A 115,343-nucleotide genomic window follows, 5' to 3' on the forward strand; every position below is an offset into this window, starting at 1 on the left:
TCGGATTGGAGTCTGCAACTCGACTCTATGAAGCTGGAATCGCTAGTAATCGCGCATCAGCCATGGCGCGGTGAATACGTTCCCGGGCCTTGTACACACCGCCCGTCAAGCCATGGAAGTCTGGGGTACCTGAAGTCGGTGACCGTAACAGGAGCTGCCTAGGGTAAAACAGGTAACTAGGGCTAAGTCGTAACAAGGTAGCCGTACCGGAAGGTGCGGCTGGAACATCTCATTTTAGAGCGTCTTAAGACGTTAAACAAAATCAGTATCGTAAGATACATTATACTTACTTAAAGTATAGCTTTAGTTTTTTGTTTGGTTGATATATAAAAATACAAAACCCACTAGAAATTAGTATAGGGAAGAGATTGAGAAATGAAGAAGAGGAAAAGTATTACTTATTACTCATCACCCATTACTCATAAAAAGTCTCGTAGCTCAGCTGGTTAGAGCGCTACACTGATAATGTAGAGGTCGGCAGTTCGAGCCTGCCCGAGACTACTAATTAAAGCGGATAGCAAATAGCTTATAGCTAGAGGCATTAAGCCAAAAGCAACAAGCCAAAAGCTAGCAGCAACTAGAGGGGGAATTAGCTCAGCTGGCTAGAGCGCCTGCCTTGCACGCAGGAGGTCAAGGGTTCGACTCCCTTATTCTCCACAGTTTTGGACGACTGATTTAAAAGTTACGAATGGAGCCAAAAACAACATTTGTTCATCAGTTTGAAAGAAAGAAATTAAGATCATTGACATTAACGGTAAAGACATCACAAAGAGAAAACCGAGCGCATAAAGCGCTTGAGTAACCAATAGGAAAGAAATCGTTAAGGGCGTATGGCGGATGCCTAGGCTTTCAGAGGCGACGAAGGACGTGGTAAGCTGCGAAAAGCTGCGGGGATTGGCACACACGAATTGATCCGCAGATATCCGAATGGGGCAACCCGGCATGTTGAAGACATGTCACCTCGTAAGAGGAGCAAACCCGGAGAACTGAAACATCTAAGTACCCGGAGGAAAAGAAATCGAAGAGATTCCGTAAGTAGTGGCGAGCGAAAGCGGATTAGCCCAAAAGTCTTTTTATGTTTAATAGAATGTTCTGGAAAGAACAGCCGTAGAGGGTGATAGCCCCGTATATGAAAGGCATATTAAGATGATAAATGAGTAGGGCGGGACACGTGAAATCCTGTCTGAATATGGGGGGACCATCCTCCAAGGCTAAATACTCCTGAAAGACCGATAGTGAACAAGTACTGTGAAGGAAAGGTGAAAAGCACTTCGAATAGAAGGGTGAAATAGAACCTGAAACCGTACGCCTACAAGCGGTCGGAGCAGCATACAGCTGTGACGGCGTGCCTTTTGCATAATGAGCCTACGAGTTAATTTTACTAGCGAGGTTAAGGTATTAAGTACCGGAGCCGGAGCGAAAGCGAGTCTGAATAGGGCGCATAGTTAGTAGGATTAGACGCGAAACCTTGTGATCTACCCATGGGCAGGTTGAAGCTCTGGTAACACAGAGTGGAGGACCGAACCGGTTGACGTTGAAAAGTCTTCGGATGACCTGTGGGTAGGGGTGAAAGGCCAATCAAACTGGGAGATAGCTCGTACTCTCCGAAATGCATTTAGGTGCAGCGTCGTATATAAGTTTATTAGAGGTAGAGCTACTGATTGGATGCGGGGGTTTCATCGCCTACCAATTCCTGACAAACTCCGAATGCTAATAAATGTTCTACGGCAGTGAGGGCATGGGTGCTAAGGTCCATGTCCGAGAGGGAAAGAACCCAGACCAACAGCTAAGGTCCCAAAATATATGTTAAGTTGAAACAACGCGGTTGGACTGCATTGACAGCTAGGATGTTGGCTTGGAAGCAGCCATTCATTTAAAGAGTGCGTAACAGCTCACTAGTCGAGCGGTCCGGCATGGATAATAATCGGGCATAAACATATTACCGAAGCTATGGATTTGTATTTTAGATACATCTGGTAGGAGAGCATTCTATTTGCGCCGAAGCAGTACTGTGAGGTATTGTGGAGCGGATAGAAAAGAAAATGTAGGCATAAGTAACGATAAAGCAGGCGAGAAACCTGCTCACCGAAAGACCAAGGCTTCCTCAGCCATGCTAATCAGCTGAGGGTTAGTCGGGACCTAACGCGAACCCGAAAGGGGTAGTGGATGGACAATGGGTTAATATTCCCATACTTGCTCACGAATAAAGGGGACGGTTGGATGTAGCTGCTGGAGACTGACGGAATAGTCAAGGCCTAGCCTTCGGGCGAAGCTGCTGTAGTGTAATCTGATCCAAGAAAAGCCGAAGTGAAGCAACCCGTACCAAAACCGACACAGGTGGTCGAGGAGAGAATCCTAAGGTGCTCGAGTGAGTCGTGGCTAAGGAACTAGGCAAAATAGTCTCGTAACTTCGGAAGAAGAGACGCCAACAGCAATGTTGGCCGCAGTGAAGAGGCCCAGGCGACTGTTTATCAAAAACACAGGACTCTGCTAAATCGAAAGATGCTGTATAGGGTCTGACACCTGCCCGGTGCTGGAAGGTTAAGGAAGGTGCTTAGAGTTAAATCGAAGGCATTAACTGAAGCCCCAGTAAACGGCGGCCGTAACTATAACGGTCCTAAGGTAGCGAAATTCCTTGTCGGGTAAGTTCCGACCTGCACGAATGGTGTAACGATCTGGGCACTGTCTCAGCCACGAGCTCGGTGAAATTGTAGTATCGGTGAAGATGCCGATTACCCGCAATGGGACGAAAAGACCCTGTGAACCTTTACTATAACTTCGTATTGACTTTGAGTAAGTAATGTGTAGGATAGGTGGGAGGCTTTGAAGCAGGCACGCTAGTGTTTGTGGAGCCAACGTTGAAATACCACCCTTTACTTACTTGGAGCCTAACTTCTTTTAGAAGGACATTGCGTGGTGGGTAGTTTGACTGGGGTGGTCGCCTCCAAAAGAGTAACGGAGGCTTTCAAAGGTACCCTCAGCACGCTTGGTAACCGTGCGTAGAGTGTAATGGCATAAGGGTGCTTGACTGTGAGACCTACAAGTCGATCAGGTGCGAAAGCAGGACATAGTGATCCGGTGGTTCCGTATGGAAGGGCCATCGCTCATAGGATAAAAGGTACTCCGGGGATAACAGGCTAGTCTCCCCCAAGAGCTCACATCGACGGGGAGGTTCGGCACCTCGATGTCGGCTCGTCACATCCTGGGGCTGGAGAAGGTCCCAAGGGTTGGGCTGTTCGCCCATTAAAGTGGCACGCGAGCTGGGTTCAGAACGTCGTGAGACAGTTCGGTCTCTATCTATTGCGGGCGTTAGATGTTTGAGAGGGCTTGATTCTAGTACGAGAGGACCGAATTGAACAAACCTCTGGTGTATCAGTTGTACCGCCAGGTGCACCGCTGAGTAGCTACGTTTGGAAGAGATAAGCACTGAAAGCATATAAGTGCGAAACTCGCCTCAAGATGAGACATCTTTTAAGGGTCGTTGTAGATGACGACGTTGATAGGCTATAGGTGTAAAGACAGTAATGTCATAGCCAAGTAGTACTAATTACCCGTAGATTTATAGTCTATGGTTACTAATAAACCAAGTGCTTTATGCGCAGTGAAGGTTTTGTCTTTGTGAAAGTTTTTATCGCTTAAAAACGCAATAAGCTTCAGGCTTCAGTCCTAATGCTTAAAGCTATATACAACCTTTAGGGTGGTTTTAGCGGTGGGGCTCACCTGTTCCCATTCCGAACACAGAAGTTAAGCCCACCAGCGCCGATGGTACTGCTAACGCGGGAGAGTAGGCCGCCGCCAGTTTTTATTTTATTTTTAAAAAACCTTTATCTTTACGATAAAGGTTTTTTTGTTGTATACCTACACCAACAGACACATAAGTAATCAGCAATGAGCAATGAGTAATAGATAATAAGTCACTATGACTAATCTCCGTTGTCTTTATGCCTCCAGCTTCAAGCTTCCTGCTTCCCGTCTTTACCTTCAATACTATCTTTAATGTAATCCAGTCTGCCACTCCGTAGGAGTCTAAACAATCCATTTGAAATTCTGTAGTTTATCCTTTGAATTCTTTAGACTCTAATAAATGTGCTAGATTCCTACGGAATGACATAATCGGAACTATTAAACCTCACGATATAAAACTGATCATTCTTAAATCGAATCCCCCAACTTATAATTCATAATTGACTTTCTCCTAGCCCCGATAGTAATGGTTACCCCGCAGCTTGGATTGGCGAGTGGGTGGGTCTGAGCGTGGGAGCGTGCAGGCGCGAGGAGTATAAATGGATAGCGGGATACAGCTCCTCTTATTACCCATTACTCATTACCCATCCATTTATCTATATTACTCTGAAATCATTAGTTAACTTTTATTCAAATAGCGGGGATTTTTTATTTTTTAATTCGAAAATTGTGTAACTTAGTAATATCAAATGAATACGAATCTAAAGATATATACTATGAAAAAACATTTATTCCCTTTATTTTTACTGCTATTAGGTGTGAATGCACAAGCTCAACAGGATTTCTTTGCGATTACAGGAAAAGAGAGTCAGAGTATTACTTTCAATGATTTCCGTGCAATTGATGGGATTAACGGTACTTCAGGAGAGAAGTATTTTACAGCAGATTCTGCAGCCAAAGTATTTTCCCAAACAAGAAAAGGTGTTGTAGCAGAAGATAAAAATTCTTACAATCATTCTCAAGCCGTAACATTAGCTGCTCTTGCCTATGATTCTTCGAATAATAATCTGGTATACATGCCTATGTTTTCTTCGAATATTTATATTTTGAATCCAAAGACAAAAGAAATTACCTTAGTGGAAAATAATGTGGCAAGAGTATCATCATGTGATATTAATTCTCATATTACAAGAATGGCAACCGGATATAACGGAAATATTTATGCTGTAAATAATGCAGGGACACAGTTTTTAGAAATCAGAAAAGAAGCCGGACAATACAATGTAAATGATCTAGGAATCATTAAAGACGATCCTTCAAATGGCAGAAATTCATTTACTGCAATGGAAACCGGTTTTGGAGGTGATATGATTGCTGATGCAGATAATAACTTCTATGTTTTTGCCGCTTCAGGAAATGTTTTCAAAGTTGTGACTAAAGATCTGAAAGCTAAATTTATCGGTAAAATTGCAGGTATTCCTGATAACTATTCAGTCAATGGTTCTGCTGTAAACGCTCAAGGAAAAGTTGTTGTAGCTAGTGCAAAAGGAGGTGCTTTATACGAGGTTGATCTGACAACTTTACAGGCTAAACAACTTCCGGGAGAACAAGGACTTCATATTTATGATTTAGCAAGTAAATATTTTGCTAATGATAAATCTTCAACAGTAAATACTCTGGCTGCTAATCTTGATATTTATCCGACAAGAGTTGATGAACACTATATCAACGTTCATGTTAATAACAATGTAAAAGGTTCCATTAAACTGAACATTTTTGATATGGCAGGCAAAAGTGTGATGACTCAGAACTTATCTGTGAAAGAGGGTTCATTAGATGAAAAGGTATATCTTAAAGGATTGGTAACAGGAGCTTATATTGTAAATATTGCTGACGAATCTGGAAAGATTATATTCAATAAAAAGATTTTAGTAACAAGATAATAGAGTGCTATAAATCAGCATATAAAGACCTTTTCAAATTATTTTGAGAGGGTTTTTTAATGATTATTTGATATCCAATAAGTTTTATTTTTCGATATTAAAATGTACTTTTATAAAAAAATATAGATGAAACTATACTTTAATGTAGGATATATTGTAAATGCTGGAGAAAACCTGCAGCTGGTATTTGGTGAAGAGGAGAATACCTTACATATCCATACTATGTTTTATGCGGAGAATGGCTTATGGAAATGTGAAGTAGACTACTTTTCAAAATTCATTTCCTATCATTATCGGGTAGTGAACGAAAAAGGAAATGTATTAAGGGAAGAATTCGTGGGACATCATTTGAGTTTTCCACATAATTATAAGGAATTTATCATTTTTGATGAATGGAATAACAAAAACTTTCCTGAGAATTATTTAAACAATAAAATCCTTTACAATAAACTGCATGATTTTGTTCCCGATAAAGTAACCGTTTTAAAAAAACATACCCATCTCTTTAGAATAGAAGCTCCTATTTATAATCCGGATTGGAGGATTGTTCTTTTCGGGAGTACAGCATCTTTAGGAAACTGGAGCTACGAAAAAGTGGTTCATTTGAATCAAACAGATTTTGGAATGTGGGAAGTTTCCGTTGAAATTCCGGAGAATGAATTTATCCAATTTAAATATTGTATTTACGATACTAAAGAAAATAGGGTTATAGACGTAGAAACCGGAGAAAACAGATTCACGGTAGCTAACCAATTATCTGATGTTTTGCAGGTTGTTTCCAATCATTATTTCAGGTTTAAAGGATATCAGATGTATCATGATGCCGGTGTAGCAATTCCCGTATTCTCTTTGAGAAGCGAAGACGGATTTGGAGTGGGAGAATTTACAGATATTAAAAAACTGGCAGATTGGACCAAGGAAACTAATCTTGGAATTATTCAGATTCTTCCGATCAATGATACAACGGCTAACTATTCCTGGACAGATTCTTATCCTTATGCAGCTGTATCAGTATATGCTTTGCATCCACAGTATATCTCTTTAGAAAGCCTTGATTATTCTTTACCGAAAGAATTAGTTAAAGAATATCTGTCTGAAAAAGAGAAGTTAAACTCTTTGGATCTGATTGATTATGAAAAGGTGATAGAGGGCAAGTGGAAATATCTTACCGCTGTTTTCAACAAGGAAAAGGATAAAATTTATAAAGACAGAAATTTCAAGAAATTCATCAAGGATAATGAATATTGGCTTGTTCCTTATTCTGCGTTCTGTGTTTTGAGAGACAAATATAAAACACCTAATTTCAATGATTGGAAGACTCATAAAAAGTATATTGCAGGAAAGATCTTACAGTTTTTTACAACGAAAAATAAAGATTACGATACCTCAATGCTTCATGCCTGGGTACAATATCAATTGCATGTACAGCTGAAAGATGCTGTTGATTATGCCCATAACCTGGGAGTTTCGTTGAAGGGAGATCTTCCCATTGGTATTTACAGATATTCTGTAGAAGCCTGGACAGAACCGGAATTATTCGGTATGGATTTCCAGGCTGGTGCACCTCCTGACCAGTTTACGGAACTGGGCCAAAACTGGGAGTTCCCAACATACAATTGGGAAGCGATGAAAGCAGACGATTACAAATGGTGGAAAAACAGATTCAAAGCACTTGAACAGTATTTTGATGCCATGAGAATTGACCATATTTTAGGGTTCTTCAGAATATGGAGAATGCCAATTTCTGCTGTACAGGGAATTTTAGGGTACTTTTATCCGGCTGTTCCTATTGTAGCGGATGAATTTAAAGCCTGGCAGATTCCGTTCAATTTTGACAGGTACTGTAAACCTTTTATCAACAATAAGATCTTATGGGATTATTTTGGGGAAGAAAGCGGAAAAGCTCTTGAGTTTATGAACCGTAATGAAAATGGTACTTATACTTTCAAAGAAGAATTTGATACTCAAAGAAAACTCGTTAACTTCTTTAGGAAAAAGCCACATGGTTCTATTGAAGAAAAATTAGTTTCCTTGTGCGCCAATGTTTTGTTTTTAACGGAGGAAAGAAATGGAAAAACAGTTTATCACCCGAGATTCAATGTTTACAATACGGAATCTTATCAATACCTTCCTGAATCAGAGCAGAAAAGTATTTATGATCTGTACCATGATTATTTCTTCAGAAGACAGGATCACTTATGGTTTGAAAAGGCTATGGAGAAACTTCCGGTTATCCTGAATGCTACTAAAATGCTGATCTGCGGTGAAGACCTGGGAATGGTTCCTGCCTGCGTACCCATTGTGATGGATGAATTGGCTATTATAGCCCTTAAAGTACAAAGAATGCCTTCTGAAAATATTCCATTCTATAATCCTAAGAATGCCAATTATATGAATGTGGTGACAGCTTCTTCTCACGACAGTTCAACATTGAGACAATGGTGGAAAGAAGATCCTGTATTGACACAGAAATATTACAACCAACAGCTGATACAGTACGGAAAAGCTCCTGAAGATCTCAATCCTCATCTTGCAGAAATCATTATGAAGCAGCATTTATATAATGAGGCTATGCTGGCTATTTTCCCGATTCAGGAGTTTCTGGCCACAGATGCAGAGCTTACCAATAAGAAAATGGATAACGAAAGAATCAACAATCCTGCAGTTTTTCCACATTATTGGCGCTACAGAATGCATATAAAACTTGAAGACCTTAAAGAGCAGAAGTCTTTCAACAATAAAATTGCTCACTGGGTAAAAGATAGTGGAAGGGTGTAAATTTAACAATTGATTATCAGTTTGTTATGAATAATTTAAAAGAAGTTTGATCTTATGATTTAACTTCTTTTTTTTATTTGTATCAAAAAGATAGAATTAAGATATTCTGCTATATATTAACCAATTAACGACTATAGAGATGAAAAAAATATTTTTGGGATTAGCTTTTGGGTTAGGCGTTTTAACGTCAGCGCAGCAGTATCCGAATAATGGTTGGGATGATGATGGTTATTATCAGAATGATGGAGGTTATTACAGTGATCAAGATGATAGGAATTATTTCCCTGACGATTATTATTACAATTATCCTCAGGACTATTATCCAAGTAATTATTACCAAAGCTATTATAACGACTACAGAGGAAGTATTATTAATATAGACTGGAACGGATTTTTCGTACAGAACAGATTAAACAGATGGCAGGTAGATCAGATTATGAGATTAAATAATCTGTATGCAAGTTTTACAGCATGGAATAATTTTTACAGATATAATCCGGACAGATGGTATTATGACAGGTTTTATGCTTTAGAAAGAATCTTAGGACCAAGAGTATTTGTAGTTTTCCAGAATAACTATTACAGAGGATCCAGTCCGATAGTGTATTTTCAGAATTACAGAAGAACTTATTATGTACCGAGATATACTGTAATGCCAAGATATAGAAATATTAATATCAATATTTACAGGGTAGACCGATCAAGATTCCGCAGAATGGATAATCCTACTTTTGATATCATCAGAAGAGACAGCAGACCAGATAACGGTTTCAGAAACACACGAAATAATGGAAACTCAGGAGGTTTCCGTGGAAATAACGGAAATAATAATTCCGGTTTCAGAAATGATAGTAATGGTGGTTTCAGAAATAGCAATGAAGGCGGCTTTAGAGGGAATTCTGATAATGGAGGAAACAGAGGAAATTCCGATAACGGAGGCTTCAGAAATAATAATGGAGGCGGTTTCAGAGGAAACAGTGAAGTAAGAAGAGAAGCTCCTAAAAGAGAAGATAATGGCGGATTCAGAGGAAATAATGGAGGTTTCAGACAAAAATCTGAAAATTCTGCACCAAGACAAGAAAATCGTGGTAATAGCGGTGGCGGTTTTAGAGGCAGTTTAGTAAGGAATTAATTTTCATATATTATATTTAAGTGGTGTGAAGGGCAGGTTTTTATAATCTGTCCTTTTTTTATTGTTTTGTTATTTTATTTTTATTAAAATTTAACATTATTTATGAATTTATCAATTTAACTTGTATTTTAATTAATAATCAAAAAGATATAATAACAAAATAACAATTAATTAAATTTTAAAAAGATGAAAAAATTAGTTTTAGCAATAGCATTTATCGGAATGGGAGGTTTTGCAATGGCACAACAGACTACAACTCCACAAGACAGACAGGCCAGAGCGGTTGAAATGAAGCAGAAAATGGAACAGAAACAGCAGGAACGTTTAGACCAAATGCAAAAAGACCTTAATCTTAACCCATCTCAGGTAGCTCAGATAAAGGCACTTCAGGATAGAAGAAAAGCTGAAATGAAGGCGGAGTTCGACAAAAATAAGGTAGACAGACAAGCTAAAATGCAGGAAATGCAGGCCAAAAGAGCACAAATGGATACTGATATGAAAAAAATCCTTACTCCTGATCAATATGATAAATGGCAGGCTGACAGAAAAGCTAAAGCAGAAAAAATGAAAATGGCAATGAAAGAAAGAAGAATGATGAAAAAGCCAATGAATACGGGAACTGCTGAAGTAAAATAACAGTTTGTAATTTTAGTTTTTTAATGTGTTAAGGATGGATCGTTTTCCATCCTTTTTGTATTAATTTTCTTTAAAACTTTTGATTTCGGGCTTTTATTCCCTATTTTTGACTATAAATTTAATACTTATGGTTAGCGAAAAAATTGCAAAATTAATTAACGAACAAATTGCCCACGAACAATACGCCGCTCAATATTATCTTTCAATGTCTGCATGGTTTTCTGGAAAAGATCTGGATGGAATTGCCAACTATTTCAGAGTACAGAGCAAAGAAGAATTGATGCATGCAGATAAAATGTTTGATTATTTGAATGATGTAGGAGGTGAAATTATCATCGGAGAAATTCCAAAACCACCCCATGAGTTCGAAAATGCAACAGATATTTTTGAAAAAGCATTAGCACATGAGAAAATCGTAACTAAAAGTATTTTCAATATTGTAAAAAATGCAAACGAAGAGGGAGATTTTGCAACAACATCATTTCTACAATGGTTTATCAACGAACAGGTAGAAGAAGAAGCAAGTGCTTCTCAATACGTAACAAAAATCAAAATGGTATGCGATAATCCATCTGCATTATACCTTTTTGATCAGGAATTGTCTCAGAGAGTATTTACTCCCGATACAACCGCTTAAGATTGAAAATTCTTTAAAATATAAAACCGTTATCTTCAAGGATAGCGGTTTTTTTATGGTAGGATAACAAAATAGTTATGGCTTGTACTTTTGCCTTTGCATTCTCACCGCAGAAATAAAAATTACGGCTCCCAATACAAAGCTTAGAAACAATGAGTTTACAATATTTTCAGTAGGCAAATAGTAATGACCATCTTCAACAGGCGGATCTAAACAATCAATAATATTGTAAGTGACCACTGTAGAAAACAACATCATGATCAGACTTATTAAAAAGGAAGTTAAATATATTCTCATGGTTAGTTAGTTGTAATCAAAATATAATCAAAGACTATATTTTATTCGTACTGAATAAAAATAATAAAACCTTTTATATTTTGAAGGGTTTTTTACAAGAATTATGATATTAACCTTTTGGGGATGTTTAAATTATAGGCTTTTATAGATAAATAATCTGGGTCTTGAGAACTTTTTTACCCAGACGCTCAAGAATATTTTTATATCCTTCTACCTGTGCTTCATCCTTTGCTTTTTGTTCACCGGTTTTGAAATCAACAATGATATAGCCTTCTTCATCCTTTAGAATACGGTCTGGCCTGAATATATGGCTTTCTCCTCTTTCAGAAATCATGATATCTTTTTCATTGATTACTTCCCATTTTTCATCAAAGAATTCTGCATAGGTTCTGACAATTTCCTGTAGCGTAAGCTGTATCTCATTTTTTTCCTCCAGTGTAATCTGCCCTTCCAACGCATATCCGTCCAATACTTTCACTATATCTTTTTCGGTATTGATTTTCGACAAAAGTTCATGTACAAAAAGTCCGATTCTTACCTTTTCATTTCGTACCTGATAGTTTTTTGAAGGTGTTGCAATCTTGATAGAAGTACTTTTTTCATTAACGTTCTTCAGATTCTCAATATTCTGGGTTTTGAAGGAGGAACTCTTCTCTTTTGAGTATTTCCTCAGCATCTCAGAATTTACGGCATACACGTCAAACTCATCAGCCTGTTCTGTATTTTTTGTTTGAAGGAATTCCAAAAGCTCCAGATTATTAGAAGTCTTATTGGCCTTTTGAAGATAAAAAAACAATTGTTCAACAGGTCTTGTTGTCGCAACATATTGAAGACATAATCTGTCAATCAGGTTTTTATAAGAGTTTTTAGTATTGAAAAACAGAATTTCATCATCATAAGCTTCCAGATTTTTGCTGAACTGATTGATATTCACTGATTTTAATGCTTCACTTTCATTCGTATCAAACCAGTTGGTAAATTCACTGTCACGGTTTTTATTCATCATAGGAATAAAAACAATGGGAAATTCCAGACCTTTAGACTTGTGAATGGTCATGATTTGGATGGCATCAATGTTTTCTGAAGCCTGTATAGTGTATGACGAAGCTTCTTCATCCCAATATTTCAAAAACTCTTTGGTACTGGCTCCTGCATTCTGCGTGAAGTTGAAAAGCATTTCCAGAAAGTTCAGTAAAAAGTCTGTTTCTTTGTTTTCAACAGAAAATTCGTTGATATAATATTCAATGAAATTATAAAGATTGAATCTCGGGAAGTTGTCCTGTTTAAGCTGTAGTGAATATTTTTGCTTAATAAACTGCAGAATTTCTTCATGTCCTTCAATATCCAGAATTTCTTTCATTCCTAAAGTGAAATCCGGCATATCAATTTTTCCCAATGTATTCAGATGATACATCATCATGATCAGACAATGTTTATTCTTAGAATTGAGTTCCCAGCGAAGAAATTCAATAACCGCTTTTAAGGTATTGGAAAGTTCCAGCGTAAGCCCTTTATCTGAAATCGTTTTAATATTCGTTTCTTCTCCTTTATACTTAACCTTTAAGCTTCCCAGCTTTTGAGAATAACTGAAAATATCAAAATTTCCACGGCAAAGAATCGTAATGTCAGAAAACTTGAAACCATTATCCAGACATTCCTGGATATCCTTCTGCATTCTTTCTGAAGTATCAGTGTAAAATTCTTCATTCGTAAGATTTTCAATCAGATTTACCTTTACACGTCCATCCATTTTAGACTTTGGATTTTGCTCTGCATCTGCTCCGAAAATATTTTTATGCTCTTCCAGTAGCCCTTCCGAATGAAAACGGTACAACTCATTGTTGAATTGTACAATGTTTCTGGCACTTCTCCAGTTATCTTTTAATACCAGAAGATCTGCTTCCTTAGGTGAAAACTCCTTTTTGTTGATAATGTCCAGCATCAATTTACTTTCTCCACCACGGAATCTGTAAATACTCTGCTTGGGATCACCTACCAATGTAAATGAAGTGTATTCCGTAGAAACACTGTGATCTCTCAGCGGTACAAAATTCTGCCACTGCAGTTCTGACGTATCCTGAAACTCATCAAAGAAATAATGCTGAAACTGTGAACCTACTTTTTCATAAATAAAAGCCGAAGGTTCATTTTTAAGATTTTCATTGATCAGAATATTGAATTTAGAAAGAAGAACAAGATCATTTTCTTCCTCAATCTTTTGGAGCTCATCCTGAATATCTTTATTTACCTTTAAAGGAAGAAGAGCAGATAAAACTTTCTCTTTCTTTTGGGTCTCGATGTACAGAAGAATAAGTTTCATTCTGTTGTCGAGAAGCTGATCAAGGATTTCGAAAATTTCAGCTTCTTTATGTTTCGATTTTGAAGATGCTCCTTTTCTATAATTGTTGATAACAGATTCTTCCTGAGTTGTAGGAAAAGGAAAACCAGCTCTTTTCTGTTGATAAAAATCTATAACCTTAGTAAAGAAGCCTCCGATTCCGTTTTTACCCTGAGCAAAATCTTCAATATCAATATTTCTTGATTTGAATAATTCAATAGAACCGGCAGCCAGTTCTGCAGACTGTTTTTTATTGAGAACAATCTCTTTACGAAGTGTATTCTTTATATTCTCATAATTGGCATCGTCAAAACTTTTATTGCTTTTCAGATGTTCGTAGTGAATATCCTTTACAAATTCCTTCGCAGAATCATAAAGATTTTTATTAAGATTAATCCTTTCGTTATTTTCAAGACTATAATCTACATAATCCATGAAAGAATTGGAGATGTTTTCATTCTCACCAATCTGATCCAGCATTTTATCAACAGCTTCTATCAGAAACGGCTCAGCTTCAATTTCAAGATTAAAATTTTTCGCCAGTCCCAATTCATAAGAAAAACTTCTTACCAATCTTGAGTTAAAACGGTCAATCGTTCCGATATTCAGTGTGGAATAATTGTGGAGAACGTAATCCAGTAGTTTTTTAGAACGGTGATGAAGCTCATCAATGGTAATTTTCAAACCTCGTTCTTCAAATGCTTTCTGGATATTTTTAAGATCTGTATTTTCAGTATATTCTTTAGCTGAGAAATTTCCCAGCCAGGATAAAATTCTTTCCTTCATCTCATTCGCTGCCTTATTGGTGAAAGTCAGTGCGAGAATATTCCTGATCGACTGCTGTTGATTAGGATAGCGGAGACAGATCATCAGAAGTCTTTGTACCAGGGCATATGTTTTCCCAGATCCGGCAGAAGCATTGATGACTGTGTAAGAATTTTGCATTGTTGAAAGAGAATTGAGACTGCAAGTTAGCTAAAATTTAAAAGAAATTTTAACAATTTAATTAGCTGATTTAACAGTTTAGAAGGTAAAAATTAAAAAGAAATATTAAAACGCGTTAACTGTGGTTAAACTTATGGGATAAATTAAAAATAATTTTAGCTTTGCTTTATAAAAAATAGCCCGTGAAACTTAAACTATTCTTTTTCTTATCCTTTATTCTTTTTATCCAAACCCATGCCCAAAGCTATATATTTGGTAAGATCATTTCTGAAAATGGTGCTGAAATGCAGGATGTGAATGTCGTAAATATCAGAACTGACGAAATAGTGGTTTCAAACCGGGATGGCCATTTTATGATTTCCGGAAGACAGGGAGATGAACTACGGTTTATAAAAGCGGGTTATGAGCGTCTCACAAAAAGAGTTTCTCAGGAAAATACCCAGTCTCCTATGAATATAAGTATGGTTCGCCAAACTATTCAGATTCCTGAAGTGGAAGTAAAACAAGGGCTTACCGGAAACCTTAAAATTGATTCAAAACTTTACAATAAACCGAAGAAGGTTGAAAAACTGATCAAAGAAATGGATCAGTACATTGCTCAGAAATCAGATCCGAGAATATTGGCAGCAAGACCCGGGGAATTTGTACAGCCGAAAGGAGAGGGTTTTTTTATAGGAAAAGTTAAAAATAAATGGGATGATGTAGATTTAATGAAGTACATCAGAGCAAGCCTTGGTGATGATTATTTTACCAATCTTAAAATAGAGAAACCTCTGATAGACCATTTTATTTATTACGTTTTTGCTGGCGGCTTTGAAAGGAAAAAGATTCTGAAGTATGGATTTTGCAGTGATGCGGATCTGAACAGGTTTCAACGTTTTGTCCTGACAAGAATTTCATCTTATCGTGCTCCACAAACTCAAAGATAATATGGGAATAATATATATCAAAAGAGTTTTATTATTTGTGCTTTTTTGTATCGCTTCGGAATTTTGGGGACAACAAAAAATATCAGGGAAGGTAATAACAGGAGATGAACTGGATTTAGCACCTGTACTCGTTGTTAATATCTCCGGAAATAGAAGTGTACTAAGTGATATGTCCGGGCGATTTGAAATCGAAGCCAAAGAAAATGACGAGATCAGATTTGTAAAAGAAGGATATTATCGTGTTGATAAAAAAATGACCAAAGAAGAGATCAATGCTCCGTTCAATATTATTCTGAAGAAAATAGAAATTCAAATTCCTGAGGTTAAAATTAAGTATAAACCTACCGGAAATCTGGCAAAAGATAATCAGCACTATAATGAATCCAGAAAACTTCAGGCTTTAAAATCAGATATGGAGGATTATATGAGAAGTCCACTGAATCAGCCCTTACCCAATAATGCCATATCAAAAACGTTTACAGGACATGATTTTAATGTAGGCCAGGTAAATCTGTTTGGCGTATTTAATGCTGTATCAGGTTTGGTAAAGAAGGCAACACAACCTAAAATTACCAAAGCGAATTACAATGAAACTCAGGATTTTCTGAAGAGAGTAAGGAATGAAGTGAACCTGAATTTCCTGAAAAAGTACGGAATGGATGAGGAACAGATTGATGCATTTCTTTTGTATGCTGATAAAACGCGTTCATTAGCGAAAAGATATCGAAAAGATTTTAGTGTCAGTGTTGTTGAATATGAACTTAAAATTGCCTTTGGGGAATATAATAAAACCCATAAATTAGAAGGAGCTCAAGAATAATATATAAATTAAAAGTTGGCTTATACTACTGAAAATATTGAAATATTAAAACAAAGAAAAATCTTTCTTTTCCTGCTGCTTCTTTGCAGTACTTTTGTTTTTTCCCAACAGAAAGTAACAGGACGAATAGTGGATGACAATGGCGAAAATCTGAGTAAAGTGATAGTAATTAACATGTCTACTGATAAGAAAGTATATTCTGATTCTGAAGGTATATTTTCTATTGAAGCCAATCCTAACGATGAATTGAGATTTGTAAAAGAAGAGTTCAACAGAGTCTCCAGAAGAGTTCTTATCAATGGTAATAATTTACCTCTGTTTATTACACTTCGCCAGATTCCGAGAGATGTTGGTGAAGTAAAAATTGTAAAAAAACTCACCGGAGATCTGGAAACAGATTCCCGGATAGTAGCCAAAGTAGATAAAGGAGAGCAGGTAAGAGATGCCGTTGGTCTTCCGCAGCCGGTAGGCAAAATGAGAGAAAAGCCGGCAGAAGTGAAAAGTGTTCTTCTACCCATACTTTTAGGAAACCTCAATGTTCAGGGAGTATATGATCTGATCAGCGGGAAGGCCAGAAGGCAGAAAAGGCAATACAGATATGATGATCTTCAGGAACATATCGCATGGGTTCGGGACAGAATAGATGATGAATATTTTATCAAAGCCGGAATTCCTGGTGACAGAATTTCAGAATTTATTCAGTTTTCATTTCTGGCAAAACCTCAGGTCCGAACTTATGTAAAAGCAAGAAATCTTTCCGGTGTTATGCTGAGGCTGGAAGAAACAGCTCCTCTTTTTATAGAGAGAATGCAGCAAAATCAAAAGTAATTTGAATGTTAATAAATTCTTAAAATATTGGAACAGAAATTGATACAGTATGATGTAACAATCCAAATTCACAAATTTTATGAATAAAAACATTTTTGCAGTAGCTATTGCAGCATTAGGTTTTGTCATTGGCCTCGGGTTTTTAGGAAATGCTATTAAAAACAGAAATAAATCTGAAAATACCATTTCTGTAACTGGGTTAGGAACCAAGCAGTTTACATCAGATCTGATCACCTGGTCCGGAAGTTTTTCCAAAAATAATGTAGACCTCAAATCTGCCTATGATGAACTGGCAATGGATAGAAAAGTAATCAATGACTATCTGCTTTCAAAAGGAATACAACAGAAGGAGATCGTATTTTCTTCGGTAGACATTCAGAAACAGTTCAGAAGTTATAATGATTCAAACGGAAACTATGTTCAGGGAGAATTCTCAGGATATAATCTTACACAAAAGGTTTCTATTGAAAGTAAAGAAGTGGGAAAAATAGAAAACCTATCCAGAAATATTACTGAAATTATCAACCGAGGAATTGAATTCACTTCTTCTTCACCAGCTTATTTCTATACCAAACTAGCTACAGTAAAACAGGAAATGATTGCCGGTGCTACAAAAGATGCAAAAGAACGAGCTGAAAAAATTGCGGAAAACTCGGGAAGCAGTCTGGGAAATCTGAAAAAAGCAACCATGGGTGTGATTCAGATTACGGCACCCAATTCCAATGAAGATTATTCTTATGGTGGAACTTTCAATACTTCATCCAAAGAAAAAGAAGCCAGTATTACCATCAAACTGGAGTATGAAGTAAATTAACAGAAAAGTTATCTAATGAACTTTATTAAACCACAAAAGTCACAAAAGGATTCATTTTAAAACACTTTTGTCCAGAAAAAAACTTGAGTATTTAAAACTTTTGTGGTAAAAAAATAGAAAAGAAAAACGCCGGAATAGCTTTCCTGCGTTTTATATTTTAAGCATAAATAACCTTATGAATTTCTTTTTTAGCTTCCTCTACATTTTCAGGGGTGTAGTTAGCAAGCAGCCATAAGTTCAAGGATTTTTTTCCTTCACCATAGCTAGGCTGTACATGAGTGGTATCAATCAAGCTGAAATTATTTCTCTGATAAAAAGAATAACGTCTTGAAGCATCTTCACTCAATTCTGCCGGCTCAATTTCCAGGATAATATTCGGATAATTTTCAGATAAATGATTCATAATATGAGAACCCAGCTTTTTACTTCTGAATGCTTCAAATACTTCAAAATGCTCTACGAAAACAAAAGAACTCAGCTTCCACAGGATGAGGTAGCCTATAGCTTCCGATTCGTGGATGACAGACATGAATTCTACATAAGGATTTGAAAATAAACTTTCAAACTGATCTTTATCTCTTTGTTCGTCTACAGGAAAAGTCGTAGTGTAAGAAGTATAGATTTCCTGAACTCTATGATCTTCTGCAGAAGTAATCGGTAAAAATTCCATAATTTATAAATCAAAGACACTAGGTCTTCTGGTGATGAAAATATCTTTAATCCAAAGGGTGAATGCCAGTCCTAAGTAGATCAGAAAGAAAAAACCAGCCGTTGCAAAAGTAGAATAAATGAAGAAAATTCTCAATTTAGAAACTGGAATTCCCAACTTGGCACCTGTTCTTGTCAGTACACCAAACCACTCTCTTTCCATTTTATGACGGATATTACTAAGCATTTCCGGATTGTTATTTTAAAGTTAAATCTAATACTCAAAGTTAAGAATTTTTTTTGACAAAGCTTTTTGAATGATATAGCCTCTTCAGATCAGGTTATTCTTTTAAAAGTTTAAATCCGATAGCACAGGATAAACAGTTTTTCGGCTCACAGCAGGTTTTATGATGATAAATAAGACTTTGACTTTCCAGCGCATTGGTGACCTTTACTCCAAGTGTTTTCCAGCTTGTAATAATGGTGTTTTTCTCTCCGGAAACAGTTTTGTAAAGCTCAATAATGTGGTCTGCAATATCTTCCTGATGATATCTGTGATAGGCATACTGTAAAGGGATTACCGTGTTTACAATGAGTAGATCTATAAAATCTTTGCTCAATGTTTTAGGCTGTACTTTAGAAATACTCCCGAAATTAAAATGAAAATCCCAGTACTCAGAGGCTTTTATAGATTTAAAAATGGAGTAGAGTTGTTCTGCGCTTCTCGCTTCCATAATTTTTGAGAACAAATTCTGATGTTGGTAAAGGGCTGCTAATTGAGATAAACGAATGGTAGGAAAATTGGGAGGTCTTAATCTTAAAAACTTAGGATGGAGTTTTAAATCAGGAATGGAAAATTTGACTTTAATGAAATCGAATTCTCTTTTCCATATTTTCATCTGCCCGTCTTGTGGTTTCTCAAGCCATCCTGAAATTCCAAATAACAAAGCTTCAAGCTGAAGAGGATTCTGACGGATTTTATTGATAATACTGTAATCTATACTTTCTGCAATCTGCCGGAAAATTGAAGCATTTACTTTTAAACCGAATGAGTAAGCAAAACTGTGAAATAAAACAGCCTCAAAATTATTTTTGTATAGAGCTAAACTCTGTTCAAGCTCTGAAGCTTTTTCATCCAGTTTTTTCAGGATACTTTCTTCATGAAAATTGACAGGTACTTTTTTCGGATCAAAAATCTTTTCGCAGGCAATAAATTGGTCTCCATTAATGAGCTTTTCATACTTCCAGACAATATTTTTATCAATATAATTGTGCAGTTCCAATGTTGGAACCTGCTTTTCTGTAAGTTCACGAATTTCTATGTCGTGTTGAAATACCACATGAAGAATGATATTCTGATAATTGGGATCTTGGGAATGATTATGGAAAATCCAGTCTGAAGAGCGTACATGCAGTTCTATATTTCCTGCGAGAAGTAAGCCGTTGATTTTGATTTTGGCATCAAGAAAATCGGGTCCTGCGTTTTTATTCCATTTTCCGAAATGGATGATCTCAACGGAATTTCCTTCAATATCCTTGAAGTTAAAATATTTGAAAACCTTATAGTTCCAAAGATATTGAAGTAGTTTTTCCGTCATAAGTGTGGCGTAAATATAACAGAAATATTATACTTTCGTCAGCTCCTTATTAAAATTTTCTATGGTTGTTCTATACATATACAAAAATGAAGATTATATATAACGGAATTGAATTTTATAGTTGTTTTTTTTCTTCTTATGATAAAGAACTATTTTGATGTATTCAATCAAATATTCCAATAAAAAAATGCCGAGTGTTTATATGAATTCTTATAAAAATATAAGTATTTACTAATTAGGTATTTATAATCTGTTAATTTGCAAGGTAATAAGATGAGAAAATAATGTGTTTTTTGCTCTATGGTTATTTTTTTCAAAAAATGGATTTTAAAAATATTTATATATTAACACTCTTAATTTTAATGAATTAAGTGAAAGCTATTTTCTAATACAGATTGATCTTTGCCCTAATAATTCTTAAAAAGGATTTTTATGATAAATAGGATAGGGTTAATTGCAAAAGTCATTATAGCTTACTTTAATAAAATAAAAAAATGGAAATGAAATAGGGTATTTCCCATTCCCCCAAAAGAATAAAAAACACACAATCTCAAAAACACATTATAATGAAAAAAAATAAATTCTTAATGCTACTGGCATTAGCATTCTTTCTGTTTGGATGTAGAACAGAACTTTCTGATGATCTTGACTCCCATATTTCCCAATCTGATTACAGAAAAACAGTCAAGCTTAAAGAAGCTTTAGCTTTCAAAAACTACCTTACAGAAGCTAAAAGTAATTCCTCACAGGTTTACAATAAAAATGCAGATTTCTTGTCTGCCTTATCTGATGAAAGTATAGTAACCGTTATAGTACAGAATAATGTCACCTCTTACAGTACTGTAATCAAACACTTAGACCGATCCTCAGATGTTTTAGTGTATAGTATTGATAATGAAAATAAAAGTATAGGATTTACTGCAAAATATACTCCCGAAGACAGGACTAAAAACTATCAGATTGATAATTTTACAGGAACAGTAGAATTTACATCAATGGATGGAAGGTCAATGGGAATTAAAGAACTTTCTAACGGGGTGCCACTTCCTGATAAGGTGCCAGCATCAAAGAATTTTATGAATAAAGCGGGTTGCTCTTTTAGCATCAGACTTATTGAGGTAGAATGTAATGGTGAACATCACAGTCCGAGCCAAATAGCCCAATGTACAGCAAGTCAGAAACCTTATTATATTGTAGAAATTACAGAAGTATGTTCAGGAGGAGGGCAGCCTCCTAAAGGATTTCCCAATATGGGAACATATGACGGTGGAGGTAGTAGCACAGGAGGTGGTACTACCAATGAAATGACAATTCAGGACAGTTTTAATTATATGTTAGGTGAAGCAGGATTTCCTGAACTTACAGCAGATGAATACACATATATTCAGAATAACCAATATATTGGAGGACAGCTGCTTTCTTATTTTTATAATAATCTGAGCCCCAATAATATACAATTTTTACATTGGGTCATTAGCTATTTTAAGAACAATCCACTATCTGGCTCACCATCAGTAGTATGGCGCCAATTTCAAGATTGGTTTTTAACAGACATTCCAAATGATTTTTTACAACAAGTTGTTTTGGAAAACCCTACAACTATTCTCAATTATGAATCTTTACAATCCCCTTCTTTCAAAATGAGAAAAATTGATCAGTTAAAATATCCTAAGTTTACTACTATTATTAAAAATTTAAAAACAGAAATACAAAACAATCCAACTACTTTAAATAGACTTGTACAATTGACTGGATTAACAGAACAACAAGTATTAGAAAGTTTAACATTTGGACAGGGTCCTACAATAAAACTTATACCTAATTTAATGGGACCTTCAGGACCAAATTATGGAAATTTCGATCATACTAATCCAACAAATATAAATATAAATCTTAATTTTGTTTTGGGTCTAGAACAAGCATCATTAAGTACAACAAGACATGCAACAGCATTTTTATTAGCAGTAACGGTCTTGCATGAATTCGTCCATTTTGGCAATTATATTTCTGGCTATGATCCGAATGGCAATGAAATGGGCAATTTATTTGAAATATCAATTTACGGTATTATTGTTACCCACCTTAATGCTGGTAATTATATTATCCAATTAAAATAAGCACATATATGAAAATTACAATCATTTTTTTATTATTAAGTTTATTGACAGGATGTCAAAAAGAAAAAACGGATAGAGCTACACTTTTAAATAATACTATTGAAACCTTTAGAAATGAACTCCCTAAAAAAATAGTATTTTATAGAGATAAAAATAACTTAGATAGTAAAAATACCCCAAAGTATGCTTTTTCAGAAGCACAGGAATTATTACATAAGAAAGACGAAACATTTTATAGTTTAAATATACTGGAACAAAAAAACTATATAAGCATAAATATCCTTAGCTATAAATCAGGGAGGAATTTGTCTTGTAAATATGATAAAAAGGGAAAACTTATCTCAAAAAGTATTGTTGAAACAAAGTTGGAACCATCTAAACCCTATTATATTTACTATGAAATTATGAAAAGAAAATATCCGGATTATATGAACTGGAAATTATTTCCAATCCCTCTGGATAGTTTAAAATAATAGAATAGAAAGGTTTCTGATACATTTAAAATATTTAGATCATACCTTAAAAGATAATCCCTCGTGAAGCTATTCGCGAGGGATTAATATTTATAATTTTTGCTATTGCTATATAACTTTTATTCTTGATTTCATATCATTCGAATATAACAGAAATATTATACTTTCGTCAGCTCCTTATTAAAATTTTCTATGGTTGTTCTATACATTTTCTCATAGATAGGAAGAATGTTTTTCAAATCGAATTTTATTGCCTGATCTTTCGCATTTTGCTTCATTTTGGCTAAAAGTTCATCATTGCTCAACAGCTTGATCGTATAGTTGCTCATAGCCTCTACATTTCCGATTTCAGCAAGATATCCTGTTTCTCCCTGAATATTTACCTCAGGAATTCCTCCTGCATTGGAACTGATAACCGGCGTATAAGCTGCCATAGCTTCCAAAGCTGCAAGACCAAAACTTTCCTGTTCAGAAGGCAGAAGAAATACATCCGAAAGCTGCAAGATTTTATAAAGATCATTTACCTTTCCTAAAAGACGGATTTTGGAAATAAGTTCCGGATTTTCTTCCAGAAACTGATTTACTTTTTCCATATCAGGACCTTCACCAATGATGATCAGCTTAGATTTAACTTTTCTTTCCACATTCTTAAAAATCTGTAGCACTTCATCTACACGTTTTACAGGACGAAGGTTGGATACGTGGATCAGAATCTTTTCATCTGGATTGGCAAACTGGGTTCTCTGGCACTCAGAGCAGTCGTCAAATTCAGAATTATCAATAAAATTGGTAATCACCTGAATTTCTTTTTTGATATTGAAAAACTGAAGGGTATCTTTTTTCAGACTTTCAGAAACTGAAGTAATAGCATCAGACTGATTGATCGAAAATTCTACTGCATGCTTATAGCTTGGGTGCTGGCCTACAAGGGTAATATCTGTACCATGCAATGTAGTGACCAACGGAATGTCATTATTGTCTTCTTTAAGCATTTGTTTTGCCGTAAAAGCAGCATATGCATAAGGAATGGCATAATGTGCGTGTAGAAGATCCAGCTTATAAAGATTAACAACCCTGTAGATCATCGAGCTTAATGCAATATCATAAGGCTGATACTGGAAAAGCGGATAAGTCTGAACATTTACCCTGTGAAAGAAAATATTCGGGTTGGTGATATCTAATCTTGCAGGAAGTGCAGAACTGATGAAATGTACTTCATATCCTTTATTAGCAAGAGACATTCCTAATTCTGTTGCTACAATTCCGCTTCCTCCATAGGTGGGATAGCAAAGTATGCCTATTTTCATTAGATTATTGTTGTTTTAATTTTGTATTATTTGGTTTTTGTTGAGGTTGCCATAGGAAGATCTATACCCATTCCAGGTTTCAACTGATCATTAACCAGTACCGGAAGTTTTCCCCATATTTTTGTTTTTCCGTTGAGAGCATCCGCAGTTGCATTCATAGAATCATCATTGTTTTCATAAGAAACAAGAACTGTTGAAACTTTTGAAATATCAATATCCTTTAATGCATAAGCACTTCCGAAGACATTCAGAATGACATTTTGATTTTTGGTAAGACCAGAAAGTACTTTTTTAGATTCTGCAGAGATTTTATATGGCTTATAAGCTGTTGAATTATCCTTATGGAAACCTACGATAACTGTAGAACCGGCAGGGATCGTATTAATTTCTCCCGCTTTTTTAATAATTGTATTATTTCCTAATCTGTTAGCGAAAGTCTGGTAAGGAGCTTCTTCAAGAGGAATATAATAAACCTGTTTTCCCGTAAGAGGTAATAATTTCTTTTCATCCTTTAATAAAGTCAAGGCGTTGGAGTAAAGGCTCTGTACCAATTGGGTATGAGAACTATTATTCAGGTCAGCATTGATGTTTTCCGGATTTTTGGGAGTATATTGGGTTAAGCCAAGGAAATATTTTGTTAATAAGATTTTTTTCACACTTTCCTCTACTCTGGATTGTGAAATTTCTCCCTTATCAATAGCTTTCTGGATCAGTTTTTTACCTTCAGAAACGCCTTGTGAGAAAAGCATAATATCATTTCCTGCTTTAAAGGCCATGGCATCCAGTTCACCTGGTTGATATTTATTGGCTACAGCGCCCATATTTAATGCATCAGTGATGATTAAACCTTTATAACCCAGCTTATCTTTCAGTAATCCTGTAATGATATTTTTAGAAACAGAAGCCGGAATTCCTTTTTCAGATTCTAAGCTTGGAACATATAGGTGGGCAACCATTACCCCTCCGATTCCTTTATTCATTAATGCCTTGAATGGTGCCAATTCTACGGTGTTAAGTCTGTCAATATTGTGAGAAACTACAGGAAGATCAAGGTGAGAATCTGTGCTGGTATCTCCGTGACCCGGGAAGTGTTTTATGGCTGCTAAGATATTATTATCCTGAAGACCATTGGAGTAGGATAGGGCAGAGGAGATTACATTACTCACTTCAGATCCGAAACTTCTGTTGCCAATAATCGGATTATCAGGATTGGTATTGACATCCACTACAGGTGCAAAATCCCAGTTGATGCCCATTCTTTTGCAATCCTCTGCAATTTTTGCAGCCATCTGATACACCAGATTTTTATTCTGAATAGCGCCTAATGTCATGGCCCATGGAAATTTGTGAGCGGTGGCAATTCTCTGGTAAATTCCCCATTCTGCATCCATACCGATCATCAAAGGAACTTTTGATTTTTGCTGAAATTCATTAACCAGATTGATTTCTTTTGCTGCATCATCCTGCATTAAAATCAGACCGCCTATTTTATCATTAGTAACAATATTTCTTACCTGGCTGATATACTCTTCTCCTCTATTGGTATATAATGCCACAATAAAAAGCTGTCCTAGTTTTTCATCCTGAGAAAGATTTTTATATGTTTTATCAACCCATTCCTGAGCTTTTTTTACATCTTCCTTAGAAGCATTTTTTGGCTGATACTGGGCTTTCACCTTAGGGCTTATCAATGCGACAATAAAGAGTGAAGTATATAATAATTTCTTCATGACTTTTTTGAATAAGAACAAAAATACAATTAAAAAAGTGAGGAAAACAAAGTTTTTGAGATTTTTGGTATATGATTTGAATACGCAATATAAATAATAACTAAACTTTACTAAAAATGAAAAAAATACTTCTCTTCTTATTCCTGAGTGCTGTAGGTTTTACTGCTTATAGCTGTGATAATAGTGATGATGTGGTAGTACAAGGTCAGGATAATGATACATATTCAACAGCTTATGATATTATCCCGAAATTTAATAAACAGGATAGCTATACTTATCATTTTGATGACGCATTTAAAAGTCCTTTACTTGAATCTGATGTAGTTCTGATTTATTTACAGACAGGTCTTACCAATAATAATTCTCCAATCTGGAAATTACTTACTTATACAGAATATCCTAATAACGGCGCTGATAAAGTTGAATACTCATACGACTTCAGTAAGTTTGATATAGGAATTGATGTGAGATCAACTACTGGAGTTAACCTTGATAATAATCCAGTATATTACACTAACAAAAAATTCAGAGTAGTAATTGTTCCTGCAAAAACAGGTACATCTAATAAGAGCGCAGCAGCACCTACAGTTGATTATTCAGACTACAATAGCGTAATTAAGTATTACAATATTGACGAGTCTAAAATCAAGACTAAATAATTTAGAAATATCTTTTCAGTTTTTTATAATTAAAAAAGTCCCGGGAGAAATATCTTCCGGGGCTTTTGATTTTTTTGTAGTAATTGGTTAGCAACCTCCTCTAAAACCACATGGTAGATCTGGGTCTGGCGTAGTAACTCTAGGTGGTACTACATGAGATGGATCAAATGGTTTTTTTATTATTTTTATTCCTGCCAGAAACATTTCGAATTTACTTTGGAGTACTTGGTCAGAAATTTCAGGTAAGAAATATACTAATAAAGAATTTTTATTTTCAAGGGTAGAAAAATTGAAAATAAATGTTTTTGGCTTATGATAAGGTTGATATGGTATTTCAGCCTTTTGCCTTTTATAATAATTGGGAGAATTTAACGCATTTGCTATTACAGGTCTCTTAGCACAAGGATCAGCTCCAGGTATTTCTGAAGATGATTTTAGCTCTAATGCCACTGTTGGAAATGCCTGGCTCTTGTCAATTTTATAGGAATCCTTCTCGTCACTGTGATAAGAAGCATGTTTAAGTTCAAATATATAATCACTAATGTATGTTTTTAAAGTAATTTCATAAGTTGCATTAGCTTCAAACGGAAACTCTATTGCAATTGCAGAAGAGATTGGGTCATTAGTTATCCTACTTTGTCCATACATATTTAAGACTGTTTTTGGTCTATTTTCAGAGTTAAATCTAATTCCTTTCCAAAGAAATCCATCTGTTCTTGGCATTCCATATCCGCGAATTCTGTACCCAAAAAATGTAAGCGGATTTGGCCCAAATGCAGCCGTTGACTTATAAATATTGTCGATACTATATCCAGTTTCAAATGTACATCCTCCTCCGTCTGGTTGACCAAGAGGTTTATTTAAATCCAAATCCATTAAAGTAATTTCGCCTCCATTTAAGGCTAACATTTTATTTGATACAGATGGTAAAGCTTCTTTTAAGTTTAAATTTTGTTCTTCATCTTGGGTATAAAGCATGTCATTGCTAGTTGCACAGCCAATTAAAAATAGAGAAGAAATGACGAATAGTGTTTTTTTCATAAAATTATAATTTCATCGCAAAGATAAAATTTTATAAAAAACACACTAATTGGTGAATTGTTATAGAAATGGAATGTTTTGTTAATTTCAGTAATTAAAAAGCTCCAAAAAATATATTTTTTGGAGCTTTTTAATATTTACTTTATAAAATTAGTTATCATTGTCATCAAGAAGATGTCCAAAGAAATCTTTTTTTGTCTGCAGGTATCCTTTGCTTATTTCATTCGCAGGAATCTGTAAGGGTACTCTTGAATTAAGGTGAATATTGCTGTCTACAACATATTTTACCTTTTCAGGGTTATTGGTGAGAAGGTTGATATCTTTTATATCCAATAGATTCAGAATTTCAATGGCAACGCCAAAATTTCTGTCATCTGCGGGAAGCCCCAGTTCAAGATTAGCCTGTACAGTGTCCAGACCTTTTTCCTGTAGTGAGTATGCCTTCAGTTTATTGATGATCCCGATATTTCTTCCTTCCTGACGAAGGTAGATGATAATTCCACCGTTTTCATGGATATATTTCATTGCAGCATCCAATTGTTGGCCGCATTCACATTTTTTTGAATGGAAAACTTCTCCGGTAATACATTCTGAATGGAAACGAACATTGACCGGTTTTGAGAAATCTGTATTTTCTGCAACAATAGCCATATGAGGCATCCAGTCGTTTTCGTTTTCGGAGAAAGCTATCATTCGGAAAGTGCCGTGTTCTGTGGGAACATTGGCTTCCGCCTGAATTTTAATCATTGATAGTTCAATTAGTTTTTAACTTCCTGGCAAAGTATCTTCAATAACAGAAATATTAGTTTTTAAGCGCACCAGATATCTGTTAAGAACTTCATCGTCGTCTCTGTCAAGATTTTGCCTTAGCTTTTGAATTTTTTTGTATGATTTTTCGAAGCTTTTAAGGGCTCTGCTCTTTCCCGCAGAATTGCTGGCATCAATAGCATATAAATAATTCTGAAGGCTGTATTTCAAGCTGGTAATCTCATCATTTAATCCGTTGTTTTTAAACTTGGGAAAAGTAGAGATCATATTTGAAATTTCAGAAGCATTTACATTCTGTTTGATATTGATATTGAAATTCTTCTTTGAGCTTCTGTCTGAATCAGACCCTTTAGCATCACTATAAAAATTATTTGACAACGGAGAAAGATTAAGCTTTTCCGTTGCGCAGGAAGATGTTAATATGATAAGTACTCCAAAGAAAAATAGTCGTTTCATTTCTGTTGCCCTTTTTGATAAAGGATTGGGTTAAGACTTTCATCGTTGTACATTTTCATTTGTTTGTACACTTTCATCTTAACGTTACCGTTCTCAATATCAGTAAGCAACTGATCTATAGAAGTTGATAGGTCTTCTTTCTGAGTAAGCAGAACATCCAGTTTAGCCTGGCAGTTGTTTCTGTGTTCTTCAGAAGCGGATTCTCTATTAGCTTCTAACGACATATGATAAACCTTTAATGCAAGAATTGATAGCCTGTCTACTGCCCAAGCGGGAGTTTCCGTATTTATTTTTGCTTCAGGTTTAGGAGTTATATTTTCAAACTTATTAAGAAACCAGCCGTCAATATACTCTACCAGATCAGTTCTTTTCTGATTGGAGGCGTCTATTGTTCTCTTCAGTTGAAGAGCTTCTGCCGGATCAATATTTTCATCTCTAATTATATCTTCCAAATGCCATTGAACGGTATCAATCCAGTTCTTTGCATACAAAATCCGTTCCAAACTATCTTTTTCGAACGGGTTATTAATTAGAGTGTTAACGTCATCAGACACGTGATAGTCTTCAATAGCTTGATTGAAGACTTTCCATGCAGTCTCAGTAAATTTCATTAATTCTAAGGAATTTTAGTTGCTAGAAGAATTATTATTGTTGTTTGAAGAAGATTTATTTTCAGAACCTGGTTTGTCTTCTTCTTTTACTGCATCTTTAAATTCTTTGATTCCTGAACCTACTCCTCTCATTAATTCCGGAATTTTCTTTCCTCCAAAAAGTAATACCAAAAGTATTGCTACGATAAGGATGTGTTGCCAAGATAAGGCAAGTATTGTTAGTGTATTCATCTCTTAAAATTTTTGCAAAGTTACACTTTTTTTAATATGAAATCCAACCTAATGGATCAACTGGTGTACTTCCGTTCCATACTTGGAAATCAAGCGTATAAGCACCATCAAAATCCTGAGCTATTGTACCTACCGGAGTTCCTGATGAAACCTGCTGTCCTTTGGAAACACTTACATTTCCTAAGTTGGAATAAATGGTAAAATAGCTTCCGTGTTTGATGATTACAGTCTTTGTTCCGTCATTGTTGGCGAGAACTGAAGATACTGATCCTGGGAACACTGATTTTGCGCGTGTACCTGAAGGGACGGAAATTTTAATCCCGTTATTTTCTTCAGTAATATTTTTGAAAACCGGGTGTGGTTGTCTTCCGAAACGGTGAGTGATTTGTCCGGCTCTGTCTGCAGGATAGCCAAGTCTTCCTCTGCTATCTGCAAAGCTGTTCCCAGTAGCGGTGGAAACTCCGTAACTTGTCATAGCTTTGGTCTCAGCTGCTTTTTTCTCTTCTTCTTTTCTTTTCGTAAGAGCTGCTTCTGCTGCTCTTGCTGCGGCCAATTTATCAGCAGCTTCTTTAGCTCTTGCATTCGCCTCATCAGAAGCCTTTTTAGCGGCTACTCTTCTGGCTTCATCTCTCGCATTAGCTTCTGCCTTTGCTGCGTCTTCATTACGTTTTCTTTCTTCTTCAGCTCTTTTAGCTGCAAGGTCTGCTGCTCTCTTAGCTTCTGCTTCTGCAAGTCTTCTTTCTCTTTCAAGGGCCTCAGCTCTTGCTTTAGCTTCCGCTTCGATTCTTGCTTTCTCTCTCTCAGCAGCTAGTTTTGCCAAACGTATTTTTTCTGCTTCAGCTTTTCTTCTGGCTTCTTCTTCAGCTTTGGCGATTCTGATTTCTTCTGCAATAATAGCTCTGATCTGTCCTTCCAATGCTTTAGACTGAACTTGTTTTTGCTTAAGTTCAGCGGTCAATTTAGATTCGTTTTTCTTGAAATCAGCAACCAGTTGTTCTTTCTGGGCTCTTTCAGTATTGATGGTTGCCAGGTCTTTTTGTTGGTTAACCAATAGATTTTCCTTCGCTTTTACAGAGTTTTGTTTTTGAGCGATGGTTTTTTTGATGAGATTAGCGGCATCTGTGATTTCAGCTGCTTTTTTATCCTGGTAGTCTGAGTATTGTTTCAGATATTGAACTCTACGTATGGCTTCTCCTAAATTTTTAGCAGAAAGTATAAAAGTTACTTTGTTCTGTACTCCTTTGTTTTTATAAGCATTCACCAAAACTTCAGCATAGTTTTTTCTTAAAACAGCCAGTTCTTTATTCTGACGGTTAATTTCCAGCTGACGTAAATAGATATCATCTTCAATGAACCTTTTTTCTTTCTGCGTATTATTATAAACCTTTTCTCTTAAAACCAATTTTTGGTTGACATTGGAAAGGTAGGCTACGGAAAGTTTGGATTCACTTCTGGTTTTGGCTAAATCGGTATTTATTTGTGCAATTTGTTTTTTAAGTTCGGCATTCTGCTTTTGCAGCTGTTCTTTGGTCTGCTGTCCTTGGTGCAGTCCGAACATCAAAACACCTATTAAAAAGCTAAATTTTCTAATCATTTAATCTCAATTTTCTTATAACTGGATGGTACAGAATAAGGTGTTTCCATCCTCGAAAAGTCAAATTTCGTATTTTCCATTAAAATCTGACTAGATTTTGAGCCTTTTATAATTATTTTAACATTTTTCGGAAGACGGACTCCTTCGTATTCATTCCAGTCGCTGTAAGAAACATCAAGCTCGTCCGAAGACAAAATATCTTTCAAATTGACATTTAATAAATCGTAATTAGTATCGTACTGAAGGGTTATTTTATATTCTCTGTTTTTTTCATCCGTCACAATTTTCTGATTGATGTTAGAAACCATTTTGAACCCTTGTGCATTTTGGGTCAGCGTAAACTGTTTGTCATTTATTTTTACAAAAGTTCTTCCCATTAAGATTTTTTCCAAAGATTTATAATCAATGAAATTAACATTCAGCAGATTATTAAGATAATCAAAATCAGAATCTATAAAGGTTTTATTAATCTTGTCCTGTCCTTTTATCCCTTCTGGAGTTGCAATACCTCTGGCTGCATTAATGAACAAGGCTCTGAGATTCATCCATACCTTTTTATCATTTTCAATATAGATTGTTGCATCCAGTGTAGGAACATAGCTTCCTGTTTCTACCTTTATTTTACTGTCTATTTTGATCTGCTCGAATTTTGGTGGAATTAATACATGTTCATAGAAAGTAAGTTTGTCACTTACCGGTTCATTTACGTCTTTTGGATTTCCATTGTCTTTTGTAGCATTAATGCTGTCCCGTGTATGATCTGTGTCGTTTTGGACAGTGTTACGGGTCTTACAGGATGATAGGGCAAGAAGCAATAAAAGAAAAGGAATCCAATTTTTCATGTATTTATCTTTAAATTAAAAATACGTTGCAATATTAACGCCAAACCACACAAAAACATTTTGTGTGGCTTGATGATGTGTTATTTATATAAAATATTTGCTATTCTTACTTAGACAAAAAATCTAAAACGGAATAATCACCTAAAGAAATTTCTCTGGCAACACCGAAATACTGTGCAGAATTTCCGATCATAGAATTGGAAAGGTTACCATGATTGATTCTTGTGTTTTCCTGGATCAGAGAGTTTTCAATATTAGAATTGACAACCGTTGTGTTGTTTCCTAAAGAAACACCAGGTCCTACTTTTGAATTGGATATTTTTACATTTTCTCCAATAAAGCAAGGCTGAATAATCAAAGAGTTTTCAATCACAGCAGAAGCCGGATAATTTTTCATTTCTTCCCTTTCATATTCAAGGATTTTGCTGTTGGTTTCTACTGTAGCATTTTTGTTACCACAATCCATCCAATCATTTACTTTTCCAAGGGTAAACTTCGCTCCTTTCGCTCTAAGGTTTTCAAGGGCTGTTGTTAATTGATATTCGCCTCCATTTTTAATATCATTATCCATGATATAATTGATTTCTTCCATTAGCTTTTCAGCGCTGTTGAAATAATAAATACCAATGATCGCAAGATCAGAAACGTAAGTCTTAGGTTTTTCTACAAAGTCGGTAATAAAGCCGTAGTTATCCAATTTTACTACTCCGAAAGCAGATGGGTCTTCAACACTTTTCACCCAGATTACACCATCAGAATTTTTATCCAGTTGGAAGTCTGCACGGAAAAGAGTATCCGCAAAAGCAATAACGATATCTCCCTGCATAGACTGCTCAGCACACTTGATCGCATGAGCTGTACCAAGAGGATCGTTCTGATAATATATACTTCCTTTTGCTCCCAGCTTTTCAGCAATCTGAATAAGGGATCTTTCGATCTCAGGGCCAAAATCTCCGATGATAAAAGCTACCTCTTCAATATTTTCTCCTGCAACTTTAGCAATATCTTCCACCAATCTCTGTACGATAGGTTTTCCTGCAATAGGAATAAGAGGCTTTGGAACTGTCAGTGTATGTGGACGTAATCTGGAACCACGTCCAGCCATAGGGACAATAATTTTCATAAATTATATGTATAAAAGATGTTTTATTAGTTGTTTTTAATATTTAGGTTAAAGATAATAATTAAAATCTTTAGCAAAGTATGATTTATATCTTTTTAAATAATTGTTTAAATTAACAATAGGTTGGTGTACAAGCAAAATAAAGACCAAAGTTTAATTCTTTCTGATTCTCGATAAAATCAGGTTTTTCTCAGAATAAATCAAAATTCCGGTAAAGATTAAAAAGAGCAGATTGCTTGCTAGAATATTATAGTTAAGATATTTTACAATGATGAAACTAAAAATTCCAAGCAGTATCAGAAAGAAAGACATTTTCTTCATTCTGTAAGGAATAGGATAATATTTTTGACCTAACAGGTAAGAAACAATCATCATAATAACATACGCTCCGAAAGTAGCCCATGCGGAACCTATCATGCTGTGATAGTAGTTTAAAGCAAGAAGATTAAGTCCTATATTGATCCCTGCTCCGAGCCATGAAATAACTGTTCCCATACTGGTTCTGTCTGTTACTTTATACCATGTTGAAAAGTTATAATATATTCCAAAACAAAGATTAGCAATAACAATGATCGGGATGATATCTATCGCAATCCAATAGGATTTATTAGGAATGAAAACAGCCTTCAGCCATGATATATTGGCAATGATTCCCAGCGCTACAGCACAGGCGAAAAACGCAAAATATTCTGCTACTTTGGCGTAAGTTTTTTTCGCATCTCCTTTATCCATCTGTTTAAAGAAGAAAGGCTCAATCCCCATTCTGTAAGCGGTAACAAATAATGTCATTAGTACAGCAAGTTTATAACATCCTCCATAAGCACCGGCTTCGTCGTCTGAAATATGATTTCTCTGTATGGATTTATCGAAATTTTCATTCACCATAAAAGCCAGGCCTGCCAGCATCAATGGGAAGGAGTATTTGATCATACGTCCGAACAATGAAGTGACAAACTGAAATCTTACCTTTAATATAATTGGAAGTAATAATAAAAAACCTAAGGCACTTCCTGCCAGATTACTGAAGAACGGATAATCTACATTTTGATCCAGCCCCATACTTCTTGATATGTTTTCCGGAATCCAGAAGAATAAAGCGGCAGTGAAAACAGCCTGAAATATAGCCTGAACAACTCTTACTGCAGAATATTTGATGGGTTTATTGTGGAAACGAAGCCATGCAAAAGGAATCACCAATAAATTGTCAAAAAAAGCAATCATGGCAAACCATCTGATGTATTCAGGGTTATCGTGGTATCCCGCATAATCTGCAATGGGCTGATTAAACAAATAGCACAATGCAAGGAAAAGAGTGGATGTAGAAAATAAAAACCAAAATGAGGTATTGAAGGTTTTTTTCTCGTTATCCTCTTCGGCAGAAAATCTAAAATACGCTGTTTCAAAACCAAAAGAAAGGATAATGTTAACAAATGAAATCCACGCATAAAGTTGAGTGAAAATAGCAAAACCTTCATTGGGAATCTTATAGATCAAAAGTGGATTAAGGATAAATAGAATGATTCTTGGTGCTATTGCTCCTACTCCGTAGATGATGGTCTGTCCTAATAGTTTCTTGTACAAAGCCGAATTTTTTTTGCAAATGTAAAACTTTAAGCATTCGTTTGGTTATTTTGAAGTTAATTAAAACTGAAAATCTTAATTTTGTGTAGAAATAAATTGAAATGAAAGTTCTTATAAAAAATGTAAATATTGTTAACGAAGGAAAAGTCTTTGAAAGCGATATCTTAATAGAAAATGATTTAATATCTAAAATAGCTGCCGGTATTTCTGAAGATGCAGATCAGATTATTGATGGTTCAGGAAAGTATCTTCTTCCCGGAGTTATTGATGATCAGGTGCATTTCCGTGATCCGGGACTTACTCATAAAGGAGATATTGAAAGTGAATCAAGATCTGCAATAGTTGGTGGAATAACCAGTTTTATCGATCAGCCAAATACTGTTCCCAATGCAGTTACCCAGGAATTATTAGCAGACAAGTATGAGATTGCTTCTCAAAAAGCATATGCCAATTACGGGTTTATGATGGGAGGAACAAACGACAATCTGGAAGAAGTTTTAAAAACAAATCCCAGAAATGTTCCGGGTATCAAATTATTCTTAGGATCATCCACAGGAAATATGCTGGTAGACAACCCTGAAACTCTGGAGAATATTTTCAGTAATACTAAAATGCTGATTGCTGTTCACTGTGAAGATGAAGCTACCATCAGAGCCAATACTCAGAAATATATGGATGAATATGGGGACGATATTCCTGTCAAATTCCATCATCTGATCAGAAGTGAAGAGGCATGTTATAAATCTTCATCCAAAGCGATTGAGCTTGCAAAAAAAACAGGTGCGAGACTTCACGTTTTCCACCTTTCAACAGCTAAGGAAATGGAGCTTTTCCGAAATGATATTCCTTTAAAAGATAAAAAGATCACTGCCGAGGTATGTGTTCATCACCTTACATTTACCAACGATGATTACGAAACAAGAGGAAATCTTATCAAATGGAATCCGGCTGTAAAAACCCAAAAGGATAAAGATGCACTTTGGGAAGCATTGCTGGATGACAGAATAGACGTGATTGCTACAGACCATGCGCCACATACTGCAGAAGAGAAAAATAATGTATATACAAAATGCCCTTCAGGAGCACCTTTGGTACAACATTCACTGGTGGTGATGCTTGAAAATTATAAAAACGGAAAAATATCCCTTGAGAAGATCGTTGAAAAGATGGCTCATAATCCGGCAATCCTTTTCAAAGTTGAAAAAAGAGGTTTTGTAAGAGAAGGATATAAAGCGGATCTTGTTTTAGTAGATTTAAATGAAAACTGGACAGTTTCCAAAGATAATTTACTCTATAAATGCGGTTGGAGCCCATTAGAAGGGATGAATTTCCATTCAAAAGTTACGCACACCTTTGTCAACGGACATTTGGTGTATGATAATGGTACAATTGCAGAGGAAAAATTTGGGGAGAGATTGCTTTTTGAACCAAGGGATTAATTGGACATACTCAAAGAATATAGTTTCGAGTTAACTTGAGATTATTACGATAATTCAATAGGAGCGGGCTTTAGCCCGCTCTTTTATTTTGAAAAATTCCATTGGCTTTAGCCAAAACTTATATTAATTGAGAAAGAAAAGGGAAAATATTGAAGGCATACTTTTCATGAAGTTTTATTTAATTAGTTTTGTGCGGAAAAAATAATAATCAATGTGTAAGTTCTTTTTAATCTTATTTCTCTCAGTTTCTTTACAGCTTAGCTCACAAATAAATACTCAATTACTTGCAAATTCTTCATGGACAAGGGTAAAATTTAGTATGCTGGATGGCAGCCGAGACTTATCGCAAATGCCATCACAAGTTTTAATATGGAAAATAAAAGGAAATAACCTTTGTTTATTTACAGATGCGTTGATTTTAGATAAAGGGAGTTGTATGGACTTCAAATTAGAAAAAGAATTAATGAAAACATCAGATCTTGCGGGATATCAAATTGAAAAATTAACTTCAGATTCCTTAGTTGTGATACAAAGAATTGTCGGGATAGATTCTCCAGATAAAATAAAAAAGATATGGTTTATAAAGAGTTCAATTGTACTGAATAATTTTGTGAAAGAGAAAAAGAATGATTCTATTATAATTGCTTCTAAAAATTTTACACCCTCATTAAAAAGAAATATTATTTCTGAAATATTAGAGAATTATTCACAAAAAGATTTTTTTTTCAATTTTAGTTCAAAAGGTAATATTTTAATTTTCCCTAAAAAGCAAAAGGTTGAAGTGGAAACTGAAAATAAAGAAGAGACTAAAGCTAATCAAAAAGGGATTGATTTTTTCAAAACAACTATTGAGAAAAATTATCACCTTTGGGATTTAACAGGCTTTGAGGGTTTTGAAAAAATTATTATTCCTTATGAAATGAGTATTAAGAATAGAAATAGGAGTGGATTAAGCACAATGGGTATTAGATTTTATGGTTTTTCAAATGATACTAAAAAATTTCCTGTTTTTACTAAAAATAAGTTTGCTTCTACAGATAATTTCAATAAAGGAATGGATGCCCTCAACAAACAAAAGTTTGATAATGCAATTCACTTCTTTAATGAAGCTTATGACAATGACAATACTAATACCGATGCACTATATAATATAGTTTCTATTTCTCTAGCCCAGAATAAATCAGATATTGCATGTACTGCATTGAAAAAATTAAAAGATCTGGAACAAGCAGAAGGAGCCAAATTGTATAACGAAAAATGTGCTGAAAAATAATAATCAATAGGAGCGGGCTTTAGCCCGCTCTTTCTATTTTAATCTTCCATTGGCTTTAGCCCAAACCTATTCTTGGCTCTCGCAGATGTAGGATATTACGCAGATTTTTTTAAACCAATCATCTGCTCAATCCGCCCAATCTATGAGAATATCTTACCTTTTCGCTTTATTTCCCATATAGAACGTAAGTTTTCCTCCATTCATAATCTCAGAATGTTTCAAGGTAAAATTTCTGATCTCCTTTCCATTCAAAAGAACTTTCTGAACATATACATTTTTCGGACTTTGGTTGATGGCTTCAATTTCAAAGGTTTTTCCATTTTCCAGATTGAGTACAGCATTATCAATTGCAGGGCTTCCAATTGAATAATCTTCCGAACCTGGTGCTACAGGATAAAATCCTAACGAGCTTAAAATATACCAGGCACTCATTTGTCCGGCATCATCATTTCCACCCAGTCCGTCTGGTGTTGCTTTATACTGCATTTCAAGAATACGGCGGATTTGCGCCTGTGCTTTCCATGGCTGGCCTGCCCAGTTATAGAAATACGCAACATGGTGAGCAGGTTCATTCCCGTGAACATATCCACCGATAATTCCTTCCCGCGTAATATCTTCAGTGTCTGCAAAGAATTCATCAGGTAAATGCATGGTAAACAGTTCGTCCAGTTTTGATGCAAATTTTTTCTTTCCACCCATCATGGTGATCAGTTCATCCGGATTTTGTGGAACAAAGAAACTGTAGTTCCATGAGTTTCCTTCAATAAAACCTTGTCCGTGAGTGCTTAATACATCAAAATCCTTTTTAAAGCTTCCATCTGCCAGACGTGGACGCATAAACCCGATGGTTTTGTCAAAATTATTTTTCCAGTTTTCAGACCGTTTGATAAACTGATTGTAGATTTCTGTTTTGTTTAAATGTTTTGCCAATTGAGCAATAGCCCAGTCATCATAGGCATATTCCAAGGTATTGGAAACTGAAGTTCCGTTTTTCTCGGCCGGAATATATCCAAGGTCAATATATTGTCCTATACCTTCGTAATTTCTTTTGTTTGCTGTTTCTATACATGCTCTTAAGGCTTCTTCAGTATCACCGCTATAATTTCCTTTAATAATAGCATCAGCCACTACGCTTACACTGTGGTAGCCGCTCATACACCAGTTGTCATTGGCATAATGTGACCAGATCGGCAGCATTTTCATCGAAAACTGATGATAATGAGCCATCATGGATTTTACCATATCACCATTTCTTTTAGGCTGAATAATATTAAAGAAAGGATGTAGCGTACGGTAGGTATCCCACAAAGAAAAGGTGGTATAATTGGTAAAGCCATCTGCTTGATGAACATTCTGATCCAGACCTTTATATTCTCCATTAACATCCATATAAGTGGTAGGGTTAATGAAGGTATGATACATGGCTGTATAGAAGTTGGTTTTTTCCGTATCAGAAGCTTTGATGACAATTTTATTTAATTCCTTATTCCAGTTGTCCTGAGCTTGGGCTTTGGCCTGATCGAAGGTTATATTTCCAGTTTCTTTTTCAAGATTTTCCATAGCATTGGTCTGGCTTACCGGAGAAATAGCGAGTTTTACTTCAATGGCTTCATTTTCATTCGTATCAAAATCAAAATACATTTTAAGGTTCTTACCTGCAATCTCCGGGAAATTCTGATTTTGGTCGAATTTTCTCCAAAATCCTTTGTAAACCTGCTTTTCATCATAATTTTTCTGGCCATAAGATTTAAATGGTTTTGAAAACTTCATGGCGAAATAAACTGTTCTGGTTCTTGCCCAGCCGTTGGTCTGTCGGTAACCTGTGATGGTATTTCCGTTTTCTACACGAACATAGGTCCAGACATTTTTTCCATCATAATTGTAAATACCGGCCATCAGATCTAAAATAATATGAGACTGGTCAGATTTAGGGAAAGTATAGCGGTGAATTCCTACTCTTGGTGTTGCAGTCAGTTCTGCAAGGATATTGTGATCATCCAGTTTTACTTTATAATATCCGGCTTCTGCTGTTTCGTTCTGGTGTGAAAATTTACTTCTGTACCCACTTCCAGGATTGGATGCCGTTCCGGGATTCAGCTGAAGTTTTCCTACGGTAGGCATTACGAGAAAATCTCCGAGATCAGAATGTCCTGTTCCACTGAAATGGGTAGAACTGAAACCAACAATGGTTTTATCTTCATAACGGTAGCCGGCGCAGTATTTATACACCTCGCCATTATACTTTCCGTTAAGTTCATATGAGATGGAGTCTGTTTCAGGGCTTAGTTGTACAGCACCAAAAGGAACAGTTGCTCCCGGATACGTATGTCCCATCTTTTCGGTTCCGATCAGAGGGTTGACATATTGTATTAATTTTTCAAATTTTTGAGCCTTAAACTGTGTACTTACACATAAAAGAAATAGAAAAACAGTAGATCTGTGATTTTTCATTAATGATCAATTTTCAAAGTTTAAAATTAATTAAAATCATCATTTGCTGTTATGTTTTAGAGTAATATGAGGATTATTTATTCTTTTTCAGAAAATCGGAACCCTATCCCGTGGAGGTTTTCTATTAAAACGTTTTGCTCTTCAGCCAGTACTTTTCGTAATCGGGAAATAAATACATCAAGACTTCGTCCCATAAAATAATCATCATCTCCCCAGATGGCCTTCAGAATTTCCTGTCTTTTGACCACCAGATTTTTGTGACGGATAAAATATAAAAGGAGATCAGATTCTCTTTGGGTAAGAGTAATACTGTTTTCTATCCCTTGAAGGGTATAGTTTTTAGGATCAAAATTATATTTGCCCACCTTATATTTTAAAAGAGTAGTATCCGTTTTCTTAGTCCGTTTAAGGAAAACCTCAATTTTCAGCATAAGCTCTTCAATACTGAAAGGCTTTACCAGATAATCATCAGCGCCTATTTTAAGCCCTTTGATTCTGTCTTCTTTTAAAGCTTTTGCAGAGATAAAAATAATCGGAACCTCAGCATTTTTACTACGGATTCGCTGTGCCACCTCAAATCCGTTCATGCCGGGCATCATAATATCCAGCAGACAAATATCGAAATCCTGACTGTTAAATGCTTCCCATGCAGATTCACCATCAGAATAACAGCTGATATCATAATAGCTTTCCAGGCTGTCTTCCACCAGAAAGGCTATTGTTCTGTCATCTTCGGCATATAAAATTTTAGATTTCTCCATACTTACACATGATTAATTTGAAAACGGGAAGAAGAGCGTTGTGGTAATTCCTTTATCTTCATTATTTTCTACAGAAATTTTCCAGTGATGTTGTTGAACTACTTTTTTTACATAAAATAATCCCAGTCCGAAACCATTCACTTCTTCACTTCTTTTGGTATGTACCCGATAAAATTTTTCAAAAATATGAGGAATATTTTTAGCGGGAATTCCCATTCCGTTGTCTTTAAACTTTAAATATAATCCTTTTGAATCTTTGTGAGCTGAAATTTTAATCACGGGGTTTGTTTCGCAATACTTGATGGAGTTATCCAGAAGGTTATAAATAATGTTGGTAAAGTGAAACTCATCTGCCATTACCGAAGTACTGTTTTCAATATTGATTTCGATGCTGAGATCTTTATTTTTGTGCTGTATATTGTCTGCAATTTCCTGAATAAAGGGGAGAAGCAGAATTTTTTGAGGTTTTAATGAAAGACCTGCCGCATCGTTCTTTGCAATATTCAATATTTTTTCAATATGACCATTTAGCTTGTGACTTTGATTGATAATAATGGAAGTATATGTTTGCAGTTTGGAATTTTCCTGTACCATTTCCTGCTTGTTAAGTGCTTCCGAAGCTAAAAGTATTGAGGATAAAGGAGTCTTAAATTCGTGAGTCATATTATTGATAAAATCACGTTGGAGTTCCGAAAACTTCTTCTGCTGAATGATCGTATAAATAGAATATACATACACTAAAAGAATGATGATAAGGGCAAATGTAAGGAGATACCAGAATCGTAATGAACTGATCAGATAAGTGGTTTTATCCGGGAAGCGTATGGAAAAGTAATAGATCAGATTTTTATGCTTTGGAAAATTGATCACCTTGTTGCTGGGACTTTCCTGATGAGAGGTCATGTATTTTCCATAGATCATTTTATCGCTGTGGCAATTGTATAATGCATACACATAATCGGTATTGATCTGGAAGCGTGTAAATTCTGTTTTCAGGTAATATTCAAGAACTACGGGATGAAATTCATTGTTGATATTAACCACATAATAGTCATTGGCAATATTTTGAACTGGATTTTCGGTATAGGATGTCTTTCCTCCGGAGAGCTTTTCCGCAACTTCCATTAAGGCAATATTGACCTTCTGGTTAAACTTTTTATCTTCAAGATTATACGCCTGTCGGGTCCACATCAGCTGTGCTATTAAAATTCCGATAATAGCAACGAATCCCAGCGTTATAATAATATTGAGTCTTTTTATTTTCATTTCCTGAAACAATATTATCCAAAAATATCTATTTATCTTTTATTATTAACAACTCGTTAACAAATGTTAGACAGCGGTTAACAAGTTGTAATCACACTCTGCTTTACATTTGCTGTATCGAAAGAAAATAATCAGTTTCAAATATTAAAATGTATACTCATGAAAAAACTAAAAATTACAGCTCTTTTGGCAGTGTTGGCATTCTCTCCTTTTTATGCTAATGTACTTACTACTGATGCACCATCTATTGTAAAAATGGTTGCAGATGCTATCAAATGGAAATCAGAATCTATTGATGTAGGAAATATTCCTCAGGGTAAACCGAAATTGATCAGATTTGAATTTACTAATACAAGCTCAAAACCAATCATTATTCAGAATGTAGCTCCTTCTTGCGGATGTACCACTGCAGATTATACAAAAACACCTATCCAGCCAGGGAAAAAAGGGTTTGTAGAAGCCAGCTATAACGCAGCAGCAGCAGGACCGTTTATGAAGACTGTAAACGTTACTACTAGTGACAGCAAAACTCCTAAGACGCTTTCATTCAAAGGAGTGGTAGCTTCTTAATACATTGTTTAACAAATGAAAAAATAGCCTGGTAATTGTTATCAGGCTATTTTCTTTTTGAATAGTAAATCTATTTTAAGAATCATATAAGAAATAATTATTTGTAGCATTATTTATCAATCTATTTTAAGTAATTGCATTTCAATATTTAGTATTTTTAAGAAAAAATATTTTATGAGTCTATATACACAACCTATGCTGCGCGAAGGTGCACTAAAAGATAAAGTAGCGATTGTAACGGGAGGCGGAAGCGGCCTTGGAAAAGCAATGACCAAATACTTTCTTGAACTGGGTGCCAAAGTGGTGATTACTTCCAGAAACCTGGAAAAATTACAGGGAACAGCTAAGGAACTGGAAGAGGAAACAGGAGGGAAAGTGCTTTGTGTAGCTTGTGATGTAAGAAACTGGGATGAGGTGGAAGCCATGAAGGAAGCAACTCTGAAAGAATTCGGAAAGATTGATATTTTATTGAATAATGCTGCCGGAAACTTTATTTCTCCAACAGAAAAACTGACTCACTCCGCTTTTGACTCTATCCTTGATATCGTTTTAAAAGGAACAAAAAACTGTACCCTTTCAGTAGGAAAACACTGGATTGATTCTAAAACTCCGGGAACTGTATTGAATATCGTAACAACTTATGCATGGACAGGTTCTGCCTATGTAGTACCATCTGCCTGTGCAAAAGCAGGAGTTCTGGCGATGACCAGATCATTGGCTGTAGAATGGGCAAAATACGGAATCCGTTTCAATGCTATTGCTCCGGGACCTTTCCCAACCAAAGGAGCTTGGGACAGACTTCTTCCCGGAGACCTTCAGGAGAAATTTGATATGAAGAAAAAAGTTCCGTTGAGAAGAGTAGGAGAACATCAGGAGCTTGCCAATCTTGCAGCTTATCTGGTTTCCGATTATTCAGCGTATATGAATGGGGAAGTAGTAACTATTGATGGAGGAGAATGGCTTCAGGGAGCCGGAGAGTTCAATATGCTTGAAGCAATTCCTAAAGAAATGTGGGATGCTTTAGAAGCGATGATTAAAGCAAAAAAATCAAATTAAATTAAACTTATATTAAAAAAACTCCCGGATGTGTAACAAATCCGGGAGTTTTTTTTACCTATACACTAAATAATACTTTTTCAAATGAATTTTAAACTTCCAACCCTTGTTTCGACGCTTGCAGTGGTTCTGTTCTCAGGAACTGCCTATGCACAGCAAACCCCGAAATATGATTATGTAGAAGCATTTAAACCCTTCTTCTACCCTCAGACAGGTACGGCAACCCGCTCTGCAAGCGGACAGCCGGGACACGCTTATTGGCAGAATTCAGCCGATTATCATTTGAATGTCAGCCTGAATGAAGCTAAAAAAGAGATTACAGGTACAGCAGAAATTACCTACACCAACAACAGTCCCGATAAATTAGGTTTTCTTTGGCTGCAGCTGGATCAGAACCTGTTTGCAAAAGATTCCAGAGGAAATGGCGTAGTTCCGCTTTCAGGAAGCAGAAATGGAGCTCATGGTGAAGAGTTTAATGGCGGATATACCATTAAATCAGTTAAGCTAGATGGTAAAAAAGAAGTAAAATATACCATTACCGATACGAGAATGCAGATTGATCTTCCAAAAGAATTAAAAGCCAATGGAGGAGTTGCTAAAATAGAAATTGAGTATTCATTTATTTCTCCTGATTATGGATCAGACAGAATGGGTATCCAGGATACTAAAAACGGTAAAATATTTACCATGGCACAATGGTATCCAAGAATGTGTGTGTATGATGATGTCCTGGGGTGGAATACGTTGCCCTACCTTGGAGCTTCGGAGTTTTATTTAGAATATGGAAATATTACAGCTAATATTACTGTACCTGCCAATCAGTATGTAGTAGCATCCGGAGAACTTCTGAATGAGAAAGAAGTGTACAGCAAAGAAGAAATCAGCAGATGGAACGAGGCGAGAAACAGTGATAAAACAGTAATGATCCGTCCAGAATCTGAAATTGGGAAAAATAAGGCATCCGGGACAAAAACCTGGAAATTCAAAATTACACAGACGAGAGATTTTGCGTGGGCATCTTCTGCAGGATTTATTTTAGATGCTGCAAAAATCAATTTACCTAGCGGAAAAAAATCTCTGGCTATTTCGGCTTACCCTGCAGAAAGTGCTGGCGAAAAAGCATGGGGAAGGTCTACCGAATATACGAAAGCTGCTATAGAACATTATTCCAAAAAATGGTATGAATATACGTATCCGGCGGCCACCAATGTAGCAGGAAATGAAGGTGGAATGGAATATCCGGGAATCGTTTTCTGTCATATGGATTCTAAAGGAGAAGATCTTTGGGGCGTTACAGATCATGAGTTCGGACACAACTGGTTTCCTATGATCGTAGGATCTAATGAGAGATTATTTGCCTGGATGGACGAAGGATTCAATACATTCATTAACGGACTTTCAACCGAAGCTTTCAATAAAGGAGAATATTACCGTAAACCGAACCTGGCAAGATCAGGAAAGTATTTGTTGACTGATAATCTGGAACCTGTAATGGTAGGACCGGATAATATGAAAGAAAGAAGTATCGGAGCTTTGGCTTACTATAAGCCGGGAACAGGATTAGATGTTTTAAGAGAAACTATTCTTGGGCCTGAAAAATTTGATAAAGCATTCAGAACATATATTGATCGTTGGGCATTCAAACATCCTACGCCATGGGATTTTTTCCATACGATTGAAAATGTTTCCGGAGAAGAGCTGAACTGGTTCTGGAGAGGATGGTTCTTTAATAAATGGAAAATTGATCAGTCAGTTAAGAACGTACAATATGTAAACGGAGACTTTAAAAACGGAGTTCAGATTACGGTTGAAAATATTGGCCAGCTGCCAATGCCTACAACAGTACAAATCAAATTCAAAGATGGAACTGCACAGACGGTGAAAATTCCTGTTGAGGTTTGGAAAAGAAATACAGAATGGACATTCAAGGTAGATTCCAGCAAGGAAATTGATGAGGTAAAACTGGATCCGAATTCTGTTGTTCCGGATGTAAATCTGGAAAATAACAGTAAAAAACCTGCATAGTTTATATAAGATAAAATTGTGCAGTATAAAAGCCTGAGCTTACCACCGTAAGTTCAGGCTTTTTATTTTAGGGTGTTTTTCCGGGGTAAGTTGAGGGGTTTCCCTACAATGTTTTGGGAGTCAGTGATATAATTTTGTCCCACAATATTAATCAAAACAAAAACATGGAAACATTAAAATCGGTGCTTGAAGCAAGCCACGCCAAAAAAACAAAAAATGAGTTAATTGATCTTTTATCAGGAGTAGAAAAAGTTCTTACCCCGGCAGTCTATGAAAAAGTGTCGGGAGTTGAAACTTCAGAACTGAGTTCATTGACGAATAAAGAATTATTAGCCATCGTAGACGAATTCAAAAAAAGCTATGATGAAAAGTGGGAAAAATCTTTCTCAGGTGCGTCTTCAGAAATCATGAAAATGATTGCAGGTAAAATAGCTGCTGATGAAGAAATTTTCAGAACTTCTGATGCTGCCAGTGCAGATTTTGCCGCAGAATTGGGAAGCATTGACTTTGCAACTATTATTGGCGGACCGTTGGATGCTTGTGTAAAAGCACAGTCTAATGCCTCTATTGCCACTGTTAATTTCATTAATGAAGTTGGGTTCGAACTTACAGATCCAGCCAATGCGGCCAGTCCTAAAAAACTGAGAATGGCAGAATTCAAATACAAAAAAAATATTCCGAATCCGGATTTTAAAGAAGATGAGCCGGTAAGTGCTACCAATCCTAAAACAATTCCGAATGATGTAGAAATTTCAGTGCCTTTTATTGCGTTGCTGAATGTTCCGAGTTTCAGAATTGAAACCTGTGAAGTTGACTTTAATGTAAAACTTAATTCAACGTACACAAAAGATGTAAGTGACGAGTTCGGGATCAATGCCGGAGTATCTGGTGGATGGGGACCAGTGAAATTCAAAGTAGATGTATCCTATAAGAGAACTTCCAGTACAGGAATCAAAGTGGAAAAAGAATATTCTCTTGGGGTAAAAGTACGTGCTACCAATGATGAAATGCCTGCAGGGCTTGAAAAAGTGCTTGGACTTCTTTCACAATAACAGATTTTACGAAAGATGATAAAACTATCAGATTACCTGGATTATCTCAACAACGAGATAATTCAGGCTCGTAAAAAAGCAGACGAAAATGCGGTTCTTATTGCCAAAGAATACGCCCGTCATGAATACCTGAAATACTTCAAGGTTCCACGATATGCTCTGCCCAGTGTAAAGATGGATATTCCGATCAAAATCACAGATATAGATTCAGATTCCAAATATAATTTTAAACTGAATCAGGATCAGTTTGTGACAGAAATAAATGAAAGAATCCGTCTGGCAAACAAAGAGAAAAAACTGAATATTCCAGAAATAAATAAAAGACAGATTCAAACTGAAGAGTTTAAAACCCTGTTCAGTAACCTGGAAAAAAATGATCAGAAATTCGGGAAACTCCCTGCCAATGAAGTTCTTAAACTGGATCTCAGAAAGAAAATGCAGATTTTGAATTCAGGAATATTTAGACCTCAGGAAGGAACAGAAGAAGAAACCGATGAACTGAAAGAAATTTTTTCAAAAGTTCTGTTGAATAAATATACGCTGGTGAATGCAAAGCTGAACAGCATTTACATAGATCCCAATACAAGTGCAGCAGAAGATAAAGATAAGCTATTCATCAACCTTCATGTGGAAATGGAAGAGGAAGGAATCAGGATTGTATCATACAAAGATAAAGACGGCAACGAAATAGAACAGATAACTTTTGAGTAATGCAGGAACTTATTCACTTTACGGTACAGAAAATCAAAGAACTGCTGGAACAGTTCAATGAAGTTCAGGCTTTATACCTGTCAAAATCATTTGATTTTGATGCCAGGTTTGATGCATTTCTCAACGAAGTTCTGGAGTATTTCCGTACCAAAGGAAACACCAGCCATGAATCTGAAGTCTTGAAAATTATGAATATGATTTCCACCGTTAAAAGAGGTTTTAATCCCATTAAAATGGAGAAAATAGTGAATGGGAGAAGGGAAATTCTCGGAGGATTCTCATTCAATGGAATGGAAAGTATTTATGATATTCTTATGGAAATATACGCTAAGGAAAACAAAAAACTTGAGGATGCGGAAGAACTTATTTCAGGAATCATTGTATCATTATATCAGAATGGTATCCTGGATGATGCAAAGCTGAAAGACATGAATTCTGTTTCCAAGATTGAACGTTTCTGGAATTCACTGGTTGAGCAGAATACAGCCATATCCGGAATTAATAAGAAACTCAGACTGACCATTATTCCGGAGGATATTTTTCTTATTCTGGAAAAAGTATTTCTGAAATTAATTTAAAAAAGATCATTATGGAAACGGGAAGATATATTGTTCTGTTGCAGAATCAGCAGAAAAATGCACTCAAAAAAATAGAGAGAGAACTGGAAGTGAGTATTACTTCTTCAGAATTGTTATCCAAAGAAAACCGTTCTTATGAAATCATTGATCAGGATAACGGTGTACTTTACAAAAACCTGGGAGTTCTTGTGGTGGATAATATGGATGAAGATCAATTGAAAAGTGCCGTAAAAGATGAATCAAATTCTATTGTATACTATGAAAAAGAAAGAGAATTTTTTCCTGCAGATGAGTTGCAGCTGATTAGTGAACTTAAAAAACAGTCGGCCGGTCTTGCAGAAAAAATTTCAGAACTTGAAAAATATATCACCAGTAAGCCTTTGCCTCAAAAATCATTCATTGAAATGGAATGGGGATTAAAAGCTATTGGACTGGAAAATGCCAACTATACAGGAAAAGGAATTGATGTTTGTATTCTCGATACTGGGCTTGAAACTTCCCACCCGGATTTTTCCAATGAAGAAATTGAAGGAAAGTCTTTCATAGACGCTGAAGACTGGAACAGAGATCCCAACGGACATGGTACACACTGCGCTGGAGTAGCTACAGGAAATACAAGAAGTGATACCGGAAAGCGTTACGGGATTGCCAGAGACTGCAATCTGAAAATAGCAAAAGTACTTGCAGACAATGGAAGAGGAACAACCAGTAGTGTCATTGATGCGATAGACTGGGCGATTACGAAAAAATTCAGAATACTATCCCTTTCACTGGCATCTCCGGTGAGGCTAGATGATCAACCTTCTGTTCTTTTTGAAACCATTGGGGAAAGAGCATTGGAAAATAACTGTCTTATTATAGCAGCGGCTGGAAATGACAGCAACAGACCGCAGATTCCACAGCCTGTTTCAATGCCGGCTAATTCAAAATCGATCATGGCAATAGGAGCTATTGACGCTCAAATGAAGATCGCCAGATTTTCAAATGCAGGTCTCAACCCGTCCACAGGAGGAAGTATCAATGTCTGTGCTCCCGGAGTAGATATTATCAGTTCCTATCCTAAAAATGCAAAAAATAAAAGTAATTTGTACTACAGTATGAGCGGTACAAGTATGGCAGCACCACATGTTTCCGGACTTGCCGCTTTGTATATGGAACAGTTTTCCAACAAATCAGCAAAGGAGATCTGGGAACTGATTGAAAGCAAAGCAAGACCTGTTGAAGGTATAAAATACAGAGATATTGGAAACGGTTTAATACAGATATACTTATGATCACTTACCTTGCAGTTTTAAAGAAAGATATAAATTTAAAAAAGCTTGAAGTTCTCCTCAAAAGCAAAGGCATAAAACTGGCTGCTCACTACAAAACCATAGGAGTTATAAGGTTTGAAAGCCAATTGCTGATTTCTGAGTCCGATTTTCAGGACTATTTTATATCTATAGAAGAAGAAAAAGATAATTTAACAATATAATCACATCAATAAAGCTTTTCTGTCACAGAGAAGTTTTATTTTTGTCTCTTAATGATAAAATAACATATGAATTTCAGATTTTCAATGGTGTTTCTGATGTTTTTTGCATTAGGATTCTCACAAGACCTTACCGTAATGAGTTTTAATATCAGGCTGAATGTAGAGTCGGATAAAGACAATGCCTGGCCAAAAAGAAAACAGGACGTTGCTGATTTATTGACCTATTATCATCCTGATTATTTCGGAGTACAGGAAGCACTTCCGGAGCAGATGAAAGATATTAAAGCAGGTTTAAAAAATTATGACTATATCGGAGTAGGAAGAGATGACGGTAAAGAAAAAGGAGAATTTTCTGCCATCTTTTATGATACAACCAAACTGGACATTGTAAAATCCGGGACGTTCTGGTTATCTGAAACTCCGGAAAAGCCTTCAAAAGGCTGGGATGCTGCGCTGAACAGAATCTGTACCTATGCCGTATTTAAAGATAAAAAATCGAAGAAAGAATTGCTGGCAATGAATCTTCATTTTGATCATATTGGAAATGTAGCAAGAGTAAAATCTTCCGAATTGATCCTGAAAAAAATCAAAGAACTGAATCCAAAGAATCTTCCGGTAACGCTGAGTGGAGATTTTAATCTGACAGATGATTCTGAACCGATTAAAATTCTTTCCAAAAATATGAAAGACACTTTCTATCACTCTGAAACGAAACATTATGGTCCGGTAGGAACTTTCACAGGCTTCAATGTGAATGAAGTTCCAAAAGACAGAATCGATTACATTTTTACCCAAGGTTTTAAAATAAGATCTCACCGACATATCAATGACAGAAGAGAAAATCTGCTGTATCCTTCAGACCATTTTCCAGTGATTGTGAATCTTTCCCTATAAAAAAATCAATTGGTTGGAAAATCAATTTCAAATCCAATTCCTCTCAGGGATTGGATTTTTATTTGAGGATCATTGATGAAATATTTGCGAAGTCTGCTGATAAACACATCAAGACTTCTTCCCGTAAAATAATCATTGGTTTCCCAGATATTATCCAGAATATTGTCCCTTGTAATGATGGATCGGTTGTGCTTCAGAAGGTACAGAAGAAGTTCCTGTTCCCGTATGGTCAGCCGATTGTTCCCGTTAGGATGTGACAACATAAGTTTGGTGGTATCCAGTGAGAATTCTCCGATCTTTATCTGACTTTCCGTAACAGCAGGAAGTGTTCTTTTCAGAATATTTTTAATTCGTAAAACAAGTTCTTCAGGATCGCAGGGTTTCGCAATATAATCGTCAGCACCTATTTTCAATCCTGTCAATCGGTCAATTTTTTGATTTTTAGCCGTTAAAAATAACAAAGGGAAATTACTCCTTTCCTTAATAATCATTTTCGCCAGCGAGAAACCATCTATATTGGGCATCATCACATCCAGAATTCCTATCTGAAAGGGGAAATCAGTCTGAACCAATGGCACAATATCTTCCGGATTCTGAAACCAGCTGACTTCAAAATCTTCCAATTCAAGATACTGCTTAAGAATCATTCCGAAATCCGGATCATCTTCTGCCAGAAGGATTTTAGTTTTCATAAGGAATTGATATTTTAAAAGTACTGCCGGTATGAAGCTGGCTGGAAACCTCTATTTTACCACCATAACTGGCAATGATTTTTTTTACGAAATAAAGTCCCAGCCCAAGACCTTTGCTATTGTGGATGTTATTATTCTGTATTCTGTAGAATTTTTCGAAAATATTGTTCAGCTCTTTTGTTTCCATACCTTTACCGTTATCGGAAACTTCAAATTCTAATTGTTGAGAACTGTTTCTGACACCTATTGTAATAACTGATGCTCCATATTTTACACTGTTTTCACAAAGGTTTTTAATGACCGTTTCCATCAGGTTTTTATCAAAAGGCAGCTCTTGTGAAACTGTATTTTCAAGCTTAAAATCTGTATTGGGATAAGTAACTGAAAGATCCTGAATAAAAAAGTTCCAGTGCTCAGGTTGTATAGCGGTCATTTCATCAGGAATTTCATCTTTATGAAGCTGAAACATCAGGCTTTCAAGACGTGAAATCTGTCTGTCAATAAGAGGAAGTGTTTCAGGATTCCATTCTTTTTTTAATGCTTTCGAAGCTATTTTTAAAGTAGCGATAGGAGTTTTAAATTCATGAGAAATGTTATCCACAATGTTGTGGAGGACTTCCACCTGCTTCTGCTGCTGAATAAGATTTCTGATCGTGAAAATATAAAGCAGAAGAACTCCTGAAAGAAGAATAACGCAGCATATAATCAATAAGGTAAGCTCTTTGAAAACAATACTTTTTATATTTCTGATCTCAAAATCTGTCTGGGTTTTAACAAGAAAAGTATTCTTTTTTTCAATATGTCCTTTATCTGTATCATTTCTTTTGGTGGTTGAGGTTTCCCAACTTCCGTTACTGGCAATGCGTGGATTTTTTAGCTTATCCTGCGTTTCAAAAATAACAATAGGTTCGGTAATTACTTTTGAGCTGTCCGGAAGATGAACAATGGAAAGATATCGTATTCTTGCGGAGATTTCGTAACCGTCTTTTTTATAACGACTGTCAATATAATGAATCAGTCTTTCTCTGGCAGATTTCCTGTTTTCTACGAAATAACGGAGAAAATCTTTTTTGTTGATCTCTTTATTATGATACTGTATAATGATTTCCTGAAGAGAATCATCATTTCTTTCTTTAGCCTCCTGGATGTCTTCAAGATTGTCTGTGTAATTGGTAAGCCCATCATTCACAGATCTGTAGATATCCCTCTCTTTTACCTGATAGGTTTTATACATAAAATAAACCTGGATTCCCAATAAAAGCAGGAATAGAGCGGCAAAAACCGGGATGAGAATTTTACTCTTGGTTATCATTAAAACAAAGATAAAACTTTAGTCATGTTCCGGAAATGATTATTTTATTATTAACCTTCCGTTAACCATAGTGTTGAATCTCCACAAATAAAGCTTTATCCATCTTCCTGAATCTGGATGTGTTGATATCAGAAAATACATTAACCCATCATTAACCTTCCATTAACTGTATTTGTTCCAGCCAATATAGAATTTTGTATCCATAGAACAGAACAATAGATTTTGTTTGAGAGGATAAAAAAAAATAACCATGTATAAGATTCTTTTTTTTCTGTGTTTTCCAGCTTTGATTCTTGCCCAGCAACAAAAAGCTGGAGGAACAGTGGTAAATACCGAAAATGAAAAGCTTTCATCTGTAAAGGTGGAAGTGTATAATGCTCAGGATAAATTAATCAAAAAATTAAAAACAGATGACAATGGGAAATTTGTACTGGAAGATATTTCAGAGGAAAATATAAAGCTGGTCATTAAAAATCAGGGATACTCTTTATTTGAGAAAAAATTGGATTTAAAAGAGCCTGAACCACTGAATATCATTCTTAAAAAGGAAGCTCATGAAATAGAAGGTGTGATAATGACGAAACGTAAACCTTTAGTGAAAAGAAAGGTAGACCGTCTGGAATTTAATGTGGAAAACAGTAATATTTCTTCACTCAATGCCTGGGAAATTTTAAAAAATACACCCAGTGTTACCATCAACAACAGTGTATTGAGTGTAAAGGGAAGTACCGGAATTCTGGTGACGATTAATGATAAAAAAGTAATGCTGACAGGGGATGAACTTAAAAACCTTCTGGAAAATACACAGGGAGATGAAGTGAAATCTGTGGAAGTGATTACCAATCCGCCTGCAAAATATGAAGCTTCGGGAAGCGCAGTACTGAATATCGTTCTGAAAAAGAATAAAATTGAAGGTTATCGCGGTATTCTTTCATCCAAATATGTGCAGACCCAATATGCAAAAGGCGTTTTTGGTGTTTCTCAATATTATAAAAAAGATAAACTTTCCTTAATGGGAAGCTATTATAAAGGGCTGGGAACGTACTACCGGGAAGGAACAGATTATGTAAACTATCCGGAAAGCCAAACCCGATGGGTAAGTACGATGAACAGGAAGGATAAAAACAATAACCAGAATACCCTGAATTTTAATGCGGAATATGAACTGGACAGCCTGACCAATTTAAGCTTTAACTACTCAGGGTATTTTTCTCCAAAGTCCTTCGGGACTTATAATGTCCCTACGTTGATCTATAACCAGCAGGATATAGTGGAATCTGATTATACCACGATCAATGATCACCGTTCCCGTTCCATCAATAACTCGGTAAGTTTTCAGATAGACAGAAAACTGAATAAAAAAAGCAACCTTTCATGGATCAATTATTTTACCGGAAATAATGTGGATAAATACCAGAATGTAATCACCTATCTGAACTTTGCAGGCCAACCACCTAAAGAAGATAACTTTATTACTCAGAATAAAGCAGATGTTCAGCTGTATTCCACTCAGTTCGATTATCTGTGGAAAGCGGATAAGCTGGAACTTGAATCTGGTACGAAATATAGTTTTGTAAAGACAAGCAGTCAACTTGATTTCTCCGATAATGAGAACGGAGTATTACAATACCGGCCGGAGAAAAGCAGTATTTTTGATTATAAAGAACACAATTTTGCTCTATATTCTTCATTAGCCTACAATATAGGGAAATGGAGTTTTAAAGGTGGACTTCGTGCGGAAATGACAGATCTTGAAGGAATAGTTTCCGAACCTTATGAATTGAACAAGACTAATTATTGGAAATTCTTTCCCACTTTTTATGTACAGTACACCACAGAAAATAAACAGGAGTTTGGGTTCTCCTATGGGAAAAGAATCAGCAGACCTTCCTATTCATGGTTGAATCCTGCAAAATCTTACTACAATCTGTTTTCTTATTACCAGGGTGATCCGAAATTAAAAGCGACAATTACCCATAACCTCAATCTTACCTATTCCTGGAAAGACTGGAATCTTGATTTGTATTATCGAAAAGAAATTTATCCTTCTATGGAAATTTCCTATCAGGAGCCAAGTACCAACAGTTTGATTTATTATTTTACCAATATCGAGAAAGGTGAAGCTTTCGGGTTAAGCTTGTATAAAAATTTCCAGGTGAAATCCTGGTGGAATATTATCCTTTCTGAAAATCTTGAGCACAACGAGAATTATTTCAAAGGAATTGATGGAATGTTGTATAAAAATAAAGTCTGGAACTGGGTTTCGAACATCTCAACAAGTTTTACGCTGGATAAAAATAGCGACTGGAAAATGGAAATGGGACACCGCTACTATTCTCCCGGCATACAGGGAACTTTCAGAATATCTTCTTTGTGGTCAGCCTATTTTGTAATGAATAGAAAATTCTTTAGTAAAAAGCTGGAAGCCAGTCTTGTTTTTAGCGATATTTTCAGATCTACAGGGCAGAAGGTCAGTACAAAATATGCGAATCAGGATAACTATTTTCTTGATTATTCCGATACTCAGGGAGTGACATTTTCATTGAAATTCAACTTTGGAAATCAATCGGTTAAAAATGCAAAAACCATTAAGAAAACAGCCGAACAGGATAGATTGTAGAATATTTTAATTCAAAAGTTAATTACAGTGAAATATTATCGTAAAATAATGGTCGTCTGATGGTGTATTTTCGCTATTTTTGATGCCTATCTTTAAAAAGATTGCTATGAAGAAAATTTTTTCCGGAATGCTGATCGCAGTTTCTTTACTGCAATTGTCAGCTCAGGAATTGTATATGCCGAGGAATATCAAAAAAGCGTATGAGAGAGGAACACGTGATATCTCCGGAGCGCCAGGAAAAAACTACTGGCAGAATAAAGGAGTGTATAATGTAGAGGTGAAAGTAGATGCTGCTACAAAAATAGTTTCCGGAAAAGAAACCATTGTCTATACCAACAACAGTCCCGATAATCTGAACGAACTGGCTATACGATTTGTGAATAACCTTCACAAACCACAGTCGCCAAGATCAGGATTTGTATCCAAAGATTTCCTTTCATCCGGACTGAAAATTAAATCCTTTACTGTAAACAACGTAAAATATGAGATCAACAGTGATGATTGGAGTACAGTTGAAAAAGTAAAATTAAAATCAGCTTTAAAATCTAAATCAAAAGCTGAAATTAAAATAGAGTGGGAATATCCATTATCAGTGCAGAGTGGAAGAGAAGGGCAGATTGACCCTGAAACATTCTATGTGGCATATTCTTTTCCAAGAATTTCCGTGTATGATGATTACAACGGATGGGATATGCTGCAGCACTCAGATAGACAGGAATTTTATAATGATTTCAATGATTACAGTTTTGCTATCACTGCACCGAAAAATTATGTAGTTTGGGCAACCGGAGATTTTCTGAATCCGGAAGCTGTCCTTCAGCCGGAATATTTAAAAAGATATAAAGCTTCTCTGAAAAGTGATAAGCTGATGCATATTGCTACAGAGCAGGAAATGAAGTCCGGAAAAGTAACAAGACAGAATAAATGGAATGTCTGGAAGTTTAAAGCAAGCCATATTACAGATTTCTGTTTTGCAATGAGCAACCACTATGTGTGGGATGCTGCCAGTGTTCAGTTAAAAACAAAAAGAGCCAGCGTTCAGGCAGGATATAAAAACGGAGCGAAAGATTTTGAACATTACGTAGACTGGATGCGCTATAACCTGGATTGGTTTTCAAAAAACTGGCCGGGAGTAGAATATCCTTACAACGTAATGACGGCTATTCAGGGGTATGCAGATATGGAATATCCTATGATGATCAATGATACCAGTATTCCTGATGATCTTAATGATGCCAGGTTGACGGCAGATCATGAAATTGCCCATACTTATTTCCCTTTCTATATGGGGATCAATGAAACAAGATATGCATTTATGGATGAAGGCTGGGCGACCACGCTGGAATATCTTATAGGAATTGATGAAAACGGAGAGGCTGCTGCTAAGGAATTTTATAAAAACTTCCGTGTTAAAAAATGGATCAATGATCCTTCTGCAGAGCAGGATCAACCGGTGATTACGATGAGTACACAGGTGAGCGGTGCCGGATATGGAAACAACTCCTATGTAAAATCTTCATTGTCTTATCTGGCTCTGAAAGATTATTTAGGAGATGAACTTTTCAAAAAAGCATTACATCATTACATGGATAACTGGAATGGAAAACATCCGGTTCCGTGGGATTATTTCAATTCTATGAATACAGGATCAGGAAAAAATCTGAACTGGTTCTTCCAGAATTGGTTTTATACCAATAATTATATCGACTTAAAAGTAACAGGAGCATCCCAGATGAATGATATGCTTACCATAAATGTAACGAATGTAGGTGGGTTTGCCATTCCTTTTGATGCAATATTGTCTTATGATGACGGAGCTACGGAGAAAATTCATTTTTCACCTTCAGTTTGGGAAAAAGATCAGAAACTGACCGATCTTGTAATTCCTATTAAGAAAAAAGTAAAATCTGTACAATTGGACGGAGATATCTTTATGGATTATACTCCGGATGACAACCATAAAAATTTATAAAGTAAAAGCCTTCAGATTCTGAAGGCTTTTTGTTTTAAAAATAGGCTGTTAATCGTAAGCCTAGCGTAATATAATTGATTTTTTCTTTAGTAATCAGGTTATTAAGTTCCTGATTCAGTTCGTCACCATCCTTAATCTCATCGCTGAAGTAATAGCGGATTGTAGAATTGATCTGATTGTAATCTGTATAGAATGTAAGGCCTAATCCAGGATTGAACTTGTAGGTCATGGAAGCACCGGTGTTCCAGCGGAAAGCTGGTTTGGGCTTGTATCTGGCGATCTGAAGTTCGTGGTTGGGAGCATCAATATCGTTTCCTTTTACAAATACTTTTCCACTTGCTGTTGCAGCATATCCTCCGGTTACCTTTAAAGTAAGCTGCCATTTTTCTGATAATTCATGAGAAAAATAAGGTCCGATGCCTGCAGAAAGAAAGCCCATAGATTGTGTTTTAATTTCATGATCACCAAAATCCTGTGCGTCATCAAAAGTTATTCTTTGGGATTTAATAGGGAAGCTGCTGAAGGATACATCTGCACCTACTCCCCATTTTTTTGAAAAGAAGTAAGCGCCTTCCAATCCTCCTTCAAAACCGATTTGCTTTTTGTCATCCAGCTCAGATTCTTTCAGGAAGTTGGTGGTACCTAATGCGGTTCCCATTTTTAGAGCAAGAAAAGAAGGATAATCATTGCCCTGTATTCTGGATAAGAGACTTAAATTATCTCCCTTGTTTTTATAAATTTTGTCAATAAAAAAATACCCCAGTTCTGTAGATATAATTCCGATACCTGCACCGGCCAGAATATCCGGAACCCAATGTCTGTTGTTTAAATTTCGCCCAAGCCCTGTAAGAGTTGCAGAACCATATCCTGCAATACTGTAGGCTGGGTTTACCAAACCATATTCTTTGTGCAGAAAACTGGCGTTGGTAAAAGCCATTGCCGCATGTCCTGATGGAAAAGAGTTGTTTTTGGATCCATCCGGGCGTTCTACTTTTGTTGTATATTTAATAGAATTGACTAAAATGGCCATGATGGCTAAACTCGTACCATAAGATAAAGTAGCTCTCCCGAGATTGTTTCTACCTTTTACACCTGCCAGCTTTAAACCGTAAACAGCTACAGCTGGAGCGTATTGTAGATAATCATCATATTTTACTTTGAAGTTGGGAAGGTATCGGTTTCTTACCTCACGAATATTCTCTTTTTCTCCCCATGTTGCAGCGGCAGCGGTAAACAGAAGAGCAGGAGCTACTGATTTTTTCACCCATTCTTTTTGAAAAAAAGGAGTTTTCTCCTGAATAGCATATCCTGAACTGATGAGGGCTAAATCTTCCTTGAGATTTCTGGATGGGATAGTATCCAGTGTTTTAATTTTGATAGTATCCTGAGCTTTAATACAGTATAAATGCAATAGTATTCCTGATGCTAATGCTATTTTTTTCATCTTAGTGGTGTTGAAATTTAAATCGCGTAAAAATATTAAAAAAATCTATCCCAAAAATTGAGATAGACTATTTTAATATTTTTATAATATTCTAATTGAGGTTGTTGGTTATCTTAATCCAGCTCTTGGTCCGGATGCTGCCACTACAGCCTGCATTCTTGTTTTTTGATTGGCAGAAAACATCACCATAGATTTATCATCTACATAATCCATGTAATTCATGAACATCTGAGAACGGCTTACACCACCACAAACTCTGTTTAAAGGATAAGTAGGATTTCCATAGTTAGGACCAGGAGAGGTAGGAGTGTCATTAGAGTAATCTGTCTGACAACCTGTATCGGATGATCCCCAAAGGTGAGGCAGATTTAGGTAGTGTCCTACTTCATGCGTTACTGTTCTTCCTAAATTAAATGGAGCAGATGCACCTGTTTTTCCGATATATTGATATCCAATTACAAGACCATCATACCATTGCCCTGCATTTTCAGGATAATAAGCATAACCTAGAGTTCCTGGTTGGTTGTTTTCGTCAAGAATTGAATTAACAACCCAAATGTTCATATTTTTATTTACATCAGTAGCATCAATACCTCCGGTACTAGCTTTTTTCATTTGCTCCAGATCAGATCTCCAGCCTGTCTTGGTACTTTGCTTACGGTTGGTTGCTACTAGTTTGAAACGGATTTTTACATCACCTGCTGCAGCTGGTTGAAATGCAGAAGGAATTTTATTAATATCAGAATTGGTTGCCCCATAATCGGCATTAAGGACTGCAATCTGTTCTGCAATTCTTGCGTCGGAAACATTTTGAGCAGAAGTGTTGTAAATTACGTTAAAAACAACTGGGATTTCAACAGTTCCATCGGCAAGAACTTTTCCCACTTTAAGATTTTCTGCAAATTTTTCAGTACTGAATTCAATATCAGCCATTTTTTGTTTTAATGCAGGGTTTTTCAGAAGCATTGCTTGTCTGATTTCTTCTGATGGACAACCTCTTTTAAGAGCACTCGGAACAGTGTTATCCTGATCCGGAGAAGTCTCGTTTTGGTTGGTTAAGCTGTCGTTGTTGCACGCCGACATAAGGCCCAGAATCAGGGCTCCAAATAGGAATTTTTTCATATCGTTATAATATAATTTGGTTGAGGGCGTGAAATTATAGTATTTGAAATTAATATGCAAATTATTTCTATAAATATTTAATAAATACCTAAATTTTAATTAATTTGTTTGAATTAAAATCAATTAAATATGAATTGTATTGAATTTTAGTTAAAATCAATTATTTGTTTTATATTTCACATTTAAGTGTATTTTGAATGTAAATAATTTTATCATTTTTCTATTTTTTATAGAATATTTTTTATAATAAATCGAACTAAGAAGGTTTTTAAAAACAAGTCAGAAACTATTGATTTCTTATCAGATTATGTTCTAACATTTCCAGTGCTGGCTTTGATTTCAATGTTTTTCCTTTATATTCCTGAAAGGCAAGCAGAATGGAATAAAAAAATCTGTCTCAAACTTGAGACAGATTTTAAATAGGTAAAAAGATTTTAATTTTAATACACTCTCAATCCGGATCTTGCTCCAGAAGAAGCTACTACAGACTGCATTCTCGTTTTTTGTCCTGCAGAGAACATAAACATAGCTGCATCATCTACATAATCCATGTAATTCATAAACATTACAGATCTTTGTACTCCACTGCATGTATTATATAGCGGGTAAGAAGGTTTTCCATAATTAGCAGTAGTCTGTGTAGGAGTATCACTTACCTGGTCGTTTCCACAATTGGCATCTCCCCAGATATGTCTTAAGTTCAGATAGTGACCTACCTCATGCGTTGCAGTTCTTCCCAGGTTGAAAGGAGAAGAAGCTCCGGTTTTTCCAAAATATGGAGCGGCAATTACAACACCATCATTCCATAAGCCTGCAGATTCAGGGAAAGTGGCATATCCAAGAATGGTGCGTCCCTGGCTGGTCATTTTGCCTACAACCCATAAGTTTAAATAATTGGTAGGGTTAGTGGCGTCAATTCCTCCTTTAGAGGCTTTTTTCATATCATCATTAGTTGCCCAGCTTGTTTTTGAAGTGGATTTTCTAACGGTGTTTACCAGTCTGAATTTTACTTTTGTATCACCAGAACTTACGGGCTGGAATTCGGTTGGAATTTTATTAACATCACTGTTCGTGGCTGTATAGTCTGCATTCAATACTGCAATTTGTTCTGCAATTCTTGCATCAGAAACGTTTTCAGCAGTCGTTTTGTAGATAACATTTACGATAACAGGGATTTCTACAGTACCATCAGCAAGAACTTTTCCAAATTTCACATCATTGGCGAATTTTTCTGTATTGCTTTCTAATGCCGCGAATCTTTGTTGAAGTTCAGGACTTTTTTTCAATGCTTCCTGTCTGATTTCCTCAGAAGCACAGCCTCGTTGGGCTAAACCTGCAGTAGTTGCATTTTCGTCAGTTGTGTTTTCATTTTGATTAGTAATGCTGTCATTGTTACATGCAGCCATTACAGTGAGCATACAAGCTCCGAATAATAGTTTTTTCATATCAAAATCATTTAGGTTGAGGATGTGAAATTATATTATTTGAAATTAATATGCAAATAAATTTTTGATTTCTTTGTAAAATTGTTAATTATTGTGGGTGATTATTGGTTTTAGTTTAATGTTTTTTAAAATGTATTGAATTTTAATCAATTTTAAAAAATATGCTAATGTGATCTTAATTTTTAATTATTTTAAATGAATGCTTTTCGTTTAAATTTACTTTTGATAGAATTTTTTCATGGTAAAATCTAATTTGCAAAACCATTTTTAATGGCAAAAACCGCAAGCCCTACACGGGTTTTCAAATCCAGTTTTTCACATAGTTGATCACGGTAGCTTTCCACTGTTCTTGGGCTACAGCACATCCTATCCGCAATTTCCTTATAACTGAGTTCGGTTACTGTATATTTCAGGAACTCTTTTTCTCTGTCTGAAATTCTTATTGCGATCTCAGATTCTGTTTCTTTATTAAGATTGGAAAATATGATCTTGGAAGCCCAGTCCGGATAAAAAAAGCCATCACTATTGAGGCGGGTAAGTGCAGTTTCCAAATCTCTTGGATGGGTGTTTTTTAGCAGATAGCCTTTTGCACCGCTCTTAATCATCTTAATTACGCTGTTGTCATCTCCCTGCATACTGAGCGCCATAATTTTAATATCGGGATGATTTTTTGTAAGCCAGACTGCGGTTTCAAAACCGTCCATAATAGGCATGCTGATATCCAAAAGAATAATATCAGGAATGGTATTGCCTTCTTCGAATTTCTGGATGAGATCTTTCCCGTTTTCACTTACATAGATTACTTCAAATTCACTGAAATTACCAATAATTCCTTCCAGAGCTTTTGCAATAAGTATATGGTCGTCAACAATGACAATAGATTTTTTCATGACTGTTTTTTTAAGATAATATTGATTTGTGTTCCCGCATTTTCCTGGCTTTCCATACAAAAACTTGCTCCTATAATTTCAGCTCTGTTTTTCATATTCGTTAGCCCTATTCCGTTGGACTTGATCTGTGAAGTATCAAACCCGATTCCATCATCACGAATATCAAGCTCCCAAAGAGTGTCTTCTGAAGTGTTCAGGTTTATAAAAATATTTTTACAATGGGAATGTTTTATACTGTTTTGAATAAATTCCTGAGTAATTCTGAGTAAAACATTTTTATGAACAAAGCCCAGATCCAGTTGTTTGAAATTGTGTTCAAAACTTACATGACATTTTTTGAAGGAATTGGTGTTATCCACTTCTTCCTGTATCAAAGTTACAATTTCCTTCTGATTGATATTGTCATCTGTCAATGTTTTTGACAAGCTTCTAAGATCCTGCAGAGATTGATTAATAATCTGTGAAACCTGATCAATTCTTTCACTTGCTTCAGAAACTTTGTTTTCATAAAGCATCTGCTGTACATAAAGACTTACGAGGGTAAGTTTCTGGCCGATATTGTCGTGCAATTCCCGGCCAATCTGCTGCATGGTGGCTTGTTGTATTTCCAGTTGGGTAGACAGGAGTTCTCTCTGATGAAGTTCATTTTTTCTTTCAATTTCATTCACATGTTCCTTCTTGCGTTGTTTGTAACTTCTGATATAGATTAATACTGCCGTTACAAACATTACAAAAAGTATATTGAATAGAATGATAACAATTAAGAGCTCTGTTTTCCCCATATGAATGAACTTGCAAATAAAATATACATGACCACGCCTGACATTAGAAAATAACTAAAATAAATATCCCAGATCTCCATATAATTCAATAGAATTGAATAAAATGCCATAAAAGGTAGTGTTCCTATATAAGAAAGTGTTATACCTAAATTAATATAAAACATTCTGTTTTTATTAAAGTGAAGAATATCCTGGGAGTTAATTTGTTTGTAATATTCCATCACTACCAAAAGCATTAAGATAAGGCATCCAAAAGTATAGTTAAAAGCAAATACAATTTTATTGCCCGAAAAATACAATTCATTGGGAATAAATGAAAGAAGATAAAGGAGGGATAATCCGTAAAAAAGCTTTGGCTTTCCTAAAGATTTGGCTGCATATAACCAGTAAAAAAAAATAAACTGGATAGGCATTAAAAAATAATTATAGAAATAAGCTTTAGAAAAATAAGCAAATTTTCCCCATCTACCATATGCTTCACTAAGAAAGATAAAAACTAAGAAAAATACAAAAAATTTCCAATATTCTTTTCTTATACGATTGTAATACAAAAGGCCAACAAACGCAGCAAGTCCCTCAGCCCAAAGCATGCTTTTGCTTGCAAACTCTTGGAAATCCGTCATGTATTTGTTATTTAATTATTAATATAATTCACCAAACGAGTTCTTAGGAGGCGTTAGTTGTCCATTGTTTTCTCCAAGACCTGTATCATCATCTTCTTCTCCTCCAATGCCTTTGGCAGATCGTGCATTTAACGCTAAAGGTTTGCCATCCGTATCTGGAGATTGATTGAAATCGTAATCATGAAACTCTCCTGTTTCATCAGCTTTTTTTAGGGTCGGAATCATTACTAATGTATGCTTTCCTGCATATTCGGTAGGAACAGGGTGAGAGTCCATTATAGACCAGTTTTCTTCTTTTGGATAAGCAGCATAATAAAATCTTATACCTAAATCTTCCGTAGATACATCTGGATTTACTTTAGCAGCTTCAGCTTCAATTGTAGCGATGAAATTTTTTAATTTCGGAAGATCGAACCAGATGGAATGAGCATCTTGTGTTCCTAAAGCAGTGTTAATAACATTTAGATGATTTTGACGGTAGTTGTTGATCAGAGCCTGGATAAGGCTTTTTGACATAGTCCCGGGCTGTAATGGATTGTTTGATTCTGTATTCATAGCTTAGTGGTTTACGGTAAAACTCAATTAATATGCAAATCTCGTAAAAAATATTATAGAAAATGTATTTGCTAATTGGGAATTACACTGTTATTTTTACCGTGTTTTTACGGATTGCATGAAAAGTATAATGATTTAGATCCTACCCAAAGGAGAATTCCTCTATAAAAAAGCGGAGAAATATGCTTTCCCCGCTTTTTCTTTAAATACATGGATACTTTCTCCAATCCCTGCAAGTATAATCTACTGTGCAACAGAGGCCTTGAGGGCAGCTCCAGTCTTCGCCACACGCAATTGGGAATGGTTCATTTCCGCCATCAATTTTCTTTAATTCATTTCTTTTTAGTTTTTTCATGTTGATTTTGTTTAAGTTATTAGAATAGTAAATATAATTATATTTCACTTAATAAGGATAAATTGATTAAAAAAATAAGTGCTGCAGATTATTCTACAGCACTTATTCACAAAAATAATGTATATGAAAAAAAACTATTTTATTGTTCAGTAGGTCGGAAAACTAATCCTGTTTCTACAAAATAATCCAGCGTAATTCTGTCTCCGTCATTCACATTTCCCGCAAGAATTTCTTTAGACAATTTGTTTAAAACTTCCTGTTGGATTACTCTTTTCAATGGTCTTGCTCCGAAGGCAGGATCATATCCTTTATCCATCAGATAATCTACCGCATCCTGAGTGAAAGTCATAATGATGTTTCGTTTAGATAACATTTCATTGAATCCTCTTAATTGATACTGAACGATTTTTCCGATTTCTTTTTTCTTTAAAGGCTGGAAGAGTACAATCTCATCAATTCTGTTCAGGAATTCCGGACGAAGCGTCTGTTTTAAAAGATCAAAAACTTCATCTTTTGTTTTATCCACAATTTCATCCTGATTTTCTTCAGTAAGGTTTTCAAAATTCTCCTGAATCAGATGCGAACCTAAATTCGAAGTCATGATAATAATAGAATTTTTAAAATTCACCACTCGCCCCTTATTATCCGTCAGACGTCCATCATCCAGAACCTGAAGCAATGTGTTGAAAACATCAGGGTGCGCTTTTTCAATCTCGTCTAAAAGCACTACAGAATAAGGTCTTCTTCTTACTGCCTCAGTCAATTGTCCGCCTTCATCATAACCTACATATCCCGGAGGAGCTCCTACCAATCTTGAAACACTGTGACGTTCCTGATACTCACTCATATCAATTCTCGTCATATTGTTTTCATCATCGAATAAGAATTCTGCCAATGCTTTTGCCAGCTCAGTTTTACCTACTCCGGTTGTTCCCAGGAATAAGAATGAACCGATAGGTTTTTTATCATCGCTCAATCCTGCTCTGTTTCTTCTGATGGCATCTGCCACCGCCTGAATCGCTTCATCCTGTCCTACAACTCTGTGGTGTAGCTCAGTTTCAAGATTCAATAATTTTTCTCTTTCTGATTGCAGTAATTTGGTTACGGGAATACCTGTCCATTTACCAATTACTTCAGAGATGTTTTCTGCAGTAACTTCTTCTTTGATCAGCTCATTCTGATGATTCTGCATTTCCAGCTCTACTTTGGCTAGTTCTTCCTCTTTTTCACGAAGCTTCCCGTATTGGATCTCCGCTACTTTTGCATAATCTCCTGCTCTGGAAGCTCTTTCTGCTTCGTGTTTCAGAGATTCAATATCTTTTTTGATCTGGGTAAGATCTTCACTTTTCTGTTTTTCTTTCAGCCATTTGGCATTGATCTCATTTCTCTGTTCGGAAATTTTAGCAATATCTTCCTTCAGATGATCAATTTTAGTCTGATTGCCTTCTCTTGAGATAGCAGCTAATTCAATTTCCAGCTGCATCAGTCTTCTGTCCAGAACATCCAGCTCTTCCGGCTTGGAATTGATTTCCATTCTCAGTTTTGCAGAAGCTTCATCAATAAGGTCAATCGCTTTATCCGGTAAGAAACGATCTGAAATATATCTTTGTGACATTTCCACCGCAGCAATAATTGCTTCATCTTTAATTCTTACTTTGTGGTGGGCTTCATATTTATCTTTAATACCACGAAGGATAGAAATTGCAGATTCAGTATCCGGTTCTTCCACCATTACTTTCTGGAAACGTCTTTCCAACGCTTTGTCTTTTTCAAAATACTTTTGGTATTCATTCAAAGTAGTGGCGCCAATGGCTCTTAATTCTCCTCTTGCCAAGGCAGGCTTTAAGATATTGGCTGCGTCCATTGCTCCTTCACCACCTCCGGCTCCAACCAAAGTGTGGATCTCATCAATGAAAAGAATAATCTGCCCATCAGACTTGATTACTTCATTTACAACGGATTTTAAACGCTCTTCAAATTCACCTTTATATTTTGCTCCGGCGATCAAAGCTCCCATATCCAATGAGAATAAAGTTTTATCCATCAGGTTTTCAGGAACGTCACCACTGATAATTCTGTGGGCAATTCCCTCGGCAATTGCAGTTTTACCTACACCCGGTTCTCCAATAAGGATTGGGTTGTTTTTAGTTCTTCTGGAAAGGATCTGTAAAACCCTTCTGATTTCTTCATCACGCCCGATTACCGGATCCAGTTTTCCCTCTGCTGCTAACTCGTTGAAATTTTTAGCATATTTATTTAAAGACTGATACGTTTCCTCTGAGCTGGCAGAAGTTGCTTTGCTTCCTTTTCTTAATTCTTTGATTGCGCCTTCCAAAAGATTTTTGGTAACACCCATATCTTTCAGCATTTTGGATACTTCAGAAGTTGTTTCCAAAAGGGATAACCATAAATGCTCAATCGTTACATATTCGTCACCCATTTTCTTAGCGATGTTGGGTGCATCCAGCAATACTTTATTAGCAGATTGTGAAAGATAAATGTTTCCTCCCTGTACTTTAGGAAGCTTTTCTAAATTTTCGCGGTTGCGCTCTCTTACTAAATTAGCATCTGCTTCAGATTTTTTTAATAAGAAAGGCGATATGTTTTCATCTACCTGGAAGATTCCTTCAAGAAGATGTTGAGGTTCGATACTTTGATTGCCCAGTTCCATAGCAACCTGTTGTGCTGCCTGGATGGCTTCCTGTGATTTTACAGTATATTGGTTTAAGTTCATATTTTTATATATTTTTGGTAATGGTTTGTTTAACGTTTAGTTTTTAAAAAACATCAAGAAACCAAATTCTGAGGCTTAGTTTCTTAATGCCATCAATTATTTAATCATTTATTCGATGACTGTATCGCAAAAACTGTTCAATTATTAAATTTACAAAAAAATAGGACAAATTTTCCGGATATTGTATTTTTAACGGAAATTTAACTTGACAAAATTTCCGATTTCGTAATTATTTCTTGGAAATCCATGAACAAAAAGTCATAGCAAGGTAAAATAGCTAAAGATTGAGACTGAAGATGATGGGTCTTTTTTCTTTTTATGCTCAAAAAATGAACAGTTTAATTCAGAATAATTACTTTTGCATTTTACCAGATGGAATTAAAAGAAAAACAGAGAAAAATATTAGACGTAGCCGTAGAACTTTTCAAAGAGAAAGGGTATATGGGAAGCTCAGTAAGAGACCTGGCTACCAAACTCAATATCAAGGCAGCATCGCTATATGCACACATCCGTTCAAAGGAAGAAATTCTGGAATGGATTTGTTTTGGCATTGCTCAGGAGTTTTTCGATGAGCTTCAGGAAGTAAAAAATACAGATATTGCTCCAAAGGAAAAGCTGAATCTATTACTGGATAAGCATCTTTCTGTTGTTCTTAAAAACCGTGATGTTACCCATATTTATTCCAATGAGTGGAAACATCTTGAAGAAAGACTTCCCGAATTTGTAGAATTGAGAAAAAACTATCAGCAGGAAGTAGAAGAACTGATTTCCGAGATCTACAAAGCTGAAAAATGGGAGCTGAAATCACCATCATTTACCACAAGATTTATCCTTCATACTTTAAATAATTCTTATTTCTGGTTCAAGAGAAGCAGTGATTCTACAGATGAAATTACCGATGAGATCAGAGAAAAAATTCTTTTTGGATTATTGGGTAACCAGAAAAATTAATCACCCCTGTGTCATTCTGACGAAGGAAGAATCTCATAATTATACTTTTTAGTCACGAATTTTAATACTACGTTTGTTATTTCGAGATAGAGAAATGATTCATTCATGTATTTAATATGAGATTCTTCTCTACACTTCGTTCCGCTCAGAATGACATTGGGCATAATTTTAACTATCTTTCTTATTTAGAATCATTCAAAATATGACAAAAGTCATAAAAATTTTGCCAGCTAGCAAAATCTTTTTAAATTTACACCTAACAAATGTTAGTTAGTTTTATGGATTTTTCAGTTGAATATCTGGAGCTGGGTCAGTTAAGACAGCTTCAATCCGACCGGTTGATCAGCCTGATCAGCTATTTGGGAGAGAAGTCGGAATTTTATAAAAAGAAATTTGATGAATTACAAATATCTCCACAGGATATAAGGTCGATTGAAGATATCGCTAAACTTCCTATTACTTACAAACAGGATTTAAGAGATAACTATCCGTTCGGGTTATTTGCTGTTCCTAAAAGTGAGCTTCAACGTATACACTGTTCAAGCGGAACTACGGGAAAACCAACGGTAGTAGGGTATACTAAAGAAGATGTTGACCTTTTCAGTGAAGTGGTGGCAAGATCTTTACATGCGGCAGGCGCAAGACCAGGAATGCAGTTGCATAATGCCTATGGCTACGGGATTTTTACAGGAGGTTTAGGCCTTCATTACGGAGCCGAAATGTTGGGAATGAGCGTCCTTCCTATTTCTGGGGGAATGACGGCAAGACAGGTAGACTTGATTGTGGATTTCAAACCTGAAGTAATCTGCTGTTCGCCATCATACGCTTTAACGATTGCAGATGAATTTGCCAGAAGAGGAATTACTGCAGAAGAGATCAGTCTTCAATATGCAGTGCTGGGTTCAGAGCCATGGACGGAGATTATCAGAGGTCATATTGAAGAAAGATTAGGCGTTCATGCAACCAATATCTATGGGTTAAGTGAAATTATCGGTCCGGGAGTTTCTATGGAGGATTTCGAAGAGAAAGGCGGAGCTTATATCTGGGAAGATCATTTTTATCCGGAGATTTTAGATCCGGTTACCAAACAACCGGTTCCTTTTGGGGAAGAAGGAGTATTGGTGATAACCACTTTAACCAAAAAAGCAATGCCGCTTTTACGTTACTGGACAAACGATATCACAAGTCTTTACTACGATGCAAATGCCAAAAGAACCATGGTAAAAATGAAACCCATCGTCGGGAGAGCAGATGATATGCTGATCGTAAGAGGAGTCAATGTTTATCCAAGTCAGATTGAAGATGCTTTTTCTTATGTAAAAGGAGTGGTTCCGAACTACTATTTAACTCCTGTGGAAAAAGAACATATGTGTATTGCTTTGGATATTGATGTTGAAATAGATGATGAATTGGTAAAATCTCAAAAAATAGAATCAAATACCGATGATTATTTTAATTTTGTCGGCAACTTTGGGAAAAACATAGAAAACGAAATAAAAAAGAGAGTAGGAATTACTACGAAAGTAAAAGTTCATGCTCAGGACAGCCTGCCGAAGTGCGAAGGTGGAAAAATTAATAGAATACTTAAAAAATAATGAATTCATTTTATAAACTTAAAACAGTTAAAGTTCAGAAAGATACTTCCGAAGCAGTGAATGTGGCGGTAGAAATCCCTGAAGAACTGAAAGATAAGTTCAGGTTCAAGCAGGGACAGTATCTGAATTTCCGAATGACAATCAACGGAAATGAAGAAAGACGTTCTTACTCTATCTGTAATGCTCCAAGTGAAAAGGGAAATACGCTGGAAGTATTGGTAAAGTTGCTGGAAGGCGGAAAAGTGTCAGGGTATTTCAATGAACACCTTCACATGGATGAAGTGCTGGAAGTAATGCCTCCGATGGGTGGCTTCAATACTTCTTATCACCCCACAAACGTAAAAACTTACGTTGGTCTGGCGGCAGGAAGCGGAATTACTCCTGTATTATCCAATATTAAAGAAAGTCTTTATCAGGAGCCTAAGAGTAATGCTTATCTGTTTTACAGTAACAGAAGCATGAATCATGTTTTAAGAAAGGCAGAGATTGATAAACTTGTAGAGCATTTCAACGGAAGACTTAAGGTGATTTACCTGGTAAGCCGTGAGAAGCACGAAGATCCTGTTTTTGAAGGAAGAATTTCGTCAGAAAAATTAGAGCAGCTGTTTGAAAGATATGCAGATATTGATGTAAAAGAAGCTACCTATTTCATTTGCGGACCTTCGGAAATGATTAAGGGAATTGCAGACTATCTGAAGAAAGACAAAAAAGTACCTGCTATTCAGGTTTTATTTGAATATTTCACCGCTCCGGATGAAGAAAATACGGAGGAAATGAGTGATGAATTCAAGGCGATTGCCAATATTGAAAGTATGGTAACGGTAATCATTGATGATGATGAATATTCGTTCCACCTTAATTCTAAAAAAGAGAGTATCTTAGATAAAGCATTGAAAGATCAGCTTCCGGTTCCTTTCGCATGTAAGGGAGGCGTTTGCTGTACGTGTAAGGCGCAGGTTCTGGAAGGAGAGGTTTTCATGGAGAAAAACTATGCACTTACCGAAGAAGAAGTAGCCAGAGGCTTCGTTCTTACCTGCCAATGTCACCCTACAACCAATGTGGTGATGCTAAATTATGATGTTTAAGACAATTTGAAAATGAGAAAACGTGATAATTTGAAAATGCCATTATCGTATTTAAAATTTCCAAATTCTCAAATTCTCAAATTATTTAATTTTCAAATTCAAAAAAGATGGACTTAGAAAAATTTGTTCAATACGTTCACGAAGAAAATAAAGTAGAACCAAAAGATGTAATGCCGGATGATTACAGAAAACTATTGGTTCGCCAGATTTCACAGCACGCGCATTCTGAAATTGTAGGAATGCTGCCGGAAGCCAACTGGATTTCCAGAGCGCCTTCATTGAGAAGAAAAATGGCTCTTTTAGCGAAAGTTCAGGATGAGGCTGGTCACGGCCTGTATCTTTATTCTGCCACTGAAACGTTAGGAGACGGAAGTATCAGAGCAGACAGAGATGCTACTTATGATGATATGTTGGAAGGAAAAGCAAAATATTCAAGTATTTTCAACTATCCTACCTTAAGCTGGGCTGATATCGGAGCCATCGGTTGGTTAGTAGACGGTGCTGCCATTATGAATCAGGTAATGCTGATGGGGAATTCCTACGGTCCTTATTCAAGAGCGATGGTGAAAATCTGTAAGGAAGAATCATTCCACCAAAGACAAGGGTATGAAATTCTTATGGCATTGTGCCGTGGTACAAAACAACAGAAAGAAATGGCCCAGGCTTCATTAAACCGTTTCTGGTGGCCAGCTCTGATGATGTTCGGGCCTAATGATGACAGTTCACCTAACTCTAAAATCTCTATGAACTACAGAGTGAAAAGAGAAAGTAATGACAGTCTTCGTCAGAGGTTTATTGATGTTACTGTTTCTCAGGCTGAATTCCTGGGATTAACCATTCCGGATAAAGATCTGAAATGGAATGAGGAAAGACAGCATTACGATTTCGGAGAGCTTCCCTGGGATGAATTCATGGAAATCTTAAAAGGAAACGGACCTTGCAACAAAAAGCGTATCGAAACGAAGAGAAAAGCGCAAAGAGAAAACTCTTGGGTAAAAGAAGCAGCAGCGGCTTTTGCAGAGAAACAACAAAAAGAAGTAATATAATAATGTAACAATATACCAATGTAGAAATGTAACAATCATTGTCATGCTGAGCTTGTCGAAGCATCTCATTATTAAACTGGTACATTGATACATTGTTAAATTAATTTGACTATGGCAAATTTAGATATGTGGGAAGTGTTTATTCAGACTAAACCGGGATTATCTCACAAACACGTTGGAATTGTACAGGCACCAACAGCAGAAATGGCTTTGCAGAACGCAAGAGACGTTTATACAAGAAGAAAAGAAGGAACTTCTGTTTGGGTCGTTCCAAGTAAATATATTGTGACTTCAGAAGGGATTGATAAAGAAGCATTCTTTGATCCGGCTGATGATAAACTATACCGTCATCCAACGTTCTATGAGATTCCAAACGATGTAAAAAATATGTAAAATAGCTAATGGCTATTAGCTGCTTGCAATTTGCCAAAAGCTATATGCCAAAAGCCAAAAGCTAAAATAATGAACCCATTATATAATTATTTATTAAAACTAGCAGACGACAGTTTCATTATGGGGCAGCGTTTGTCTGCGTGGTGCGGTGAAGGTCCTTACTTAGAGGAAGATATTGCATTGACTAATATTGCGTTGGATGAACTAGGTCAGGCGAATAACTTTTACGTTTACGCTTCAAGAGTGATAGACAACGGAAAAAATGAAGATGATATCGCATTTTTAAGATACGAGCACGAATACGTCAACGCCCATTGGGTAGAACTTCCTAATGAAGATTATGCACAGACTATTCTGAAAGTATATGTATTGTCTGTGTATCAGAAACTGATGTATGAGGCTTTATCAAATTCTTCTAATGAAGAATTGGCTGCCATTGCTCAAAAATCATTGAAAGAAGTAAGATATCACTATACCCACGCTGCATCATGGATGAAAATCTTTGCTCAGGGAACAGAAGAAAGCCGTGGACGTTTGGTAAAAGCGATTGAAAATATCTGGGAATACACGAAAGGTCTTTTTGCTAAAACAGAAGGTGAAGATGATCTTGTTGCTTTAAATATTGCTCCCAATTCAGATGCGCTTTACGAAGAATTCCTTGCAATTACCAAGAAAGATTTTGCAGATTTTGGTTTAGAATATCCTGAAAATGCTTTTATGCAGCCCAAATCAAGAACAGGATATCATACAGAATATTTCGGATTTATTCTTTGTGAGCTTCAGTATATGCAGAGAGCGTATCCTGGATGTACGTGGTAATAAATTATGAAGAAGTTGCTTCTTGGGATATTGGCTTTTTTTCTTGCAGCATATGTGATACTATGTGTTGGAATCTATTTCTATCAGGAGAAAATTATTTTTTATCCTGAAAAATTACCGGAAAATTACAAGTTTACATTTAAAGGTAATTTTGAAGAAGTACCCATCAAAATGCAGGATGGAAAGCATTTGAGTTCTGTTTTATTCAAAGCTCAAAATCCAAAAGGAGTCATCTTTTATCTTCACGGAAACGGAGGATCAATAAAAGGCTGGGGAGAAGTAGCTCAGTTCTATCGAAGTATGAATTATGATACTTTCATACTTGATTACCGTGGTTACGGAAAAAGTGAAGATAAAATTAATAGTAAAAATCAGATCTTTTCGGATGTTGAGAATGCTTACAAAGAGCTTTTGAAAAGATATCCGGAAAACAGAATTATTATTTTAGGATATTCTGTAGGTACAGGATTAGCCGCAAACTTAGCATCCATGCATAAGGCAGGATTATTGATTTTACAGGCACCTTATTACAGTATAGAAGATGAAATGAGTCAGAAATTCTCATTCCTTCCGAAGTTTTTACTGAAATATAATTTTGAGACTGGTGAATATTTAAAAACCGTTCAATCGCCAGTCGTTATTTTTCATGGGGATAAAGATGAGGTTATTAACTATAAAGCCTCTTTAAAGCTTAAAAATAACTTTAAAAAAGGTGATCGTCTGATTATATTAAAAGATCAGTATCACAACGGAATAACAGATAATTTGGATTATCAGAATGCAATGAAAACCATTCTTGATTCTGATAAAAAATAAAGTATGAATCAGCTTTTAGATTTATTAAAAACAATTCCCGATCCGGAAATTCCGGTCATTGATATTGTGGAATTAGGAATCGTAAGAGATGCACAGATTACAGGAGAAAATACCTGCGAAGTGATCATTACACCTACTTATTCTGCCTGTCCTGCTATGTTTACCATTGAGGAGGACATTATCAAAATGATGAAAGAAAACGGATGGGATGCGAAAGTAGTAACCAAGATGTTTCCTATCTGGACAACAGACTGGATTACTGATGAAGCGAGAGAAAAACTCCGTATTTACGGGATTACACCTCCGGAAAAAGGAGCAGACGAACATCACATCGGGAAACCGAAAAAATGCCCGCGTTGCGATTCCGAGCATACCAAGCAGATCAGCAGATTTGGGTCTACTTTGTGTAAGGCATCTTATCAGTGTTTAGACTGCCTGGAGCCATTTGATTATTTTAAATGCCATTGATGAGTTATTCATCAATCTACAACAAATTTTACGGCTATGCAAAGCATAACGAAGGAATTGTTAGAATGTTAAATTATTAGACGGTTACATTAATTTATATTGTTAAATTAGTGCGTTGTTAAATAATAAATTAATAAAAACTATGTATACACAACTTGATATTGAAACGCATTTTGACGGAAAGCTGAAAATCGCATATCTTAATCAACCGGAAACGATGAACGCCCTTACTAAGCCGGCTTTATCAGATCTTAGAGACTTTGTTAAAGAGTGCAGCGAAGACGAAACGGTAAGATGTGTTGCCATTTCCGGAAGAGGAAGAGCATTCTGCTCAGGTCAGAATCTGGATGAAGCTTTTGTAGTAGGTAAAGAACACCATGATCATGACATCATCAGAAAAATTGTGGTAGACTATTACAATCCATTAGTAATGGAAGTTACCCGTTGCAAAAAACCGGTTATTGCTTTAGTAAACGGTCCTGCAGTAGGAGCTGGAGCAATGTTGGCTTTAATCTCTGACTTCGTTTTAGCGAATGAGAAAGCATATTTTGCTCAGGCATTTTCAAATATCGGTTTAATTCCTGATACAGGAGGAACTTACTTCTTACCGAAACTTTTAGGTAGACAATTAGCCAATTATTTAGCATTTACAGGTAAAAAATTATCTGCAGAAGAGTCTAAAGCGCATGGTCTTGTAGCAGAAGTGTTCACTGAAGAAGAATTCGTTCCAAAATCTATGGAAATTCTTGAAAGAATGGCGAACATGCCAACAGCTGCCATTAAGCTTACAAAAAAAGCGTTTGCCAATTCTTATACCAACACATTGAAAGAGCAGCTTGAACTGGAAGGAGATCTTCAGCAGGAAGCAGCAGGCACAGAAGACTTCATTGAAGGAGTAAATGCCTTTTTACAGAAAAGAAAACCTAATTATAAAGGAAGATAATTAATTTGAAAATGAGTTAATTTGAGAATTTGAAAATGAGAAATGGCAAAGAAAATATTATTGTAAATAAGACTTTTGATTTTGCACTCAATATTATTGAATTTTCAGAAGATTTATATGAGGATAAAAAATTTCCTTTGGCAAATCAAATTTTTAAATCAGGAACTTCGATTGGAGCCAATGTTAGAGAGGCTCAAAAGCAGTATTCATAAATTGAAAATTGCAGCTAAAGAAGCTGATGAGATAGAATATTGGCTTTTGCTGTGCTTAAAGTCTCCATATTTGAAATCTCCGAACGAGAGGTTAATATCTGATTTAAAAGAAATCCTATTAATTCTGTCTAAAATTATTTCAAGCTCAAAATTAAAATAATTTTCAAATTAACTCATTTTCAAATTTTCAAATTTAAAATATGAATGTAGGAATTATCGGTGCCGGAACCATGGGAATCGGCATTGCACAAGTAGCCGCAACGAACGGATGCAAAGTATGGGTGTACGACGCCAACGCAAAACAAGTAGAAACGGCAACGGTAGGTTTGGAAAAAACCTTGACCAGATTGGTTGATAAACAGAAAATTTCGGCAGAGAAAATGACTGAAATTTTAGCTAATATTTCCATTGCTACGGAATTGAAAGATTTCAAAGATTGTGAGCTGATTATAGAAGCCATTATCGAAAACAAAGAGATCAAAACCAAAGTGTTTACAGAACTTGAAAACTATGTTTCTGAAAGTTGTGTTCTCAGTTCCAATACCTCATCTATCTCTATCACCTCTCTTGGTGCAGAACTAAAGAAACCGGAGCGTTTCATCGGAATTCACTTTTTCAATCCGGCTCCGTTGATGCCTTTAGTGGAAGTTATTCCATCCTTATTAACAGAAAAAACGTTAGCAGAAAAAATCTACAACCTCATGAAAGAATGGGGAAAGACTCCTGTTATTGCCAAAGATATTCCAGGATTCATAGTCAACAGAATCGCCAGACCTTATTATGGAGAAGGCTTGAGAATTGTTGAAGAAAACATCGCCACACCTGAACAGGTAGATGATGCTATGAAAACATTGGGGAACTTCAAAATGGGACCTTTCGAATTGATGGATCTTATTGGAGTGGATGTCAACTTTGCAGTAACAACTACTGTTTACAAAGATTATTTCTACGATCCCAAATACAAACCTTCTTTATTACAACAAAGAATGTCTGAAGCCAAACTTCACGGTAGAAAAACAGGGAAAGGGTTCTACGATTACAGCGAAGGAGCAGAAAAAACTGTAGCTCAGAAAGACGATGCTTTATATCAGCAAATCTTTTTAAGAATCATTTCAATGCTGATCAATGAAGCTGTTGAAGCCAAAAGATTAGGAGTTGCCAATGACGAAGATATCGAACTGGCAATGCAGAAAGGTGTCAACTATCCAAAAGGATTATTAAGCTGGGGCAAAGAAATCGGGTATGCAAAAATCTCCGAAACCCTTCAGAATCTTTACGAAGAATATCAGGAAGAAAGATACAGACAAAGTCCTTTGCTAAGGAAAATAAATTAAATAATTTGAAAATGTGCCAATTTGAAAATTGATTATAAAGGGTTTTCATTTTCAAATTCTCAAATTTATTTAATTTTCAAATTAATATTATGGATATAGAAGAATTCAGAGCTGAGCTGGAAACCAGACTTTTAATTGAGAAACAGTATCTAACTCAGGAAGCTTCCTCCGTTGATGAGCAGGAAAGACTTGAGCTTTTAGGAAAGTTTAATGAGAAATATAAAGAGCTGATCAAAAGATTAGCCAGCGAAAATGGAATTGATTTAAACGAATCCTATCCTTCTGAAAATTCATCAGACCAAGAGAGTCTTTCATATGGGCAGATTATTCTGGGTAAAACCATGAGTGTTTACGACAGATTATCAGATGAACTGTATGAAGAAATAATAAACATATAATTAACAGAAATGAATCCAAGACAAGTAGCAGATTATATGTTCAATCAGGATTATTTTTCCCAGTGGATGAATATTAAGATGATTGAAGTAAAAGAAAATTACTGTTTAATAGAAATGCCAATCAAGAAGGATATGCTGAACGGGCTTAAAACAGTTCATGGCGGAGTTACCTTTGCTTTTGCAGACTCTGCGCTGGCATTTTCTTCCAACAATACCGGAGATGCTGCCGTAGCATTGAACTGTATCATCAATTTTACTAAAGCAGGAAAGGAAGGCGATGTTTTCAGAGCAGAAAGTGTTTTGGTAAATGATACAAGAAAAACAGCTGTTTATGACATTCAGATTACCAATCAAAATAAAGAACTGATTGCAAAATTTGTAGGAACAGTTTACAAAATCGGAAAAAAAGTAACAGAATTATAATAAGCAGTAAGCTTGAAGCAATAGGCATTAAGCTTTTTTGAAGCTGATAGAGCCTACTGCATATAGCTTATAGCCTAAAGCAAATAAAAATGAACAACGTATACATCATAGACTATGTCAGAACTCCCATTTCAAAATTACAGGGAGGATTATCAGAAGTAAGAGCAGATGATTTAGCCGCTATTGTAATTAAAGAAGTAGTAGCAAGAAACCCTGAAGTTCCGGTAGAGGAAATTGAAGATGTTATTTTCGGATGTGCTAACCAGGCGGGAGAAGATAACAGAAACGTTGCAAGAATGGGACTTTTACTGGCAGGTCTTCCTTACAAAATTGGTGGAGAGACTGTCAACAGACTATGTGCTTCAGGAATGTCTGCAGTAGCGAATGCATTCCGTTCCATTGCAGCGGGAGAAGGAGAAATCTATATTGCAGGAGGAGTAGAGCATATGACGCGTTCTCCTTATGTAATGTCAAAACCCAGTGCAGCTTTCGGTAGAGACAGCCAGATGTTTGATACGACTTTCGGATGGCGTTTCATCAACCCAAAAATGAAAGAATTATATGGAGTTGACGGAATGGGTGAAACTGCTGAAAACTTAGCAGATATCCACCAGATCAACAGAGAAGATCAGGATAAATTTGCCCTTTGGTCTCAGCAGAAAGCTACAAAAGCACAGGAAAGCGGAAGACTGGCAGAAGAAATTGTAAAAGTTGAAATTCCTCAGAGAAAAGGAGAACCTGTCGTTTTTGAAAAAGATGAATTCATTAAACCAACTTCTTCTATGGAAGGTCTTGCAAAACTTCGTCCGGCTTTCAGAAAAGAAGGAACGGTAACTGCCGGAAATGCTTCAGGAATGAATGACGGAGCAGCTGCTTTGATTTTAGCAAGCGAAGAAGCGGTGAAAAAATATGGGTTGAAACCAAAAGCAAAAATTCTGGGATCTTCCGTAGCAGGTGTTGAGCCAAGAATCATGGGAATCGGACCTGTAGAAGCTACCCAAAAACTATTGAAAAGATTAAACCTTTCTCTGGAAGATATGGATATCATCGAATTAAACGAAGCATTTGCAGCACAGGCACTTGCTGTGACAAGAAGTTTAGGATTAAAAGATGATGACTCAAGAATAAATCCGAACGGAGGTGCTATTGCCATTGGCCACCCACTGGGAGTTTCCGGAGCAAGAATCGTAGGTTCTGCAGCCATGGAACTTCAGAAGCAGGATAAAAAATATGCATTGTGTACCCTTTGTATCGGTGTCGGACAGGGATATGCAATGGTTATCGAAAAAGTATAATTAATTTGAAAGTGAGATAATTTGAGAATTTGAAAATGTTTGAGGACATTATTAATTTTCAAATTAACTCATTCTCAGATTTTCAAATTAAAATTATGAACATCTACTCATACCATGGGATTCGTCCCATTATAAAACCTTCTGCCTACATTCATCCGCAGGCAGTCATTATCGGGAATGTAGAAATAGGGGAGGAAGTATATATCGGTCCCAATGCGGTAATCCGCGGCGACTGGGGGAAAATTATCATTAAAGATGGAGCCAATGTACAGGAAAACTGTACCCTTCACGTTTTCCCGAATATAGAAACTATTCTGGAAGAATCTGCGCACATCGGACATGGAGCGATCATTCACTCAGGACACATTGGAAAAAACTGTCTGATCGGAATGAATTCTGTGGTAATGGACAAAGCTTATATCGGTGATGAAAGTATTGTCGGGGCATTAGCTTTTGTACCAGCCAATTTCAGATGTGAACCAAGAAAACTGGTGGTAGGAAGCCCAGCAAAAATTATCCGTGATGTTTCCGACGAAATGATTCACTGGAAAACAGAAGGAACAAAACTATATCAGGAGCTGGCAAGAGAAGGAAAAGAAGCTATTCTGCCTTGTGAACCGTTTACAGAATATGTTCAGCAGATTCCAACTAAAATTGTGGATTACAGCATCTGGGATGATATAAAATAATAACCATTACAATTAAATATGATTAAAAAAATTGCGCTTGCATGCAGCATAATGTTTGCGGTGGGGTGTACGCTATCAGCACAGACTGTTGATACCAAACCGCTTACAATAGGAGAAGTGAGGATCATTAAGTCCAAAACATTAAATGAAGACAGAACGCTGAATATTTATCTTCCACAGGGATATGATAAAACAAAATCATACCCGGTGATCTATTTATTGGATGGAAGTATGAACGAAGATTTTATTCACGTTACAGGATTAGTACAATTCTTTAATCAGATGTATTCCATGCCGGAAACTATTGTGGTGGGAGTTGCTAATGTAGACAGAAAAAGAGATTTTACTTTTCATACGGATTTAAAAGACTTACAGAAAGACTATCCTACAACAGGACATTCTGATAAGTTTATTGCATTTGTTGAAAAAGAATTAAAACCTTACGTGGAAAGTCAGTTTAAAACTACAGACAAATACCTTTTCGGTCAGTCTTTGGGAGGACTTTTGGCAGCAGAAATCCTTTTAAAAAAACCGGAAATGTTCAATAATTATTTTATCATCAGTCCAAGTTTGTGGTGGGATGATGAAAGCTTACTGAAACAGGCTGGAACATTACTTTCAAAATCTCCGGATACTAAAAAATTCGTTTATGTTTCCGTAGGGAAAGGAGAACATCCGGTGATGGTAAAAGACGCAGAAGCTTTCTATGATGTTTTGAAAAAAGCAGGAAAGAAAAACTGGACATTGGAATATAAAATGATGGAAACAGACAATCACGCAACCATTCTTCACAGAAGTTTATATGAAGGATTGGTGAAAATGTTTCCCTATCAGGAACCGAAATAATTTTAACTGAAAGAATAAACTTATCTAAGCAAAAAGTAAAAAACTATATGGAAAAGTTAAAAAACTATATCTACGGACAATGGGTAGAAGGTACCGGAAGCGGAGTTCCCTTGTACAATGCCGTTACAGGAGAGCAGGTAGCTGTTTCCGATACAGAAGGACTTAATTTTGAACAGGCTCTTGACTACGGAAGAACCGTAGGATATAAAAACCTTTCTTCAATGACTTTCTACGACCGTGGAGAAATGCTGAAAAAAGTAGCTCTTTATCTGTTAGAAAGAAAGAAAAAATATTACGATTTATCATACAAAACAGGAGCTACACACGTTGATTCTTGGGTGGATATTGAAGGAGGTTTCGGAACTTTCTTTACTTATTCGGGATTGGCAAAAAGAATGCTTCCGAATACTTCATTTTGGGTAGATGGAGACACTCAGAAGATTTCGGCTAACGGAACTTTCTTAGGAACTCATATTTTAACACCTAGTGAAGGAGTTTCTGTACAGATTAACGCTTATAACTTTCCAGTTTGGGGAATGTTGGAAAAACTTTCTACCTCGTTATTAGCAGGTGTCCCTTCTATTGTAAAACCATCTCCTTTTGGATCTTACCTTACCAATGCGGTATTTCAGGATATGATTGAAAGTGGAGTATTGCCTGAAGGAGCTGTGCAGTTAGTGTGCGGAGAACCGGGAAATATCTTGGATTATGTACAGGATGGAGATTCTGTATTGTTCACAGGTTCAGCCAATACAGGAAGAAAATTAAAATCACTTCCATCTATTGCAGGAAATGCCGTGCGTTTCAATATGGAAGCAGATTCCCTGAACTGTTCAATTCTTGGATTGGAAGCAAAACCGGGAACACCTGAATTCGATCTATTCATCAAAGAAGTTCGTAACGAAATGACGACAAAAGCAGGACAGAAGTGTACTGCAATAAGAAGAATCATTGTTCCTGAGCACTTAATTGGTGACGTTCAGAATGCTTTGTCTAAAGCGTTGGATCAAACAAAAATCGGAAACCCATTAAGCAGAGAAACCAAAATGGGATCTTTAGTAGGAAGACAGCAGTATGAAGAAGTTCTGAGAAAAGTAAATATTTTAAAATCAGAAACAGAACTTGTTTATGATGGAAAACACGAACTGGTAGATGCTAACTATGAAAATGGAGCATTTATGAGTCCGAAATTATTCCTGAATGACAAGCCTTTCGAAAAAAATATTTCTCACGATGTAGAAGCTTTCGGGCCGGTATCTACATTAATGCCGTATAAAGATGCTGAAGAAGCAGCTGCACTGGCAAAAAGAGGAAAAGGAAGTCTGGTAGGATCTATCATTTCTCATGACGAGAACTTTATCGCAGAAACTTCCTGGAAAATGGCTTCCCAGCACGGAAGAATCTTTGTTCTGAACAGAGATAATGCCAAGGAAAGTACCGGTCATGGTTCACCGCTTCCGACATTAATGCACGGAGGCCCTGGTAGAGCAGGTGGCGGAGAGGAAATGGGCGGACTGAGCGGTCTTCACTTCTTCCTGCAGAAAACAGCCATTCAGGGATCACCGGATGTGCTTAAAGCAATTACTAAGATCTACCAGCAGGGAGCAGAGAAAAAATTCTCAGACAAACATCCTTTCCAGAAGTATTTTGAAGAAGTAGAAGTGGGAGACTCTTTAGAAACAGCAGGAAGAACAGTTACCGATGCAGATATCGTCAACTTCTCCAATGTTTCATGGGATCACTTCTATGCCCATACAGATGCTACAAGCTTAACAGGTACAATCTTTGATAAAACTGTTGCTCACGGATATTTCATTCTTTCAGCAGCAGCGGGATTATTCGTTTCAGGGAAAAAAGGACCTGTTATTGCCAATTATGGATTGGAAGACTGTAGTTTCTTCAAGCCTGTTTATGCAGGTGATACCATCACTGTTTATTTAACAGCCAAAGAAAAGATCAACAGAGGAGTAAAAGGAAGAAACATTCCTTCCGGTGTTGTAAAATGGCTGGTTGAAGTAGTGAATCAAAGAGATGAGATCGTTTGTGTGGCCACAATTTTAACATTGGTAGCAAAACAATCTCCTTTCATCGATCTGAATGTGAAAAATGTTCAGAAAATAGTAAACGGTTTAACGGAAAGTACACCAGCACTTTGGGGCAAAATGTCTCCTCAGCAGATGATAGAACATCTTGAGCAGGCGGTATTGGTAAGTTTCGGAGAACCTGAAGCCGAAAAATGTTTCACTCCTGAAGAAAACCTTGAAAAATGGCAGGATTCTCTTTACAACCACAGAGCAATGCCAAAAGAATTTACAGCTCCATTCCTTCCACAGGATGGCTCCCTTCCGGAACCAACGCACAAAAATCTGGAAGCTGCAAAATTATCATTCATGGATAACCTGAAGAAATTTGTAATCTATTACAAAGAAAATCCACAGGCAGAACACATGAATTACGTTTTCGGAAAACTGAATAAAGAAATGTGGGAACTGATGCATAAAAAGCATTTTACGCACCACTTCCAACAGTTTGGATTGATTTAATTCAAAATAAAATATAAATTTATAGTCCCTTTCAGTATAAACTGAAAGGGACTTTTTAATACTTCATGTCAAGGTTTGAAACCTTAATATGGTAAGAGAATCAGAAATATTTTTTAATCATGAAATCTTTAAAAACCCCTTTTAATATTGCCTTCTGGACTTTCTTAATTTTATTTCTTTTTTCCTGTTCGGGAAGTCATAAACCGGATAAAGAAGGCTATTTTTCTGAAGAGAAATTTGTAGATAGTTTACATGCTGGAGTAAAAGGAAAAACTAAAGTTGAGTTTGAGAAATTCAGGCATACAGGTAACGGAGATGTATTTGTATCAATTAATTTTTATAAATCGGAAAAGAAGTGGGTAAAAGGTGAGAAAACGGATGTTGACATCTGGCGACTGACCAACAGTTTTAAATTTGATAAAGATGGAATATCTGATATGGATGTTCAAATTGGTGATTTCAATAACGACGGATTTAATGATATAACCTATCAGAGTGCTATCGCTGGAAGAGGGGGAAATATAGTGATGACATTATTTGTTTATAATCCTGGGAATAAAGATTTCATCCACATCAAAAATTCTGAATCTTATCCGAATTTAACTTACAACGCAAAATTAGATTGTATTAATTCACTCATTTTAACTGGCTCTACAACAACCGTATTTCTAAAAATTAAAAAAGATTCTCTGCAAGAATTTGCCAGAGTGGATGTTTCAGATAAAATAATAGTAGAAGAAAAAGATTCTACAGGAAAGTTTAAAATTATTGAAGAAAAACCATTCAAAGGAAATGATGAAGATTTTTATAATGCTTTTAAAAATTACAAACCTTTAGAATATTAATAATATCTATAAATGTTCATAATTTCAATTAGTTATACTTTTTATTTGAAAAATTATTAACTTTAATAGGCAAAATCCGAAAAGCATATAGAGTAGGAGAGAATATCAAAACAAACCACTATGAAAAACTTAAAAAAACTTTCAAGACATGAGTTGAGATCTCTTAAAGGCTCCGGACCAAACTGGTCTTGTGTCCTTAATCCTTGCCCTCCCGGAAGCTGTTGTCTTCCTGGAAGATGGCCTGATATTGCAAGAGCATGTTATATATGTGCTGATTCTTAGATTTTTTTCACTTAAAACAATACATAAAGCTGCAGCTCCCATGGTTTGCAGCTTTATTTTTATAATCTTGTGTTAAAAATTCTTTCCTGTTTGATGCCTTTAGATTTATTCATTATTTTCAAACTTTAAATCAACTCAAAAAAATATAGAAATAATGAACGAAAGCTGGATGCAAAAATGGGAAGAAGTGAAAAATATTCTGGTTTGTCCTGCAGATCTGGAAGCGTATTTTAATTCTGATGAAATTCTGGGGCAGAAAATGGAAGTGATGGAAATCGGAAATGTTTCTCTTCCTTCCGGAAAAGTGGTGGTAAGAGATCCGCTGGTGTCTCTAAATGCCAATCAATCACCTTATTTTATTCAGGCTCCGAAAGGAAATTTTCCTGTAACTATTGCTGTAGTAAAATCTGAAGATTGGGGAGACAGATATGCCGTAGTAAAAGTTGAATTTACTAAAGAAAAGCCCGTTGTTTATAGAGAAGCCTTAGTTGGAATAGAAGAGTTAGAAGGAGTCACTGAAGATGATTTTTTGGGTTTTGAGGTAGATGCTGGTTTAGGTTGTATTGCGGATAAAGAAGTACTTCCTTTTGTAGATCAATTTATTGATGAAATAAATGTCGACAATATTTATGATGATTATTTTGCCGGGCTTTTTTCACAAAGCTATAAAGATTATCCCAACAATCAGAGAGAAGCAGGAGACTGGATCAATTGGATGATTCCTGATACCAGCTATCAGATTCCGATGTTTGCAAGTGGTTTTGGCGACGGTAGTTATCCTGTTTATTTTGCTTATGATAATAACGGAGAGATCTGTGGTTTATACATTCAATTTATTGATATTGAGTTGGCTTTAAGTGAAGAAGATGAAGATGAGGATCTTGACGATGATCAACCTGAAAACTTTATTTTTTCTAAAAACTAAATATGAATACAACTTTTGCAGACCATGTTATTACGTTCAATGAAAGTCTGAACTATACTGGAAATTTACCTGAAGGTTTTGATGTTCTGAATCCGTATCTGGAAAACCCTGAAACATTAATGGTAATGCAGAAGTTTTATCATAAATATTACAATGATTCATCTCGAAGAAAATTTATTATTGGAATCAATCCCAGCCGTCATGGCGCTGGAGTAACAGGAGTTCCGTTTACCGATACCAAAAGATTGGAAAGTGTCTGCGGAATCAAAATGGAATCTGCCCATACCCATGAAATTTCTTCCGTGTTTATGTATGACATGATGGAAAGCTATGGTGGAGCTGATCTTTTTTATAAAGATATTTATATCAATTCTCCATTTCCGTTGGCTATTGTAAGGAAAACAAAAAACGGATGGCTGAATGCTAATTACTATGATGATAAAAGACTCTTTGAAGCGGTAAAAGACTTTATGGTCGAATCTCTGAAGAAGCATATCAGTCTTACTCTCGATACATCAGAGGTTTTTATTCTGGGTAAGAAGAATGCCGATTTTATTTCAAAATTAAATAAAGAAGCAAAATTGTTTGATAAAATGACAGTGCTGGAACATCCAAGATATATCCAACAGTACAAATTAAAAGAAAAACAGCTTTATATAGACAAGTACATTTTAGCTTTGCAGAAATGACAAAATCCCTTCGTCGAAAGGGATTTGTCATTCATGAATTAGAATCTTTATGGGAATATGGAACTTGTGAAATTTCTTACGATTAGTTTTTAATGACTTTGGTAGATTCTGTAGCTGTTTTAATAATGTAAACTCCTTTTGGAAGCTCTGAAATATTGATTTCATTATTCCCCTTTTGAGTTTGTATAGTTTTCAGCATTTTACCATCCAGACCATAAATTTTAGCCTCACTGGCTTTTTCTGTAGTAATAGAAATAGGCCCGTGGGTCGGATTAGGATAAACAGTCAAGTCTTTTTTAATGCTTTTAGCTTCCGAAGTACCCAATACCAGATTACTGTCTTTTACCCAGGTGAAAGCATCCAAACCTACATATCGGAAAGCTCCGTTTGCGGTGATTTGTAACTCATCAATCACAATGTTTGAGTAGTTCTGACCATTTAAGTTGGTAAGATCAATTAAGGTGTATCCATTTGTACTTCCTAAGCTGGTTGCAAATCCGGTAGTTTTTATTTGGGAGAATTTTGTTACTCCGCTTAATTTTCCGGTTATAGTCAGATTTCCTGTTACATTCAGATCCAGGTTCAATGCAGAAAGATACATCCAGAATCTGTTTACTTTAAATAAATTAGAAGTAGTTTTTATACTGAATGATGGCGGAGATTGAGTATCGTTGGAATTATCAATGTATCTGTTATCATTAGCTGTTCCGCTCCAGCCAGTTCCCGGGAAATTCCCCTGAATATCAAAAACACTTACATGTGAAATGATATTGAAAATGACTCCATTATCGGTGAAGCTTGTACTCCCGTTCGATTCTGTCTCAAATTGTTCCGTACTGGTCTGCCCGAATGAGAAAATTGAAATGAGCAGACTACAGATTGTTAAAAAAGTAGTGCTTTTCATGATTTTTGTTTTAAATGTTAGGTTATTGTATAGATATTAATCTCTTGGAGGATAAATACCTTCAACACAAATGATATAATTTAAACCTAGATAAGGTGGCATATTATTCACAGGCAGATTTTGTCCTATGAAGGCAATGCTTTGATTATTAATAATCGTGTCAGGGTTAGCATCATTCACAAAACTTGGTACAGCATTGAAATCTCTTCCCACTTGTGTACCTGAGATGGCAATTGTTGAAGTGGCCGTAGGAGTAGATGAATTAGCATTCTTATTTGCTACCTTAAGCTGAAATCCTGCACCTAGACTTGGAAGGTTGGATGCTAAAAGTGTATTTTGTGTAGTTCCGGACACCACTCCCAAAGGATAAAATTGGTTCGCATTTACATTCCCTGCACCTAAAGCCATACGTCCTTTTAAGTTGGGGAGAGCAAACGTAGTAATACCGTCTCCACCATAAGTTGTTCCTAAAATAGAGAATAAGGCAGAATTTCTTGAAATGCTTATTAGACTTCCGTCGCAAAACATCCAGCCTCTAGGTGCGAAATTTCCTGCAAATAATTTTACAATTCCAATGTACTCTTCCATGATGATATTTTTTTAGTTTTTAGATTTCTTACTCTTTTACAGGCTTTTCAGAATCCGCCTTTTGATTATTTATTCTCAGTTCAAAGGAACGATTAATAGTAGGGTGGTGCTAGAGTAGAAAATACCAAATTAAAAACTCCGTATTTCTACGTAATAGATGTTGTGAGATATGCGGGTTTAAAAAGAAAATTTATACTTTAAGTTTCTCTGAACGAGCTGTATTTCGTATTTTTGTAAGAATCCAATAAAATAAAAATGAGCGAATTTGTAGCATCAGAAATTAAAAATAATATTGCCGAAATCACTTTCGGAACACCCAAAAGTAATTCTCTTCCGGGAGCAATTTTAGAAAAACTGGCAGAAACTATTCTTGAAGAAGGGGCAAAAGACGAAGTGAAAGCTATTTTAGTAAAAAGTGCAGGTGAGAAAGCTTTTTGTGCAGGAGCAAGTTTTGACGAGCTTTTAGCAATTGAGGAACTTGAAGCTTCTACGAAATTTTTCGGAGGTTTTGCTAAAGTTTTAAATGCAATGAGAAACTGCGGGAAAATTGTAGTGGTAAGAGTTCAGGGGAAAACAACTGGAGGAGGAGTAGGAATTGCTTGCGGAGCAGATTATTGTTTTGCTACTAAAGATTCAGCTCTGGCACTTACTGAAATCAATCTTGGAATCGGGCCTTTTGTAATTGGGCCTTATGTTGAAAGAAAAATAGGGAAGTCGCAATTCTCTGCAATGGCCATTGACGCAGACTTCAGATCTGCAGAATGGGCTGAGCAACATAATGTTTATCATTCCGTTTCAGATACTATTAAGGAAATGGATGAAAAGCTAGAGAAGTTTTTACAGACTTTAGCGTCAAGAAGCAGCGATGCTCTAGCGCTAATTAAAAAAGTTTCTTGGGAAGGAACTGACCACTTCAATGAACTCATGCCGGCAAGAATACATATGAGTGCCAGCCTTATCCTTGAAGATTCTGCAAAGAAAAATATTGAGTCTATTAAAGAAAAATTAAGGACAAAATAATTTGTCTTTAATGGTTAGGAAATAAGTGGATTCTGATCCAGATGTTATCCGTAGAAATAATTGTTTTCTACGGATTTTTTTATGCTTTATTGTGCTTTTATAGTGGTTGTTTGATTTTTTTCAAAAAACAGAAATGATAGTATATTCTACATGTTTTCAGAAATTGCATTATCATTATATTATTTTGTGTTCTTTGTATTTTTGCGCAAATAAATGTTAGTTTTTATGATTTATCAATAGTATTTTAACTTATTTTAAATAAGTGTTTAGTTTTTATTAAACTTGTTTAGTTGAATTTTAACTTATTTTTTTAATAAATAATCAATAAAATGTTAAAATTATTAAATAATTATGTTTAATTCAATTAAAGTTCTTTTTTGTTGGCTTTTTATTATTTTTTATTACATATATTTGTGTTCATACTGTTAAAATATGTTAAATATGAAAATGAAGTTAATATTGAGTACTGCTGTGTTGTTCTTTGTAGGAGGGCACATGGTAGAAGCCCAAAAGGCTAAGCGCGACACCATACCGCAGGATACTAAGATTGATGAGATTGTAGTGGTTGCTTACGGAAGCCAGAAAAGAGAAACAATGGTTGGCTCCAATACAGAAATTAAAGCGAAACAATTTGCCGATCGACCGATAACAAGTATCGGACAGGCGCTGGACGGTGCCAGTGCCGGTGTAAAAGTAAGTACGGGTACAGGTCAACCGGGAAGTTCGCCAAGTATTCAAATCCGTGGGATAGGTTCTTATGGAATTACAACGGCACCTTTATATGTAGTTGATGGTACAGTATATACTGGATCTCTTGCGGCAATTAATCCCAATGATATTGCATCATTCAATATCCTGAAAGATGCAGCTTCTACTTCTTTGTATGGTTCTGCTGCAGCTAATGGTGTTGTTTTGATCACTACAAAATCTGGTAGAAAAGGAAAAGATGCATTTAACTTTAGCATGAGTACCGGAGCGGTAGGAAGATCAATTCCGGAATATGACAGAGTGAATGTTTATCAATATTATCCTCTTGTTTGGGAGTCAATAAGAAACGGTAGAATGACTTCTGTACCAGGTACTAGTGTTGCGGATGCCAACGCTTACGCTACGGCACAATTGATTTCAGGTGTTCTTAAGACCAATGTTTTTAATGTGCCGGATAATCAATTGGTTGTCAATGGACTTTTGAACTCAAATGCTCAGTTAAAATATACAGACCTGGATTGGCAAAAACCATTGATGAATACAGGTTTCAGACAGAATTATGAATTAAATTACAGTGGAGGAAGTAATACAACAACCTATTTTTCTTCAGTAGGATATACCAATGAAACCGGATATCTTATCAAATCAGATTTTGAAAGATTTACGGCAAGATTAAAAGTAGATTCTCAGGTTAAAAGCTGGTTGAAATTAGGAAGTAGTATCAGTGGAGTGTCTTCTAACGGAAATAACTCAGTAGAAGGTGTAGATAATAATTCTGCTTATATCAACCCATACAGATGGACAAGAACAATGGGACCTATTTACAGTCCTTATGCTCATGATCCTAATACATTTGCTACCCTTTATGATAATGATGGAAACATAGTGTATGATGCAGGAAGTGCCAGAGGTGCTGATGCAGCGGCAGGAAGAAACGTAATTCAGGAGACACTTTTAAATAAAGACCTTTCCAAAAACTATTATATCATTTCCAGAGCCTATGCTGAAATTAAAGTTGATCCTTATCTTACTTTATCTACAAACGTAGGGTACGATATCAGAAATAACAGAAGAAGTACCTATGGAAATAAAATTATCGGGGATGCAGCTCCGGGAGGTTCAGCAGAAAAATTTAGTTTTACAGAGCAAACCTTTACCTGGAATCAGCTCTTAAACTACAAAAGAAAATTCGGAGATCATAATTTTGAATTCCTTTTAGGGCATGAAAACTATAAATTCATGTATGAATACCTATATGGATATAAAAAAGGTCAGATTGTAGATGATAATGATGAGTTGGTTAACTTTGTAACTCCATCATCGCTTACTTCACGTACAGATAACTACAGAAAAGAAGGGGTATTCTCAAGATTAAATTATGATTATAAATCAAAATACTTACTTTCAGGTTCTATCCGTTGGGATGGTTCGTCCAGATTTGCTAAAGATGTAAGATGGGATTCATTCTGGTCTCTAGGTGCAGGATGGAGGCTGAAAGGAGAAGAGTTCTTAAGTAATTCCAATCTTATCAGTGAATTGAAATTGAGAGCGTCATATGGTGAAGTAGGAAATGACAGGACAGATAGTTATTATATGTATAAAAGTACTTATACTTTAGGATATAATAATGCTCAGGAGCCTGGAATCTTATTTGGCTTTTTAGCTGATCCTACCATTACCTGGGAAGCTAATAAACAAACCGATGTAGGAATTGATTTTGGCTTTTTAAATAATAGAATTACAGGATCCGTAGAATACTATAACAGGGTTACTGAAGATCTGATTTTTCCGGTTCCGGTTCCCGTTTCTTCAGGGGTTCCCGATAATACAATCAGCAGAAATGTAGGAACGATGTATAATCGTGGATTTGAATTCAGTATTAATGCAGATGTGATTAAAAATCAGAATTTCACATGGAATATTAATGCCAATGCCTCTACACTTAAAAATCAGATTACAGAACTTTCTAATGGTATCACGGAAATTATCAATGGAACTAAGAAAATTTCTGTAGGCCACTCAGTGTATGATTATTGGTTAAGACAATGGTATGGGGTAGATCCGGCTGACGGTTCTCCTTTATTCCTGGTAGCTGATGCTTATGCTAATACAACAGCTGCTGATATCAGAACGGTGAATGGTCAAAAAGTTACTACCAATTTCAACAAAGCAAAATATGACTATTCCGGTACTGCAATTCCTGACTTATTCGGAAGTTTCGGAACTACGATTACCTATAAACAATGGTCTTTATCTGCGATGTTTACTTATCAGTTAGGTGGAAAAACATATGACTCCAACTATGCTGCTTTGATGTCCAGTTACTCACAGGGAGGAGCTTTAAGTACAGATATTCTGGATAGATGGACAACGCCTGGGCAAATCACAGATGTGCCGGCATTAAACTCTTCAACATATACAAGTTCTAATGCTGCTTCATCAAGATGGCTGGTAAGCTCAGATTTTCTTACATTTAGACAAGCTACTTTAAGTTATAGCTTTACTCCGGAAACTTTATCTCAGCTGGGAGTTTCAGGATTAAGAATCCTTGTTTCAGGTGAAAACTTATGGAGCAAAACAGCAAGAAAAGGATTGGAGCCTGCTCAGGCATTTAACGGTACGGCATCAAACAGATATACACCGGCGAGAGTAGTAACAATAGGATTTAATGTATCTTTTTAAATAATTAAGTAATGAAAAATATCGCAAAACAATATATAAAATGGGCTGTTGTTCTTTCAGTCTTTACGGGAACAGTTTCATGTGAGAGTGATTATCTTGAAACGGATCCTACCACTGCAGCCTCTGAGGAAGCTGCTTACTCAAGTGCTGCCAACCTTATGGCCATTGTAAACGGAATGCATAGAGATATGTATTTCAGACAAAATGATAATCAGGGACAAAATGGTCAGGGTGGAATTATGATCATGATGGATGCTTTGGCAGATGATCTTGTATTTCCTTCTACAGGTAACGGTTGGTATGTTTCAACTGTGAGATGGCAGGATCAGGTAAATGATAATGCTGCCAATGATTTTTATCCTTATCAGTTTTATTATGCGCTAATCCGAAATGCAAATCTGGTTATTGCAAATGGTCCTTCGGTTCCTGCTCCTACTGCTGCTGATGCTACTACCATTAAAGCAGCTATTGGGGAGGCTTATGCATTCAGAGCTTTCTGTTATTATATGTTAGTTCAAATCTATGGTAAAAGATATGTGCCGGGAGCGAACAATACCCAGCTTGGTGTTCCGATCAGACTGGTGGCAAATGAAATACCTTTGGCGAGAAATACTGTTGAAGAAGTATATACCCAAATCAATAAAGACCTTAATGAAGCATCAACAAGGCTTACAGGGATAACAAGAGCTACAAAGTCGCATTTTAATGACAAAGTAGTTTTAGGATTAAAAGCTAGAATTGCATTAACACAAGGTAATTATGCGGCGGCTGTAACAGCTGCGCAATCAGCACGTGTAGGATTTGCTTTGATGGATAATGCAACCTATACCGCTGGATTTAATAATTTAGCTGGTGTTGCTGAATGGATGTGGGGTGCTACTATTATAGCAGATCAGGGAGACACGTTTTCGAATTTTGGAGCGTATATGTCAAGAAACTTCAACTCTACCAATATTCGTCAGGCTCCTAAAGCGATTAATACTAAATTATTCCTTTCATTCCCATCAACAGATATTAGAACTAAGAATTTTGATCCTACAGGTGCGCATACAGCACTTGCTTTACCTTCAACATATTCTAAATTCCCTTACACGGGACAGAAGTTTCTTGCTGCAAGCCAGGCAGACAGTAGAGTAGATGTTCCTTACATGAGATCTGCAGAAATGTATCTTATTGAAGCGGAAGCTTTGGCCAGATCCGGTGACGAAGCTGGTTCTAAAGCTGTTTTCAACGTATTTGCAAAAAATAGAAACCCATCTTATACAGGAGCTACTACAACAGGAGCTGCCTATATTACAGAAATTCTTGACAGCAGAAGGCTGGAATTCTGGGGTGAAGGTTTCAGATTCCTAGATCTTAAGAGATTGAATTTAGGTTTGGACAGAACAGGAGCCAACCATTCTTCAGTAGTGACTAATAACGTAATGACAGTGGCTAATACAGACTTACGTTGGGAATTCCTGATTCCAAGAACTGAAATCAATGCCAACCCATTGATTGTTCAGAATCCTTTATAACACGTACAGATTTTAATATATGATTGAGAATCCTGCTTTAGCGGGGTTCTCTTTTTTTATTACTGGAAGTAAATAAACGATGAGGTCTTCAGAAAAAAATATTTTAAAATTTAAAATAAAGGGTTGGCAGATTAAAAATAAATTTTAACTTTGTAATTCAAAGTTCTTTTTATGGATTCAAAAAACTATCACGAAGACTTATCCCATATCCGTTCTATGATGGAACGGTCTTCCAGATTTATTTCTCTAAGTGGTTTATCCGGAGTTGTTGCGGGGTTAACGGCTATTATTGGAGCTGTATATGTGTATTTTGTTTTTCAGCGCGAAGGAATCAGCTATTTTGATGGGGACAGAAATATTTTAGGCCCGGCCTTGGTGAAAGAACTTGTCCTGATCGGAATTGTTATTTTGGTTGTAGCTGTCCTTAGTGGTTATATTTTTACAGCCCATAAAAGCAAAAAGAAAGGTTTGAAGATCTGGGATGCCACTACAAAGCGACTTTTGATTACCTTTGCAGTGCCTTTGGTAGCAGGCGGTGTCTTTTGTCTCGCACTTCTTTATCATCATCTTTTTGTTTTCATTGCACCAGCTACTCTTATTTTTTATGGATTGGCTCTGGTAGCAGCAGAACGATATACATTAACGGATGTCAAGTATTTAGGATATCTTGAGATTATCTTAGGACTTATTTCTTTGTTCTTTTTAGGATGGGGATTGCTGTTCTGGGCAATTGGTTTCGGTGTTTTACATATTGTGTATGGATTGATCATGCATAAGAAGTATAAATAGTAAAATGAATAAAGTATTCAAGTATTTCATTATAATACTTTGTGCCATTGGAGGTTTATTTTTAGTAGGTTTTATTGCAGTGACTTTAATGATTGGTTATGCTTTTGGAAGTTTTGATAAAAGCTATTCAGTTTCTGACCTGAAAGAAGAATATTCCTTGAGAGAAGTTGAAATCGCAGATTTAATTAAATATTATAATACAATTAAGCCTGAAAACTATTCTGTAGATATTGAATTTAAAAATGATAGAGTATTGAATCGTTTAACGATAACAACTAAAGATTCAACAAAAATTATGTATCAAAATTGGGATGTAAGTTCCAATGTTTTACAATCAAAAAAAATTAGAGATTTAGTAGGATGGGAAGAAAGTGAAGTTAAAATTTTAAAAAATAAATTAGATAAGGCTAATTGTATCTCTGTAGAAGATGGAGAGCCTTTAACAATTGGTTTTAAAAGAAGTGGAATGGGAATGTTTTCTTTTAACATTTTTCAAAAGGCAAATACCAATAGGGGAGAATACAATGATGGATGTCAATATATCTTGGTAAATAGATATTTGGCTCTTCAATATGGAGGAGGAGCAATCGGAAATCAGTGTTTTCCTGATAAGAATTAAGAAATTATGATCAAAATAAGTCAGCTCAATAAAGAATTCGAAAGCCGTGTAAGATTGGGCATTATGTCTGTTCTTATGGTTAACGACTGGGTTGATTTTTCCGAAATGAAAAACCTGCTCGAAATAACCGATGGAAATCTGGCGAGTCATAGCAATGCACTCGAAAAAGCGGGATATATAGAAGTGAAAAAAGAATTTGTCGGGAAGAAGCCTAAAACCTCTTATCGCGTTACACAAAGTGGAAGACAAGCTTTTACTGAACATTTGGATGCACTGGAAAAATTATTAGGGCGATAGTCCTATATTTTTTTGAAAATTAACTTTGAATTACAAAGTACTTTATATTTTAAAATTAAATAAAATGATAACACAAAAACAAAAAACACTCACAATTTATGCCCTTCCATTGGCTTTACTCAGTATTCCATTGGTTGGAAATCTAGTGTCTAAAGAAGTTAACTGGTCAGGATCAGATTTCCTGATTGCAGGAGCTTTGCTTTTTACAACTGCTTTTCTCATCAATCTGGTGAGAAACAGGGTTAAAAAACAAAGTCAGAAAGTGATGATATGTATTTTCATTTTGCTGGCTCTAGCATTGATATGGCTTGAATTAGCAGTAGGAATTTTCGGAAGTCCGTTTGCTGGAAGTTAAACATTGGGTTAGCTCATTAATTTTAAATTTCAAATAAATACAGCATGAAAAAAATACGTGTTCAGTTTCTGCTTTTTGTGTATGATAAAACTCAAAAATTATACAGAAAATATTTCAAAAAGAAAAAAAGGCAATGGCAGTTCAATGAAAAACAACTGCTGGAGTTTCAGGAAGATTCTTTAGGTCGGAAATTGGGGGAGTTTTACAGGAAACATGGCTTCTCAATGATACCAAAGATGGAAAACCACGATGTCCATCATCTGATTACAGGTTGTGGAACCAACTTCGAAGATGAAATCGCCATGCAGTATCTGCTTCTAGGAAATGGTAAGCTCAATGCGCACCTTCTGGCTGCAATCGTATTAGGAACAATTATTCTCCCTGAATATGTGAAAATTTATATCAAAGCTTATAAAAAGGGACAAAATATGAGAACCTTTTATCATTGGGACTTTGAAGAATTGCTATGGCAGAATTATGAACATGTGAAAGACTTTATTCAACAGAAAGAAACAATAGTTCTTCATTAAAAACTAAAGATGATGGGAAAAATAAAATTCAGTCCGTTAGGGAAAAGATCATTCATTGTTTCTTTTCTGCTGGGAACCCTTCTACTGTTTGCATTTTGGTTGATAAGAACAGAATTTCTTCTTGAGCTAGGCTTTTATTATGTACTGGTAACTGCCGTGATTAATATGTTTATCCTTCTGCACGAGTTGATTATCTATCTTACTGATGTTTCAGAACAGAAAGCTTCTGGTAATTCGGTCCTTCTCCTGCTTGTCAATATTCCGATTACAACCTTATACCTCTATATAATGACACTGTTTCCCTGGTTGGAAGCAGTTCTCAAAATTTAAATCTTTCAATTCTTAAATAATAAACCTCATGAAAACACATCATTATATATTTCTTACAGCTATTCTCTTTGTCATCGTCTTTTATGATCAGGAAGTAGGGCTGAACCTTGGAATTCTGGGAATTGTCTATGCTGTATTAACGCTGTTTAGAACACCGGAAAAAAATAAAACAAGAACATTGTATGTACTTTTTGGAACAAGTATCCTGTCCAGTATTGCATTTGCGTGGTTCGGAGATTTTCCATCCTTTATTGCGGTGGCGAGCTCACTGCTTTTGCTTGGCTATAAATCAAAGAACAGAAGATTGAAAATTCTCTTTTTAATTCCGGTTTTTATCGTAAACTGCTGTACTTCATTCTGTCGTTTTTTCAGCTTTGATGAATGGCTGCCTAAGAAGAATATTCCAGGATTATGGCAAAAGACATTGGCTTTCATCCTGATCCCGCTGATACTGGTTTCTGTTTTCTTTGGAATTTATTCTGCAGGAAGCAATCATTTTGCAGCCCTTTTCACAGATTATGAGCTGGATCTTAACATTTGGCAGGTGTTCTGTCTGTCTGTTTTAGGATTTTTTATCGCCTTTAATTACTGGAATTATGCCGTAGAAAAGCTAATCTATAAAAATAATCATGTTCTGAATAATGAGTTTGGCAAAGATTCCCGGATTCCCAAGGCTACTTATTCTTTTCTTGATCTTGGTGCAGAAAGAATGAGTGGAGTAATCTCTTTTGTTTTATTGAATATTTTATTGGTGTTTTTTATTATTACTTACAATTATGAACAATTTTATGAAGTAGTAAAAACACCAGTTCAGCTTTCCGAAGAAACCCATGAAAGAGTGAATGCTGTAATCATGTCAATTATAATGGCAATTCTGGTGATTATGTTCTACTTTAAATCAGGATTTAATTTTGATCCAAAAGCAGGACTGTTGAAGGTTTTAGCCAAAATATGGATTCTCCTCAATGCTGTTCTTGTTGTTTCTGCAGCTCTTAAAAACTATGAGTATATTATTAATTATGGATTTACTTATAAAAGATTAGGGGTTCTTGCTTTCCTGTTGTTATCATTAGTTGGTTTGGGTTTGACTTTTATTAAAATCAAAAAGCAAAAAAGAAATATTTTCCTTGTCAACTCTATGATCTGGTATTTTTATGGAACCATTCTGGTGTGCAGTTATTTCAATTGGGGAGGGTTTATTACTTCTCAGAATATGAAACGAAAGGATTTTGTGGTCAATTATCATTTAACTTCCCTCAACTTCAGTGAAAAAGCACTCCTGAAATATGCAGAGGAAAAAAATGATCAGAAGCTTAAAAAGACCTTGCAGGATAAAGTGAAAAATGAAACATACAAAACATTCCTTTCAAAGATCATATATTATCAGACTATACAATAAAAGATCATGAAAAACTTAGCGGAATCCTCTAGATTTAAAATTAATATATTGTTGATAATGATGACGATATTCTGTTTCAGTCTTTCTGCTTTCAGATACTATATCAGCGATACAAAAGTATTTTTGTTTCTCAACTGGAATCTTTTTCTGGCGTGGATTCCTTTATTACTGAGTTCATTCATACTTGCTTTTAATATCAAAAGTAAAATTTCCCTTATTATCATTATAATAGTCTGGATATTATTCTTTCCCAATTCTCCTTACATTCTGACGGATCTTTTTCACCTCAGAGCAAGAAATGAGATACCGATCTGGTATGACCTTATTGTGATTCTTTCCTATGCTTGGACGGGACTGATCTGTGGCTTTATAAGTCTTAATGATATTGAAAAGAGACTTTCTGATTATATGAATAGAAATATCATCAGCGGGTTAGTTGTTCTTTTCCTTTTCATGAGCAGTTTCGGAGTCTATCTTGGTCGGTTTTTGAGATGGAATAGCTGGGATGTTCTCAATAATCCTTTTAGTCTGTTCTCTGATATTGTGGTGAGATTCATCTGTCCGATGGAATATACCAAAACATGGGGTATTACTCTTTTAATGGGAATAATGCTCAACTTTATGTACTTTACATTTAAATGGGCAGGAACAAATGATGAAAAAGAATTACAACCGGAAAATAAAACATTAAACGGATTGGAACAATTTTAGCATTTCAATGAGCTCAGCATAATATATGTTGACCATGCTTAAAATTAATTATTATGAAAAAAAGCTTATTGTTAATTCCTTTGATTATTGTTGCCTGTAAAAAAGAACCCGCTGTGACAAATGTTCCGGATAAGGACTCTACAGTGGTAACAGAAATGCCGGACTCTGTGGTAAAAAAAGATTCTGTAGCATTAAGGAAAAAAGATTCAATTATTAACAATGCCCCGGCCACTAAGGAAGTATTGCGCAAAGGCGTAATGAGAGATGAAAAAGACGGACAGATTATAAGAACTGCAGACGCCAACCAGTTACCTTTTACAATTGGAGAAGAATTTACAAAGGATGATCAGGATTTGATTTTAAAATTGACCCGTTATGATCGTCCCAATATCAAAGCGAAAATTTCAACTAAAGAGAAAGATTTTAATATCCGTTTCAATCAGATCAGACTTCCAAACGGGAACTACGACGGACCTTTTGGAAGAGAAATTACTTATGATACTCCAGGACAAGGTGAAGTATGGCTGATTATCGGAAAAAGTAACATGGCTTCCGGAAATACCAAGGGAAGTTTTACGGTAACTGTGGAATAAGGTCCAATCAATTTGGTACAATTTCTGCAAACTAAACCTTGAAGTTTAAAATTAAAAATTATGAAAAATATAGTTCTAACAGCAATGGCCGCTTCAGCTGTACTTGTAAGTTGCGGAACTGTACAGTCGCTGGTTCAGAATACATTTCCCTACACAACGAATGTTTTAGTGTCTACAGGAGTTCCTGCAGATAAAGAAGTTTCTTCCACTGCAACGGCTACTAATGTACAAACCTGGTTCGGAGGAAATAACAATGCAAAAATTAAAGATGTAAGAATTTCAGATGCGAAAATCTCTGTAGCGTCTCCTTCAGGAGGAAACCTGAGCACATTCAAAACTGTAAAAATATACGTTTCATCTAACGGAACAGGAGAAAGGTTAATAGCTTCACGTTCCAATATTTCTACCAATTCTTCCAGCTTAAATCTTGATCTTAATGATACAGGATTTCTGGATGAAATTGTGAAAAGTTCAGGATTAACGGTAAGAACAGTTTATGAATTGAAGAATCAGACTTCTTCAGATATGAATATCAAAGTAGCGCTTAATTTCAGCAGCGTTCCTGCGAAATAATTAAATAAAAAATACTATTAAAAACCCTCTTTCAGTTTTCTGGAAGAGGGTTTGATGTGAAGTAAAATGTATAAAAATCTTATATTTTAGAGTTTGGTTAATTTCTCAACAACTCTTCTCTGGCCTTCATTAATATTGATGATATACTGCCCAGTAGGAAGTTGTGAAATATCAATCTTTTCATTCGGTAAAACCGAATTTTTAATCACTGTACGTCCCTGAAGGTTAATAATCTCTAGATCCAGTTTTTTATTTTCACTGCTTTTAATAGCAATGGAACTGCTGGATGGATTAGGATAAATTTTAACCTCTAATGATGGCAAAGTCTTAACAGGTGCTACAAAATTACTTTCCAGTTGAAGGATAGCATTCTTCACATTAGGAAGAGGTCCGATTTTTTGGCCCGTCACTGTTCCTCCCTGAGGAATTCCTGTTGAAATTAAAAGGTTTTTCATCGCTGAAGGTGTTAAATATTGACCTGTAGTCTGGCGATAGAAAGACTGAATCAAAATAGCTGCAGAAGAAACCACAGGTGTTGCAGAACTTGTACCGCTGAAATAATTATAAGTTCTGTTGTTGTCATTGTCATATTTCGCATAAGATCCATAACCTGCTGCCATTACACTGCTTCCCCAACCCTGAACATCCACTCTGTTTCCAAAAGTACTGAAGCTTAATTTCGAATGGGTAGTATTAGGAGATCCTGCACCTACAATAATAGCACCACTGTTTCCTCTTGCAAGATACGTTGCATAAAACGGATCATCCAGATTCTGATTTCCATTACCTGCCGCTGCAATGATAATAATTCCTGAATCAGTAGCTGCTTTTGTAAGATCCCAGATTACTTTATCATATTCTGCCGGACAATACTGACCGTCTTTTCCACCAGTCTGCATTTCGTATAATATAATATCTCCGGCCTGAGATGCATTGATAGATCTGCTCACAGCAGAAGCTCTATTGTATCCTACCGTAGTCCATTCCATATAACCTTTTATTTCAGAAGCACTGTAAGCAGCTCCGGTAAGTCCTATATTGTCTTTTATAGAACCTAAAATACTTACTACAGCAGTTCCATGGTCACGATAGTTATTATTGGCCAATCCTGCATTAGGAGAATAACCGGGCTCAAGTTGTATAGAGTTTTGGTTAGAAAGCATCTCGTGAGTTTTATAGAAACCATATTCTACATCACGCACACGGATATTCTGTCCTGTGATTCCTCTTGACCATGCATATTTGGCGTTGATTCCCGGATTGTCATTCAGGTAGGTCTGCAAGCTTTCCAGATCAGGAGTCGCCACAAAAGCATTTACCAATGGTGGTTCGATAGGCTCGGCACTCATTACAGAAACATATTCTATTTCAGGAAATCTCTCAAGAGTATGGATAATTTTTTCTGAAGCTTCTTTATTTTGAAGAGGAATATCAGCCTTATAAATTCTTTTCAGCTTTTCCACAGATTCTCCGGAATTACCAATGGCTTTGCTGCTCCTGGCCATTTCATCAAGTTTGCTGTCTGTAAAGTCCAGATCATACTTAAATGAGATGTGGTTTTCTCTTGAAAATCTTTCCAGATCAGCGTTTCTGCTGAAAGCTGTTTTTTCTGAATTGATGCCTTTTGAAAAGCATACATAAATAATTGAATTTTGATCATTAGCCATTTTGGGCTGGCTGTCCTGTCCGAAAGACAGAGTAGAACAGAACGCAAATAATGCGAAAAGGTTGATTTTTGTTTTCATATATTTTTGTTAAATGGTTGTAAATCAGTTTTGATTTATACCAAAAATAATAATAAAATAAAAACAAATCACGTTTTTGTGAATTTAATTTTAAATTTTTTACTCTTTTCTTTTGTAGAAAGGCTTTTTTGTTTTTAAGTGATAACCTCACAGGTTTTCAAAACCTGTGAGGTTTAAGAGCGCAAATTTATACTTACTCATCAAAAAAATACGCTTCAATTGATGAAACGTATTAGGTATATTTTACACTTTTGTCTTTCTCTGCTTAGCTTTTGGTAATAGAATCCATTACGATGGTAACCGGCCCGTCATTGATCAGAGAAACCTTCATATCAGCACCGAAGATTCCACTTTCGATTCTTAATCCCGATTTGGCTATTTCTTCCTTAAAATAATCAAAAAGCGGTACGGCTTTATCCGGTTTTGCAGCCTTTATGAAAGAAGGTCTGTTACCTTTTTTATAATCTGCAATCAATGTAAACTGACTAATACAAAGGATTTCTCCCGAAATATCTTTCACTGAAAGATTAAGCTTGTCATCTTCATCGCCAAAGATTCTAAGGTTTAAAACCTTTTGTACAAGCCAGTCAGCATCTGTCTTTTCATCATTTTCATCTATGCCTACCAGCAGCATTAATCCTTTCCCGATTTCGCCAACAATTTTTCCGTCTACTTTTACACTGGCTTCGGAGACCCTTTGTATAACTGCTTTCATTACAAATATTTAGCTGTTTTTGGTTTTCCAGAATTCTACCTGTTCTTTTAGCTCTCTGATGCGCTCTTCATATAATTCAATTACTTTTTCAGAGAGTTGATTAATGGTTATATGAGTATCATGATGTGTATTGGTTTGAACTGCAGAAGCATTATCCTGATTTGTATTTATATTGTTATCGGAATTAATAAAAAAATCTTCAGGTTTGATATCAAAATTTTCGCACAGTTTTTGAATATGATTAACCCAAGAGTTTGTCTCACCACTTTCTATACGGCTATATGCTGAACGGGAAATTTGTAATCTTTCAGCCATTTCTTCCTGAGAAAAGCCCTTATTTTCTCTCAATCTTCTTATTTTACTTCCTATCTGAATATTCATAGCAATATGTAATAAATTTATTTATAACAAAAGTAACAAAAACTCTCTTTCCAATTCACAAAAATTCTTTCTCCCGAAAAAAGGGATAAGATTCCCGAAAATAGAGCAGTAAAGTACTTGGATAAATTTTATATTTGAAACGTTAAATTAAATCAACACATGATGAAAAAAATTAAATTATTAATGCTCATGGCATTAGCACTCTTTCTGTTTGGGTGTAGAACAGAACTCTCAGATAATTCTGAAACCAATATTTCCCAATCTGATTACAGAAAAACAGTCAAGCTTAAAGAAGCTTTAGCCTTCAAAAACTATCTTACAGAAGCTAAAAGCAATCCCTCACAGGTTTACAGTAAAAATGCAGATTCCTTTTCTGCTTTATCTGATGAAAGTACAGTAACTGTTATTGTACAGAATAATGTCACCTCTTACAGTACAGTAGTGAGGCATTTAGACCGATCCTCAGATGTTTTAGTGTATAGTATTGATAATGAAAATAAAAGTATAGGATTTACTGCAAAATATACTCCTGAAGACAGAACTAAAAACTATCAGATTGATAATTTTACAGGAACAGTAGAATTTACAGCGCTGGATGGGAGGCCAATGGGAATGAAAGAATTCTCTAATGGAGCACCGCTTCCTGATAAGGTTGCAATGTCAAAGAATTCTATGAATAAAGCAGGTTGCTCTTTTAGCATCAGACTTATTGAGGTAGAATGTAATGGTGAACATCACAGTCCGAGCCAAATAGCTCAATGTACAGCAAGTCAGAAACCTTATTATATTGTAGAAATTACAGAAGTATGCTCAGGAGGAGGGCAGCCTCCTAAAGGATTTCCCAATATGGGAACATATGACGGGGGAGGAAGTAGTACAGGAGGTGGCACTACCAATGAAATGTCAATTCAGGACAGTTTCAATTATATGTTAGGTGAAGCAGGTCTTCCAGAACTTACATCTGATGAATATACATATATCCAGAATAATCAATATATTGGAGGCCAGCTGCTCTCGTATTTTTATAATAATTTAAATCAAAATAATTCACAGTTTTTACATTGGAGCATTAATTATTTTAAGAATTATGCTGATCTCAATATATCACCTAATGCAGCTTATAAGCAATTTCAAAATTGGTTTATAGATCCAAATGGCAATCCTAATATTACGTTTGAAAATTTTACAAACTCAAATAATGTATTAACATTTCATACAATGAGTGAGTTTGAAAATTTTCTAGCTAATGACATAAATAATTCATCATATTCTGAAGCTACAATTTTTGATAATGGACAAGAAAAAATTACCAGACTTAGAGTTAACAGAATGGGAATTTATAATACAGGTATTAATATTGAAATTAAATTAAAAAAGACAAATAATTTATGGACATATGATTCTGTAACTTCCGAAGAATATATTGGAATAGGTTTCGTATATGAATGGGCGCAATCAAATTATACTTCAAATACTAACAATAATGTTTTATCATTAGAAGTTTTTGGGTATGAGAAAGTAGGTGTTTCACTTGTTGGTATCGATGTCAAATATAAAAACTATGCAAAAGTTTTGGTAAAAATAAATCAAACTACAGGTCAAATAATTTCAGCATCTTTCATAGATTTACCAAATTAAAACCTTTTACATGGAAACTACAATTTCATCATCAAGTACCATTGCTATAATTATTCAAACTTTAACTTTTATTTTATACATTGCTATATTAATTGGAGGAATTTATCTTGTTAGATCAATTAAATCAATAAAGAAGAGATTGGATGTATTAGAAAAAGAAAAATAAAATAAACCGCAGAAAGTCTCTGCGGTTTCTATTTTCTAATAATAAACATTTAAAGTTTTACTTGCAGCATCATAACTGTAAGGATAAGTTTTAGGAGGAAGAGACGTTTTTGCTCCATCTTCCGGCTGCCCTGTACTTAAGATCCATCTTGTATTATCCTGCGGACATATAATGGCAATATTGTCTTTTACCTCAAGAGTTGTATTGTTATCGGGGCATAGATGCGGGGCATTCCTGTCATAGACTTTAAATCCGTTTGCTGTCCGGACAATAATCAATCCTCTGGTTCCCGATTGTTGCTCGTTCACATAAATCCAGCCGTTAATATTGTTCAGAGCGTAATAAGCAGGCAGGTTTAAATTAAGAGATACATTAATAGGAACATTGGGGAAACAGTTCACGGTATCTTCTCTGCTTCCACATGAGTTTATGGTTAAATTACTGAAAATCAATAAAATGAAAATGGATAAGATTGAAAAAGTTTTTTTCATTTCAATTTAAATTTTTATATATTTGTAAAAATTAAACGATTACAACACGAAAACATTGTCCGGCAAATGTCGGATTATTTTTTTATACTAAAACTAAATTTTGAAAATTATGGCAAGCTATGTTACTAAGGAGGGCCTAGAGAAAATGAAAGCTGAGCTGGAACAGTTGGAAACTGTGGAGAGACCAAAAATTACTCAGCAGATCGCAGAAGCAAGAGATAAAGGAGATTTATCTGAAAATGCAGAATACGACGCGGCTAAAGAGGCTCAGGGGATGCTTGAAATGAGAATTTCTAAGCTGAAAGATGTTATCTCTACTTCTAAAATTATAGACGAAAGCCAATTAGATACTTCAAAAGTTTCAATCTTAACAACAGTGAAACTTAAAAACAATGCTACCAAGCAAGAGCAGGTATTTACATTGGTACCGGATAACGAAAGCGACCTGAAGACAGGAAAGATTTCTGTGAACACACCTATCGCAAAAGGACTGTTAGGAAAAGCTATTGGCGAAATTGCTGAAATTACTTTACCTAACGGAAACAAACTGTCTTTCGAAGTATTAGACATCTCTTTATAGTCTGATATTCCTTTCTATTTCTGAACTTCTAAATATCTAACCCAAACTTCTGATAAAATGAGCACTATATTCACAAAAATCATTAATGGCGAAATTCCCTCTTATAAGATTGCAGAAAATGAAAACTTTATTGCATTCTTAGACGCAATGCCTTTAGTGAAGGGACATACTTTAGTAGTACCTAAAAAAGAAGTGGATTTGATTTTTGATCTTGAAAGTGAAGAATACAAAAACCTTTGGGGATTTGCCCAAGAGGTAGCCAAGAAGATCAAAACTGCAGTTCCATGTGTAAGAGTAGGAGTAGCAGTGGTTGGACTTGAAGTTCCTCATGCACACATCCATCTGATTCCTTTAAATAAGATGGAAGACATGAATTTCAGAAATGAAAGATTAAAATTAACGAACGAAGAATATACAGAGATTCAACACTCAATTATTAATTCTTAACAACCAGAAAATCGTAAAAAAGTAATTTTTTACGATTTTCTTTAACATATACATATATATTATATCATATGAATTCCAACCAATGTTCTTTCTGTGGCAGAAAAAGAAATGAAGTACAGATGCTGATTTCTGGGCAGAATGGTTTTATTTGTGAAAATTGTATAGAGCAGGCACATGCTATCGTAAAAGATGGTGCATCAAAAACAGAATATTCACCTGCTAATAGCATGGAGGAGCTTAAAAAGCCAAAAGAGATCAAAGAATTTCTTGATCAGTATGTGATCGGACAAGATCAGGCAAAAAAGCAACTTTCCATTGCTGTGTATAACCATTATAAAAGACTGCTTCACGCCAAGGACGAAAACAGAGAAGTAGAGCTTGAAAAGTCAAACATTATCATGATAGGAGAGACAGGAACAGGTAAAACGCTTCTGGCAAAAACTATTGCAAGAGAACTTAATGTTCCTTTCTGTATCGTGGATGCTACTATTTTAACTGAGGCAGGATATGTAGGAGAAGACGTTGAAAGTATTCTTTCAAGACTTTTAATGGTCGCAGATTACGATGTGGAAAAAGCTGAAAAAGGAATTGTTTTCATCGATGAGATTGATAAGATTGCCAGAAAATCGGACAATCCAAGTATTACAAGAGACGTTTCAGGAGAAGGCGTACAGCAGGGATTATTAAAACTGCTGGAAGGAAGTATTGTGAATGTTCCGCCACAAGGAGGAAGAAAACATCCGGATCAGAAATATATCCAGGTAAATACTCAAAACATCCTATTTATTGCAGGAGGAGCTTTTGACGGGATCAAAGAGATCATCGAAAGAAGAATGAACAAGCAGGCCATTGGTTTCAGCTCTGAAAAAATCAATAAAACAGACGAGGACGAATATATATTAACAAATATTAATGCAATTGACCTTCGTACTTTCGGATTAATTCCGGAACTTTTGGGAAGATTTCCAATTATTACTTACCTCGATAAACTCACAAAAGAGACACTGGTAAGAATCATGAAGGAACCTAAAAACTCTATCGTGAATCAATTTGTGGAACTTTTTAAAATGGATGGCACAAATTTGGTTATTACAGACGGAGCAATTGAAAAAATCGTAGAGGAAACTATTGAAAAAGGATTAGGTGCAAGAGGGCTTAGAGGGACCACCGAAAAAGTTCTAGAAGACTATATGTTTTCAATAGGAGAGGAGAAAGATATCATCTTAAATGAAGATAATGTTTTGATTAATAGATAAAATATTTTTTTTTTAAGAAAATTAATAATACCTTTGCGGGTGAAGATTGTATTAACACACAAATAATTTATACAATGAGAAAAAGTTTATTTGCTATAGGTCTTTTAGCAATTAGTTATTCTGTTCAGGCGCAGATACTATGTCATGTTGACACTAATGCTAATATGTATGTGAGCGAAGGCACCCTAGTTTATAGCGGTGGAGGTGTACAAACAAAAGGTAATGGCCTTTTGGACGTGCATGGAAATATCATGGTTGTAGGATCTGCTACAGATGGTTTTAAAACAATTGATGCCGGTGGTGCTGATAAGACTGACGGTGGAAATATCATCTTAAGACTTAATACCCCTGCTTCTTTTGCTACTTCCACGTATGGCCAGTTGTACATCGATGGACTATCCCAGTCCAACATTACAGGTATTGTCACCAAAGAGTACAGAACTACAAGTAACGGTAGTGGCAATTATTTCCAACAAGTTGCTTTACCTTTCTTTGGTAAAGCTTTAAGTTCATTATCTACTGAAGTTGGTAAAACTTTTAATACTGGTAGATATAGTAATCCAATTCTAAAGTGGGATAACGCCAATGCGGTTTCTGCACATTTTACAAATTTAGCATCTACTACTGCTGATGGTTCAGGGTATTATATGTTGAAAGTTTCCAGTAATGACTGGAATCCAAGCACACCTGCAACAGGAACTGTTTTCAATATCAATGGAAAACCGTATGCTCCACTAACAGGAACTGTGTCATTGCAAAATGCAGGAAAATCTAATTTAGGAGCTTCCAATGTTGTATTCGGAAATGGTGGTAATGCTGTGAATTCTTACAACGAAAAGTATAATACTTATCTTGATGATTCATTTGAATTTACTACAACTCCATGGGCTGGAACATTTGGACAAAATTTCTACCAATTCGGTAACCCTTTCCTTACCAACTTAGATTTATCTAATATTGGATATACTGAAAGCGTTACAGGATCAGACGGAAATGCAGTGAAGAATATCTGGGGTATTGAATATAATCCAGGTACTGTTGTTACACTTCCTGGAGGTTCTACTTATGCTACAGGTGCTCAGGTAGTTACTTACGTTACTACAGGTGACGGAGTTGCTCCGGCAGTTGGAGATGTGAACTTAGATAAAATGGTTATCAAACCTATGCAGTCGTTTAAAATAAAGTTAAGAGATAATACAGCTCAGACTTTAGACTTTAATACACTAAGAAGATTCAAATCAACAGCTAGAACAGCAGGTACTCCTAACGGTGTAAATGCAGCTAAAATGGCTGGTAAGAATACAGCCAATACTGTAAAACAGCTTGGAGTAATTGGTCTTGATGCTAATGGTAATGAGATTTCCAGAACGTACTACGTGGTTTCTCCATCATTTACAACTGGACACCAGGTTTCTACTGCTACAACAGTTCAAAGTTCAGCTGGTACCAGAATTATTGGTACTTACGAAGAAGCATTGAATGGTGGGTATGATAATAATTATACTAACTATTGGTTATATATTAACGAAGCTAATGAGGGTAACTTCCAAGGTAAAAATGTTAAGTTAGTTAATTACAAACTTGATCAGGTTAAATCTTATAAGTTCGAGATCAGAGAAAATGCAGAACTTATTCCTGCTGGTGCACACCAGTTATCTTCAGGAATTGGTTTCTACTATAAAGCGGAAAATGGAAATTTAGTACAGGCTAAACAGGGAGATGTGGTAGCTGTAACAAATGAAGAAGCTAACTTGTATTATGGTGAACCAAGTAATATTACTTTAGGTGTGGATAAAGCAACTCCTAGTGTTTCCAGAACACTTGTTGTTTACGATCCATCTATTACAAATTACATTGTTAGATTTGATCCAAAATGGAAAAAAGCAGACATTCAAGTTTATGATATGAGCGGTAAACTGGTAATCTCTAAAAAAGCGGTTGAAACATCCAGAGATTTTGTAATCGAGCTTGATGGCTCAGTTAAAAATTCATATGTTGTAAAAATCGTTTCTGATAAGGGAGAAACTGTTAACACTAAAATCTTAAAATAAACCACATGAAAACTATTAATAAACTAGTCTTGGCATTTTTCCTATTTGCTGTATCTATAGCAAATGCTGCTCCACCACAACCAGCAATCCCGGGAGGAGGAGGTAACGGAGGAAACGGTACCGGGTCACCTGCCTCACCAATTGATATGTATGTATATGTACTGGGTATAGTAGCAATAGGATTTATTGTTTACTTTACAAAAAAGTACAAGAGCGTAAAAGCATAAAATTTTATTAAAATAATATTAAACTCTCTGATTAGTCAGGGAGTTTTTTTATTTTTACTTTATGAAAAAGATTTATACGCTATCAGCGGTTTTGGCTGCATTTGCTTTACAGGCTCAATTTACTGTTACAATTCAGGCTCCGGCAGACTTTAAAGACCAGGATGCTATTCTATATACACTTAACGGATCAAAAGATATTATTGTTACTAAAGAACAAAGTAAGAATAGTACATGGACTTTTAAATATCCAGGTCATTATATGGGGATGATGAAAGTTTATTTTCCTGGCTCTAATAATACTGTAAGCTTTATTTCTGAAAATAAAAATGTCAACTTTAAATTGGATATTCAGAATAGCAAAGTAAAAGATGTTATTTATCTGGACGATGCCAATAATCTGATGAGCAAACAACAGGAAGGCTCCCAAAAGAAAGAGCTTATTTTGCCAGCTTTAGCACAAATCAAAGAATATTACAAAGACAATACAGATTTTGGAAAAGCTTTGAAAACAGAAATTGACAGACTTTCTGGTGCTTCAGGTTCTATTGATGCTGCGCAACACCCATTTATTGCTTATTATAATATGAATTACAGCAAGTTTCTTTCTAACTCACCCGATTCAGCCAAGAAAGTAGATCAGGAAGAAATAATCAACTTTTTGGACAAATCAAATGATATGCTTGAAAGCTCATCGTTATTGAGACCTGTATTAGTAGCTTATCTGAATTCAGGAGGAAATGCTAATGTTACAGCTTCTGTTGATAAGTTGCTGGATCGTTTAAAAGTAGAAACTCCAAGAGGACAGACTGTATTGTCAGAATTGATTGATATTTTTGATGTCTATCAGATGGATGAATACAAGAGCAAATATCTGTCTCTAGCTAAAAATCTTAAATGTACCATTACTGACAGGCTTGCTTCTACATTGAAATCGAACGCAAACATTGAAATGGGGGCTGTTTTCCCTAATTATAAGTTCCAGTCACCTGTCAATACCACTGCAAAATCTTTACACGATATAAAGGCAGATAAGAAGGTCGTTGTGTTCTGGTCATCTACATGCTCACACTGTGAAAGTGAACTTCCAAAACTTTTGGAAAAATATAATGATTTAAAATCAAAAAATATTCAGATTGTAGGGCTGTCTTTAGATGTGGATAAGAATTCATATACCAAAAAAATTGCTGCATTTCCTTGGGTGAATGATTCAGAATTGAGAGGATGGAACAGTAGTTATACAGATTTATATAATATTCATGCAACTCCGACGTATTTTATTTTGGATGCTAACAATAAGATAATCAGCAAACCAGATCACGTTGGTGATGTTTTAGAATATTTTAAGCTAAAATAATTTTGGAGGTAAAGAAATATTTTCTATATTTGCACCACCAAAACGGCGAGGTAGCTCAGTTGGTTAGAGCGCAGGATTCATAACCCTGAGGTCACGGGTTCAATTCCCGTCTTCGCTACAATAAACCGCAATCATTAATTTAATGATTGCGGTTTTTACTTTTAAAAGAATTGTCTTTTTATCTTTTAATTCTTTCCAATGAATTTTATTTTTTAACGATTTTATTCTTCTGATGAAATATTAAGGGAATAATTATACTACTTTAGCTTCATTATAATGATCGGTTAATTTTCATCATCAACTAATGTTATGATAGTCCTCATAATCGTCGTTTTCTTGCCTTTTTTTGAATGATCATGTTTTTTGCGATAAAACCCTTTGCTTAGGTAGATTGTGGCTATAATAGGCTGTTTAAACGAATGAGATTGGTTGAACTCCTGAAAACATAATCAGACGACTGGGAACTTTAAAATAAATAATAAAAACCCCGTTTTACAATTTGCAAAACGGGGTTAGTTTTTAATAAAAGGTTCATTAAACCTGATATCCAAGTAACTTTCTGATTTGATAGAAGAATCTTTCAATCAGTCGCAGGTCTTGTGTTACAATTTCTGCACTGCCTCTAAGCTCTTTATCGAATGTAAGTGTTTTATTGTAGCTTGTTTTTAATCCTTTTGGTAAAATTACATCTACATAGTAATTTCCTTTATCATCAGGAATCAGAGAGATATTCTGTACCTTTCCTTCGATGATACCGTATTCCTGGAATCGGTAATTGTCCAGTTTAATCAGGACTTTCTCACCAGGAGTTATTTTTCCTGAATTTGTGGTAGGAACAGACATCCTGCCCACTAGTTGCTCTTTATTTTTAGGAAGAATAGAAAGGATGGGTTCTCCTACCTTTACAAACTGATTCTCACCAAAGAATTGTTGGAAACTGGCAACACCATCAGTGGATGAGATTACAAGATAATTCAGTTCCCACTGTTTTAGAGATTTTCGAAGCTGTTCAAGAAGCTGTAGAGTTTGGGAAGAGTATGTAATTCTGTCTTTTTCTGTATTTATGGCAGTTCCGCTTTTGGTCTTATTCAGATTGGAAATTCCTTCATCCATTTGAGATATGGAGATTTTGATATTCTCAAGGTTTTGCTGTGCCTGAAGATATTTGATCTTTTCGTTTTCAAGTTCCATGGCTGAAATAACCCCTTGGTTGAATAATTCCTGAGATCTGTTGAAGTTTTTCTTTGTCAGATCATATTTTATAGATTCCAGGTTCTTCTGCTGTTTCAAAGTAGCAATTCTTATTTTATATTCTGAAATGCTCTGATTGGCGGCCAGATTTTCAGGAGCATAAGGCTGTAGTCTTGTAAAAAGAGCTTCATCCTGAAATGCTTTTGCGAAACTGTTATATTCACCCTGCAATTCACCCAGTTTAAATCTTGAAGCCTGGGCAATAGGGAAGGTATATAATTTATCAGGTGTGATAGAGTCTACCAGTTTTTTAAGCTCTAAAATGTCTTTATAGTTAGCTGCAGACTGCATCACCATCAGAACATCATTCTTTTTAACTTCCTGATGGTCTTTTATGAATATTTTTTCAATTTTGGAACTGGTTCGTGCTTCTATTTTCTCAGGAGGATTCTGGGAAGTTACAATAATAGGAGCCGGTACAAATTCCGGATATTTTATAATGTAGCTCATTAAGAGAATCAACAGGAGGATAATAAATATCGCGGTATTTCCCCAGCGGATCATCCAATGTGGTGGCTGGGTAAGAATATCCTGTACACTCTCTGAGCGGAGTTCAATATTGTCTAAAACGTCTTCTTTCATTGTTTTGAGGTAAAATTTTCCCAATATTTTGGGAATATAATTTAAATAATTGGGAAGTTCCCGTCATACCTATCCGGTGCGGAAGTATTTGCATCAGGAAGGTATTTTATATTTTTCATTATTAATATTAGTCTTTAATAAGTTTTTCGAATTCCATTAGCTGCCTAATTCAAGCTGATTTCTTACAAGTCTGTAATACTCTCCCCTTAAATCTACCAGATCGGCATGACTTCCTTCTTCAACTACTTTTCCTTGATCCAGTACAATGATTTTATCAGCATGTCTTACTGTTGAAAGTCTGTGGGCAATCACCACTGCTGTTTTGCCTTTAAAGAACTGTTCAAGATTTTCCATAATTACTTTCTCATTATTGGCATCTAATGCAGAGGTAGCTTCATCAAATAAAATATATTCAGGGGATTTGTAAACGGCTCTTGCAATGAAAAGTCTCTGTTTTTGACCTCCACTTACGCCAACTCCTTCATTTCCGATCTTTGTATTATAACTTAATGGAAGACTTTCAATAAAATCTTTGATATTGGCTATCTCTACAGCACGTCTTAGTTTTTGTTTATCTATATGATCTTCACCTACAGCAATATTATTGGCGATGGTATCATTGAATACATATCCTTCCTGCATTACAACTCCACAATGATCTCTCCAGTATCTCGGAGAAATATTTTTCATATTGGTATTTCCGATTCTGATTTCACCCTGGTCCGGATCATAGAATTTCATCAACAGTTTCAATAAAGTAGTTTTTCCACTTCCGCTGGCTCCCACAATGGCTGTTGTCTGCTGATAAGGAATCGTAAGGCTTAAGTTTTCAAAAACCGGAACATCAGAACCAATGTACCTGAACGACATATCTTTGATTTCGATATCTTGCTTCGGAACATCTGTGACGTACTGCTCATTTTTATCTTCTTCATCATCTTTATCATGGATTTCTCCTAATCTTTCAAGGGAAATCTTGGCATCCTGAGTTTGTTTGATAAAGTCGATAAGCTGAAGAAGCGGGCTGTTTAATTGTCCAATAATATACTGAACGGAAAGCATCATCCCCAAAGTAAGGTTTCCACTTAAAACAAGTTTTGCAGAAAGGAAACTCACCAGAATATCTTTCATCTGATTGATAAAGTTTCCTCCAACAGACTGCCATTGTTCTAATGAAAGAGATTTTATTCGGATCTTAAATAGTTTTACCTGTAGAAATTCCCAGTCCCATCTTTTTTGCTTCTCGGCATTATGCATTTTGATTTCCTGCATACCGTTGATAAGCTCAATTACTTTACTTTGTTCCTGAGATACCTGTGAGAATCTTTTATAATCTAGCTCTTTTCTCTTTTTGAGGAAAAAACTGATCCAGCCAATATATAATACAGCTCCTACAAGATAAACGATGAAAAGTCTGTAATCGTAAAATAATAATACAATACTGAAAATAATAAGGTTGACCAAAGAGAATAATGTATTCAGTGAAGAGCTTGTAAGAAGCTGTTCAATTCTGTGGTGGTCATTAATTCTTTGCATGATATCTCCTGTCATTCTGGTATCAAAGAAACTTATCGGAAGTTTCATTAATTTGATAAAGAAATCGGAGATGATCGAAATATTGATCCTTGCCGAAAGGTGAAGAAGAATCCAGCTTCGGATTGTCTCAATTCCCATTCTTCCCAGGAATAGCATAATTTGGGCAAGGAGAACTACATAGATAAAATTAATATCCTGATTCTGGATCCCGACGTCTACAATACTTTGGGTAAGAAACGGGAATATCAGGGAAAGTAAACTTCCTCCTAATAGACCAATAGCCAATTGTATAACAAGTGTTTTATACTTAAGAAGATATTTGGACAAGAATGTAAAGCTTGCCTTACTCTCTTCAGCATCAAACTCTGTCTGGAAGAATGCAGGAGTGGTTTCAAGAATCAGGACAATTCCTTCTTCTGTATTTTCGTTGGCATTTTCTCCAATCCAGGACTTGATGAATTCTTCTCTGGTATAAGTGATCAGTCCATAGCTGGGATCTGAAATATAGACTTTGTTATTTTTGTCGATTTTGTATACAACAACAAAATGATTTTTATTCCAGTGTGCTATACATGGAAAAGGAACTTCTTCTGTAAGGGTATTGAAATCGATCTGGACTCCCATTGACCGGAATCCAAGATTTTCTGCGGCGTCGCTCAGGCCAAGAAGGCTGCTTCCTTCACGTGTTGTTTCGGAAAGGTTACGAATCTGTTGCAGGGATATACTTTTACCATAATACTTACTGACGATTCTGAGGCATGTAGGGCCACAGTCTTTGGTATCTGGTTGCTTATAAAAAGGAAACTTTTTTTTCAAAACTACTACTCATTATAAAATGCCGTCAATAAATGACGACATTTTTGCTTTAATTCAATTATAATTCAATGAAATGGTAAACTGGAAATAGTCCCATTGGTCACCGTTTTCTACTCTTTTACATCTTTTCAGATGGTTATTTTGTTTTTCCTAAGATAGTGAAATTTTTAAATGAAGAAGATTTATTTACTAAATCTCGTCATCCTCTATTAATTCATCAATAAAGAATAAAATATCTTCACGATCATATTTGTCAGGAAACTGATATCCATTGATAATAAAGATAGGAGTAAAGCTTAATCCTGCGTTACTGTTTTCTATAGACATCTCTACTAAAGGATTCAGATTTTCAGACGTTACGTTTCCTCCGGAAAGTGCATTAATTTTGCTTTCATCCTTAGTTTCAAACCATTCTTCTACAGCATGTAAAAATTCTTTTTCAGGTTTGTTATGATAGATATGAGTTAAATCTGAAATAAGTTGAGTGTATTTTTCAGGCGCTCTGTCCGGGCTGTAATTGAATCTCATCTGTAGTGAAATATTCTCCGGATATTTTTCCAAAAGTCCTTCAACAAGCTTATGCGCATCTTTACAGAAGCCACAATATGGATTGGAAACGATAGAAATACGAAGTTTAGCATCTCTTTTTCCAACAGCAAAAGTTTCAGTATCATGAAATTCTATTTTTGGATTTTGTTCCATCTGGTTTTTAAAAAGCTCATAGTTTCTCTTGAATCTGAGATTTTTCGCATTCGATTTTTGAAGAGCTTCTTTTTGCTCAAGAAGAGTGTTGAAATAGATAACTGCAGAAAATACAAGAGCCCAAAGAATAACAGTCAATAAAAGAGTCCCCACACTGAAAGACAGATTCTCAAAAAATAAACTACTGATTACAATTTGTCCTACCAGGATTGAAATAATCAAAAGACATACTCTACAAAATGTTTTTTCTACAAATGCCTGGATGTATAAAGAATATCCGATGGCAATTACAGAAACGAATGTGAAACCTTTTACGATATACGCTGTTGCTGGTAAGAACAGACCTAATACGGCAAGTCCTGCAAAATAAATCAGAGAAAAATCTGCAAACTTTAAGCCCATAATACTGGTTTTATCCTGTTTGATGATCTTATCACACGAGTTGGCTGTCTGACTTGCTGTAGCGCCTCCGCCTCCACATATACTTCCGATGACAGTAGAAGTATTCCCGAATTTCTGATTGAAAATTTCCAGGGA

At 35.7% G+C, this 115,343-nt stretch carries 106 protein-coding genes, 3 tRNA genes, 3 rRNA genes and 1 pseudogene (2 of these 113 running past the window's edge); 73 read left to right on the forward strand and 40 right to left on the reverse strand.

All coding sequences use genetic code 11. The annotated features are described in order from the left end of the window. The 5 genes from BUE84_RS02070 to rrf form a co-directional block, all read left to right on the forward strand. Positions 1-235: ribosomal RNA gene (locus BUE84_RS02070) — 16S ribosomal RNA — on the forward strand (it extends 1,282 nt beyond the left edge of the window). A 192-nt stretch (positions 236-427) separates the two neighbouring features. After that, positions 428-501 (forward strand) — tRNA-Ile (locus tag BUE84_RS02075). A gap of 82 nt (positions 502-583) precedes the next feature. Beyond that, positions 584-657: transfer RNA gene (locus tag BUE84_RS02080), tRNA-Ala, on the forward strand. A 153-nt stretch (positions 658-810) separates the two neighbouring features. Then, a 23S ribosomal RNA gene (locus BUE84_RS02085) occupies positions 811-3,567 on the forward strand. Positions 3,568-3,693: 126 nt separating this feature from the next. After that, a 5S ribosomal RNA gene (rrf, locus tag BUE84_RS02090) occupies positions 3,694-3,801 on the forward strand. Together the 16S, 23S and 5S rRNA genes with 2 tRNA genes alongside form the textbook arrangement of a ribosomal RNA operon. A gap of 1 nt (position 3,802) precedes the next feature. Here rrf and BUE84_RS02095 read toward each other — a convergent pair. Further along, entirely contained in the window at positions 3,803-4,039 is a 237-nt protein-coding gene (locus tag BUE84_RS02095) for a hypothetical protein (RefSeq protein ID WP_079240300.1), read from the reverse strand. A gap of 421 nt (positions 4,040-4,460) precedes the next feature. Here BUE84_RS02095 and BUE84_RS02100 point away from each other — a divergent pair, with 421 nt between their 5' ends. From BUE84_RS02100 to BUE84_RS02120, 5 genes are all read left to right on the forward strand, one after another. Then, on the forward strand, positions 4,461-5,627 hold the full coding sequence (locus BUE84_RS02100) for a T9SS type A sorting domain-containing protein (protein ID WP_079243834.1): 1,167 nt from the start codon (positions 4,461-4,463) through the stop codon (positions 5,625-5,627). Positions 5,628-5,753: 126 nt separating this feature from the next. Then, complete coding sequence (locus BUE84_RS02105) at positions 5,754-8,405, forward strand: 4-alpha-glucanotransferase (protein ID WP_079240301.1); 2,652 nt, start codon at positions 5,754-5,756, stop codon at positions 8,403-8,405. Positions 8,406-8,544: 139 nt separating this feature from the next. Next, complete coding sequence (locus tag BUE84_RS02110) at positions 8,545-9,537, forward strand: hypothetical protein (RefSeq protein WP_079240302.1); 993 nt, start codon at positions 8,545-8,547, stop codon at positions 9,535-9,537. A gap of 186 nt (positions 9,538-9,723) precedes the next feature. Further along, entirely contained in the window at positions 9,724-10,173 is a 450-nt protein-coding gene (locus BUE84_RS02115) for a hypothetical protein (protein ID WP_079240303.1), read from the forward strand. Between the two features lie 127 nt (positions 10,174-10,300). Further along, positions 10,301-10,810 (forward strand): ferritin, encoded by a 510-nt coding sequence (locus BUE84_RS02120; RefSeq protein WP_002981834.1) that lies wholly within the window; start codon positions 10,301-10,303, stop codon positions 10,808-10,810. Between the two features lie 75 nt (positions 10,811-10,885). Here BUE84_RS02120 and BUE84_RS24185 read toward each other — a convergent pair whose 3' ends face one another. Together BUE84_RS24185 and BUE84_RS02125 are read right to left on the reverse strand one after the other, a co-directional pair. Further along, positions 10,886-11,107 carry a hypothetical protein gene (locus tag BUE84_RS24185; RefSeq protein WP_145953195.1) on the reverse strand — a complete coding sequence of 74 codons (222 nt, stop codon included), beginning with the start codon at positions 11,105-11,107 and terminating at the stop codon, positions 10,886-10,888. Positions 11,108-11,249: 142 nt separating this feature from the next. Then, entirely contained in the window at positions 11,250-14,390 is a 3,141-nt protein-coding gene (locus tag BUE84_RS02125; RefSeq protein WP_079240304.1) for a UvrD-helicase domain-containing protein, read from the reverse strand. Positions 14,391-14,572: 182 nt separating this feature from the next. On the opposite strand from BUE84_RS02125, the gene BUE84_RS02130 reads away from it, so the two are divergent. The 4 genes from BUE84_RS02130 (at position 14,573) to BUE84_RS02145 (ending at position 17,781) form a co-directional block, all read left to right on the forward strand. Further along, positions 14,573-15,319 (forward strand): hypothetical protein, encoded by a 747-nt coding sequence (locus BUE84_RS02130; protein ID WP_034695688.1) that lies wholly within the window; start codon positions 14,573-14,575, stop codon positions 15,317-15,319. A gap of 1 nt (position 15,320) precedes the next feature. Further along, entirely contained in the window at positions 15,321-16,139 is an 819-nt protein-coding gene (locus tag BUE84_RS02135; RefSeq protein ID WP_079240305.1) for a hypothetical protein, read from the forward strand. Positions 16,140-16,154: 15 nt separating this feature from the next. Further along, the gene (locus tag BUE84_RS02140; RefSeq protein WP_238594348.1) at positions 16,155-16,967 is read left to right on the forward strand and encodes a carboxypeptidase-like regulatory domain-containing protein; all 813 of its coding nucleotides are present in this window, start codon (positions 16,155-16,157) and stop codon (positions 16,965-16,967) included. Positions 16,968-17,046: 79 nt separating this feature from the next. After that, positions 17,047-17,781 (forward strand): SIMPL domain-containing protein, encoded by a 735-nt coding sequence (locus BUE84_RS02145; RefSeq protein WP_079240306.1) that lies wholly within the window; start codon positions 17,047-17,049, stop codon positions 17,779-17,781. A 157-nt stretch (positions 17,782-17,938) separates the two neighbouring features. Here BUE84_RS02145 and BUE84_RS02150 read toward each other — a convergent pair whose 3' ends face one another. The 3 genes from BUE84_RS02150 to BUE84_RS02160 all read right to left on the reverse strand — a co-directional run bounded on the left by BUE84_RS02150 (position 17,939) and on the right by BUE84_RS02160 (position 20,027). Then, complete coding sequence (locus BUE84_RS02150; RefSeq protein ID WP_079240307.1) at positions 17,939-18,451, reverse strand: GNAT family N-acetyltransferase; 513 nt, start codon at positions 18,449-18,451, stop codon at positions 17,939-17,941. 3 nt (positions 18,452-18,454) lie between these two features. Then, the gene (locus BUE84_RS02155) at positions 18,455-18,676 is read right to left on the reverse strand and encodes a PspC family transcriptional regulator (RefSeq protein WP_034695702.1); all 222 of its coding nucleotides are present in this window, start codon (positions 18,674-18,676) and stop codon (positions 18,455-18,457) included. Between the two features lie 94 nt (positions 18,677-18,770). Continuing rightward, positions 18,771-20,027: a DUF2851 family protein gene (locus tag BUE84_RS02160; RefSeq protein WP_079240308.1), complete on the reverse strand. Its 1,257-nt coding sequence runs from the start codon at positions 20,025-20,027 to the stop codon at positions 18,771-18,773. 566 nt (positions 20,028-20,593) lie between these two features. On the opposite strand from BUE84_RS02160, the gene BUE84_RS02165 reads away from it, so the two are divergent. After that, on the forward strand, positions 20,594-22,144 hold the full coding sequence (locus tag BUE84_RS02165; protein ID WP_079240309.1) for a hypothetical protein: 1,551 nt from the start codon (positions 20,594-20,596) through the stop codon (positions 22,142-22,144). Between the two features lie 8 nt (positions 22,145-22,152). After that, the gene (locus BUE84_RS02170) at positions 22,153-22,617 is read left to right on the forward strand and encodes a hypothetical protein (RefSeq protein WP_079240310.1); all 465 of its coding nucleotides are present in this window, start codon (positions 22,153-22,155) and stop codon (positions 22,615-22,617) included. Between the two features lie 158 nt (positions 22,618-22,775). Here the strand turns inward: BUE84_RS02170 and bshA are convergent, their stop codons facing one another. Further along, positions 22,776-23,924 carry an N-acetyl-alpha-D-glucosaminyl L-malate synthase BshA gene (gene bshA, locus BUE84_RS02175; protein WP_079240311.1) on the reverse strand — a complete coding sequence of 383 codons (1,149 nt, stop codon included), beginning with the start codon at positions 23,922-23,924 and terminating at the stop codon, positions 22,776-22,778. Positions 23,925-23,950: 26 nt separating this feature from the next. Further along, positions 23,951-25,654: a glycoside hydrolase family 3 protein gene (locus BUE84_RS02180; RefSeq protein WP_079240312.1), complete on the reverse strand. Its 1,704-nt coding sequence runs from the start codon at positions 25,652-25,654 to the stop codon at positions 23,951-23,953. A 116-nt stretch (positions 25,655-25,770) separates the two neighbouring features. Here BUE84_RS02180 and BUE84_RS02185 point away from each other — a divergent pair, with 116 nt between their 5' ends. After that, a complete protein-coding gene (locus BUE84_RS02185; RefSeq protein WP_079240313.1) occupies positions 25,771-26,313 on the forward strand; it encodes a hypothetical protein in 543 nt (180 codons plus the stop codon). An 87-nt stretch (positions 26,314-26,400) separates the two neighbouring features. Here the strand turns inward: BUE84_RS02185 and BUE84_RS02190 are convergent, their stop codons facing one another. From BUE84_RS02190 to BUE84_RS02230, 9 genes are all read right to left on the reverse strand, one after another. Then, the gene (locus BUE84_RS02190; protein WP_079240314.1) at positions 26,401-27,354 is read right to left on the reverse strand and encodes a hypothetical protein; all 954 of its coding nucleotides are present in this window, start codon (positions 27,352-27,354) and stop codon (positions 26,401-26,403) included. 150 nt (positions 27,355-27,504) lie between these two features. Continuing rightward, entirely contained in the window at positions 27,505-28,101 is a 597-nt protein-coding gene (gene ribA / locus BUE84_RS02195; RefSeq protein ID WP_079240315.1) for a GTP cyclohydrolase II, read from the reverse strand. 18 nt (positions 28,102-28,119) lie between these two features. After that, the gene (locus BUE84_RS02200) at positions 28,120-28,578 is read right to left on the reverse strand and encodes a hypothetical protein (RefSeq protein ID WP_079240316.1); all 459 of its coding nucleotides are present in this window, start codon (positions 28,576-28,578) and stop codon (positions 28,120-28,122) included. After that, on the reverse strand, positions 28,575-29,189 hold the full coding sequence (locus tag BUE84_RS02205; protein WP_034695722.1) for a DUF4254 domain-containing protein: 615 nt from the start codon (positions 29,187-29,189) through the stop codon (positions 28,575-28,577). Before BUE84_RS02205 ends, BUE84_RS02200 begins: the two co-directional genes overlap by 4 nt. Before the next feature lie 15 nt (positions 29,190-29,204). Continuing rightward, on the reverse strand, positions 29,205-29,420 hold the full coding sequence (locus BUE84_RS02210) for a twin-arginine translocase TatA/TatE family subunit (RefSeq protein WP_034695724.1): 216 nt from the start codon (positions 29,418-29,420) through the stop codon (positions 29,205-29,207). 31 nt (positions 29,421-29,451) lie between these two features. Further along, on the reverse strand, positions 29,452-31,014 hold the full coding sequence (locus BUE84_RS02215) for a murein hydrolase activator EnvC family protein (RefSeq protein ID WP_034695725.1): 1,563 nt from the start codon (positions 31,012-31,014) through the stop codon (positions 29,452-29,454). Next, positions 31,011-31,856 carry a DUF4292 domain-containing protein gene (locus tag BUE84_RS02220; protein ID WP_079240317.1) on the reverse strand — a complete coding sequence of 282 codons (846 nt, stop codon included), beginning with the start codon at positions 31,854-31,856 and terminating at the stop codon, positions 31,011-31,013. The genes BUE84_RS02215 and BUE84_RS02220 overlap by 4 nt, the downstream gene beginning before the upstream one ends. Positions 31,857-31,962: 106 nt before the next feature. Beyond that, positions 31,963-32,979: a sugar phosphate nucleotidyltransferase gene (locus tag BUE84_RS02225; protein ID WP_079240318.1), complete on the reverse strand. Its 1,017-nt coding sequence runs from the start codon at positions 32,977-32,979 to the stop codon at positions 31,963-31,965. 153 nt (positions 32,980-33,132) lie between these two features. Continuing rightward, positions 33,133-34,560: an oligosaccharide flippase family protein gene (locus BUE84_RS02230; RefSeq protein ID WP_079240319.1), complete on the reverse strand. Its 1,428-nt coding sequence runs from the start codon at positions 34,558-34,560 to the stop codon at positions 33,133-33,135. Positions 34,561-34,661: 101 nt separating this feature from the next. Between BUE84_RS02230 and BUE84_RS02235 the strand changes: the two genes are divergently transcribed. Further along, positions 34,662-35,999, forward strand: coding sequence for a dihydroorotase (locus tag BUE84_RS02235; protein WP_079240320.1), 1,338 nt, complete (start codon positions 34,662-34,664; stop codon positions 35,997-35,999). A 211-nt stretch (positions 36,000-36,210) separates the two neighbouring features. Further along, positions 36,211-37,272, forward strand: a complete 1,062-nt coding sequence (locus BUE84_RS02240) for a tetratricopeptide repeat protein (RefSeq protein ID WP_145953196.1) — start codon at positions 36,211-36,213, stop codon at positions 37,270-37,272. 153 nt (positions 37,273-37,425) lie between these two features. Here BUE84_RS02240 and BUE84_RS02245 read toward each other — a convergent pair whose 3' ends face one another. The 3 genes from BUE84_RS02245 to BUE84_RS02255 form a co-directional block, all read right to left on the reverse strand. After that, positions 37,426-39,723, reverse strand: coding sequence for a GH92 family glycosyl hydrolase (locus BUE84_RS02245; protein ID WP_079240322.1), 2,298 nt, complete (start codon positions 39,721-39,723; stop codon positions 37,426-37,428). A gap of 77 nt (positions 39,724-39,800) precedes the next feature. Continuing rightward, a complete protein-coding gene (locus BUE84_RS02250; protein WP_079240323.1) occupies positions 39,801-40,484 on the reverse strand; it encodes a response regulator transcription factor in 684 nt (227 codons plus the stop codon). Positions 40,485-40,496: 12 nt separating this feature from the next. Then, positions 40,497-41,750 carry a sensor histidine kinase gene (locus BUE84_RS02255; protein WP_079240324.1) on the reverse strand — a complete coding sequence of 418 codons (1,254 nt, stop codon included), beginning with the start codon at positions 41,748-41,750 and terminating at the stop codon, positions 40,497-40,499. A 159-nt stretch (positions 41,751-41,909) separates the two neighbouring features. Here BUE84_RS02255 and BUE84_RS02260 point away from each other — a divergent pair, with 159 nt between their 5' ends. The 9 genes from BUE84_RS02260 (at position 41,910) to BUE84_RS02300 (ending at position 50,110) form a co-directional block, all read left to right on the forward strand. Then, positions 41,910-42,320: a DUF1573 domain-containing protein gene (locus BUE84_RS02260; RefSeq protein WP_079240325.1), complete on the forward strand. Its 411-nt coding sequence runs from the start codon at positions 41,910-41,912 to the stop codon at positions 42,318-42,320. A 174-nt stretch (positions 42,321-42,494) separates the two neighbouring features. Then, entirely contained in the window at positions 42,495-43,376 is an 882-nt protein-coding gene (locus tag BUE84_RS02265; RefSeq protein ID WP_034695744.1) for an SDR family oxidoreductase, read from the forward strand. An 84-nt stretch (positions 43,377-43,460) separates the two neighbouring features. Then, positions 43,461-45,401, forward strand: coding sequence for a M1 family metallopeptidase (locus tag BUE84_RS02270; RefSeq protein ID WP_079240326.1), 1,941 nt, complete (start codon positions 43,461-43,463; stop codon positions 45,399-45,401). 164 nt (positions 45,402-45,565) lie between these two features. Further along, positions 45,566-46,453 (forward strand): DUF2589 domain-containing protein, encoded by an 888-nt coding sequence (locus BUE84_RS02275; protein WP_202971506.1) that lies wholly within the window; start codon positions 45,566-45,568, stop codon positions 46,451-46,453. A gap of 15 nt (positions 46,454-46,468) precedes the next feature. Continuing rightward, positions 46,469-47,164: a hypothetical protein gene (locus tag BUE84_RS02280; protein ID WP_079240327.1), complete on the forward strand. Its 696-nt coding sequence runs from the start codon at positions 46,469-46,471 to the stop codon at positions 47,162-47,164. Then, positions 47,164-47,742, forward strand: a complete 579-nt coding sequence (locus tag BUE84_RS02285; protein ID WP_079240328.1) for a hypothetical protein — start codon at positions 47,164-47,166, stop codon at positions 47,740-47,742. Before BUE84_RS02280 ends, BUE84_RS02285 begins: the two co-directional genes overlap by 1 nt. An 11-nt stretch (positions 47,743-47,753) precedes the next feature. Beyond that, entirely contained in the window at positions 47,754-49,016 is a 1,263-nt protein-coding gene (locus tag BUE84_RS02290) for a S8 family peptidase (RefSeq protein WP_079240329.1), read from the forward strand. Beyond that, complete coding sequence (locus tag BUE84_RS02295; RefSeq protein WP_079240330.1) at positions 49,013-49,216, forward strand: hypothetical protein; 204 nt, start codon at positions 49,013-49,015, stop codon at positions 49,214-49,216. Before BUE84_RS02290 ends, BUE84_RS02295 begins: the two co-directional genes overlap by 4 nt. A gap of 66 nt (positions 49,217-49,282) precedes the next feature. Continuing rightward, a complete protein-coding gene (locus BUE84_RS02300) occupies positions 49,283-50,110 on the forward strand; it encodes an endonuclease/exonuclease/phosphatase family protein (protein WP_079240331.1) in 828 nt (275 codons plus the stop codon). Between the two features lie 5 nt (positions 50,111-50,115). Here BUE84_RS02300 and BUE84_RS02305 read toward each other — a convergent pair whose 3' ends face one another. After that, a complete protein-coding gene (locus tag BUE84_RS02305) occupies positions 50,116-50,802 on the reverse strand; it encodes a response regulator transcription factor (RefSeq protein ID WP_079240332.1) in 687 nt (228 codons plus the stop codon). Beyond that, positions 50,792-52,114, reverse strand: coding sequence for a sensor histidine kinase (locus tag BUE84_RS02310; protein ID WP_079240333.1), 1,323 nt, complete (start codon positions 52,112-52,114; stop codon positions 50,792-50,794). The genes BUE84_RS02305 and BUE84_RS02310 overlap by 11 nt, the downstream gene beginning before the upstream one ends. A 250-nt stretch (positions 52,115-52,364) precedes the next feature. Between BUE84_RS02310 and BUE84_RS02315 the strand changes: the two genes are divergently transcribed. After that, complete coding sequence (locus BUE84_RS02315) at positions 52,365-54,734, forward strand: outer membrane beta-barrel family protein (protein ID WP_079240334.1); 2,370 nt, start codon at positions 52,365-52,367, stop codon at positions 54,732-54,734. 106 nt (positions 54,735-54,840) lie between these two features. After that, complete coding sequence (locus BUE84_RS02320; protein WP_079243837.1) at positions 54,841-56,706, forward strand: M1 family metallopeptidase; 1,866 nt, start codon at positions 54,841-54,843, stop codon at positions 56,704-56,706. A 34-nt stretch (positions 56,707-56,740) separates the two neighbouring features. Here the strand turns inward: BUE84_RS02320 and BUE84_RS02325 are convergent, their stop codons facing one another. The 9 genes from BUE84_RS02325 to clpB form a co-directional block, all read right to left on the reverse strand. After that, the gene (locus BUE84_RS02325; protein ID WP_079240335.1) at positions 56,741-58,150 is read right to left on the reverse strand and encodes a phosphatase PAP2 family protein; all 1,410 of its coding nucleotides are present in this window, start codon (positions 58,148-58,150) and stop codon (positions 56,741-56,743) included. A 108-nt stretch (positions 58,151-58,258) separates the two neighbouring features. After that, the gene (locus tag BUE84_RS02330) at positions 58,259-59,272 is read right to left on the reverse strand and encodes a zinc metalloprotease (protein WP_079240336.1); all 1,014 of its coding nucleotides are present in this window, start codon (positions 59,270-59,272) and stop codon (positions 58,259-58,261) included. 440 nt (positions 59,273-59,712) lie between these two features. Then, positions 59,713-60,717, reverse strand: a complete 1,005-nt coding sequence (locus tag BUE84_RS02335) for a zinc metalloprotease (protein ID WP_079240337.1) — start codon at positions 60,715-60,717, stop codon at positions 59,713-59,715. A 248-nt stretch (positions 60,718-60,965) separates the two neighbouring features. Then, positions 60,966-61,607: a response regulator transcription factor gene (locus BUE84_RS02340; protein ID WP_079240338.1), complete on the reverse strand. Its 642-nt coding sequence runs from the start codon at positions 61,605-61,607 to the stop codon at positions 60,966-60,968. Continuing rightward, positions 61,604-62,389, reverse strand: a complete 786-nt coding sequence (locus tag BUE84_RS02345) for a sensor histidine kinase (protein ID WP_079240339.1) — start codon at positions 62,387-62,389, stop codon at positions 61,604-61,606. The genes BUE84_RS02340 and BUE84_RS02345 overlap by 4 nt, the downstream gene beginning before the upstream one ends. Beyond that, positions 62,368-63,012: a hypothetical protein gene (locus BUE84_RS02350; RefSeq protein ID WP_079240340.1), complete on the reverse strand. Its 645-nt coding sequence runs from the start codon at positions 63,010-63,012 to the stop codon at positions 62,368-62,370. The genes BUE84_RS02345 and BUE84_RS02350 overlap by 22 nt, the downstream gene beginning before the upstream one ends. A gap of 18 nt (positions 63,013-63,030) precedes the next feature. After that, a complete protein-coding gene (locus BUE84_RS02355) occupies positions 63,031-63,567 on the reverse strand; it encodes a hypothetical protein (protein WP_079240341.1) in 537 nt (178 codons plus the stop codon). 202 nt (positions 63,568-63,769) lie between these two features. Beyond that, positions 63,770-63,922, reverse strand: coding sequence for a hypothetical protein (locus BUE84_RS24310; RefSeq protein ID WP_158521336.1), 153 nt, complete (start codon positions 63,920-63,922; stop codon positions 63,770-63,772). A 139-nt stretch (positions 63,923-64,061) separates the two neighbouring features. Next, positions 64,062-66,656 (reverse strand): ATP-dependent chaperone ClpB, encoded by a 2,595-nt coding sequence (gene clpB / locus BUE84_RS02360; RefSeq protein WP_079240342.1) that lies wholly within the window; start codon positions 66,654-66,656, stop codon positions 64,062-64,064. Positions 66,657-67,028: 372 nt separating this feature from the next. Between clpB and BUE84_RS02365 the strand changes: the two genes are divergently transcribed. The 21 genes and pseudogenes from BUE84_RS02365 (at position 67,029) to BUE84_RS02460 (ending at position 85,253) form a co-directional block, all read left to right on the forward strand. Beyond that, on the forward strand, positions 67,029-67,607 hold the full coding sequence (locus BUE84_RS02365; RefSeq protein ID WP_079240343.1) for a TetR/AcrR family transcriptional regulator: 579 nt from the start codon (positions 67,029-67,031) through the stop codon (positions 67,605-67,607). A gap of 278 nt (positions 67,608-67,885) precedes the next feature. Further along, positions 67,886-69,202, forward strand: a complete 1,317-nt coding sequence (locus BUE84_RS02370; RefSeq protein WP_079240344.1) for a phenylacetate--CoA ligase family protein — start codon at positions 67,886-67,888, stop codon at positions 69,200-69,202. Then, positions 69,202-70,287 (forward strand): 2Fe-2S iron-sulfur cluster-binding protein, encoded by a 1,086-nt coding sequence (locus BUE84_RS02375; protein ID WP_079240345.1) that lies wholly within the window; start codon positions 69,202-69,204, stop codon positions 70,285-70,287. Before BUE84_RS02370 ends, BUE84_RS02375 begins: the two co-directional genes overlap by 1 nt. Before the next feature lie 107 nt (positions 70,288-70,394). Further along, entirely contained in the window at positions 70,395-71,333 is a 939-nt protein-coding gene (gene paaA / locus BUE84_RS02380) for a 1,2-phenylacetyl-CoA epoxidase subunit PaaA (RefSeq protein WP_034695794.1), read from the forward strand. 111 nt (positions 71,334-71,444) lie between these two features. Then, complete coding sequence (gene paaB, locus BUE84_RS02385) at positions 71,445-71,726, forward strand: 1,2-phenylacetyl-CoA epoxidase subunit PaaB (RefSeq protein ID WP_034695796.1); 282 nt, start codon at positions 71,445-71,447, stop codon at positions 71,724-71,726. A 69-nt stretch (positions 71,727-71,795) separates the two neighbouring features. Beyond that, complete coding sequence (gene paaC / locus BUE84_RS02390) at positions 71,796-72,545, forward strand: 1,2-phenylacetyl-CoA epoxidase subunit PaaC (RefSeq protein ID WP_079240346.1); 750 nt, start codon at positions 71,796-71,798, stop codon at positions 72,543-72,545. Positions 72,546-72,551: 6 nt separating this feature from the next. Further along, entirely contained in the window at positions 72,552-73,361 is an 810-nt protein-coding gene (locus tag BUE84_RS02395) for an alpha/beta hydrolase (protein ID WP_079240347.1), read from the forward strand. 3 nt (positions 73,362-73,364) lie between these two features. Beyond that, entirely contained in the window at positions 73,365-73,829 is a 465-nt protein-coding gene (paaD, locus tag BUE84_RS02400) for a 1,2-phenylacetyl-CoA epoxidase subunit PaaD (RefSeq protein ID WP_079240348.1), read from the forward strand. A 142-nt stretch (positions 73,830-73,971) separates the two neighbouring features. Then, a complete protein-coding gene (locus tag BUE84_RS02405) occupies positions 73,972-74,772 on the forward strand; it encodes an enoyl-CoA hydratase/isomerase family protein (protein ID WP_079240349.1) in 801 nt (266 codons plus the stop codon). Between the two features lie 35 nt (positions 74,773-74,807). Then, positions 74,808-75,144: pseudogene (locus BUE84_RS02410) on the forward strand (four helix bundle protein). Positions 75,145-75,184: 40 nt separating this feature from the next. Beyond that, entirely contained in the window at positions 75,185-76,318 is a 1,134-nt protein-coding gene (locus tag BUE84_RS02415) for a 3-hydroxyacyl-CoA dehydrogenase NAD-binding domain-containing protein (RefSeq protein ID WP_079240350.1), read from the forward strand. A gap of 89 nt (positions 76,319-76,407) precedes the next feature. Next, positions 76,408-76,716, forward strand: a complete 309-nt coding sequence (locus tag BUE84_RS02420) for a hypothetical protein (protein ID WP_079240351.1) — start codon at positions 76,408-76,410, stop codon at positions 76,714-76,716. A 9-nt stretch (positions 76,717-76,725) separates the two neighbouring features. Continuing rightward, on the forward strand, positions 76,726-77,139 hold the full coding sequence (locus BUE84_RS02425; RefSeq protein WP_034695815.1) for a PaaI family thioesterase: 414 nt from the start codon (positions 76,726-76,728) through the stop codon (positions 77,137-77,139). An 89-nt stretch (positions 77,140-77,228) separates the two neighbouring features. Continuing rightward, positions 77,229-78,434, forward strand: a complete 1,206-nt coding sequence (gene pcaF, locus BUE84_RS02430) for a 3-oxoadipyl-CoA thiolase (RefSeq protein ID WP_079240352.1) — start codon at positions 77,229-77,231, stop codon at positions 78,432-78,434. A gap of 95 nt (positions 78,435-78,529) precedes the next feature. Next, entirely contained in the window at positions 78,530-79,123 is a 594-nt protein-coding gene (locus BUE84_RS02435; protein WP_047429267.1) for a transferase hexapeptide repeat family protein, read from the forward strand. 18 nt (positions 79,124-79,141) lie between these two features. Beyond that, positions 79,142-79,969 (forward strand): alpha/beta hydrolase, encoded by an 828-nt coding sequence (locus BUE84_RS02440; RefSeq protein WP_079240353.1) that lies wholly within the window; start codon positions 79,142-79,144, stop codon positions 79,967-79,969. A gap of 47 nt (positions 79,970-80,016) precedes the next feature. Beyond that, a complete protein-coding gene (gene paaZ, locus BUE84_RS02445; protein ID WP_079240354.1) occupies positions 80,017-82,512 on the forward strand; it encodes a phenylacetic acid degradation bifunctional protein PaaZ in 2,496 nt (831 codons plus the stop codon). A gap of 119 nt (positions 82,513-82,631) precedes the next feature. Next, the gene (locus BUE84_RS02450; protein WP_079240355.1) at positions 82,632-83,357 is read left to right on the forward strand and encodes an XAC2610-related protein; all 726 of its coding nucleotides are present in this window, start codon (positions 82,632-82,634) and stop codon (positions 83,355-83,357) included. Positions 83,358-83,477: 120 nt separating this feature from the next. Continuing rightward, the gene (locus tag BUE84_RS24315; RefSeq protein ID WP_156118866.1) at positions 83,478-83,639 is read left to right on the forward strand and encodes a bacteriocin-like protein; all 162 of its coding nucleotides are present in this window, start codon (positions 83,478-83,480) and stop codon (positions 83,637-83,639) included. Positions 83,640-83,793: 154 nt separating this feature from the next. Then, positions 83,794-84,564 (forward strand): DUF4241 domain-containing protein, encoded by a 771-nt coding sequence (locus BUE84_RS02455; RefSeq protein ID WP_079240356.1) that lies wholly within the window; start codon positions 83,794-83,796, stop codon positions 84,562-84,564. Between the two features lie 2 nt (positions 84,565-84,566). Beyond that, positions 84,567-85,253 carry an SMUG2 DNA glycosylase family protein gene (locus BUE84_RS02460; RefSeq protein ID WP_079240357.1) on the forward strand — a complete coding sequence of 229 codons (687 nt, stop codon included), beginning with the start codon at positions 84,567-84,569 and terminating at the stop codon, positions 85,251-85,253. Positions 85,254-85,335: 82 nt separating this feature from the next. On the opposite strand, the gene BUE84_RS02465 is transcribed toward BUE84_RS02460, so the two are convergent. Together BUE84_RS02465 and BUE84_RS02470 are read right to left on the reverse strand one after the other, a co-directional pair. Beyond that, positions 85,336-86,157 carry a T9SS type A sorting domain-containing protein gene (locus BUE84_RS02465; RefSeq protein WP_079240358.1) on the reverse strand — a complete coding sequence of 274 codons (822 nt, stop codon included), beginning with the start codon at positions 86,155-86,157 and terminating at the stop codon, positions 85,336-85,338. Between the two features lie 36 nt (positions 86,158-86,193). Beyond that, on the reverse strand, positions 86,194-86,745 hold the full coding sequence (locus BUE84_RS02470) for a phage tail protein (protein ID WP_079240359.1): 552 nt from the start codon (positions 86,743-86,745) through the stop codon (positions 86,194-86,196). Positions 86,746-87,000: 255 nt separating this feature from the next. Between BUE84_RS02470 and BUE84_RS02475 the strand changes: the two genes are divergently transcribed. The 13 genes from BUE84_RS02475 to BUE84_RS02535 all read left to right on the forward strand — a co-directional run bounded on the left by BUE84_RS02475 (position 87,001) and on the right by BUE84_RS02535 (position 98,868). Then, the gene (locus tag BUE84_RS02475; RefSeq protein WP_079240360.1) at positions 87,001-87,765 is read left to right on the forward strand and encodes an enoyl-CoA hydratase/isomerase family protein; all 765 of its coding nucleotides are present in this window, start codon (positions 87,001-87,003) and stop codon (positions 87,763-87,765) included. A gap of 441 nt (positions 87,766-88,206) precedes the next feature. Continuing rightward, entirely contained in the window at positions 88,207-91,155 is a 2,949-nt protein-coding gene (locus tag BUE84_RS02480; RefSeq protein WP_079243838.1) for a SusC/RagA family TonB-linked outer membrane protein, read from the forward strand. An 11-nt stretch (positions 91,156-91,166) separates the two neighbouring features. Further along, positions 91,167-92,672 (forward strand): RagB/SusD family nutrient uptake outer membrane protein, encoded by a 1,506-nt coding sequence (locus tag BUE84_RS02485; protein ID WP_079240361.1) that lies wholly within the window; start codon positions 91,167-91,169, stop codon positions 92,670-92,672. 171 nt (positions 92,673-92,843) lie between these two features. Next, positions 92,844-93,461 (forward strand): hypothetical protein, encoded by a 618-nt coding sequence (locus tag BUE84_RS02490; protein ID WP_047429199.1) that lies wholly within the window; start codon positions 92,844-92,846, stop codon positions 93,459-93,461. Positions 93,462-93,465: 4 nt separating this feature from the next. Next, positions 93,466-94,080 (forward strand): hypothetical protein, encoded by a 615-nt coding sequence (locus BUE84_RS02495; protein WP_145953197.1) that lies wholly within the window; start codon positions 93,466-93,468, stop codon positions 94,078-94,080. 6 nt (positions 94,081-94,086) lie between these two features. Beyond that, positions 94,087-94,377, forward strand: a complete 291-nt coding sequence (locus BUE84_RS02500) for a winged helix-turn-helix domain-containing protein (protein ID WP_079240363.1) — start codon at positions 94,087-94,089, stop codon at positions 94,375-94,377. 64 nt (positions 94,378-94,441) lie between these two features. Then, positions 94,442-94,732, forward strand: coding sequence for a hypothetical protein (locus BUE84_RS02505; protein WP_079240364.1), 291 nt, complete (start codon positions 94,442-94,444; stop codon positions 94,730-94,732). Between the two features lie 44 nt (positions 94,733-94,776). Continuing rightward, positions 94,777-95,262 carry a Coq4 family protein gene (locus tag BUE84_RS02510; protein WP_079240365.1) on the forward strand — a complete coding sequence of 162 codons (486 nt, stop codon included), beginning with the start codon at positions 94,777-94,779 and terminating at the stop codon, positions 95,260-95,262. Positions 95,263-95,271: 9 nt separating this feature from the next. After that, positions 95,272-95,592 carry a hypothetical protein gene (locus tag BUE84_RS02515; protein WP_145953198.1) on the forward strand — a complete coding sequence of 107 codons (321 nt, stop codon included), beginning with the start codon at positions 95,272-95,274 and terminating at the stop codon, positions 95,590-95,592. 28 nt (positions 95,593-95,620) lie between these two features. Beyond that, positions 95,621-96,991: a DUF4153 domain-containing protein gene (locus tag BUE84_RS02520; protein WP_079240367.1), complete on the forward strand. Its 1,371-nt coding sequence runs from the start codon at positions 95,621-95,623 to the stop codon at positions 96,989-96,991. A 57-nt stretch (positions 96,992-97,048) separates the two neighbouring features. Further along, positions 97,049-97,702, forward strand: a complete 654-nt coding sequence (locus BUE84_RS02525; protein ID WP_238594349.1) for a DUF1361 domain-containing protein — start codon at positions 97,049-97,051, stop codon at positions 97,700-97,702. Between the two features lie 53 nt (positions 97,703-97,755). Beyond that, positions 97,756-98,295, forward strand: coding sequence for a hypothetical protein (locus tag BUE84_RS02530; protein WP_079240369.1), 540 nt, complete (start codon positions 97,756-97,758; stop codon positions 98,293-98,295). A gap of 60 nt (positions 98,296-98,355) precedes the next feature. Further along, complete coding sequence (locus tag BUE84_RS02535) at positions 98,356-98,868, forward strand: hypothetical protein (RefSeq protein WP_079240370.1); 513 nt, start codon at positions 98,356-98,358, stop codon at positions 98,866-98,868. Between the two features lie 86 nt (positions 98,869-98,954). Here the strand turns inward: BUE84_RS02535 and BUE84_RS02540 are convergent, their stop codons facing one another. The 3 genes from BUE84_RS02540 to BUE84_RS02550 all read right to left on the reverse strand — a co-directional run bounded on the left by BUE84_RS02540 (position 98,955) and on the right by BUE84_RS02550 (position 101,709). Beyond that, positions 98,955-100,613: a S8 family peptidase gene (locus BUE84_RS02540; RefSeq protein WP_079240371.1), complete on the reverse strand. Its 1,659-nt coding sequence runs from the start codon at positions 100,611-100,613 to the stop codon at positions 98,955-98,957. Positions 100,614-100,878: 265 nt separating this feature from the next. Further along, the gene (gene dtd, locus BUE84_RS02545; RefSeq protein ID WP_079240372.1) at positions 100,879-101,328 is read right to left on the reverse strand and encodes a D-aminoacyl-tRNA deacylase; all 450 of its coding nucleotides are present in this window, start codon (positions 101,326-101,328) and stop codon (positions 100,879-100,881) included. Between the two features lie 9 nt (positions 101,329-101,337). Continuing rightward, a complete protein-coding gene (locus BUE84_RS02550; protein ID WP_079240373.1) occupies positions 101,338-101,709 on the reverse strand; it encodes a helix-turn-helix domain-containing protein in 372 nt (123 codons plus the stop codon). 159 nt (positions 101,710-101,868) lie between these two features. Between BUE84_RS02550 and BUE84_RS02555 the strand changes: the two genes are divergently transcribed. Further along, on the forward strand, positions 101,869-103,347 hold the full coding sequence (locus BUE84_RS02555) for a hypothetical protein (protein ID WP_145953199.1): 1,479 nt from the start codon (positions 101,869-101,871) through the stop codon (positions 103,345-103,347). A gap of 10 nt (positions 103,348-103,357) precedes the next feature. Next, positions 103,358-103,513 carry a hypothetical protein gene (locus tag BUE84_RS24320; protein WP_158521337.1) on the forward strand — a complete coding sequence of 52 codons (156 nt, stop codon included), beginning with the start codon at positions 103,358-103,360 and terminating at the stop codon, positions 103,511-103,513. Between the two features lie 35 nt (positions 103,514-103,548). On the opposite strand, the gene BUE84_RS02560 is transcribed toward BUE84_RS24320, so the two are convergent. After that, entirely contained in the window at positions 103,549-104,004 is a 456-nt protein-coding gene (locus tag BUE84_RS02560) for a hypothetical protein (RefSeq protein WP_079240375.1), read from the reverse strand. 109 nt (positions 104,005-104,113) lie between these two features. Here BUE84_RS02560 and greA point away from each other — a divergent pair, with 109 nt between their 5' ends. The 7 genes from greA to BUE84_RS02595 all read left to right on the forward strand — a co-directional run bounded on the left by greA (position 104,114) and on the right by BUE84_RS02595 (position 110,037). Next, positions 104,114-104,584 (forward strand): transcription elongation factor GreA, encoded by a 471-nt coding sequence (gene greA, locus BUE84_RS02565; RefSeq protein ID WP_034695856.1) that lies wholly within the window; start codon positions 104,114-104,116, stop codon positions 104,582-104,584. 57 nt (positions 104,585-104,641) lie between these two features. Further along, positions 104,642-105,031, forward strand: a complete 390-nt coding sequence (locus BUE84_RS02570; protein ID WP_047429226.1) for an HIT family protein — start codon at positions 104,642-104,644, stop codon at positions 105,029-105,031. Between the two features lie 68 nt (positions 105,032-105,099). After that, on the forward strand, positions 105,100-106,287 hold the full coding sequence (clpX, locus tag BUE84_RS02575) for an ATP-dependent Clp protease ATP-binding subunit ClpX (RefSeq protein WP_034695858.1): 1,188 nt from the start codon (positions 105,100-105,102) through the stop codon (positions 106,285-106,287). 74 nt (positions 106,288-106,361) lie between these two features. Beyond that, a complete protein-coding gene (locus BUE84_RS02580) occupies positions 106,362-108,338 on the forward strand; it encodes a T9SS type A sorting domain-containing protein (protein WP_079240376.1) in 1,977 nt (658 codons plus the stop codon). A gap of 5 nt (positions 108,339-108,343) precedes the next feature. Beyond that, positions 108,344-108,565, forward strand: coding sequence for a signal peptidase (locus tag BUE84_RS02585; protein ID WP_079240377.1), 222 nt, complete (start codon positions 108,344-108,346; stop codon positions 108,563-108,565). A 61-nt stretch (positions 108,566-108,626) separates the two neighbouring features. After that, positions 108,627-109,919 carry a TlpA family protein disulfide reductase gene (locus BUE84_RS02590; RefSeq protein WP_079240378.1) on the forward strand — a complete coding sequence of 431 codons (1,293 nt, stop codon included), beginning with the start codon at positions 108,627-108,629 and terminating at the stop codon, positions 109,917-109,919. A 44-nt stretch (positions 109,920-109,963) separates the two neighbouring features. Further along, a tRNA-Met gene (locus tag BUE84_RS02595) sits at positions 109,964-110,037 on the forward strand. A gap of 416 nt (positions 110,038-110,453) precedes the next feature. Here BUE84_RS02595 and BUE84_RS02600 read toward each other — a convergent pair. The 3 genes from BUE84_RS02600 to BUE84_RS02610 all read right to left on the reverse strand — a co-directional run. After that, positions 110,454-111,752 (reverse strand): HlyD family secretion protein, encoded by a 1,299-nt coding sequence (locus BUE84_RS02600; protein WP_079240379.1) that lies wholly within the window; start codon positions 111,750-111,752, stop codon positions 110,454-110,456. A 156-nt stretch (positions 111,753-111,908) separates the two neighbouring features. Then, on the reverse strand, positions 111,909-114,104 hold the full coding sequence (locus BUE84_RS02605; protein WP_079240380.1) for a peptidase domain-containing ABC transporter: 2,196 nt from the start codon (positions 114,102-114,104) through the stop codon (positions 111,909-111,911). Between the two features lie 189 nt (positions 114,105-114,293). Beyond that, positions 114,294-115,343, reverse strand: partial view of a vitamin K epoxide reductase family protein gene (locus tag BUE84_RS02610; RefSeq protein WP_079240381.1) — the 3' portion only. The gene runs 465 nt beyond the window's last position; only the last 1,050 of its 1,515 coding nucleotides appear in the window; its start codon lies beyond the right edge, outside the window; the stop codon is at positions 114,294-114,296.

Origin of the sequence: Chryseobacterium indologenes, from assembly GCF_002025665.1 — a bacterium.
Taxonomy (GTDB): Bacteria; Bacteroidota; Bacteroidia; order Flavobacteriales; family Weeksellaceae; genus Chryseobacterium; species Chryseobacterium metallicongregator.

Bases quoted from the DNA above. Each gene is read 5' to 3' on its own strand.
- BUE84_RS02095 (WP_079240300.1), bottom strand. From the start codon at position 4,039: ATGGATTGTTTAGACTCCTACGGAGTGGCAGACTGGATTACATTAAAG.
- BUE84_RS02100 (WP_079243834.1), top strand. From the start codon at position 4,461: ATGAAAAAACATTTATTCCCTTTATTTTTACTGCTATTAGGTGTGAAT.
- BUE84_RS02105 (WP_079240301.1), top strand. From the start codon at position 5,754: ATGAAACTATACTTTAATGTAGGATATATTGTAAATGCTGGAGAAAAC.
- BUE84_RS02110 (WP_079240302.1), top strand. From the start codon at position 8,545: ATGAAAAAAATATTTTTGGGATTAGCTTTTGGGTTAGGCGTTTTAACG.
- BUE84_RS02115 (WP_079240303.1), top strand. From the start codon at position 9,724: ATGAAAAAATTAGTTTTAGCAATAGCATTTATCGGAATGGGAGGTTTT.
- BUE84_RS02120 (WP_002981834.1), top strand. From the start codon at position 10,301: ATGGTTAGCGAAAAAATTGCAAAATTAATTAACGAACAAATTGCCCAC.
- BUE84_RS24185 (WP_145953195.1), bottom strand. From the start codon at position 11,107: ATGAGAATATATTTAACTTCCTTTTTAATAAGTCTGATCATGATGTTG.
- BUE84_RS02125 (WP_079240304.1), bottom strand. From the start codon at position 14,390: ATGCAAAATTCTTACACAGTCATCAATGCTTCTGCCGGATCTGGGAAA.
- BUE84_RS02135 (WP_079240305.1), top strand. From the start codon at position 15,321: ATGGGAATAATATATATCAAAAGAGTTTTATTATTTGTGCTTTTTTGT.
- BUE84_RS02145 (WP_079240306.1), top strand. From the start codon at position 17,047: ATGAATAAAAACATTTTTGCAGTAGCTATTGCAGCATTAGGTTTTGTC.
- BUE84_RS02150 (WP_079240307.1), bottom strand. From the start codon at position 18,451: ATGGAATTTTTACCGATTACTTCTGCAGAAGATCATAGAGTTCAGGAA.
- BUE84_RS02155 (WP_034695702.1), bottom strand. From the start codon at position 18,676: ATGCTTAGTAATATCCGTCATAAAATGGAAAGAGAGTGGTTTGGTGTA.
- BUE84_RS02160 (WP_079240308.1), bottom strand. From the start codon at position 20,027: ATGACGGAAAAACTACTTCAATATCTTTGGAACTATAAGGTTTTCAAA.
- BUE84_RS02165 (WP_079240309.1), top strand. From the start codon at position 20,594: ATGAAAAAAAATAAATTCTTAATGCTACTGGCATTAGCATTCTTTCTG.
- BUE84_RS02170 (WP_079240310.1), top strand. From the start codon at position 22,153: ATGAAAATTACAATCATTTTTTTATTATTAAGTTTATTGACAGGATGT.
- bshA (WP_079240311.1), bottom strand. From the start codon at position 23,924: ATGAAAATAGGCATACTTTGCTATCCCACCTATGGAGGAAGCGGAATT.
- BUE84_RS02180 (WP_079240312.1), bottom strand. From the start codon at position 25,654: ATGAAGAAATTATTATATACTTCACTCTTTATTGTCGCATTGATAAGC.
- BUE84_RS02185 (WP_079240313.1), top strand. From the start codon at position 25,771: ATGAAAAAAATACTTCTCTTCTTATTCCTGAGTGCTGTAGGTTTTACT.
- BUE84_RS02190 (WP_079240314.1), bottom strand. From the start codon at position 27,354: ATGAAAAAAACACTATTCGTCATTTCTTCTCTATTTTTAATTGGCTGT.
- ribA (WP_079240315.1), bottom strand. From the start codon at position 28,101: ATGATTAAAATTCAGGCGGAAGCCAATGTTCCCACAGAACACGGCACT.
- BUE84_RS02200 (WP_079240316.1), bottom strand. From the start codon at position 28,578: ATGAAACGACTATTTTTCTTTGGAGTACTTATCATATTAACATCTTCC.
- BUE84_RS02205 (WP_034695722.1), bottom strand. From the start codon at position 29,189: ATGAAATTTACTGAGACTGCATGGAAAGTCTTCAATCAAGCTATTGAA.
- BUE84_RS02210 (WP_034695724.1), bottom strand. From the start codon at position 29,420: ATGAATACACTAACAATACTTGCCTTATCTTGGCAACACATCCTTATC.
- BUE84_RS02215 (WP_034695725.1), bottom strand. From the start codon at position 31,014: ATGATTAGAAAATTTAGCTTTTTAATAGGTGTTTTGATGTTCGGACTG.
- BUE84_RS02220 (WP_079240317.1), bottom strand. From the start codon at position 31,856: ATGAAAAATTGGATTCCTTTTCTTTTATTGCTTCTTGCCCTATCATCC.
- BUE84_RS02225 (WP_079240318.1), bottom strand. From the start codon at position 32,979: ATGAAAATTATTGTCCCTATGGCTGGACGTGGTTCCAGATTACGTCCA.
- BUE84_RS02235 (WP_079240320.1), top strand. From the start codon at position 34,662: ATGAAAGTTCTTATAAAAAATGTAAATATTGTTAACGAAGGAAAAGTC.
- BUE84_RS02240 (WP_145953196.1), top strand. From the start codon at position 36,211: ATGTGTAAGTTCTTTTTAATCTTATTTCTCTCAGTTTCTTTACAGCTT.
- BUE84_RS02245 (WP_079240322.1), bottom strand. From the start codon at position 39,723: ATGAAAAATCACAGATCTACTGTTTTTCTATTTCTTTTATGTGTAAGT.
- BUE84_RS02250 (WP_079240323.1), bottom strand. From the start codon at position 40,484: ATGGAGAAATCTAAAATTTTATATGCCGAAGATGACAGAACAATAGCC.
- BUE84_RS02255 (WP_079240324.1), bottom strand. From the start codon at position 41,750: ATGAAAATAAAAAGACTCAATATTATTATAACGCTGGGATTCGTTGCT.
- BUE84_RS02260 (WP_079240325.1), top strand. From the start codon at position 41,910: ATGAAAAAACTAAAAATTACAGCTCTTTTGGCAGTGTTGGCATTCTCT.
- BUE84_RS02265 (WP_034695744.1), top strand. From the start codon at position 42,495: ATGAGTCTATATACACAACCTATGCTGCGCGAAGGTGCACTAAAAGAT.
- BUE84_RS02270 (WP_079240326.1), top strand. From the start codon at position 43,461: ATGAATTTTAAACTTCCAACCCTTGTTTCGACGCTTGCAGTGGTTCTG.
- BUE84_RS02275 (WP_202971506.1), top strand. From the start codon at position 45,566: ATGGAAACATTAAAATCGGTGCTTGAAGCAAGCCACGCCAAAAAAACA.
- BUE84_RS02280 (WP_079240327.1), top strand. From the start codon at position 46,469: ATGATAAAACTATCAGATTACCTGGATTATCTCAACAACGAGATAATT.
- BUE84_RS02285 (WP_079240328.1), top strand. From the start codon at position 47,164: ATGCAGGAACTTATTCACTTTACGGTACAGAAAATCAAAGAACTGCTG.
- BUE84_RS02290 (WP_079240329.1), top strand. From the start codon at position 47,754: ATGGAAACGGGAAGATATATTGTTCTGTTGCAGAATCAGCAGAAAAAT.
- BUE84_RS02295 (WP_079240330.1), top strand. From the start codon at position 49,013: ATGATCACTTACCTTGCAGTTTTAAAGAAAGATATAAATTTAAAAAAG.
- BUE84_RS02300 (WP_079240331.1), top strand. From the start codon at position 49,283: ATGAATTTCAGATTTTCAATGGTGTTTCTGATGTTTTTTGCATTAGGA.
- BUE84_RS02305 (WP_079240332.1), bottom strand. From the start codon at position 50,802: ATGAAAACTAAAATCCTTCTGGCAGAAGATGATCCGGATTTCGGAATG.
- BUE84_RS02310 (WP_079240333.1), bottom strand. From the start codon at position 52,114: ATGATAACCAAGAGTAAAATTCTCATCCCGGTTTTTGCCGCTCTATTC.
- BUE84_RS02315 (WP_079240334.1), top strand. From the start codon at position 52,365: ATGTATAAGATTCTTTTTTTTCTGTGTTTTCCAGCTTTGATTCTTGCC.
- BUE84_RS02320 (WP_079243837.1), top strand. From the start codon at position 54,841: ATGAAGAAAATTTTTTCCGGAATGCTGATCGCAGTTTCTTTACTGCAA.
- BUE84_RS02325 (WP_079240335.1), bottom strand. From the start codon at position 58,150: ATGAAAAAAATAGCATTAGCATCAGGAATACTATTGCATTTATACTGT.
- BUE84_RS02330 (WP_079240336.1), bottom strand. From the start codon at position 59,272: ATGAAAAAATTCCTATTTGGAGCCCTGATTCTGGGCCTTATGTCGGCG.
- BUE84_RS02335 (WP_079240337.1), bottom strand. From the start codon at position 60,717: ATGAAAAAACTATTATTCGGAGCTTGTATGCTCACTGTAATGGCTGCA.
- BUE84_RS02340 (WP_079240338.1), bottom strand. From the start codon at position 61,607: ATGAAAAAATCTATTGTCATTGTTGACGACCATATACTTATTGCAAAA.
- BUE84_RS02345 (WP_079240339.1), bottom strand. From the start codon at position 62,389: ATGGGGAAAACAGAGCTCTTAATTGTTATCATTCTATTCAATATACTT.
- BUE84_RS02350 (WP_079240340.1), bottom strand. From the start codon at position 63,012: ATGACGGATTTCCAAGAGTTTGCAAGCAAAAGCATGCTTTGGGCTGAG.
- BUE84_RS02355 (WP_079240341.1), bottom strand. From the start codon at position 63,567: ATGAATACAGAATCAAACAATCCATTACAGCCCGGGACTATGTCAAAA.
- BUE84_RS24310 (WP_158521336.1), bottom strand. From the start codon at position 63,922: ATGAAAAAACTAAAAAGAAATGAATTAAAGAAAATTGATGGCGGAAAT.
- clpB (WP_079240342.1), bottom strand. From the start codon at position 66,656: ATGAACTTAAACCAATATACTGTAAAATCACAGGAAGCCATCCAGGCA.
- BUE84_RS02365 (WP_079240343.1), top strand. From the start codon at position 67,029: ATGGAATTAAAAGAAAAACAGAGAAAAATATTAGACGTAGCCGTAGAA.
- BUE84_RS02370 (WP_079240344.1), top strand. From the start codon at position 67,886: ATGGATTTTTCAGTTGAATATCTGGAGCTGGGTCAGTTAAGACAGCTT.
- BUE84_RS02375 (WP_079240345.1), top strand. From the start codon at position 69,202: ATGAATTCATTTTATAAACTTAAAACAGTTAAAGTTCAGAAAGATACT.
- paaA (WP_034695794.1), top strand. From the start codon at position 70,395: ATGGACTTAGAAAAATTTGTTCAATACGTTCACGAAGAAAATAAAGTA.
- paaB (WP_034695796.1), top strand. From the start codon at position 71,445: ATGGCAAATTTAGATATGTGGGAAGTGTTTATTCAGACTAAACCGGGA.
- paaC (WP_079240346.1), top strand. From the start codon at position 71,796: ATGAACCCATTATATAATTATTTATTAAAACTAGCAGACGACAGTTTC.
- BUE84_RS02395 (WP_079240347.1), top strand. From the start codon at position 72,552: ATGAAGAAGTTGCTTCTTGGGATATTGGCTTTTTTTCTTGCAGCATAT.
- paaD (WP_079240348.1), top strand. From the start codon at position 73,365: ATGAATCAGCTTTTAGATTTATTAAAAACAATTCCCGATCCGGAAATT.
- BUE84_RS02405 (WP_079240349.1), top strand. From the start codon at position 73,972: ATGTATACACAACTTGATATTGAAACGCATTTTGACGGAAAGCTGAAA.
- BUE84_RS02415 (WP_079240350.1), top strand. From the start codon at position 75,185: ATGAATGTAGGAATTATCGGTGCCGGAACCATGGGAATCGGCATTGCA.
- BUE84_RS02420 (WP_079240351.1), top strand. From the start codon at position 76,408: ATGGATATAGAAGAATTCAGAGCTGAGCTGGAAACCAGACTTTTAATT.
- BUE84_RS02425 (WP_034695815.1), top strand. From the start codon at position 76,726: ATGAATCCAAGACAAGTAGCAGATTATATGTTCAATCAGGATTATTTT.
- pcaF (WP_079240352.1), top strand. From the start codon at position 77,229: ATGAACAACGTATACATCATAGACTATGTCAGAACTCCCATTTCAAAA.
- BUE84_RS02435 (WP_047429267.1), top strand. From the start codon at position 78,530: ATGAACATCTACTCATACCATGGGATTCGTCCCATTATAAAACCTTCT.
- BUE84_RS02440 (WP_079240353.1), top strand. From the start codon at position 79,142: ATGATTAAAAAAATTGCGCTTGCATGCAGCATAATGTTTGCGGTGGGG.
- paaZ (WP_079240354.1), top strand. From the start codon at position 80,017: ATGGAAAAGTTAAAAAACTATATCTACGGACAATGGGTAGAAGGTACC.
- BUE84_RS02450 (WP_079240355.1), top strand. From the start codon at position 82,632: ATGAAATCTTTAAAAACCCCTTTTAATATTGCCTTCTGGACTTTCTTA.
- BUE84_RS24315 (WP_156118866.1), top strand. From the start codon at position 83,478: ATGAAAAACTTAAAAAAACTTTCAAGACATGAGTTGAGATCTCTTAAA.
- BUE84_RS02455 (WP_079240356.1), top strand. From the start codon at position 83,794: ATGAACGAAAGCTGGATGCAAAAATGGGAAGAAGTGAAAAATATTCTG.
- BUE84_RS02460 (WP_079240357.1), top strand. From the start codon at position 84,567: ATGAATACAACTTTTGCAGACCATGTTATTACGTTCAATGAAAGTCTG.
- BUE84_RS02465 (WP_079240358.1), bottom strand. From the start codon at position 86,157: ATGAAAAGCACTACTTTTTTAACAATCTGTAGTCTGCTCATTTCAATT.
- BUE84_RS02470 (WP_079240359.1), bottom strand. From the start codon at position 86,745: ATGGAAGAGTACATTGGAATTGTAAAATTATTTGCAGGAAATTTCGCA.
- BUE84_RS02475 (WP_079240360.1), top strand. From the start codon at position 87,001: ATGAGCGAATTTGTAGCATCAGAAATTAAAAATAATATTGCCGAAATC.
- BUE84_RS02480 (WP_079243838.1), top strand. From the start codon at position 88,207: ATGAAAATGAAGTTAATATTGAGTACTGCTGTGTTGTTCTTTGTAGGA.
- BUE84_RS02485 (WP_079240361.1), top strand. From the start codon at position 91,167: ATGAAAAATATCGCAAAACAATATATAAAATGGGCTGTTGTTCTTTCA.
- BUE84_RS02490 (WP_047429199.1), top strand. From the start codon at position 92,844: ATGGATTCAAAAAACTATCACGAAGACTTATCCCATATCCGTTCTATG.
- BUE84_RS02495 (WP_145953197.1), top strand. From the start codon at position 93,466: ATGAATAAAGTATTCAAGTATTTCATTATAATACTTTGTGCCATTGGA.
- BUE84_RS02500 (WP_079240363.1), top strand. From the start codon at position 94,087: ATGATCAAAATAAGTCAGCTCAATAAAGAATTCGAAAGCCGTGTAAGA.
- BUE84_RS02505 (WP_079240364.1), top strand. From the start codon at position 94,442: ATGATAACACAAAAACAAAAAACACTCACAATTTATGCCCTTCCATTG.
- BUE84_RS02510 (WP_079240365.1), top strand. From the start codon at position 94,777: ATGAAAAAAATACGTGTTCAGTTTCTGCTTTTTGTGTATGATAAAACT.
- BUE84_RS02515 (WP_145953198.1), top strand. From the start codon at position 95,272: ATGATGGGAAAAATAAAATTCAGTCCGTTAGGGAAAAGATCATTCATT.
- BUE84_RS02520 (WP_079240367.1), top strand. From the start codon at position 95,621: ATGAAAACACATCATTATATATTTCTTACAGCTATTCTCTTTGTCATC.
- BUE84_RS02525 (WP_238594349.1), top strand. From the start codon at position 97,049: ATGATGACGATATTCTGTTTCAGTCTTTCTGCTTTCAGATACTATATC.
- BUE84_RS02530 (WP_079240369.1), top strand. From the start codon at position 97,756: ATGAAAAAAAGCTTATTGTTAATTCCTTTGATTATTGTTGCCTGTAAA.
- BUE84_RS02535 (WP_079240370.1), top strand. From the start codon at position 98,356: ATGAAAAATATAGTTCTAACAGCAATGGCCGCTTCAGCTGTACTTGTA.
- BUE84_RS02540 (WP_079240371.1), bottom strand. From the start codon at position 100,613: ATGAAAACAAAAATCAACCTTTTCGCATTATTTGCGTTCTGTTCTACT.
- dtd (WP_079240372.1), bottom strand. From the start codon at position 101,328: ATGAAAGCAGTTATACAAAGGGTCTCCGAAGCCAGTGTAAAAGTAGAC.
- BUE84_RS02550 (WP_079240373.1), bottom strand. From the start codon at position 101,709: ATGAATATTCAGATAGGAAGTAAAATAAGAAGATTGAGAGAAAATAAG.
- BUE84_RS02555 (WP_145953199.1), top strand. From the start codon at position 101,869: ATGATGAAAAAAATTAAATTATTAATGCTCATGGCATTAGCACTCTTT.
- BUE84_RS24320 (WP_158521337.1), top strand. From the start codon at position 103,358: ATGGAAACTACAATTTCATCATCAAGTACCATTGCTATAATTATTCAA.
- BUE84_RS02560 (WP_079240375.1), bottom strand. From the start codon at position 104,004: ATGAAAAAAACTTTTTCAATCTTATCCATTTTCATTTTATTGATTTTC.
- greA (WP_034695856.1), top strand. From the start codon at position 104,114: ATGGCAAGCTATGTTACTAAGGAGGGCCTAGAGAAAATGAAAGCTGAG.
- BUE84_RS02570 (WP_047429226.1), top strand. From the start codon at position 104,642: ATGAGCACTATATTCACAAAAATCATTAATGGCGAAATTCCCTCTTAT.
- clpX (WP_034695858.1), top strand. From the start codon at position 105,100: ATGAATTCCAACCAATGTTCTTTCTGTGGCAGAAAAAGAAATGAAGTA.
- BUE84_RS02580 (WP_079240376.1), top strand. From the start codon at position 106,362: ATGAGAAAAAGTTTATTTGCTATAGGTCTTTTAGCAATTAGTTATTCT.
- BUE84_RS02585 (WP_079240377.1), top strand. From the start codon at position 108,344: ATGAAAACTATTAATAAACTAGTCTTGGCATTTTTCCTATTTGCTGTA.
- BUE84_RS02590 (WP_079240378.1), top strand. From the start codon at position 108,627: ATGAAAAAGATTTATACGCTATCAGCGGTTTTGGCTGCATTTGCTTTA.
- BUE84_RS02600 (WP_079240379.1), bottom strand. From the start codon at position 111,752: ATGAAAGAAGACGTTTTAGACAATATTGAACTCCGCTCAGAGAGTGTA.